This window comes from Algibacter lectus (genome assembly GCF_004368925.1).
Classification (GTDB): Bacteria; Bacteroidota; Bacteroidia; order Flavobacteriales; family Flavobacteriaceae; genus Algibacter; species Algibacter lectus.
In genome coordinates this window covers 230,686-339,255 of the sequence record NZ_SORL01000009.1, presented here as the reverse complement: position 1 = coordinate 339,255, position 108,570 = coordinate 230,686, and the positions used below count along the sequence as shown (strand labels likewise).

Sequence of the window (108,570 nt, the reverse complement as noted above, 5' to 3'; positions counted from 1 at the left end):
TTAAGCCCATTAGCGCCGATGGTACTGCATTTGTGGGAGAGTAGGTCGTTGCCTTTTTTAATCCTCAACATTTATTTGTTGAGGATTTTTTTTGTTTATTATTTATTGAAATAACGAATAGAGTAACGCTTAAGAGAACAATCTCCGTTATACTTCCGCGTAAGCGTTAGGATTTAATTTGTTATTTGAGGAGTTTACAATGAATAAATTGGAGTTATTATTTTAAACACCTTTTGAAATAGAAAAATACGTACAACTACTCATTTTTTGTAAGTAGTTTTTGTCTTATATTTGTAATGCTATTAATTAGTTCTTAGGGAGAATTAATGAAAACTCTGAATCGTAATGATTTGGAGTTTTCGCGTTTTATAGATAATCTGCTTTTTAATTTGCCTAACAGATATTCAGAATTAATTAGTTTTATAGATTACTTACAATCTCTTTTTATTTTAATCTTATGGTTCTTATAAGTTTTTGTAGATTTACTTCAATTAATTATTATTATAATATTACGAGGTTGTATTATTTCATGGTGTAATTTTAATTTATGGCTTAATAGTTGATTTAATCTTTTAGGAAATCTTGAAAAAATATTATTATATGAAAACTATATTTATAATTATTACGGTCTTAACTTTGAATATATCACAAGCTCAAATTTTAGAGCCTGTAAAATGGGAAACTTTAGTTAATAGAGTGTCAGATACAGAGTTTGACTTAATATCAACAGCAACAATTGATGCAGGTTGGCATTTATATGCGCAAACGGTTCCGGAAGGTGGTCCGATAGCGACAAGTTTTAGTTTCGTTGGAAATGGCAAATTCTTAAAGAAAGGTAATACCAAAGAAGATGAAGGTCATGTTGTAGATGATCCTATTTTTGGAATGAAGATTAAGTATTTTGATAATAAGGCCATTTTTAAGCAGCGTATAAAGGTTAAAACTAAAAAAAGTTTTACTGTAGAAGGTGTGGTTAATTTTATGGTATGTAACGACATTAGATGCTTAGCACCAACAGAAGAGGATTTGTTGTTTACTGTAGATTAACTTAGTCGTTAAAAGCTATATTTATGTAGAAACAGCATTTGATATTATTATAAAAAAAAAGTGATCAACTCAGTTGATCACTTTTTTTTATTTAACCTTTGCTCAGACATATTACAATCCGAAAGCGGATTTTACTTTATCTACATAATCTAATTTCTCCCAAGTAAATAATTCAACATCTAATGTTATTGATTCACCGTTTGGTTGTGAGAATGATTTAGTAACTATTTCATTTTTACGTCCCATATGGCCGTATGCAGCGGTTTCACTGTATATTGGAGCTCTAAGCTTTAACCGTTCTTCAATAGCGAATGGACGCATATCAAAAAGTTCTGTTACTTTCTGTGCAATTTCACCATCGGTCATGTTAAAGGCACAAGTTCCGTAGGTATCAATAAAAATCCCCATAGGTTCTACAACACCAATAGCATAACTGACTTGTACTAAAACTTCGCTAGCAACACCAGCTGCTACTAAATTTTTAGCAATATGTCTTGTAGCATAAGCAGCACTTCTATCTACTTTACTTGGGTCTTTTCCTGAAAAAGCTCCACCACCGTGTGCGCCTTTACCACCATAAGTATCTACAATAATTTTTCTACCGGTTAAACCAGTATCACCGTGAGGTCCACCAATAACGAATTTACCAGTTGGGTTGATGTGATATTTAATATCGTTGTTGAATAAATTTTGAATAGCTTTAGGTAAATCTGCAACTACACGTGGAATTAAAATTTCAACTATATCTTTTCTAATTTTAGCAAGCATCACGTCATCCGCATCAAAATCATCATGTTGTGTAGAAACAACAATAGCATCAATACGTTGTGGTACGTTATCATCGCTATATTCAATAGTTACTTGACTTTTCGAATCTGGTCTTAAATAAGTAATATCTTTGTTCTCGCGACGTAATTCAGCTAGAACTTTTAAAATTCTATGAGATAGATCTAAAGCTAATGGCATAAAATTTTCTGTTTCGTTACTAGCGTAACCAAACATCATACCTTGATCGCCTGCACCTTGTTCTTCTTTGGTACCACGATCTACACCTTGGCTAATATCGTCTGATTGTTCGTGGATTGCAGAAAGTACACCGCACGAATTTCCATCAAACATGTATTCACCTTTGGTATATCCAATTTTGTTAATGGTATCCCTAGCGATTTTTTGAACGTCTAAATAAGTCGTCGATTTAACTTCACCAGCAAGCACTACTTGTCCTGTAGTAACTAGAGTTTCACATGCTACTTTCGATTCGGTATCAAAAGCTAAAAAATTGTCGATTAACGCATCGCTAATCTGATCCGCCACCTTATCTGGGTGTCCTTCAGAAACACTTTCTGAAGTAAATAAATAAGCCATATTATATTATTTTATAGCAAGATTTGACGAAAACGTCGAAGGAAGTTTACACTGCCTTTAGCATTTTTATTTGTAGAAAATTAATTTCAATGTTTTTGAAACTTTATTTACTACAAAGAGGTTGCAATCAGTCAAATCTTTCCTCTGTTATATGTGGCTGCAAAAATAGAAAAATAAAAGGAATTGCGAATTCATTTAGAGTTTTTTAACCTAAAATTTGCTTAATAAGTTTTATTTATAAATATTTGATGAATCAAATCTTCAGCATTGCCTATATATAGAATGTTTTAGAGAGAAGTGATTGAATTTGTAATGAAAAATAATTCTTTAATTAAAACGGCTATTAATGTCATTGTGATTATTTCATGATGCACTCGGAACTTTTTTTTAAATCTTAAATATGATTAAAAGCCTTCCTTTCAGAGAAGGCTTTTTTTATTGTTAATTTTTGATTTTTTGGACATAGTAAAAAAATCAGTCTAAATATCTGATTATCAAAATTTTGACTGTTGTTTTAGGTTTGTGAATTTAACCTAAAAAATGAAATATAAATGGTTTTAAATGGCTAATAAATTAATTTCGAGCATTATTTAAAAGAATGAAGAGTTTTTAATGAAATTCATAAAAACCTAAATTATTAAAATAAAAGTATAGTAAAAGATAAAATTATCCGCAACAAAAATGAAGGAACTCAATAAACATAGTAAAAGGTTAACTCAAGATGAATCTCAACCAGCATCTCAAGCGATGTTATACGCGGTAGGTTTAACTGATGAAGATATGAAAAAAGCCCAAGTTGGCATTGCTAGTACAGGTTACGATGGTAACCCTTGTAACATGCATTTGAATAACTTGGCTGCTGAAGTGAAAATTGAGTGTAAAATAGCAAATTTAGTAGGTTTAGGGTTTAATACTATCGGTGTTTCTGATGGTATTTCTATGGGGACTTCAGGAATGAACTACTCTTTAGCCTCTCGTGACATTATTGCCGATTCTATAGAAACGGTTATGAATGCACAGAGTTATGATGCTTTAATCTCTGTTGTTGGTTGTGATAAAAATATGCCAGGAGCCGTTATTGCTATGTTACGGTTAAATCGTCCATCTATTATGATGTATGGTGGAACAATTGCTTCAGGAAAATATAAAGGAAGAAAATTAAACATCGTTTCTGCTTTTGAGGCCTTAGGTCAAAAAGTAGCAGGTGAAATTGGAGAAGAAGAATATAGAGAAATTATTAAAAGTGCTATTCCAGGAGCGGGAGCTTGTGGAGGTATGTATACGGCCAATACAATGGCTTCGGCTATAGAGTGTATGGGGTTTGCGTTACCTTATAACTCTTCTATTCCTGCAGAAAATCCTAATAAATTATCTGAAAGTGAGAGAACAGCAATCGCTATTAAAAACCTTTTAGAATTAGACTTAAAGCCTTTAGATATTATTACTAAAAAATCTATTGAGAATGCTATAGCACTTGTCAATGCTTTAGGAGGTTCTACCAATGCAGTATTACACTTTCTAGCTATTGCGCATGCTGCAGATATCGAATTCACATTAGAAGATTTTCAACGTGTTAGTGATAGAACCCCTTTGATAGCAGATTTAAAACCATCTGGAAAATATTTAATGGAAGATGTTCATGGCGTTGGAGGAACCCCTGCAGTAATGAAATATTTATTAGATAATGGTTATTTACATGGTGATTGTTTAACAGTAACAGGAAAAACATTAGCTGAAAATTTAGCAGATGTTGAGCCTCTAACTTTTGAAGACGATCAAGACGTTATATTTCCGAAGGATAAAGCTTTAAAATCTTCAGGGAATTTACAAATTCTTTACGGAAACTTGGCGACTGAAGGTGCTGTAGCAAAAATATCAGGAAACGAAGGTTTGTTATTTGAAGGTAAAGCTGTGGTTTACGATGGAGAACAAGCGGCAAATACTGGAATTTCAAACGGAGAAGTAGAAAGAGGTGATGTTGTCGTCATTAGATATGTGGGGCCAAAAGGAGGTCCTGGAATGCCAGAAATGTTAAAACCAACATCTTTAATCATGGGAGCAGGTTTAGGTAAATCTGTAGCGTTAATTACTGATGGTCGTTTTTCTGGAGGAACACACGGTTTTGTTGTGGGGCATATTACACCAGAAGCTCAAGAAGGTGGAACCATTGGGTTATTAAAAACAGGTGATAAAATTAGAATTAGCGCCGAAGATAACTCTATTAATGTTTTACTTTCTGAGGAAGAAATAGCAGAAAGAAAAACACAATGGGTTCAACCAGCTTTAAAACATTCAAAAGGAATATTATACAAATATGCAAAATCTGTGGCATCGGCTTCTAAAGGCTGTGTAACAGATTTATAGTAAGTAACGATTACAAGAGCAAGAAGAAAATATATAGAGATGAAAGACACTCAAACCATAAAAAAACAAGCAAATAATACGCAGAAAACTATGCGTATTTCTGGTAGCGAAGCAATTATTCATTGTTTATTAGCAGAAGGCGTAGATATTCTTTACGGCTACCCGGGAGGTGCGATAATGCCCGTTTACGACGAATTATACAAGTTTAGAGATAAAATTCATCACGTTTTAACACGACATGAACAAGGTGCAGCACATGCAGCTCAAGGTTATGCTCGTATTTCTGGGAAAGTTGGTGTAGCTATGGCTACTTCTGGCCCTGGAGCTACTAATTTAATTACTGGTATTGCAGATGCTCAAATAGATTCTACACCACTAGTATGTATTACTGGTCAAGTAGCTTCTCATTTGTTAGGTAGTGATGCTTTTCAGGAAACTGATATTGTTGGAATATCTACACCAGTTACTAAATGGAATTGCCAAGTAACGAAAGCGTCTCAAATTCCAGAAGCTATTGCAAAAGCATTCTATATAGCTAAAAGCGGCCGTCCAGGTCCTGTTTTAGTAGATATAACTAAAGATGCTCAGTTAGAAGAATTTGATTTTAAATATGAAAAATGTACAGGTGTAAGAAGTTATAATCCTATACCAGATACCGATACAGAAGCCGTAAAAGAGGCTGCAAAATTAATTAATGCAGCAAAGAAACCAATGATTGTTTGGGGGCAAGGTGTTATTTTAGGTAAAGCAGAAGCCGAATTAAAGGCTGTAATAGAAAAAGCAGGAATTCCTTCGGCTTGGACTATTCTTGGAGCTTCAGCAGTACCAACATCTCATCCGCTAAATGTAGGTATGGTTGGTATGCATGGTAATTACGCTCCAAATGTTTTAACGAATCAATGTGATGTTTTAATTGCTATTGGTATGCGTTTTGATGACCGTGTAACTGGTAGTTTAAATACCTATGCTAAGCAGGCTAAAGTGATTCATTTTGAAATTGATCCGGCAGAGATTGATAAAAATGTAAAAACTGAAATTGCCGTTTTAGGAAATTCTAAAGATAGCTTATCACAGTTATTGCCTTTATTAGAAACAAATTCACACGATGCATGGTTACAAGAATTCAAAGACTTGTATGCTATTGAATTTGAAAAAGTAATAAAAGAAGATCTTACGCCAAGTAAAGAAGGTTTAACTATGGGCGAGGTTATTAAACAAATAAATATTGAAACAAAAGGAAATGCTGCCATAGTTTCAGATGTTGGACAACACCAAATGATTGCTTGTCGTTATGCCGATTTTAATATTTCAAAAAGTAATATTACTTCAGGAGGTTTAGGTACTATGGGCTTTGCGCTTCCTGCAGCTATTGGTGCAAAAATGGCTGCTCCAGAGCGTGAAGTTGTAGCAATCATCGGAGATGGTGGTTTCCAAATGAACATACAAGAATTAGGGACTATTTTTCAGCAAAAAACACCTGTTAAAATTGTAGTTTTAAATAATGAATTTTTAGGTATGGTGCGTCAATGGCAACAGCTGTTTTTCGATAAACGTTATGCCTCTACAGAAATGACAAATCCTAACTTTGTGGCCATAGCAGAAGGCTATTACATTAAAGCTAGAAAAGTTGTAAAACGTGAAGAGTTGGCAGATGCAGTTAAGGAAATGATTGAATCTAAAGAGTCGTATTTCTTAGAAGTATGCGTGGAAAAAGAAGGAAATGTTTTTCCGATGATTCCAACAGGAGCTTCCGTTTCAGAAGTAAGATTGTGCTAATAAATTAAGATCTAAAATAAAATGAATCAAGATATACAATCATTTACGATTTCAATTTATACCGAAAATAATATCGGGTTATTAAATCGTATTTCAGCTATTTTTCAGCGTAGACACATAAATATAGAAAGTTTAACAACATCACAATCAGAAATCGATGGTGTAAATCGTTTTGTAATTGTTGTAAATATTTGTGAAGAGCAAGCTATTAAAATAGTGAAGCAAATAGAAAAACAAGTAGAGACTATTCGTGCATTTTATCATACTGAAGATGATACTATTTTTACTGAATCGAGTATGTTCAAAATTAAATCCGAATTATTGTTTGATGAACCTCAAATTCAGAATTTAATAAAAGAAAGTTATGCCAGAATTGTAACGGTAAACAAAGAGTTTTTTGTTTTAGAAAAATCTGGACGCCGAAACGAAATAGAAGCATTGCGTAAAGAATTAACCAAATTTGGTATTATGCAATTTGTACGTTCCGGACGTATTGCTGTAACTAAAGACGAAATGAAAGTAACAGAAGTGCTGCATGCCTTCAATAATAAATACTAATTAAATTAAAAAATGGGAAATTATTTTAACACCTTATCATTAAGAGATAAATTAAATCAATTATCAAAATGTAGATTTATGGACTCTTCAGAATTTGAAGATGGTGTAAATGCTTTAAAAGGTAAAAAAATTGTCATAGTAGGTTGTGGCGCACAAGGATTAAACCAAGGATTAAACATGAGAGATTCTGGTTTAGATATTTCTTATGCACTTCGTGATGCTGCTATTGCAGAAAAACGTCAATCTTTTGTAAATGCAAGTGATAATGGTTTTACTGTTGGTACTTACCAAGAGTTAATTCCTACTGCAGATTTAGTGTTAAACTTAACGCCAGATAAGCAACATACAAGTGTAGTAAAAGCTGTTATGCCTTTAATGAAAAAAGGTGCAACGTTATCTTATTCTCACGGTTTTAATATTGTTGAAGAAGGGACTCAGGTTCGTGAAGATTTAACAGTAATTATGGTAGCTCCAAAATGTCCAGGTACCGAAGTTAGAGAAGAATATAAAAGAGGTTTTGGTGTACCAACTTTAATTGCGGTTCACGAAGAAAATGATCCAGAAGGAAAAGGTTGGGCTCAAGCAAAAGCTTATGCAGCAGCAACTGGTGGTGATAGAGCAGGTGTTTTAGCATCTTCTTTTATTGCTGAAGTAAAATCTGATTTAATGGGAGAGCAAACTATTTTATGTGGTTTACTTCAAACAGGTTCTATTCTTTGTTTCGATAAAATGATTGAAAAAGGAATTGATGCTGGTTATGCTTCTAAATTAATTCAATACGGTTGGGAAACTATTACAGAAGGTCTTAAATATGGTGGTATTACTCACATGATGGATCGTTTATCTAACCCAGCAAAAATTAAAGCTTTTGAACTTTCAGAAGAATTAAAAGATATTATGCGTCCGTTATTCCAAAAGCATATGGATGATATTATTGAAGGTCGTTTTTCTGCTGGTATGATGGCAGACTGGGCTAACGATGATAAAGATTTATTAGGATGGAGAGCTGCAACAGCAGAAACTGCATTCGAAAAAACGCCAGCTGGTGATGTTGAAATTTCTGAACAAGAATTTTATGATAATGGTGTGTTAATGGTAGCTATGGTAAGAGCAGGTGTAGAATTAGCTTTTGAAGCTATGACAGATTCTGGAATTATTGCAGCTTCTGCATACTACGAGTCTTTACACGAAACGCCACTTATTGCAAACACTATTGCAAGACGTAAATTATACGAAATGAACGCCGTAATTTCTGATACTGCTGAGTACGGATGTTATTTATTCGATCACGCTTGTAAGCCTTTATTAGCAGATTTCATGAAAACTGTTGATACAGATATTATCGGTAAGCCTTACGCAACAAGTAATGGTGAAGGTGTTGATAATGCTAAATTAATTGAAATAAATGCAGCTTTAAGAAATCACCCAGTAGAAAAGGTTGGTACATTCTTAAGAGCATCTATGACGGCTATGAAGCCAATAGTTTAATTCTTTAAACATATTTATAAAACCCGATTAGTTTAAACGAACTAATAGGTTTTACATATTAATATAACCTACAAGCTGTATAAGCTTGTAGGTTTTTAAAATTATAAAGCAATGAGTAAGGAGAGCAATACCTATTTTCCGAGTCTTAATAATATAAAGCTAGCTGCCGATACTATTAAAAATGTATCGGCAGTTACGCCTTTAGGAGTAAGCCTTCGTTATTCTGAATTTTTTGACGCTAATATTTTATTAAAACGCGAAGATCTACAGCAAGTACGCTCGTATAAAATTCGTGGTGCCTACAATAAAATTAGCTCTTTAACTTCTGAAGAATCTCAAAAAGGGGTGGTGTGTGCCAGTGCAGGAAATCATGCGCAAGGTGTCGCTTTATCTTGTAAACTGCTGAAAATAAAAGGCACAATCTATATGCCGTCTCCAACACCAAATCAAAAAATAGAACAGGTAAAAATGTTTGGTGGCGATTATATAGAAATTAAAATTGAAGGAGATACATTCGACGATGCAAACCATGCAGCCGTTCAAGAATGTACTGCTTTGGGTAAAATGTTTATTCATCCATTTAATGATGGAAAAGTTATTGAAGGTCAAGGTACAGTTGGTTTAGAGGTTTTAGAGCAAACCACAGCACCTATAGATTATGTGTTTGTTGCAGTTGGTGGTGGCGGTTTAGCATCTGGTTTATCAACTGTGTTTAAGGCATTGTCTCCAAATACCAAAGTTATTGGTGTAGAGCCAGAAGGCGCTCCTTCGATGTCTACTTCAATTAAAAATAATATAAATACAGAGATAGAGCATATTGAGAAATTTGTTGATGGTGCAGCTGTAAAACGCGTTGGAGATTTAAACTTCTCTATATGTAAGCAAAATTTACATGCTATGATTACAGTTCCCGAAGGAAAAGTATGCCAAACTATTTTGGAACTTTATAATAAGGATGCCATTGTAGTAGAGCCTGCTGGAGCTTTAAGCATAGCGGCTTTAGATTTTTATGCTGAAGAAATAAAAGGAAAAAACGTAGTATGTGTTGTTTCTGGAAGTAACAATGATATTACCCGAACTGCTGAAATTAAAGAACGAGCCTTGCTTTACGCTAATTTAAAGCACTATTTTATATTGAAATTTCCCCAAAGGGCAGGAGCATTAAAGGAATTTGTTGTGGATATTTTAGGTCCTAACGATGATATTACCCATTTTGAATATACTAAAAAAACAAACCGTGAAAATGGAGCAGCAGTTGTTGGTATTCAGATAAAATCTTCTGAAGATTTAGAACCGCTTATTGCTAAAATGAAGGCACGTAAATTTTTTGGCGATTATTTAAATGATAAACCCGATTTGTTTCAATTTTTAGTGTAATTCGCGTGGTTTTAGCTTAAATAGTGAAAGTTTTAATGTATTTCTTTTCGAAAACGTTTGAGTTGTATACATATGAAACTGTTGTAATTGAAGTGCTAAGAATTTGATATTTTTTCGTACAATAGCTCTGTTTTAGTGTTATTTCAGCGAGAATATTGATACCTTTACTTTACTACATAACACAATATATTTTAATATGAAAACAGCATTTCAAGACATTCCAGACGAATATAAAATAGACTCATTATTACACCAATCTACATATTTGGTTAATGGAGAACTAAAACATTGGGAAGGCGAAACAGCAGAAGTTTATTCTACTATTTCATCTACTAAAGAGTATAAAACAACTGTATTAGGAACAATTCCTCAGTTAGGCGAAGCTGAAGCATTGGAAGCTTTAGATTCGGCAACATCTGCATACAACAAAGGGCAAGGTTTATGGCCAACCATGAAAGTGATTGATAGAATTGCTTGTATGGAAAAGTTTGTTGAAGAAATGAAAACCAAGCGTGAAGAAGTTGTAAAACTATTAATGTGGGAAATTGGTAAAAACTTACCCGATTCTCAAAAGGAATTTGATAGAACAGTAGACTATATTTACGATACTATTGAGGCCTACAAGCAAATTGATAGAGACTCAGCAAAATTTGAAAAAAGCTCTGGCGTTTACGCACATATCCGTCGTGGACCACTTGGTGTGGTGCTATGTTTAGGGCCATACAACTATCCTTTAAATGAAACCTTTACACTTTTAATTCCAGCATTAATCATGGGGAATCCTGTGGTTTTTAAACCGGCAAAAATTGGTGTATTATTAATCTCTCCATTATTAGAAGCTTTTCAAAAGAGTTTTCCAAAAGGCGTGGTGAATATTGTTTACGGTCGTGGTCGTGTTTTAGCAACTCCAATAATGCAATCGGGTAAAGTTGATGTTTTAGCATTAATTGGTAATAGTAAATCTGCAAATGCATTGCAAGCGCAACACCCGAAAGGAAATAGGTTACGTATGGTTTTAGGATTAGAAGCTAAAAATCCAGCAATTATTTTACCAGATGCCGACTTAGATTTGGCAGTAGAGGAGTGTATTGCAGGAACGTTATCTTTTAACGGACAGCGTTGTACTGCTTTAAAAGTAATCTATGTACACGAATCTGTGGTAGAGGAATTTAATAGATTGTTTGCTTTCAAAGTAGATCAACTTAAATTTGGAAACCCTTGGGAGGCAGGTGCAAAATTAACGCCACTTCCAGAAATAGAAAAGCCTGGTTATATTCAAGAACTAATTGATGATGCAAAGGAAAAAGGCGCTAAAATTTTAAACAAAAAAGGAGGAGAAACTACCGAGAACTTTATTTTTCCAGCAGTGCTTTATCCAGTAACAAAAGATATGCGTGTATTTAAAGAGGAACAATTTGGACCAGTAGTGCCAGTGGTTTCTTTTTCAGATATCGAAGAGCCGCTTCATGATATGGCAGAGTCTAATTACGGACAACAAGTGAGTTTGTTTGGTCAAAATGTTCATACATTATCTCCATTAATAGATACCTTAGTTAATTTAGTTTGTCGTGTAAATTTAAACAGTTCTTGTCAACGTGGACCAGATGTTTATCCTTTTACAGGAAGAAAAGATTCGGCTTACGGAACATTAAGTGTGCATGATGCATTACGTTCTTTTTCAATTAGAACCTTTGTTGCTTCAAAAGATAACGCTTATAATAATGCTATTTTAAAAGAATTATTAGAGAAGAAAACTTCTAACTTTATTAGCACAGATTATATTCTATAATAAAGAGAAAATCACATAAATTATCTAAAAAAATAATTTTATCTTTAGGCTTCCAGTAGTGCAGAATTTTTCACTGAAAAATATTGCACTACTGGAAGCCTTTATATATGTATATTTGATACATTAAAGATTCCTGTAAAAATTTAATTTAAACTAAAATAACTAAAATGAAAATAGCAAAGTATGTATTAGTTGCTGCGTGTTCTGCAGTAGTATTAATAGGATGTGGAGGAAAAGATGAAAAGAAGAAAGAAGGCTTTTCTTATGAGAAAAAAACAGAGGTTGTTAAACCTGTAGAAAGTAACGCAAACGATGTTGTTATTACGGGTAATGATGCCATGCAGTTTAATAAGACCGAAATTAAGGTTAAAGCAGGCGAGAAAATTAAAATTACTTTAAAGCACATTGGTAAAATGGATAAAAATGTTATGGGACATAATTTTGTTTTACTTAAAAAGGGTGTAAGCGTTTCCGCTTTTGGAAATAAAGCGGCTACAGCAAAAGCTTCAGATTATATTCCGGAAAATGGTAAGGATGTTATTGCTCATACAGGTCTTGTTGGAGCAGGAGAAACATCTATAGTTGAGTTTGATGCTCCTGAGCCAGGAACATACGATTTTTTATGTAGTTTCCCAGGGCATTATGCTATGATGAAAGGGAAATTAATAGTAGAATAAATCACCAAGATTATAAAAGCTTTTAAAGTCCTTATTTTGTTAATCTCTGTAATGTTTTTAACAGAAATAAGGACTTTAATTTTTTAGGATAAGAGTAACTTCAATTTTAATAATTGTTTTACTTCCTTTATTTATATTAATTCGAAAATCTCTCTATCTGAATCATATTTTATAGGCTTAAAACTATATTTTATAGCTATAATCTTGTTTTCATTATAAATTTACCCTCTTAAGCATAACATTATCCAAGATGCTATGTTTCCAATAAAAAAACTAACCAACATGAAAATTAAAAAAATTAGTTCGTCATTACTCGTTTTATTATCTTTTTACAATTGTGAGAAAAAGGAGTATGTCGATAAAATTTACGAAAAACCAGAAATAGTTAAAGAAGCATCTTCACAATTTCTTTCACCAGAAGAAAGTATGAAAACTTTTTATCTACCAGAAGGCTATAGAGTAGAGCTTGTTGCAAGCGAACCGATGATTGATGAGCCTGTAACCATTGCGTGGGATGGAAATGGCCGTATGTATGTTGCTGAAATGAATACTTACATGCAAGATGTAGATGGAACAGGAACTAACAGATCGATTAGTAAAATCAAAATGCTTGAGGATTTAGATGGTGATGGTAAAATGGATAAAAGCACTGTTTTTATTGATAGTTTATTATTACCACGAATGATTTTACCCCTTGAAAATGAATTGATTGTTAATGAGACATTTTCGTATGATTTATGGAGCTATAAAGATACGAATGGTGATGGTGTAGCCGATAAGAAAGAACGCGTTTATTATAATCCAAATCGTCGTGGTGGAAATTTAGAACACCAACAAAGTGGTTTAATTTGGAATTTAGATAACTGGTTATATACAACGTATAATCCTATTCGATTTAAGTTTAAGAGTAATGGGAAAGTAGAGGTAGACTCTTTAGAAAATATGCCTAATAGAGGGCAATGGGGACTAACTCAAGATGATTTAGGGAATATGTATTACTCTTCTGCGGGTAGTGAAAATCCGGCTTACGGATTTCAACAGCCACCAGTATATGGAGAGTTTAATGCAAAAGGTAGACTGGCAGAAGGTTTTGTAGAACCTTGGCCAGTAGTTGGTACTCCAGATGTTCAAGGAGGTCCAAAAAGATTAAGAGAAGATGGTACCCTTAACCATTTTACAGGAACTGCAGGACAAGAAATTTATAGAGGGCATAAATTACCTCCTAGTTTATATGGTGATCTTTTTATTCCTGAGCCTGTAGGTAGATTAATTCGTAGAGCAAAAATAAAAAATGAAAATGGTAAAAAGGTAGTTTATAACGCTTACGATAAAGCTGAGTTTATGGCGTCTACAGATTTGAATTTTAGACCATTACAAGCTAAAACAGGTCCGGATGGTGCGCTTTATATTGTAGATATGTATCGTGGTATTATTCAAGAAAGTAATTGGACTAAAAAAGGAAGTTTTTTAAGACCTGTTATTGAGCGCAAAGGGTTAGATAAAAATATTGGTAAAGGTAGAATTTATAGAATTGTGCATGAAGATATTGAACTTGATAAAAAACCTAATTTAATAGGGAAGAAAGCTTCAGAATTAATAGAATATTTAGGTCATCCTAATGGTTGGTACAGAAATACGGCTCAGAAATTAATTGTTTTAAGAGGTGATGAGTCTGTTATTCCAGAATTACAGGCTTTAGCTAGAGATAACAAATCTTTTATCGATGGCTTGTTTAATAGTGATAAAGATTTTGGTTTGGAGCGCGTCACTGCACTTTGGACACTAGAAGGTTTGGATAATATTGATAAAACCTTAATTACTGAAAAATTACAAGATGAAGATTATCGTGTAAGACTTACAGCGATAAGACTAAGTGAGAATTTCATGAAAGCTGGAGATACGGATATTCTTCAAGATTTGGAAAAATTAATTTCTGATGTTGATGTAAACGTAGTAAATCAATTGGCTTTGAGTTTACGCTACAGTAAAGATAAAAAGGCTACAGAATTACTTAAAGCCATTAATGAAAAATATGAGAGTCACGAAATTATCTCTCATGCTGTTGTTGAAAGTTTAAAGAAAGATGACTCTCAGTTAGCGCAACTTAAAAAGCGAATTTCTGGAAGAAGTTTAGGGGCAAGGTTGAGTATTACGAAGGGTTATGACTCTTATAAACAACTATGTATTACCTGTCATGGTGCCGATTTAAAAGGTTTGCCTACGGAAGATGGTGGTCTTATAGCGCCATCATTAATTGGTAGTGGTAGGGTAATTGGAGATAAAGGTGTACTGAGTAAAATTTTATTAAACGGACTTATTGGCCCAATTGAAGGGAAAGAATATGGTATCATGATGCCATTAAAAGATAATAGCGATCAATGGATTGCAGATGTACTTAGTTACGTAAGAGCGATGAGTGATGCAGATAATGTGGACAGGAAAGTGGTTAGAAATGCCAGAGCACAATCTAAAGACAGAGAAGATTATTGGACTTTAGAAGAACTTAAAAAAGAAGAGGATAAGAGGAAAAAGAAATAGTTCTGATTAAGTATTAAAGAAAAAGCGAATCTAGTTAAAAACTAGATTCGCTTTTTTTTGTGATTTATTTTACAATCAACTTAGTCCTCATAGTAAATGAATGACCAGGGAATGTACAAACAATCCAATACTCACCGGGTTCGCTAGGAGATGTAAAGTAAATAGTTTCGTTACTTTCAGGTCCAACAGTTCCTGAATGAAATAAAACTAAGTCGCTAAACGGAACATAATTTAAATCTGGACCATCTAACCCAAGGTTAAGAGCCATTTCTCCAATTTTAAGTGGTGTTTCTTTACCTGGTTTGGTGATAACCACATTGTGTATCATGTCGTCATTATTATTCAGGGTAAGTTGTATTTTGCTATTTCGGTTTATAGTGATTTCTTCTGTATCATATTTTAATCCAGGAATTGTACCAATAACCACTTTTTCATCTGCTCCATGTTCTCCCCATGAAGACGGCATGGTATTAACTCGCTTAGGTTGGTCTACCTTTTTGTTAGACGTTTTAGCTATATGCATTTGTGGCGATTTTAATTCTCCACCAGGTACTTGGTTTAAAGTGTAATAGCCCGTATTGTGTAATAATAATTCTCCAGATGCAGATTTTAGTTTAGGCATTTCTATTTGATGAATAAAACCTAAACGCATGCCGTGAATCGTTAATTTTACTTTCAACCCATCGGCGGAAATTTCAGCTTTATGAACCATAGATTTTTGTTGATCTACAATGGGACTACCGTAAGTATCATGATATTTGTATGTAAACGTAGACATCTTATAGTTCGAAAGATCTTCAGCTAATTTTTTGTTGATAGGCTTGGTGAATTCAAATTCAAAACCGTCATCAAGCGCTTTCATCGTTTTAATTTCAAAAGGTGTTTTACCGCTCCAAACTAAACGTTGTAATCCATAGGCTTTTTTTCCTGTAGATGCCCAACCACGACTCGTCATACCAACAAACATATTGTTGTCTTTACCCCAAATCATCCTTAAAACTCCAGAAGAAAAACCTTCAACAAAACCAAAAGCAGCGCCTTGGTATACACCATTTACCTTTTCCATGTAAACACGCATAATTTTACTATGCCCTTGATCTCCTACAAATTGTTGGCCTTCAAACGGACCAAATTTACCATTAGTAGTGTCGTATAAAATATCTGAGGTTGATATACCTAATATGGTGTGCGGAAACCAAATTGCGGCAGATTTTAATGCCTTTTCCTTTTTAGCATAATCATACATTGAAAGTCCAGATTGTTTTTCAATATCTTCTGGTTTTAATTTTAATGGTGAGTTTGGTTCGTCTGTCCATTTTAAACTTTCTGCATGTCCTGCAAAATCACCTATTTCTAAATGCGACATACGTCCAGAACCTACCCAGTCGCCTTGGTTTTCTGTATAAAAAATATCGTTATTATCATTAATTGCAAACCCAGCTGGAGATCTAAGTCCAGCAGCTATAGGTGTAAATTCTCCTTCTGTAGTAACCTTTACAAGCCAGCCTCTCCATTTAGCAAAGCTTTTTCCGCCTTTGTACCATGATACGTTTAGGGTTAATATCATATCACCGTTTTTGTCAAACTTTGGACCATATGAATATTCATGATAATTCCCGGAAAGTGGCCATGAGTAAACCGTTTTGTATAAATCGGCTACGCCATCATTATCTTTATCTTCAAGTCTTGTTAATTCACCACGTTGTGCTAAATAAAAACCATTGTCTTTATACGCTAAACCTAGCGTTTCGTGCATGCCGTGAGCAAATCTGTTAAATTCTGGTGTTTTGCTATATGGATTGTTAACTAGCCAAACTTCACCTCTTCTTGTAGAAACACCCAGTTGGTTTTTGTCTGTTAACGCTAAACCTCCAACTTCTAATTTGATATCATTAGGTATTGGGACGTCTACAATTTTATAATACTCAGCTTCTTTTATGGCTTGAGCCGAATTTAACATTTTATCTTTTTGAGAAAATCCAAATTGATTTACTAGAAGGACGGCTATTATTACTATTGTTTTATTGATAATCTTCATGTTTTTAAGTTTTAGTTTACCAGATTATAGTATAATTAATAGTTGAATGTCCTTTAGGAATTTCTATAAGTAATTCGTTTTTTCCATTGCTGTCTCTAATAATTGGTTTATGAGTTTCTCCATCTGGGAAAACAATATAATAGCTTTCGTTGTTTATAATAAACGTGTTATTTTCTAATGCTTTTATACTTTCTCCATCTGCAATTTTATGCCACATTGAAGATTTTGATTCAGAAGTAATTACTCGATCGATACCTCTTTTTGCTTTTGCAGAGGCTTTAAAGCTGTGTGATATTTCATTTTCATTAATTTCGAATGAAAACACGGGTAAACCTTCATTTTTTAATTCATAACCAATTTGTTTAAATGTTTGGTTGTTATCTAAGGCTTTTGGCCATGCGTCATTCTTAGAATTTAATGAAGCGAAATCTAAATCGCCATGCAATGAAATGGGAAAGCCCATAGGTTCTCCGCGTTGATGTTCCCCTCGAGAGTGCCACATCTGTGTAGCATCTAAGAAATCACCACTCCAAACATGGAGTAAAGTGCCTGTTTCTAAATCTAAACTATAATTCAGTTTTTCAACTAATCCAACCGATATACAATGAGAACGCTTAACACTTTTGTGGTTTAAAAAACTACGTTGTGTAAGTGGCTTATCTGTTACGTTTAAGGTAATTGGCTTTATTGGGTTGTTCTTGCTTAAAGTTGTAGTTCCTGTTTTTAATAATGAATAACGTTGCATTTTGGGTCCTTCAACAAAAAAGTCGAAACCACGGCGCCATATTATGGGCTTGTTGTACACAAGGTTGTAAGTAACTTGACCTTTTTCTAAATGAACTTTACTAAACTGTGTCGTATTCATATCAAAGTCGCCGTTCATTTTCATTACAGTATCATTCTCAATGATTAAGTACGTACCGCCATTAACCGCAGCTTCAAATAAATAGTCGCCAGATGTTGGTATATCTAGTTTTCCTGAGTAACTTAATACTTTTTGATCTCTTACATCAATCCTCATTAAAGGAGAAATAGAGTCTGTTGTATGTGTTTCAAGAAGTTTAAGATCTTCTATGTTTTTTAAAACAGAAAGCTTTTTAGAATTATCGTAAATTTCAAGCTCAGATTTTTCGATGCCAATTTTTTTGTCTTCATAAAGTTTATATTTTATATTTTTAAAAGCAACAGGTCCATGATCGCCCTGAATCATTAATGGAGCATAAGGCACTTCTTCTTTTGCAGCGCTAGCACGAGTAGATCCCGTAACCTCTACGTTTTTCTGAATTAAAATATTATTTAACCTAACTTCTTCAAACCAAGCGTTTTTAATTTTTTCGCCTTTTTCGTTAAACTTTGGTGCATGAAAAATAATTTTTAAATGTTGCCATAAACCAGGAGCTTTAGCAGCATTTACTAAAGGCGAATGCCCTTCATAACCTTCTTTACCTTTTGCAGCATCTTTGTTCCATCGTTGATAAACACCGCCAATATCATTGTATTTAGGATGTTCTACACCCCAGCTATCAAATAACTGAATTTCATATCTACTTTGAAAATAAATGCCAGAATTAGACTTTATTGGCATCATAACATCAAGTTCTAACTCAATATCACCATGTTCGAAATTGGAAAATATATGTTTGTTCTGCTCTTGGTCGTTTTTATTTATTAAAACGCCTTTGCCCTCATTTGGTATAAGTGTTTTTTCTTTACTTCTATTAGCTACTACACTTCCGGCTATTTGCCAGTTTTTAGTAGTTGGTCTAAAATCTGATAAGTCTTCTAACTCAATATTAGTAAACGGTAATGTATTAAGTGTTTCTTCTTTTTCGTTAACAGTTTCTAGCAGTTTTGTTTCTTCTTTTTCGCAAGAAATTATCAACGAAATAGCAAAAAGAAAAAGGAGTTTGTTTTTCATATGCTTATTTGGTTAGATAAAGTTGGTTGTTTTTTGACTTACGTAAAAGTATCTGCTTTTAGTTGTTACCCGTTGTTCATATGGCTTATTATATGCAAAATATGGTTCTTAAAACGCATAATTAAGTGTTAACATGGTACTTCTTGGTAAAATAGGAACTACAATAAAACTAGCATCTGGGTTGTCATTAATGTAGTCTTGAGTTACTCCATTGGCATTTGCTCCAAAAGAATTTGCTCCAAAAAAGTTAGCCAGTCCGTCAGAGTTTAAAAGGTTGCTGGCTAATACGCGAGCGCTTAAATTTTTGTTTATTTGGTAACCTATACCAGCATCAAAAATACTGTAAGCGGCCAATTGAAAAGCGTTGGCTACGTTACCTTCGCGCTTGCCTGTGTATTTCCATTTAATGAAAGATGATACTTTGTTTTTCTGAAATTCTGAAGATAGATTAAAGAGTAATTTTGGATTGAATGGTAATCTATTTCCAGAATAATTTATAATACTATCATCTGCTATATCAACAGATCCTGCTGCGTCATAAATATTCCATTTTCTTGCCTTTGGGTTTTGTAAAACACCATTAAAACGAAAGGTTAAATATTGAATAGGGTTGTAAATGGTTTCCCACTCTAAGCCAAATGTTTGTGAGTTGTTAAACTGTATTGGCGTGTAAAAAATACTGCTTGTACTATCATCAAATTCAAAATTAGAAACTCCAATATTTTTTAATTCACTCCAAAAAAGTGTTGTTGTAAATGAGAAATCTTTTAAAGCTGATTTCAATCCCAATTCTGCTTGTTTTATTTTTTGTACTTCACCTGCATTAATAATAGGTACGTTAGCAAAATTGTTGAAATAATAATTTAATTCTGGTGCCTTGTTTCCTCTAGAATAACGTCCAAATAGAGAAGCATCTTCTGTTAATTTGATATTTAAACCTGCTGAATATGATAAGTAATTATAGTTAAAATTAAACGAATCACGGTCACCTGTTGGTTGTAAAATATTATTATCATAAATAGTAGTTTCATCTCCATCTAAACCTCCATTTTGTGTAAAAGGAGTGCTACGGTCATTACTGCCTTTATGGTATATAGATTCATAACGAAGTCCTAAATCTAATTGGATGTTATCTGAAATTGCCCAAACATCATTAACAAACGTAGCTGCTTGAAAAACATCAGCACGACTGTTTGTGAAAAATAAACCACCATAGTTACTTACACCATGCTCATCAGATAAATATAGAACCGGTTCACCGGGGTTTTCTAAAGTAACCTCTAACATGGTTGGGTTATTTTCATAAGTAGAAAACGCAAAACTACCTTGTGTAAAAACGGAAGTATTAGATATACCTGTAGAAAAACCGAAACTAAAATCGTGGTTATCCCAAGTTTTCAATAAAGTTAATTGCTGCATAAACTCATCGGCATCGTTATCTTTATACCAAGTAGATGTTCCTAAAACGGCATCGTTAGGTAATGTGCTTTCGGTTAGATAGTTTATTGGGCTTCCTGCAAAAATAGGACTGTTATCAATTCTTGCCATTTCGTCTCCTGTTCGAGTATTTTTAAAAACAATTTGACCAACAGGAAAAGGATTTCCGTTACTTGGTAAATAATACGTTGTAGGGTCGCTTAATGATACAAAAGCGTTACTGATAGAGGTTTGCCAATTTGCATTTTTGGTCGAAAATTTCATATTGTTTTTAATAGACCAATTATTGTTTAGGCTCTGAAACAAATCTAATCCAATCGCTAAATCTTTTGCATGTACACCTTTTGATGGATTAAAACGATTTGTTTTTCCGTCTTCTAAATAACGACCATCGGGAATCGATGCATTGTAAGAAGGCATTAAAAGAGCAGAGGAGTTGAAATCTTGTCCAAAAGCAGCTTCAGGATTGTCCCAGTTTGTAGCCGCAACACCGTTATATCTATTAGTATAATCGTTTAAATATTTTCCGTAAAGTTTAAAATATCCACGAGAGTTTACTTTAGTTAAGTTGAATTTAAATTGTCCACCTTTACTAAACGTAAAATCTGTGTTTCTTGCACCTTCATCATGTCTGTAATGTCCACCAGCGTTAAAACTCCAATTATTTCCTAATTGGCTACCTAAAACAGCATCTGCTCTGTAATAAGGATTGCCTTCACCTTTAATACCAGTTTGTAATTGTGCTTCACCAGTTAATTCTTTTGAGTTTGTTTGTCTAGAAATAAAATTATAAACGCCTCCAGGAGCATTCATGGCTGTTATGGATGCGCTACCGCCTCTTAAGGCCTCAACGTTTGCTGTCATTAAATCTGCGCGATGAAATAAATCTGGACCATAGTACGAGTGTTGTACTAAGCTTACAGGTAAATCATCTTCCTGTAAAGATACGTAATACCAACCCATATCATCTTCGGCTGCAGCCGAAATACCACGCGTGTAAACTCTTGTGAAAACTTCTCCGGCAGAAGCATCAACAAAAGTTCCAGGGATGTTCTGCAATAAGTTTGCAGTGCCTTGCGGAACTATTTGTTTTAAGTCTTTGGTATTTAAAGTGCTCACAGAGGTACTCGATTCTAATTGTATTGTAGGAGTGAAATTCCCGGTAATAACTACAGTGTGTAGGTTTAGTAAGTCGCTCTCTAAATTGTATGATAACTCGGTGTTATTACCATTTAAGCTAACATTATCATTAATAGGTTTAAATCCTAAATACGAAATACTTAAAATATAATTTCCCGTAGGTGTATTTGTTAAATAATACTTGCCTTCAGTATCTGTAATGCTAAAAAGTATTGGTTCTGTGTTTAAAAAAACAGTAGCTCCGGATATAGGATTATTGTTGCTGTCTGTAATTGTTCCGTTAAGAGATGATTGTGCGTTAATTAACAAGGTTTGGCCCAATATCAAAAACGATATTAGTAATTTAATGCTATTCATAAGTTATAGAGAGTAAAAATAGTTGGTTGATTTTTGAACACAAATTTATAAAATTAATCCGCATTACTGTTTATATATTATCACTGAAAGGATTCAAACAGGTCTATCAATTGGTAATAAATAACGTCCTGTTCCAATTTTAATGAAAGGCAAATTTTTAATTCATAAAAAATGTGTATTTTGCGTGGTGCTAATGTTCAAATAATTTCAGTGAAAGTAAACAAAATAAATATTGAGCCTTATGAGGCTGATGGTATTGTATATCATGCAGATACTTGTTTGCCATTAATTGATGCGTTTAACAGAAAAAAAATAAAGTTTAAAGCTTTAGCTAGGCATACTTATCCTGGTGATCGATTGGATGAAAATACCATGGGGCTAAACAGTATTGGCTATTGGGATGCAAACGAACCGCAAGATTGGGGTTTAGATTGGCACCGCAACGAAGGTATTGAGTTTCATTTTTTAGAATCGGGTACCATGCCGTATTCTCAGGAAAATAAAGAAGTTTTGCTTACTCCAAATCATTTAACAATTACACGTCCGTGGGAAGCTCATAAAGTAGGAAACCCATATGTTGGTATGGGGAAATTCTATTGGGTTATTATCGATTTAGGCGTGCGAAGGCCTCATCAAGAATGGGTTTGGCCAGATTGGATCACATTAACACCGAGTGATTTAGGACGATTAACTACTATTTTAAGGCAGAATGAAAAATCTATTTGGAAAACCGATCAAACAGTTCGCGATTGTTTTCTTAGGATTAACAAGGCGATCAATACCGATGAAAATGGGAGTAATGCTTCTAAAATAAGACTGTTAGTTAATTATTTATTAATCCTTTTACTCGATTTATTAAATACAGACGATGTTGTTTTAGATGAAAAACTAACTGATAGTTCACGAAGCGTAAAATTTTTTTTAGATGAATTGGTGAATAATTTATCCGAAAATTGGACTGTAGAACTAATGGCAGAATCCGCAGGTGTGGGAGTAACAAGGTTTACACATCATTGTAAGCGCTTAACCAATGTAACGCCTATGCGCTATCTAACCATGAAGCGTTTGGATTTATCTAAAAAAATCCTTCAAGAAAACAACGAGTTGACTATTGCAGAAGTGGCCTATATGTGTGGTTTTGCAACAAGCCAATACTTTGCAACGGTTTTTAAAAAGCATGAAAAATGCTCGCCTAATACTTATAGGTTAAAGTATGCTGTAAATGCGGTAGACTGTGTTTAAATTATTTCACTGAATAATAATACACGCTATTTAAAATTCTATTTTATATTTTCACTAGGTAGAAATTACTGTGCTTTTTTGTTCGAATACTTAAGTCTATACTTTATAACGTTAACGATTTTATAAAGGAACGGTTATGTGTTGTAAAGACAAATAGTAGTCTGTAATTTCTATACCAACCAAACTAAACTAAATTTTATAAAATGGAAAACATTAATAAGAAACGACTCTTTCTTGCGAGTTGTTTAGCATTAATTACAACGGCAATGACATTTGCCATTCGCGCACGATTAGAAACTGTTTTTGGACCTGAAGGCGTTGGGCTAACACTAGAACAAATTGGTTACGCGTTTACGCCGGCTTTTTTCGGTTTTACAATTGCCATGATTTTTGGAGGACCACTAGTCGATTTTCTTGGAATTAAAAAAATTACATGGATTGCTTTTACTATGCATGCCGTAGGAATTGTGTGGACTATTATGGCCGATTCAATGACCTCTTTATTTCTAGCAACACTATTTGTTGGTATCGGTAATGGTATGGTAGAAGCAGCATTAAACCCAATGGTAGCATCAATGTATACTAATGAAAAAACAAAAATGCTAAATAGATTTCATGTATGGTTCCCTGGTGGTATCGTAATTGGTTCCATTATTGGGTGGCTTGTTATGGATGTTATGGGCTTAAGTTGGCAAATTATGGTTTCAACGTTATTTATACCTTTAGTGTTGTATGCTGTATTGTTTTTTGGACAAGAATTTCCGGTTACCGAGCGTGTACAGATGGGAATTAGTAATAAAAAAATGTTCTCTAGCGTTGGGAAACCTTTATTCATTTTTATGGTGTTTTGCATGCTTTTAACAGCAGCTTCAGAGTTAGGAACAACCCAACGTATAGAATCGCTTTTAAAAGAATCTGTTGCAGTGCCACTGTTAGTGTTAGCGTTTATTAACGGTATTATGGCTCTAGGTAGACTGTTCGCAGGGCAAGTTGTACATAGGTTAAAACCTTCGGGCATGTTGTTGTATTCAGCAATATTTACTTTTATAGGTTTATGGTTGTTAACGGTAACTAGTGGCGGAATGACTTTTGTTGCAGCAGCAGTTTTTGCTATTGGAGTTACATTCTTTTGGCCAACCATGTTGGGCTTTGTGGCAGAATATTTACCAGAAACAGGAGCGCTTGGACTTTCAATTATGGGTGGAGCAGGTATGTTTTCTGTGTCGTTAGTATTACCAATTATGGGGAAATTGATGGATGATGCGAATGCTTCTGAAGCTTTAAGAACCATGTCTATTTTGCCAGCAATTCTTATTGTGGCCTTTTTAGGTTTAAATTTTTATATGAAAAAAAGAAATAAAACAGAACAAGCATAAGTAGTTATGACAAGAAAATTAAGAATGGGAATGATAGGTGGCGGCACCGGATCATTCATTGGAGATGTACACCGCAGAGCCGCAGCCATCGATGGCATGATAGAATTAGTTTGTGGGGCTTTTAGTAGTAATGAAGAAAAGTCTAAAACATCGGGTAAAGCATTATACCTTCCTGAAGATAGATGCTATGGTAGTTTTGAGGAAATGATTTTAAAAGAAAAGGAACTTCCTGAAGGTGTTCGTATGGATTTTGTTTCCATTGTAACACCAAACCATATGCATTTTCCTCCTGCAAAATTAGCTTTAGAAAATGGGTTTAATGTGGTTTGCGATAAACCGATGACGTTAACTTTAGACGAAGCTATCGCGTTAGAAACTATAATTGAAAAAAGCGGGAAACTTTTTGCTTTAACGCATAATTACACGGGGCACCCGATGGTAAAGCAAGCGCGAGCTATGGTTGCGAAAGGTGATTTGGGTAAAATTAGAAAAATACAAGTACAATACTTACAGGGTTGGTTGTCTACGGCAGTAGAGCAAACTGGACAGAAACAGGCCTCTTGGCGAGTAGACCCGAGTAAATCGGGTATTGGCGGTGCTTTAGGTGATATTGGAACGCATGCAGAAAATTTAGCTGAATATATTACAGGTCTAAAAATTGAAGAACTAGCTGCAGATTTGGGGAAGTTTGGAGAAGGCCGTGTGCTTGATGATGATGGAAACTTATTACTACGTATGGAAAATGGAGCAAAAGGAACCATGTCTATTTCGCAAATTGCTTTAGGTGAAGAAAATAATTTAGCTATAAAGGTTTATGGTGAAAAAGGAAGCTTGGAATGGCATCAAGAAAATCCGAACCAATTAATTACACATTGGTTAGAAGAGCCTGTTAAAATATTTACGCCAAATGGTAATAATTTATATGAAGAAGCTCTAAATGTTTCTCGTATTCCGGCAGGACACCCAGAAGGATATTTAGAAGCTTTTGCAACTATTTATAAGAATTTTGCGACACATTTAATGGCTGTTTTAAATGGTGAAACTATTGATAAACCAGATTATCCAACAGTAAAAGATGGTATTCGAGGGATGCAATTTATTTATGCAGCTGTAGAAAGTGATAAAAAGAATGCTGCTTGGACAAAAATAGAATAACGATATAAACTACTATTGGCGGATGCTGCGTTAGGGATTGAACGGTCTGTTTAAGCTCTCCGACCAACGGAAGGGAGCGAGTAGAGAAAGCCCGACCCTAGGGTAACGCCAAAAAAAATAAAATAAAATATGAAAACAATAAAAGGACCAGCAATTTTTTTAGCGCAATTCGCAGGAAGTGAGGCGCCATTTAATACTTTAGATAACTTATGTAAATGGGCTGCAGATTTAGGATATAAAGGGATTCAGATTCCAACATGGGAAACTGGGTTAATCGATATCGAAATTGCTGCGGAAAGTCAAACGTATTGCGATGATTTAAAAGGAAAAGTTAATTCTTATGGATTAGAAATAACAGAATTATCTACACATTTACAAGGGCAATTAGTAGCTGTAAACCCAGCTTATGACACCTTGTTTGATGGTTTTGCTCCCGATGCTGTAAAAGGAAACCCAAAAGCAAGAACGGAATGGGCTATCGATTTTGTTAAGAAATCGGGGACAGCAAGTGGGCGGTTAGGTTTAAAATCTCACGCGTCGTTTTCGGGTGCTTTACTTTGGCATACTATGTACCCTTGGCCACAGCGTCCGCAAGGTTTAGTGGAAATGGGCTTTAAGGAATTGGCAAAGCGTTGGTTACCTATTTTAAATCATTTTGATGAGCAAGGGGTTGATATTTGTTATGAACTGCACCCGGGTGAAGATTTGCACGATGGCGTGTCTTTCGAGCGTTTTTTAGAGGCAACAGGAAATCATAAACGTGCCAATATTCTTTACGATCCAAGTCATTTTGTATTGCAACAATTAGATTATTTAAAATTTATAGATTATTACCACGAGCGTATAAAAGCTTTTCATGTTAAAGATGCAGAGTTTAATATGTCTGGAAAACAAGGGGTTTACGGAGGTTATTCGGATTGGCAAGATCGCGCAGGTCGTTTTAGATCTTTAGGTGACGGCCAAGTCGATTTCAAAAGTATTTTTACAAAACTTACTAAATACGATTGTGATGTTTGGGCGGTTATGGAATGGGAATGTTGTATAAAATCTTCGGCTCAAGGTGCTCGAGAAGGCGCTCCGTTTATTCAGCAACATATTATTGAGGCTGCCGAGCGTAGTTTTGATGATTTTGCTGGTGCTAAACCAGATGATGATTTTTTGAAAAGTATACTTGGAATTTAATGAATAAAGGTTTAATTATTTTAATAGCGTTAGTTTTTGCGTCTTGTAGTCAAAGGCTTGTAATGGTAGATTCTAAACAACAGGTTGAAACTTCGGAAGATGTAATAGAACCTACAAAGCCTTCGGAAACCGAGGTTTGGGAACCTAAACCTAAAGTTGTTGAGGTGGATGAGGAGACTCAAATTCCGTCGGATGCGATTGTATTATTTAATGGTGAGAATTTTGATGAATGGGTGTCTTCTGATGATTCTTCAAATGTTGAATGGATTTTAAATCCTGATAAAAGCATGACTGTTAAAAATAAGGCTGGTAATATTCAAACAAAACGTGATTTTGGTGATATGCAACTTCATATAGAATGGAAATCTTCCGAAGAAATAAAAGGAAAAGGACAAAGTCGTTCTAATAGTGGTGTGTTTATTCAAGGCAGGTACGAAGTGCAGATTTTAGATAATAATGATAACGAAACGTATGTAAATGGCCAAGTTGGTTCTATATATAAGCAAGGTATTCCGTTGGCTAAAGCATCTTCAGAAACTGGAAAATGGAATGTTTATGATATTATTTATCATGCACCTGTGTTTAATGAAGTAGGAGAAAAAACTGAATCCGGCACAATAACTGTACTTCATAATGGTGTGTTAATACAAGACCATTATGAAATTAAAGGAACAACTCAGTTTATTGGGTGGCCTAAAAATAAACCGCACGGAAAAGCGCCAATTAAGTTGCAAGACCACAGAGATAATAGCGGTGTGAGTTATAGAAATATTTGGGTTAGAGAATTATAAAAAAAAAATAGAAATTATGATAAATCGTATTGTTGTACTACTAATTAGTCTTTGTTTTATTAGCAATAGCTATTCGTGTAATCCAATTAAAAGTAAAATAAAAGTACTTATTGTAGACGGGCAAAATAATCATACGGTTTGGCCAAAATCAACGATTATGATGAAGCAGTACCTTGAAGAAACAGGTATGTTTACTGTAGATATTGCTAGAACGAAATATTTAAATAATAGTGAAGAAAATAAAGATTGGTTAGCGTTGGCAAACGTAGGAGAAGGCATTGAGGGGAAACCTAAAACAGATCCTGGTTTTAACCCAAAATTTTCAAAGTACGATGTGGTAATTTCTAATTTTGGATACAAAGCAGCATCATGGCCTGAGAAAGTTCAAAAGAAGTTTGAAAAATATATTAAAAAAGGAGGCGGATTTGTTAGTGTGCATGCTGCCGATAATAGCTTTCCAGAATGGACAGCTTATAATGAAATGATTGCTATAGGCGGTTGGGGTGGTCGTACCGAAAAACATGGTCCTTATTTATATGTCGATAAAGACAATAAGCCAAAGAAAGATTATAGTCCAGGAAAAGGAGGAACTCATGGTAAAAGAGAGGCTTTTGCCGTAACAAACTACAATACCGAGCATCCAATTACTAAAGGAATGCCAAAGGTTTGGATGCATGCGCCAGATGAATGTTATGCGTTTCTTAGAGGGCCTGCCGAGAATGTAACCATTTTATCAACTGCTGTATCTACAAAGAAAAAACCAGGGCTAGAACAAAAAGAACCTGTAGCTATGGTTGTTGATTATGGTAAAGGAAGAATATTTCATACTACTTTGGGGCACGATACAAAATCATTTGAGTGTGTTGGTTTTATCACCTTGTTAAAACGCGGGGTAGAGTGGGCTGCAACTAATAAAGTGACTCAAATAGAATTGCCAGCAGATTTTCCATCTGCCGATAATGTATCTACAAGAAATTTCAATTTAGCAAAATAGAGGTTATTGAATTATTCAAGAAATAGTAATTTATTAATGTTTTTGATAGCAAAAATATCAGATTAATATAATTGCACAACATTAAATATAAATCTACTCTATTTTTTATGTTTAATGTTGTGTAATTCATAATTAGTTGTAATTTTGCGGCTTATATTAACGAAAGGGGCTCACGCCGACGATTTAGAGTTAATAGTTAAGGTAGTTATTCAGTGAAAACAGGAAACAACATATCTCTTATCTCTTCTGTTTTAGTAGCAAATACTAAAACAACTGTTGTGCGTATTCCTGAAATTCGCCCCATGGGGCTTTTCAATTAAGAAAGCTATTTGCTTTCCAATTTTCGTTATTTTTTTAAAGATTTTTTAAGTATTTAATACTTAAGCTAATCATTTGTTTTAAAATCATTTATTGGTTTTGAATGAAGTAAAAATATACCTTGAAGGTATTGTAAAATGGATACTATATTGAACGCAGACATCAAGAGTGTTATAGAGAAAGCTGAGGCCTATTGTTCTGAGGAAGAGATAGAAATAAAGCTTGTTTATAAACTTTCAAATAAAACGTTAGAATTAATTTCAGAACGATCTAAAGAGCTCGCTACGTTATATTATGTAGATGTCGAGATGTTAAGAACACGTGCTGAAAATGGCTGTTTTATATTGAAAAAAAATGATAGAATTTATGGGCATATTTTTGTTCACGAACATCAAGTAAAAGGGCATTCTGTTTACGAACGTACCTCTTTATGGGTAGATCGCGATTGCCGTAATTGTAACCTTGGGTTATTGCTAATGTCTAGAATGACCGAGTTGTTCTCCGATACCTTTCTTATTTCCGTAGCCCAAACACCTAAAGTACATCACTATAACGAGTTGTTAGGGATGACGCACGTTACCTTGGCAAAAATGTCTACAGTATTAGTTGAGGAGCTTGAGAAATTGGGGAAATTACGTGATGAGTTGAATTTCAAATATTACGTTAATGATTGTTTCAAGTCTGAAATAGGTCAATTAAAACAAATTTAAATTATAGAATAAGTTATATAAAATTATACAATGAAAAAATTAGTCATAGCATACAGTGGAGGATTAGATACATCTTACTGTGCCGTAAGTTTATCAAAAGAATATGATGTACACGCTGTAAGTGTAAATACTGGTGGTTTTACAACTGAAGAAATTAAGCATATTGAAAGTAATGCCTATAAAATGGGGGTTTCAACTTATAAAAATATTGATGCCGTAGCTACGTTTTACCAAAAAGTAGTGAAGTATTTAATTTTCGGTAATGTTTTAAAGAACGGTACATATCCATTGTCTGTAAGTGCAGAGCGTATTATTCAAGCTATAGAAATTATTGAATATGCTAAAAGTATTGATGCAGAATATATTGCACATGGTAGTACAGGAGCAGGTAATGATCAAGTTCGTTTCGATATGATTTTTCAAACCTTAGCACCAAATATTAAAATTATTACGCCAATTAGAGATAAAAAATTAGCTAGACAAGAGGAAATAGATTATTTAAAATCTGAAGGTATTGATATGCCTTGGGAAAAGTCAAAATACTCTGTAAATAAAGGGCTTTGGGGAACTAGTGTAGGAGGTGTAGAGACGTTAAAGTCTGAAAAACCTTTACCAAGTGAAGCTTATCCATCTCAATTAGAAAAAGAAGGAGAAGAGAAAGTAACACTAACCTTTAAAAATGGAGAGTTTGTTGCGCTAAATGGTGAGGAAAATGCTCCAGAAGTAAATATTGAAAATTTAAATAATATAGCTTCGGCTTATGCTATTGGTAGAGATATTCACGTTGGAGATACTATTGTTGGAACTAAAGGACGTGTTGGTTTTGAAGCCGCAGCTGCTTTAATTACAGTAAAAGCACACCACTTGTTAGAGAAGCATACTTTAACAAAATGGCAATTACAACATAAGGATTATTTGTCTAGTTTTTACGGTATGCATTTGCATGAAGGGCAATATTTAGATCCAGTAATGAGGGATACAGAAGCATTTTTACAAAGTTCTCAGAAAATGGTTTCTGGTAATGTTGTGGTTACTTTAAAACCTTATCACTTTTCTTTGGATGGTATTGTTTCAGATCACGATTTAATGTCGAGTAAGTTTAGTACTTACGGTGAAGAAAACAAAGCTTGGACGGCAGATGACGCTAAAGGTTTTATTAAGATTTTCGGAAACCAAAATAAAATATACAGACAAGTAAATTCTCAGGAATAGAACTTGAATTGAATAATTGAGTTATTTCGAAGTATTAAGAAAATACATAATTTTAATACGGCGAAATGAACAAAAATAGTATATAATGAGAAATATTGAAGTTGGAATTATTGGAGGTGCTGGTTATACGGCTGGTGAGTTAATTCGTTTATTAATCCATCACCCAAATACAAATATCAATTTTGTATTTAGCACATCGAATGCCGGAAACAAAATAAGTAAAATACATCAAGATTTAGTAGGAACGTTGGATCAAGAATTTACCGATACTGTTAACCCAGATGTAGATGTTTTATTTTTATGTTTAGGTCACGGGAATTCGGTGAAGTTTTTATCGAACAATACGTTTTCTGATAACACAAAAATAATAGATTTAGGAAATGATTTTAGATTAGAAGCCGATAAGGTTTTTGATGGTAAAACATTTGTTTACGGTTTACCAGAATTGCAACGTGAAGCTATTAAAACTGCAAATTATATTGCAAATCCGGGGTGTTTTGCTACGGCAATTCAGTTAGGGTTGTTGCCTTTGGCAGGTAAAGGTTTAATAAGTAAAGATGTGCATATTAATGCTGTAACAGGTGCTACTGGTGCAGGAACATCGTTGTCTGCAACAACACATTTTACTTGGAGAGATAATAACTTTTCATACTACAAACCATTTACGCATCAGCATTTAGGTGAAATAAATCAATCGGTTAAGCAATTGCAAAGTGATTTTGCTACTGAGATTTTATTTATGCCAAATAGAGGTGATTTTCCTAGAGGGATTTTTGCAACACTTTACACCGATTTTGAAGGTACTATTGAAGACGCAAAAACAATTTATAAAGATTTTTATAAAGATGCCAAATTCACTTTTGTATCGGATGATCAATTACATTTAAAACAAGTAGTAAATACTAATAAATGTTTAATACATTTACATAAGCATAACGGTAAATTATTGGTGACTAGTATTATCGATAATTTATTAAAAGGAGCTTCGGGACAAGCCGTGCAGAACATGAATTTGATGTTTGGTTTAGAAGAAACTACTGGCTTAGGTTTAAAAGCTACTTATTTCTAGAATATTATTTTAGAACTAGAGTAAGCACATAACAGTGGCGTGTTAGGAATAGAATGGCATGTTTGAGCTCCGCGACCAACGTAAGGAAGCGAGTAGAGAAACATTTATATTCATGATTTCTTTGATTCGAAATAGAAATCAACGAATAAAGCCGGACTCTTGTGCTAACGTCAAAACAGAACTGAAAATTAAGTTTTCGTTGTCACGGAAATAAAAAAACTTATATAAAATTAGGCATTATGAGAGTAGCCATAATTGGTGCAGGTAGCTTGGGGCAGTCGATTGCAAAGGGCTTGTTAAGTTCGGAAGCGTTGACGAGTTTGTATTTAACAAAACGAAATTTAAGCGCTTTAAAAGATTTTGATAATTCGGAAAAAGTAACGTTAACTACCGATAATGTTGAGGCCGTAAAACATGCAGATATTTTAATTTTTGCCATTCAACCGAGACATTTTGAGGGTATTTTAAACGACCTGAAACCACATTTAACTAAAGCACATGTTTTAATTTCTGTTATTACCGGTTTTGCTATTGCGAGAATTGAGGCTATTGTTGGTGAAGATAGTTACGTGGTGCGTGCTATGCCAAATACTGCGGCATCTGTTGGACAATCAATGACTTGTATTTCTACCAATAAAAAAGGAAAGGAACAAATTGACTTAGCAATAACTATTTTTAATAGTATGGGGACGTCATTGGAAATTCCGGAGGAACAATTACAAGCCGCTACAGTAATTTGTGCGAGTGGTATTGCTTTTTGGATGCGCTTAATTCGTGCAACAACGCAAGGAGCGGTTCAATTAGGTTTTGAGGCACACGAAGCTCATCAATTAGCAATGCAAACATGTTTTGGCGCAGCTAGTTTATTGAAAGAATCGGGTAAGCACCCAGAAGAGGAAATAGACCGTGTAACTACACCTAGTGGTTGTACTATTGAAGGTTTGAATGAAATGGAACACCGCGGTTTAAGTTCGTCGCTGATAAAAGGAATAAATGCATCTTTTGAAAAAATTAATCAGATAAAAAATAATTAGTTATGCCACTATTTAATGTATATCCGTTGTATGATGTTACGCCTGTATCGGGCAAAGGCATCTATGTTTATGATGAAAAAGGAAACGAATATTTAGATCTTTATGGTGGTCATGCCGTAATTTCTATCGGACATGCACATCCAAAATATGTGGCAGCGATTTCTAATCAGGTTGCTGCGCTTGGTTTTTATTCTAACGCGGTGCAAAATCCGTTACAGGTTACACTGGCTGAAAGATTAGAAACGCTTTCTGGCTGTGAAGGTTACGAGTTGTTTTTGTGTAATTCAGGTGCAGAGGCAAATGAGAATGCTTTAAAATTGGCATCTTTTAAAACAAACAAAAAACGTGTTGTTGCTTTTAGCAATGGATTTCATGGTAGAACATCGGCAGCTGTTGCTGTAACCGATAATAAAAATATTATAGCGCCAATAAACTCGCAACAAGCCGTAACTATTTTACCTTTAAATGATATTGAAGGTGTAAAAAGAGAACTTGAAAAAGGTGATGTTTGTGCTGTAATTGTTGAATTTATACAAGGTGTTGGAGGATTAGATCAAGGTACTGCTGAATTTTTTGAACAGGTAGATTTGCTTTGTAAAGCAAACAATACATTCTTTATTGCCGATGAGGTTCAGTCTGGTTATGGCCGTTCGGGAAAATTCTTTGCATTTCAACATTATAATGTAACACCAGATGTTATTTCTATAGCCAAAGGTATGGGGAATGGTTTTCCAATAGGTGGTATTTTAATTCATCCAAGCATCGAAGCTAAATTTGGTATGTTAGGTACTACGTTTGGTGGAAACCACTTGGCTTGTGCTGCAGGTTTATCTGTTTTGAGTGTGATTGAAGGCGAAAAATTAATGGATAACGTAAACGAGATGTCGTGTTATTTCGTGAAACTGGCTAAAACAATTCCGCAGATAAAAGCCATAAAAGGTAAAGGCTTAATGATTGGTTTGGAGTTCGATTTTGAAGTTGGCGATTTACGCAAAGAGTTAATATATAAGCATCATATTTTTACTGGTGGTGCCATGAATAAAAACTTGTTGAGAATTTTACCTCCATTAACCATTAGAAAAGAGCATATTAATATGTTTTTTGAAGCTTTAGTTGAAGTTTTAAGCGAGGTTGAGGAATTAGAAGTAGAAAATTAAAAGATAGAATAAAGAGAAAAGAAAATAGACGGAAGATTAATGAAATAAGAGAATGGCTTAATCTATACTTTTCAAAAATTTTACACCAATTACGGTAGACTGAGGTCTGTTTACTAAAAAAAAACTGAATATTAAAAAATGAACACCCTATTATCCATAGAAACTAGAAATGCTGTTTTGTTAAAAATGGCAAAGCTTTTAGAACAGGAGCGTCAGGAGATAATTAGCATTAATAAAACAGATTTAGAAGCTTATAAAGGTGACGATATTTCAATGTTCGACCGATTAAAGGTTGATGATTTTAAAGTTGATGAAATGATAAAATCTGTTACGCATTTGGCTTCGCAGGAAGATCCAGTTGGTGTAGAGCGTTTTAGTTTTAAGCATGATAACGGGATGCAGGTTTATAATAAAACAGCATCGTTTGGTACGGTTTTAATTATATACGAATCTCGTCCAGATGTTACTGTAGAAGCAGCAGGAATTGCATTCAAATCAGGAAACAAAATTTTATTAAAGGGCGGGAAAGAGTCTTTAAAATCAAATTTAAAAATTGTTGAATTATGGCACCAAGCTTTAGAAGAGCAAGGTGCATCAACCGATTGGGTGGAGTATTTACAATTTAACCGTACAGAAACTCAAGCTTTTTTAGAAAAGCCAACGCAGAAAGTTGATTTAATTGTACCACGTGGTGGCGAGCGGTTAATTGCTTTTGTAAAAGAGCATGCTACGTGCCCAGTGATTATCTCTGGACGTGGTAATAATTTTGTTTATGTGCATAAAGATGCCGATTTAGATATTGCTATTGATGTTATTATGAATGGAAAATCTAAAATTTCTGCGTGTAATGCGGTTGATAAAATTTTAATTGATAAAAATCTTGCGGATAAAGCAACATTTGTAAATCGATTAATTGCAAAATTAAAAGAAGCTAATATTGAAGTTTTAGGTGATGCTAGTATTTCAAAAAATCATGAGGTAGAAGTAATTACTTCAGATGATATTTGGTATAAAGAATTTTTAGATTATAAAATACTTATTGGTGAAATAGCATCTAACCAAGATACCATTGCCATGATTAATAAATATTCTGGTGGACATTCGTCCGTTATTGTTACTACAAATAATGACGAAGCTAAAATGTTTATGGAAAATGTAGATACGGCAGCAGTTTACCATAATGCATCCACACGTTTTACCGATGGTGGACAATTAGGTTTAGGTGGCGAATTGGCTATCAGTACAGATAAATTACATCAACGCGGACCAATTGGTTTGCAGCATTTAGTTACCAACAAATGGTATGTTCATGGTAACGGACAAACAAGATAGCATGCAGAAAAAGAAACGAATTTTATTAAAAATAGGGTCTAATACACTTACCAAAGAGACCAACAATATTTCCCGTGGTAAAATTGAAGATGTTGCCAATCAAATAGCAAAACTTCAAGATACTTGCGAGTTTATTATTGTAAGTTCTGGCGCAATAGCTGTAGCAAAACAGTTTGTAAAGTTAGAAAGTAAGCAGGAAGATGTTTTTGTAAAACAAGCCTTGGCATCTATTGGTCAGCCACATTTAATTCGTATTTACCAAGAAATTTTTAGAGAATACGGTTTATTAACATCTCAGTGTTTATTATCGTATTCCGATTTTGAAAAACAGGAAAGTAAAACCAATATTGTAAACACCATAAATGTTTTGGTGCAAAACAATTACATTCCTATTATCAATGAAAATGATACGGTAGCTACAGATGAGATTAAATTTGGTGATAACGATAAATTAGCCGCTTTAACAGCTTCTCTTTTAGAGGTGGATTTACTTGTAATAGCGACTAATACTAACGGGATTTATACAAAAGAGTCTATAGAGAAAGGTGTGCCTGAAACTATTGCTGAGGTTACCGACTTTGATGGTTTGAGAGCTCAAGTGGTAAATTCTAAATCTTCCCACGGAAGTGGAGGTATGGAGTCTAAAATTGAAGCTGCTGCTGTTACCAAGAAAGCTAATATAGAAACTTGGATTGTAAACGGTTTGGAAGACGATTTTATAACCAACGCTTTTGATAATAAAGTGCCCTTTACTAAAATAAAATAGTGAAAATTTTTAGGTGAATGTAGCCTGAAATAAATAATTAAAGTACAAGACTTTTTGGGGTTTTCGAAACCAAGAAGTTTTAAAAAATAAGTTTAAAAAATGAAACATTACACATCCATTAACGATATAGATAACATCCATACTTGGATTGAAGAAGCGAAAGCCTTAAAGGAAAACCCGTTACAAGGCATTGAATTAGGAAAAAACAAAACCTTAGGTTTATTGTTTTTTAATTCTAGTTTGCGTACACGTTTAAGCACGCAAAAAGCGGCTTTAAATTTAGGAATGAATCCTATTGTAATGAATGTTTCTGGCGATGCTTGGGGAATTGAGTTTGGAGATGGCACTGTTATGAATGGTAGTACAGCGGAACACATAAAAGAAGCTGCCGCTGTGATATCTCAATATTGCGATATTATTGCAGTTCGTGCATTTCCAAGTTTAACCGATAGAGCATTGGACGAAAGTGAATATGTTTTAGAGTCTTTTAAAAAGTTTGCATCAGTGCCTGTTATAAGTATGGAAAGTGCTACAGGTCATCCATTACAAGGTTTAACCGATGCTATTACTATTGCGGAGCACGCTAAAGTGTCTAAACCAAAAGTTGTGTTAAGTTGGGCGCCACACGTTAAAGCGTTGCCACATGCGGTTGCAAATAGTTTTACGCAAGCCATGAGAAAAATGGATGTGGAGTTTGTAATTGCAAATCCAGAAGGTTATAATTTAAACCCGGTAATTACGGGCGATACGCCAATTTATCACAATCAAGAAGATGCTTTTAAAGATGCCGATTTTGTTTACACAAAAAACTGGAGTTCTTATGAAGATTATGGTTTAGTTGATAATATTGATCCGGAATGGATGATTACCAAAGAGAAAATTGGTGAAGCTAAATTTATGCACTGTTTACCAGTTAGACGAAACTTAGTTGTGGAAGATGCTGTTTTAGATAGTGATAGCTCTTTAGTGATTCAACAAGCAAATAATAGAACATTTGCAGCTCAATTAGTACTCAAGAAGATTTTAGAAAACTTATAGATGAAAGAAAAATTATCAATTATAAAAATAGGAGGTAATATTATTGAAGACGAAACCTCATTACAAGCTTTTCTAAAGTTGTTTGCTAATTTGGAAGGTAAGAAAATCTTAGTGCATGGTGGCGGTAAACGTGCTACACATATAGCATCAAAATTAGGAATTGAGTCTCAAATGGTAAATGGCAGACGTATTACCGATGCCGAAACTTTAGAGGTGATAACCATGGTTTATGGTGGCTTGGTTAACAAAAATGTTGTTGCCAAACTTCAGGCTTTAAATACCAATGCTATTGGATTAACAGGTGCAGATATTAATAGTATTCAATCGGTTAAACGTCCTGTGAAAGATATTGATTTTGGTTTTGTAGGCGATGTAGAAAGCGTCGCTCACGACTCTATAGATAAATTAATTCAAGCCGGTTTTACACCGGTATTTTGTGCTATTTCTCACGATGGTAATGGGCAATTATTAAACACAAATGCCGATACTATAACGTCTCAAGTGGCTATTGGAATGAGTAAATTATACGATACATCTATTTATTATTGTTTTGAATTAAACGGGGTTTTAGAAGACATTAACGACAAAAATTCTGTTGTTAAACATATTGATAATAGCCTGTATCAAGATTTGTTAGCAAAAGGTATTATTGCCGATGGTATGTTACCAAAACTAGAAAACTGCTTTGCTGCTTTAAAAAATGGCGTTAGCACAATAAACATGGGGAATACAGAAATGTTAACCCAAGAAAATGATAATTTTACAAAAATAACTTTATAAAAATGACGCAGCAAGATTTAACAAATGATGCCATTTTACTTTTAAAAAAGCTGATAGAAACACAATCTTTTTCTTCGGAAGAGGATCCAACGGCGTTACATATCGAAGATTGGTTTAAGCGTTATAATATTGATTTTAAACGTACACAAAATAATGTTTGGGCAGTAAACAAACATTTTGATGAGAGTAAACCAACATTACTTTTAAACTCACATCACGATACCGTAAAACCAAATTCAGCATATACCAAAGATCCTTTTAAAGCTATTGTAGAAGACGGGAAATTATACGGTTTAGGAAGTAATGACGCTGGAGGATGTTTGGTATCTTTAATTGCGACGTTTACTCATTTTTACAATCATGATAATTTAAAATACAATTTGGTTATTGTCGCTTCCGCGGAAGAAGAAAGCAGCGGGCCAAATGGTTTAAATAGTATGTTGGCTGTAATACCACACGTTGATGTGGCTATTGTAGGCGAACCGACTTTAATGAATTTAGCTGTAGCTGAAAAAGGACTTGTGGTTTTTGATGCTGTTGTAGCTGGAACGCCAAGTCATGCGGCACATCCAAACGATAATAATTCTATTTATAACACCATAGAAGTTTTACAATGGTTTAAAGATTTTAAGTTCGAAAAAGGTTCTGAAGCTTTAGGTGATGTGAAGTTAACGGTAACACAAATTAATGCAGGATCTCAGCATAATGTGGTGCCTGGCCATGTAGATTTGGTTGTCGATGTACGTGTAAACGATGCATATACCAATACAGAAATCGCTGAGATTTTACAAGAAAAATCGCCATGTACAAGTATTACGCCTCGTAGTTTACGTTTAAATTCATCTTGTATTCCAATGGATCACGATTTAGTGAAAGCAGGTATCGAAATGGGACGATCTACTTATGGTTCGCCAACATTATCAGATCAAGCCACATTAACGTGTCCATCTTTAAAACTAGGACCTGGAGATAGTACGCGTTCACATTCAGCGGATGAATTTATTCATTTACATGAAATAGTAGAAGGTGTCGATTTGTATATTAAATTACTAGATAAGGTTATCGTAAAATAAAAAAAATGGAAAGTAGATTGTTCTTCTTTCTTTAAAATAATAGATTTTCGCTTTCGCGGAAACAGAAAAAAAGTATTAAGATGAAGTTGTGGGATAAAGGTATTTCAATAGATAAAAAAATAGAACAATTTACTGTTGGAAACGATAGAGAAATTGATATTCATATTGCAAAGTACGATGTAATTGCATCGCGTGCACATGCTAAAATGCTTCAAAAAATCGGAATTATTTCTGTTGAAGAGTTAGTCGATTTGTTACGAGGTTTAAAAGTTTTAGAAGAACAAATTGAAGATGGTACTTTTGTTATCGATGCACAGTTTGAAGATGTACACTCTAAAATTGAATTCGAGCTTACCAAATCTTTAGGTGAAGTTGGAAAAAAAATACACACAGCGCGTTCTAGAAACGATCAGGTTTTAGTGGCATGCCATTTATATTATAAAGATAATTTGAGTGTTATAAAAGATAAAACTAAAACGCTTTTTAATACACTTTTAGATTTAGCTGATACTTATAAAGATAAGGTTTTACCTGGCTATACGCACTTGCAAGTAGCTATGCCATCATCTTTTGGGTTGTGGTTTTCTGCATACGCAGAATTAATGATTGATGACGTGTTTCTGTTAGATGCTGCTATAAAAACGGTAGATCAAAATCCGTTAGGTTCGGCTGCTGGTTACGGAAGCTCTTTTCCTATCGATAGAGAATTAACGACTAAAGAAATGGGTTTTGCAACACTTAAATACAATGTGGTTGCAGCACAAATGGGCCGTGGTAAAAACGAACGTACTATTGCTATGGCTCTAGGTAGTTTGTGTAACACACTGTCTCGTTTTGCAATGGATACCTGTTTATATATGAGTCAGAATTTTGGGTTTATTTCTTTTCCAGACGAATTAACAACGGGAAGTAGCATTATGCCACACAAGAAAAATCCAGATGTTTTTGAGTTAATTAGAGGTAAGTGTAATAAAATACAAGCCTTACAAGGTGAAATGGTTTTAATAACCAATAATTTACCAAGTGGATACCACAGAGATTACCAATTATTGAAAGAAAACATGATTGCTGCTTTCGAAGAATTAAAAGATATCTTGGATATTTTTAACTATTCTATTCAGCAAATTATAGTGAAAGACGTTGATGTAAATAGCGATTTATATAAATACCTTTTCACAGTTGATAATATAAATACTTTGGTTGTAGAAGGACAAAGTTTTAGAGAGGCTTATCAAAAAATTGGCGGACAGGTGCAAGATGGTACTTATGTCCCTGATACCTCTAAAAAGCACACACATGCCGGAAGTATTCATAACTTATGTTTAGATAAAATTCGTGCTAAGTTCCCTGTTTAATTTTAGTCGGAACGTATTTTATTATTGTTTCTAGTTTATACAATTTATGAAAATAATGTTTAGAACAGTTGTTTTATTATTTATATTTTTCACACAAATAACGTTTTCACAAGAAAATGGTAATTGGATTAAAGCATCAGTATTTACTAAAACAGATACTATTCATGGATTTGTTAAAACTAAAAGTATTTCTTTTGATAGTGTTAAATTCAAGAAAAGTATGGATGGCTCTACGGAGCATTTAACACCTGATTTAATTGAAGGCTACAAGGTTAAAGAAGAACTTTATCTAAAAAGATTTATAAAAAAAATAGGCAGTTTTGGTTACTATAAATTTGCTAAATTAATAGATGAAGGTAGGTTTACCTTATTCGAAACTACAGAAGAAAGTTCAAATTCTTTGAAAAGCCCTATTTTGTTGTTAGATTTTGACAATAAGTTTGTTATGTTTAAGGTTTTTGGCTTTATAAAACTGAAAAACAAGAAAAAAATTGCTCAGAAACTGAACGATTATGAGGTATTACGAAGTATAGTTTTAGAAAGAAGATTTGATTATAACAGTTTTGTAGAAGAAATTATAAATCTTAATTCGAAATAGAGCTTTGCTAATAAAAGTTAGATTTATTTTGAAGAACTTGTTTTCTTAAAATGTTATCCTTAAACACTTAACTATATTAATATTGTATCGTATTTTATAATTTTAAAGATGCAGAAAATTAAAATTGATAAATTTGTTTTATCTATTATAGGTGTTATAATATTCGCTTATTTTTTCCCGCAATGGGGCGTAAGTGAAAGCAAAATTCCTATCGACACGATTAGTGCGATAGGAATTTCTCTTATATTCTTTTTTTACGGGCTTAAGTTGAGTCCGGCAAAGCTAAAAGCAGGACTTAAAAACTGGAAGCTACATGTGTTAGTGCAAAGTGCTACGTTTTTAATTTTCCCGATGTTAGTGCTTGCTTTGCGTCCGTTAATGCAAAATGAGGCTCAAGAAACCATTTGGTTGGCGTTCTTTTTTTTAGCAGCGTTGCCGTCTACCGTATCATCATCTGTGGTTATGGTGTCTATGGCAAAAGGCAATATACCTGCTGCTATTTTTAATGCTAGTATTTCTGGTATTATTGGTGTTGCTTTAACGCCACTCTGGATGGGGCTTTTTGTTAATGATGCTCAAACCGATTTTGACTTTACGGCTATTTACATTAAGCTTATTGTTCAAATTATTTTACCTGTTGTTTTAGGGCTTGGGTTACAGCGCTATTTTGGAGCTTTTGTTCAAAAGCATAGTGCGAAACTTACGCTTTTTGATAAATCTATTATTCTGCTTATTATTTACAAGAGTTTTGCTGAATCTTTTACAGGAAACATATTTAGTTCGGTTTCGGTATTCGATTTGTTATTGCTTTTTGTAGCTGTGTTAGTGCTGTTTTTTATTGTTTTTGTTTTGATCGGTTTCTTATCTATAAAAATGAATTTTATCAAGGAAGACCAGATTACGGCGCAATTTTGCGGCACCAAGAAATCTTTAGTACATGGTACGGTGTTTTCTAAAATTATATTTGGGAATATGGCTTCTATTGGTATTGTTTTATTGCCTTTAATGCTGTTTCATGCGTCGCAAATATTAATTATTACCATAATAGCAACGCGATTGTCTAAACGGGAAGATTAGGGTTTTATACCGTATATTCTGTTTTGCAAGTGTAGATTTCTACAAAGAAACAATTACTTAATACTTGTTCTAGAACTTTAGCGGATACTTGCGTTAGGGATTGCAGCATTGTTGGAGCTCTTTTTGTGTTGTTGCACCTATTGCAACACAAAAAAGCGACTGCGGAAAGCCCGACCCTTGGGTAACGCCCCGAAAAAAATGGTATAAAAAAAGCGCACTTTAAAAAAAATGCGCTTGGTACGGGTTTTAGATATTCTAACTATAATAATTAAATAATAGTAGATTGCCCCAAGTGTATGTTGGTAAAGTTTAGATTGGTTTCGTCGGGATTGTTTATAAAATCTTCGATGAAATCTCCAACCTTGGTGGTGCTAATGTTATCGTATTTGTTATTTAAATCGGGTGTTGTAATATGTAATTTTAATGATTTGTCGACACCTTCGCGAACACGGTTAGCTTCTTCGTCTAAACCAAAGTGATCTAACAGCATAGCGGCCGATAAAATTGATGCTATTGGGTTTGCAATGCCTTTGTTGGCTGCTTTGGTGTAAGCGCCGTGAATAGGCTCGAACATGGCGTATTTGTCGCCTAATGATGCCGATGCCAATAGGCCAATTGAACCTACAATAACACTGGCTTCTTCGGAAAGGATATCGCCAAACATATTTTCGGTTAAAATAACATCAAATTGTCTTGGGTTGATAATGAGTTCCATAGCAGCATTATCAATATACATGTATTTTAATTTTACATCTGGATATTGTGGTGCAATTTCTTGCACGATACGTCTCCAAAGGCGTGAGCTTTCTAAAACGTTTGCTTTATCTACAAGTGTAATTTTCTTTTTTCTTGCTTGCGCAGCTTTAAATGCGGCATGTGCTATGCGCTCGATTTCGTATCTGTTATAGGTACAAGTATCGGTTGCTGTGTTGCCATCTTCGCTTAGCGTACGATCGCCAAAATAAATACCACCTGTAAGTTCGCGATAAATTAAGATATCTACATCTTTAATTTGCTTCACTTTTAGGGACGACTTGCTTAGCAAATCTTCGTAAGCTATTACTGGGCGTATGTTTGTATGTAAGCCTAATTCTTTACGGATGCCTAATAAGCCTTGTTCTGGACGTATTTTTGCATTTGGTTTTAAATCGAAAGAGGTACGGCCAATGGCTCCAAAAAGTACGGCATCGGCTTTTTTACAAATATCGATGGTTTCTTGTGGCAACGGATTCCCCGTTTTGTCTATGGCACCTGCGCCCACTAAACCATGGTTGAAAGTAAATATGTGATTAAAATCCATAGCAATGGCTTTTAATACCTTTACGGCTTGCGCGGTGACCTCTGGGCCAATTCCATCGCCTGGCAATACGGCTATATTTAATTTCATGTGTTAGGTATTTATATTTTTACCAAAGGTAAGGCGTAGGGCGTTACTTTTGAATTACGACGAAACAATTTCGTTATAAATTTTACTGCTTTCTATTATTTTATGGATATCGCTATCTACAACTTCTTTTTTCTTATCGGCGTAATCTAAGAAATTTGTATAAATCACGTCTAATTGAAGTTTTGTTAACTCGTAGCCAACATTTTTGGCTCTGTAAGCTAGTGCTGCACGACCGCTACGGGCTGTTAATACAATAGCAGATTCTGTTACACCAACATCTTTAGGATCGATAATTTCGTAAGTTTCACGATTTTTAATCACACCATCTTGGTGAATTCCTGAGCTGTGTGCAAAAGCATTAGCACCAACAATGGCTTTGTTAGGTTGTGTGTAAATCCCCATACTATCTGATACCAATTGGCTTAAGCCATAAAGCATTTCTGTTTTAATGTTGGTATCTAAGTTTAGGTATGGATGTTGTTTTAAAATCATAACAACTTCTTCTAAAGCGGTGTTCCCAGCACGCTCTCCAATACCGTTAATAGTACACTCTATTTGGCGTGCACCATTAATTACTCCTTCTATAGAGTTTGCGGTTGCTAAACCTAAATCGTTATGGCAGTGACAAGATAAAATTGCTTTGTCTATACCTTTTACGTTTTCTTTTAAGTATTTAATTTTTGCACCATATTCACTAGGTAAGCAATAGCCTGTAGTATCTGGTATGTTTAATACTGTTGCTCCAGCTTTAATAACGGCTTCGCAAACACGTGCTAAATATTCGTTATCAGTTCTACCTGCGTCTTCAGCATAAAATTCAACATCTTCCACAAAAGATTTAGCATAAGTAACGGCTCTAACGGCACGTTCTATGATATCATCTTGTGTAGATTTAAATTTGAATTTAATATGAGAATCCGATGTGCCAATACCTGTATGTATTCTAGGTAATTTAGCATATTTTAAAGCTTCGGCAGCTACTTTTATATCATTTTCTACCGAGCGTGTTAAACCACAAACGGTCGCGTTTTTTACAATTTTAGAAATTTCTTCAACCGACTTAAAATCACCAGGACTCGAAACGGGAAAACCAGCTTCAATAATGTCAACACCTAAAAAATCTAGCTGTTCGGCTATTATTAATTTTTGCTCGGTATTTAGTTTACACCCAGGGACTTGTTCACCATCTCTTAGCGTTGTATCGAAAATTTGGACTTTATTATCAGACATTTATTAAAATATATTTTCTTATTGTTCTACGAAGTTATATTTTGCTTAGCGAAAAGGATAATACAACCTTGGGTTATTACGATGTTTAAAGTTGTAATTATGTAGTTAATATATTAAAAATCAATCAATTAACATTGATTTTATACCTATGACGAAAGAGCAAAAAGATAATTTGTTTGTGCTAGTGAAATCACTTTCTAAATCCGAAAAGCGACAATTTAAGCTTTATGTAGGACGATTGGGAGTAAATGAGGACTCTAAGTTTTTAATGCTGTTTAATATTCTCGATAAATTATCGGTTTATGATGAGGCTTTTATTTTAAAGAAGGGTATTGTTAAAAAGCAACAACTCTCTAATTTAAAGGCGCATCTTTATAAACAAATATTAATTAGTTTAAGGTTAAATCCGTCGCATAAAGATATTAGACTACAAATACGCGAACAACTCGATTTTGCAACCATACTTTATCATAAAGGACTTTACAAACAGAGTTTGAAAATTTTGGATAAAGCAAAAAGCTTAGCCATTTTAAACGAAGAAAAAAATGTGGCTTACGAGGTTGTGGAGCTCGAAAAAGTAATCGAGTCGCAATATATTACCCGAAGTTTAAGTAACCGTGCCGATGAGCTTACCATACAAGCCAAGGAGCTTAGTTTGCACAATGTTTTGGCTAGTAAGCTATCTAATTTATCTCTGCAATTGTACGGCTTGTATCTAAAAATAGGATACATAAAGAATGATGAAGACTATAAGCAGGTTACTAAATATTTCAACGATCGTTTGCCAAAATACGATATACACGAGTTAGGTTTTCGTGAAAAGCTATGGTTATACAAATCTTACCTGTGGTATAGTTTTTTAACCGTCGATTTTTTGTCGTGTTATAAATACTCTCTAAAATGGGTAGATTTATTTTATGCGAAAGAAGAAATGATTGAGTTAAACCCTGTGTTTTTTTTAAGCGGAAATAATTATTTATTAGAGTCGCTTTACTTTTTAAGAAAATACGATAAGTTTAAAGAGAGCTTAATTAAGTTTGAAGGTGTAACCAAAGAAAAATGGTTCCCTAAAGATGATAACTTAGACGGGTTAGCCTTTCTGTATATTTATAACAACAAGTTTAATTTACATTTTATTGAAGGAAGCTTTGACGAAGGCTTACCGCTTGTAGATACTGTTTTGGACGAATTGAAATTCTACAAAAACCGTATTGATGAGCATCATGTTATGGTGTTTTATTACAAAATGGCGAGTATGTATTTTGGAGCTGGCGAGAACAAAAAATGTATTCAGTTTTTAGATAAAATTATAAGCAATAAGTCTTTACAAATGCGTGAAGATTTGCTGTGTTTTTCTCGTATTTTAAACCTTGTGGCGCATTACGAAGCCGGTTTAGATTACAACCTCGATGTGCTTATAAAGAGTACGTATAAGTTTTTAATTAAAATGGAAGATTTATATGAAGTACAAAAAGAATTTATCAAGTTTTTAAGAGGTTTAGGAGATATCTATCCGCATGAGGTGAAGAACGAATTTAAGAAACTGCATAAAAAACTAAAGGAATACGAAAACGATCCCTACCAAAGTCGAGCGTTTTTATATCTAGATATTATTTCTTGGTTAGAATCTAAAATTCAGAACCGACCAATTGGTTTGGTTATTCGAAATAAATTTCATGAGTTGAAGGTGAAGTAGGTTTGTTGTCGGAAAGTTTCTAAAATCAGATTGGTAAAGCTTGAAAAATCCGTTCTCAAACTATGGAAAACGGAGACGACAGTAAAATTTATTGAATTAGTTGATGGAAAATTTACAGCAGAAGAATTGGCGATTTGGTTTTCTGAAAATCAAAAAGATGGAGAAGCAGTTTGTGGGAAAAGATATTATCTAAAAATTAAACCCAAAAAAAGCTTTAGTGAAATTCGATATATATATCACGGTCAATTCGCCAAACATTAAAAAGCAGTCAAAAAAAAACTTAAGAATTTATTAAAAAAAATTATTGTGAGTCATTAATAGAGTATGAGAGTTAAAAGAACTACACGCTATAATATCTGAAAAATATTAGCTGTTTAGATTTAAACCAAGATTTTTGTTAAATAGATACTATAAAGGAATATGGAAATAGAAAAATTGACAAAGAAGTTTATTATTTCACTTGAATCAATATTAAAAAAAATTGAGTTGGAATCAATAGACGATATTTTAGATTCTAGAGATTCTGACTTATTTTCTAGTCAATGGATAAAGGCTTGGAATGAAATGAGTGCTGAAAAAATAAATTTAGAAAGAGAGCTAGAGGAAATTTTTAAATTGGTTTTTAGAAAAACAGAATCTGATGATTTGTCTGCATATATCACAGAGGATTTTGAATTGATTGCTAACCATTTAAAATTGAAAGAAAATAATTGGGTTACAAGCCTATGCAATTCTTATTTTAATGGAAAAATACCCGAAGGAAAAATTAAAGCTTCAAATAAAACTCTAGTCGAATTGCTAAATGAATAGATTGAATAAAAATTAAAGGAGTAAAGACTGTGTATAAATAATTGCTTTTTTAGTTAAAAGTAACCTCTTATTTCACTTAAGCAATTTAGAAAAAGATAATTATCATAAAAAAAACATGAAATTAAAAAATATATGCAAACCGTTATTAGTTCTATTTGTTGTTAATCTATTTCTAATTTCTTGTAAGGAAAAGCAAAAAACAATCGTTGAAAATGTTACATACGAAAAAATACTAGAACAAAACTCAGAAATTAATACAGATTTCCCGGTTTACTCTGAAAAAGGTGAATCTAAATCTGATAGTACACAAATTATTTTAAGAGGAATAATAACGTTAGGGCATGAGGTTAGTAGTTTTTCCCCTTGTGGAGATGATAAGGAATTTTGGATTATAGCGAAAGAGGAACTGACTGAGTTATATTTCAAGTTAACAAAAAACAAAGCGCCTTACTCTCCAATATTTGTGAGAATTGAAATTATTGATAAAGGAAAATCAGAAGATGGATTTGCTGCTGATTATGATAGCACCTATGAGGTGGTAAACATTTTAGAAGCCAGAAACATCTCAGACATAGATTGTGAATAAAACGTTTTATAATGATGTCTAAAAATAATTACTATTTTAGGGTTAAATAAATACCTGACTATTCTTATACTTAAGTTGGCACACATTTAAGAAAAACATTGCTAATGAAAATCAAACTTGATAAATCAACCGAAATTTTAAGCGAAATCCTTGAAAAGAATATCATTGCGAAATCAAAATCGAGGATTGAATATGCGTTCGATTCTATGTTGGAATTTAAATCTAATTACGAAATTGAGAATTGCTCTAAAGATGAAGAAACTGACGAATTGTTAGCGGAATATGGAACTTATAATTGGAATCCAGAAGAGAAACCTGAATTTGAATTCACACTGACTCGACAAATACAACTTGACGGAGAAGAAGAATATTATCAAATTAAGCTCAAATTGACGTTTGACCCGAAAAATTTTGGAGAAATAGAAGATATGAGCTTTTGGGCAATGGATTTTGATAATTTAGCTGAATGGAAAGCTGAAATAGAAAAAACAGATGGTTATTTAAAAGCGAAAGAAACTGAATTATTAAATCACGAAATAAGTCTTGATGCGACATAAAAAACGTGTGGCAACACTGTATAAAAATAATTGCGGTTTAGTGCTTAATCAAAGGTCGTTGCGTTTTTGTTACATAAGGTTTTCCTTAGAAAAATCCTCGCATAAAAACAGAAACTACAAAAGTTTCATTTATTACTACATAATAACAACATGATTATAGAACAAGAAGAAAAATTTAAAGACGTACTTTCTAAAATAGAAGGAAAAATTAATGAGCAAAGTTTTTTTAATAAGTTCTTGGAATTGTATCCAGAAGCGTGGAAAAAACATAAAATTATGTATTCAAAATTTAATAAAAGTAAACAATTTGGACAAAAAATTCCGTTACCAAAACCTGAGGTTTCTTTACGAAAAGAAATTAGGGTGTGGTTGCAAAAACAATAAAGCCAGAATTTAAACTATCAAAAGCAAGCAAACCATCTCACTCTTAAAAATTATAAAAAGGAACATAGTTTTAACGATATAAAGTGTTGGCGATGTTCTCTTTCCGCGAAAGCGAAAAAATAAACCACAAGTTTCTTATCTACAAACTTACTTCCGTATATTTGCACTTTCTTAAAAATAACAATCATGCAAGACGGATTATACGCAAAATTTAATACAACAAAAGGAGAAATTCTAGTTGCTTTAGAGTACAAAAAAACGCCAGGAACAGTTGGGCACTTTGTAGCTTTAGCAGAAGGAAATCTTGAAAACAAAGTAAAACCACAAGGAACACCTTATTACGATGGATTAAAATTCCATAGAGTAATTGAAGATTTTATGATCCAAGGTGGATGTCCACAAGGTACAGGAACAGGAAGTCCTGGATATAAATTTGATGATGAATTTCATCCAGATTTAAAACACGACGGACCAGGTGTATTGTCTATGGCAAATGCAGGACCTGGAACTAATGGAAGTCAGTTTTTTATAACGCACGTAGAAACAGCTTGGTTAGATGGTAAGCATACTGTTTTTGGTAAAGTTGTAGAAGGACAAAACATAGTTGATGCTATTGCACAAGGTGATTTAATTGATACCTTAGAGATTGTAAGAGTTGGTGCGGAAGCTGAAGCTTTTAACGGTGTTGAAGCATTTAGAACGTTTGAAGGTTCTCGTGAGGCAAAATTAGCTGCGGCTAAAGCTGCTGGTGAAGCAGAATTAGATAAATTGGCTGCTGGGTTTGAAAAAACAGAAAGTGGTTTACGCTACCAAATTATTCAAGAAGGTAATGGAGTAAAAGCAGAAAAAGGTAAAACGGTTTCTGTACACTATAAAGGCCAATTGGCTGATGGTACTGTTTTCGATTCATCATACAAACGTAATTCGCCAATTGATTTCGCAATTGGAGTAGGACAAGTTATTCCAGGATGGGATGAAGGTATTGGCTTGTTAAAAGTTGGAGATAAGGCACGTTTAGTAATTCCGAGTCACTTAGGGTACGGAAGTGCTGGAGCAGGTGGTGTAATTCCTCCAAATGCTACATTGGTTTTCGATGTAGAACTTATGGATGTAAAATAAGCTAAACAGACTTAGTTTTTAAGTTGAATAATGATTGAAAAGTAAACATGGTAAATGTTATGTTTTCTTGACATTATTAGGCTTAGCAACAATGATTTATATAGATTTAATAAAAATAAGCACTCTTTTTTAGGGTGCTTTTTTATTGTTGTATTTTGGCGATACCAAAGGACTGATAATTTTTTTAATTCAACGATTTTATTCTTTTAATTTTCTGGTTAAATTTATTTTTGTAGTATGATTAGTATTACAGAATCGGATTTTTACCCTATGGTATTGAAAGAATTTAATTACGACTTTGGTAGCGTTTTTATTTTCGAAAAATGTGTTGTTTCTGAAGTTAATGAAGGTGTTGACTTTACTTGGGATGTACATGCAAAAAGAATTATTGACGATGTCTTTGGATACCTAGGTACACCAGATGGGGCAACTATTAATTTTATATCTAATAGAATTAATTCGTATTCGGTTATGGCTTCCGATTGGATAAGGTTTTTTAAAAACAGTTATTTCTTAAAATCTTATATTGTAGTTTCAGATAAAACACGCCTATCTAATGCCATTATCGAAAAGCTCTTTTTTAAAGGTACTATAAAGCATTTTAAAGAGTTAGATATGGCCATAAATTTTGTAGAAAATGATATGGTAGAAATTAACTAGCATTGTTTTATATTTGTTTTTATGACAGATAAAGAACTCCAATTGCTTAAATACCCAATAGGTCAATTTTCTTGCCCTAGCAATATTACTAAAGAACATCTAGCGGGCTGGATTTCGATATTAGAGCACTTTCCTAATAGATTAGAAGGTTTAGTTAAAGACTTAACAGACCAACAGCTAGATACGCCATATAGACCAGAAGGCTGGACGATTAGGCAAGTTGTTCACCATTTATCTGATAGTCATCACCATAGTTATACACGCTTTAAATGGGCTTTAACAGAAGATAAGCCTGTAATAAAAGCTTATTTTGAAGAGCGTTGGGCAGAATTAATAGATTCTAAATCTGCGCCTATAGACATGTCTCTAGCGCATTTACGAGCCATCCATTTTAAACTAGTGTATTTGTTAAAAACCTTATCGGAAGAAGATTTGCAAGCTAGTTTTATTCATCCGGAAACCAATAGTGAAGTGCCGTTAAATTTTAATGTTGGTAATTACGCTTGGCATAGTAACCACCATTACGCGCACATTGAAAATTTAATGAAACTTAAAGGTTGGATTTAAAATGATAAGAAAAGCAACTCTTGCCGATACCAGCGCACTTTTAGAAATTTATAATTATTATGTAATACATACTACGGTTACTTTTGATGAATCGGCTTTATCCTTAAGTGCTTTTACCGAAAAGTTAGAGCTTATTTTAAAAGATTACCCTTGTATAGTTTTTGAAGACAATAATGAGATTTTAGGTTTTGCTTACGGTAGTAAGTTTAGACCAAAACCTGCCTACAATTATACTGTAGAATCTACAGTATATGTTAAAAATGGAGCGCATGGTAAACAAATAGGTTCTAAGTTATATACTGAATTACTAGAGCAATTAAAGCAACGTAATTTTAAATCGGTTTTGGGTGTGTTAACTATTCCGAATCCTGCAAGCGTTAAGCTACACGAAAAGTTTGGTTTTACTCAAGTGGCACATTTAAAAGAAGTCGGCTTCAAATTTGACACTTGGCTAGATGTTGGCATTTTTCAATTAAAAATTAATTAAGCCATTTTCCATTTTATACCGCAGCCAATACTTGGTTTTTGTGGCGCATTATTACTCGTGTTATTGACTAAGCAATCTATGGCGTGGCGTAAATCTTTACCGGTAACAGGAACGCCGTTGCCTGGTCTAGAATCATCTAATTGCCCTCTATAAGTTAATTCTAAATTTCTGTTGAATACATAAAAATCGGGTGTACAAGCGGCATCATAAGCTTTTGCTACAGCTTGGCTTTCATCGTACAAATAAGGAAAAGGATACGCTTCTGTTTCCGCATGAAGCTTCATTTTTTCAGGACTATCTTGCGGATAGTTAACCACATCGTTACTAGAAATAGCGATACATTTAATGCCTTTTTCTAAATACGCGTTAGCTATGGCTACTAATTCTTCATTTACATGAATTACAAAAGGGCAGTGGTTACAAATAAACATAATTACAGTACCGGTTTCACCTTTTAAAGTATTGAGATCTAGGGGTTCTCCAGATACAGTATCTAGCAATGAAAAATGAGGTGCTTTTGTTCCTAAAGGAAGCATGTTGGATGGAGTTTGAGCCATAGTTAAAAGTTTTATGCTAAGTTCGGGATTATTTGTATTTTTAAAAAATGAACCAAGCAATAACTTTCGAAGATTTTACAAAAGTGGATTTAAGAGTCGGTACTATTTTGGAGGTGCATAATTTTCCAAAAGCAAGGAAACCCGCTTATCAATTAACTATTGATTTTGGCGATTTAGGCATGAAAAAAACATCGGCACAAATTACCACACTTTATAAAAAAGAAGATTTAATACAGAAGCAAATTGTGGCTGTTGTTAATTTTCCGAAGAAACAAATCGCTAATTTTATGAGTGAATGTTTGGTTGTTGGTGCTGTAGATGGTAAAGATGTTGTATTGTTAAATCCGGAACATAAAGTAAAAAACGGAACAACGGTTTCATAACATATGCAAGAACTCGATGATGTGAAAATCAACTTTGATAGTAATGGGCTATGGGTTTTAAACATCGCATTGGCCGTTGTTATGTTTGGTGTTGCATTAGGTATTAGTCTAAACGATTTTAAAATTTTATTTAAGCAACCTAAGGCCGTTTTAGTTGGTGTTTTAAGTCAGTTTGTATTATTACCATTCATTACTTTTTGTGTTGTTTATATCGTGAAACCCCAACCAAGCATTGCTTTAGGTATGATGATGGTGGCAGCTTGTCCTGGTGGAAATATTTCTAATTTCATGACGCATTTAGCCAAAGGAAACACAGCGTTATCCGTAAGTTTAACGGCATTTGCAACCTTTGCAGCTATTTTTATGACACCTTTTAACTTTCAGTTTTATGGAAATTTGTATCCTCCAACGGCGCAAATTTTAAAAAATGTGGCACTAAACCCGTTCGATTTAATACAATTAGTGTTGATGATACTTGGTGTTCCTTTAATCTTGGGCATGTTATTACGCTATTATAAAGAGAGGTGGGCTATTAAGTTATCTAAACTACTAAAACCATTATCTATTGTTATTTTTGCGGCTATTGTTATTATTGCTTTTTCTAAAAATATAGATGTGTTTAATGCCTATATTCATCATGTTTTAATATTAGGAATAGGGCATAATATACTCGCTATTTTACTTGGGTTTTTATTAGCGAAGGCTTTTAAACTGTCGTTTGTGGATCAAAAAACGTTAGCGATAGAAACTGGTATTCAAAACTCAGGATTGGGCTTGCTACTGATATTTTCGTTTTTTAATGGGTTAGGAGGAATGGCTATTTTAGCAGCGTTTTGGGGAATATGGCATATTATTTCAGGACTACTATTGGCTACGTATTGGTCTAAAAAATAAAACATAATAAAAGTACTATTGAATAAAATTTGGTTACATAGTGTACGGTTGTATATTAAAATAGGATTGTTTTTCTATTATAAGAAAATCGATGTTTTTAATGCTGAAAACATACCTAAAAATAAACCTTTATTACTATTATCGAATCATCAAAACGCGTTGTTAGATGCATTGATAATTGGTACACAGTCGGGAAGGTTTCCTTATTTTCTAACGAGAGCAGCTGTTTTTAAAAAACCATTAGTAGACAAAATATTGAGAAGCTTGCAAATGCTACCCGTTTATAGAATTCGTGATGGTTGGAACACTATCAATAATAACAAAGCTATATTCGAGGCTTGTTCGGGCATATTGAATAAGAATGAAATGGTGGCTATTTTTCCAGAAGGAAACCATAATTTAAAACGAACCGTACGTCCGTTAAGTAAAGGGTTTACACGTATTGTTTTTGATACTTTGGATACTTATCCTGATATAGATTTACAACTTATTCCGGTTGGATTAAATTACCAGCATGCTGAGCAGTTTGGAGATTCGGCTTCGTTATATTTCGGTGATACTATTAGAGCAAAAGACTATGCTTCGGAAAAAAGAAACGAAGCAGTAATAAATTTAAAAACTAAAATTCATTCTGAAATATCAAAACTTACAATACACATACCTACAGAAACATATACGAAAACGATTATGAAGCTTAACGATTTGAATGTAAGCTTTACTAATCCAAAAGCAATTCATGATTTTTTAGAGAACCGAGGCACTTCATCTGAAATTAATACATATACAAAACCGGCTTTATTGAAAAGCGGATTAAAGTTTTTGCTAATTTGTAATTTGATTTTACCATATTTAGTTTGGAAGTTTATTGCTCAACCTAAAGTTAGTGATGTTGAGTTTATTGGGACCTTTCGTTTTGCAATAGCCATTACTTTGGTGCCTATTTGGTTGTTAGCGGTTTCTGGAATTATTTTTGCAGCCTTCGGATGGCAAATAGCACTTGGTTATATTTTAGGTAGTTTATTTTTGGCGCTACTTGCGGTTAAGACATAAAAAAAATCCGTTACTTTTTTTAGCAACGGATTTTTTATTTATATGTTTTGAAACGTTTTAGATATCATCAAAGCTAATATCAGTAAAGCTTTCTGGTGTTTTTAATTCTGCTTCAGTAACGCGAGATCCATCGTCGACTGTGTTATCGTATTCTTTCTTGAAATCTTTTTGGTGACGCTCACTTATAACTTCGTCTCCTTTTTCATTTATAATATAATCGGTCATTTCGGCTAGAATATCTTTAAACTCTGCAAAATCTTCTTTATAAATATAAATTTTATGTTTTTTATAATGAAACGAGCCATCATCATTAGTAAACTTTTTACTTTCAGTAATTGTTAAATAATAATCTTCTGCCTTCGTTGCTCTTACATCAAAAAAGTAAGTACGCCTTCCTGCTCTCAATACCTTTGAAAAAATCTCCTCTTTCTCCATCATACCATTATTGTTCATAATTATATAGAAATTTGTTTTTAATTCTAGTGTCTCAAAAATCTAAAAAAAACCTAAACAAACCAACCTTTTAAGGAGTTTCTTTTCAAAAAGTAAGATTTAATTGCCATAGATAAACAAAATAGAACTGTAAGTGTTTTATTTTGAGGTGGTTTCGCTTAATTGCTTTAAATATAAATGTTTGTAATAGCCATCTATATCTATTAACGTATCGTGTGTACCTTGTTGTACAATTTCACCATCTTCTAGAACAATTATTTTGTTTGCATTTTTAGCCGATGATACACGATGACTAACTATAATTGTGGTTTTTCCTTTGGTAATTTTATTAAGATTTTTAAGGATTTTCTCTTCCGTTTCGGTATCTACAGCCGATAAACAATCGTCGAAAAGTAAAATTTTAGGTAGTTTTATAATCGCTCTGGCTATAGAAACACGTTGTTTCTGTCCGCCGGAAAGTGTAATGCCACGTTCACCTAAAACGGTGTCGTATCCTTGATTAAATTTAATAATATTTTTATGAACCTGTGCATTTTTTGCTGCCTCAATCACTTCTTCATCGGTAGCGTCTTCTTTACCGAATTTAATGTTGTTTTTTAAACTATCGGAAAACAAGAAGGCTTCTTGAGGTACATAACCAATACTGTCTCTTAAATTCGACAAATTTACTTGATCAATTTCTTGTTTATTGATTATTATAGAACCTTCATAAATATCATATAGACGGCCAATTAAATCTAAAATAGTAGATTTTCCTGATCCTGTTTTTCCTATAATAGCAAGGGTCTCTCCTTCTTTTACATGGAAATTGATATTTTTTAGAGCGGTAATATTAGTGTCATCGTAAGTAAACGTCACGTTTTTAAACTCAATATCACCAGTGATTTCGGTATCTGTTTCAACAGTGTTTTTTATTTCGGGCTCTATTCTTAAAAACTCATTTATTCTTTTTTGTGAAGCTTCCGCTTGCTGAATAATAGATGTTACCCAACCAACGGTTGCTACCGGCCAAGTTAGCAGGTTTACATAAATTATAAATTCGGCTATGGTACCAATACTTTCAATTTCACCATTAATATATTGCATACCACCAATGTAAATTACAATTAGGTTACTTACACCAATTAGTAATAGCATCATTGGAAAAAACCAAGCTTGCACACGGGCTAAATCTATTTGTTTTTCTTTGCTTTCTGCCGCAAGGGTAGAGAAGTTGGCCGAAGTTTGTGGTTCTATGCCGTAAGCTTTTATTACCGAAATGCCGCTAAAAGACTCTTGTGTAAAGGTGGATAGTTTGGATAAATACTCTTGTACAATAGTACTTCGCCTATGTATTTCTTTACTTAGCTTGTAGATTACAATCGATAATATAGGTAAAGGTATTATGGTATATAGCGCTAAAGAAGGCGATTCTTCAAACATATATATTAGCGCAATTACAAAAAGGGTTACTGTATTTATACTGTACATTATAGCCGGGCCAGCGTACATTCTAACACGTCCAACATCTTCACTAATACGGTTCATTAAATCGCCCGTTCTATTTTTCTTATAGAAATTTAAAGATAACTTTTGGTACTGTTCGTAAATTTCATTTTTTAAATCGAATTCAATATATCGAGATACATTTATAATGTACTGACGCATAAAAAATGTAAGGATACCACCAATAATTGCGGCACCTATAATGAATAAAATAGCTTCAAGGAGCTCGGCTTTAAAGGCTTCAATAGGCATTTCTTCATTGAAATATTTTTCTATTACAATAAATATTTTTTTTACATATCGAGGCGTAAATAACAAAAACATACGGGCAATTATGGTAATAAAAATCCCGATTAATAGATTGGTTTTGTATTTTAGAAAGTACTTATTTAAGTGCTGTAATTCTTTCATTAATTTTAAAGGAAATAAGATACAAATATAGGGTATTCATTATAATTGAGATATTGATATGCGATAAGCAATTGTTAAATATAGCTTAAAGTATTTCGAAATAATAAAGTGTTTAAAAGCGGTTTTTATTTAAATATAGTGTTATTTTTGCCGCACGAAAGCAATAAAAATTTTCAAACCATAATAAGTTCTTTGTAATGATGCTAAATAGAAGACATATTCGTGTAAAAGTAATGCAAACCATGTATGCCTTTAAAGGTAGTGAAAGTGATGATTTTAGTAAAGATCAAAAATTCTTGCTATTTAGCATAGATAACATGTATAACTTATACTTATTACTTATTTCACTTATAATTGAAGTTCAAAAAAGAGCTGAGAGTAACTTAGTGAAAAAACAAAACAAGCACCTTGCCACAAAAGAAGATATAGATCCAAACCGTAAGTTTGTAAACAATGAAGTTTTTAAAATTTTATTGAACAATTTGGACTTAAAAGACAAATTAGAACTTTATAATATTAAGGATTGGGAATTGGATAGCGAGTATGTAGAGGTTATTTTTAAAGCCATTACATCTAGCGAACTATATAAAAACTACATGGAAACCGATACTTCTAGCTTTAAGGAAGATAAAGAGTTTTTAGTGGATGTTTTTAAAGAAATTATCGCTCCAAATGAAAAACTTTACGAATATTTAGAAGATAAAAATTTAACTTGGTTAGATGATTTGCCTACTGTAAATACTACTATTTTAAAATTACTTAGAAAGGTAAAGTTAACTTCTTCGGAAAATCATTTTACACCACGTTTATATAAGGACTCTGAGGATAAGCAATTTGCTATCGATTTGTTTAGAAAAACATTATTGAATAGAACGGCAATAAACAAAGAGATTGAGCTTAAAACTCAAAATTGGGATTCAGATCGTATTGCTAATGTAGATTACGTATTGTTGCAAATGGCTATTTGTGAAGTTAAAAGTTTTCCTTCTATACCAGCAAAAGTTACTATTAATGAGTATTTAGAAATAGCTAAAGAATATTCTACACCAAAAAGTAGCGTATTTATTAATGGTATTTTAGATAAGCTTGTAAAAGAGTATACCGAAGCGGGAAATTTAAATAAAATTGGTAGAGGTTTAATGTAATTAATGTTAAGAGTATTACAAAAATTTCAATTCGACTAAATAATTGTTATTTTTGTAGCTTCAATTAAAAAAATATATTAAAAATGAAAAAGGTTATATTAGGATTAAGTGCATTATGTGTATTAGCTTTAACTTCTTGTAAAGAAGAAAATGCAGCTAAAAAAATTGAAGAAGCAAATGTTACTGCAGCAGCGGTAAGAGATGCTAGCGCATCTAACTTTCCTGTAATTGAGTTTGAAGAAACTACTCATGATTTTGGAGAAATAGAAGCTAAAAAATCTGTTGAAACAGTTTTTAAATATAAAAATACAGGTAAAGCACCATTAGTAATTACTAATATTGGAACGTCTTGTGGATGTACAGTACCTGAAGATTGGTCTAGAGAGCCTTTAGCTGTTGGAGAAACAGGTGAGTTTACAGTAAAATATAACGGTAGTGGTAAAGGGAAAATCTCTAAGAGTTTAACGCTTACAGCAAATACTGAAAAAGGTAAAGAGATTGTGAAAATTACGGCATTTGTTAAAACAGATGACAACGCAGCTACGCAAGCTACAAGTACGCAAACAGTTCCTGGTATTTCTGCTGCGGCAGCATCAAGAGCTGTTAAATCTAGCACACAACCAGGCCACGAAGGTCATAATCACGATTAATTAAAATATAATGGGAGAAGGAATTGGTAGTTTATTGCCGTTTGTATTAATGTTTGTAGTAGTGTATTTCTTTATGATTGCACCACAAATGAAACGAGCAAAGAAAGAAAAGAAATTTGCAGCCGAATTAAAACGTGGCGATAAAGTTATAACCAAAAGTGGTTTACACGGCAAAATTTTAGAGCTTAATGACAAAGACGGTAGCTGTGTTATCGAAACAATGTCTGGGAAAGTAAAATTTGAACGTTCGGCAATTTCTATGGAAATGAGCACTAAATTAAATGCTCCTGCTGTAGTTAAAAAATAAATATTTGCTTTTCTTAAGTGAATAAAAAAAAGAACCCTTTTGGGTTCTTTTTTTTGTTCTATATTTATCTAAAAGCGGGGTTGTCGAATTAAATATATTAAGGTTAGATTAATAGTGAAGACTTTCTAGTCTGGAATTATCTTAATATCTGATTAGGAAAAACTACAGGGCTTTCAAATCCATCTTTTCCAACAGAAGCAATTCCGAAGAAATAATTGTCGATAACAATACCGTCAAGCATAAACTCCGAAACATCACCAACGTAGCGACTTTTATCCCAAGTAGGCGAGGTGGTATCTCTCCAGTATATTTTGTAGCCAACAGCTCCTTCTACTTTATCCCATTTAAATTTAACCGATGCCTCTACAATACCACCAATAGCAACTGTTTTTGGAGCTGGTGGTGCCCAAGCTAAACTAGCCATGTTAATGGCATTTACCGTGGTTAATTTCTTGGCATAATCGAAATTAACGTGCTCAATAACATCGCCGTATTTAATGCCGTTTTCTTCTCTAATATCTTGATGCTGCTGCGTGTAGTTTTCGTGCGCTTCCATAATACGAATTCCTGCAAAACCTAAGTCGTTAAAAGGTCTGTGGTGTCCACCACGTCCAAAACGATCTAGTCTATAAACCATCATCGGGTTCATTTCTGGCATATAGGTTTTTACTGTTTTATGTATATAACGTGCTAATTGACGAGAGATCCCATCTACTTCTCCTCCATAAAAACGTCTTAAATTGCGTTCTTTTTCGGTTTCGTTAGCAGGCACAGGTTCTGAAAATATTCTAAATGTACGATTATCTATTACTCCATCTACACCTTCAATGTTTCCAATCATGTCATTATTAAATATTCCGATAATATCCCAACCTTGCTCTTTAGCATATTTGGCTAAACCGCCTCCACCAAAAAGACCTTGCTCTTCACCAGATAAGCCAACATAAATAATACTGTTTTCAAATTTATATTTAGAAAGTACTCTAGCAGCTTCAATAGTTCCCGCCATACCAGAAGCATTATCGTTTGCACCAGGAGCATCTTTTGTGAACTCCATAGTGTCGCTACCACGAGAGTCTATATCTCCACTCATGATAATATAGCGGTTTGGATATTTCGTTCCTTTTTGAATAGCGACAACGTTAACAATCCAAGCGTCGTGAGGTACACGCCTGTTGCCTTCTTTGGTAACAAAGTCCTTTTGGTAAAAGACATCCAAACAATCTTTACAATTAGATGATATTGTTTCAAATTCAGATTTAATCCAACGTCTTGCCGCACCAATCCCTCTAGTGTTTGAAATAGTATCGCTAAAGGTGTTTCTAGTTCCAAAATTAACCAGTTTTTGAATGTCTATTTCTATACGTTCCGCAGAAACATCATCTATGATATTGTATATTTTTTGATTGGTTTGGGCAGAGCTAATGGATATAGAAAGTAGGAGTAAAGGGAGTATTAATTTTTTCATTCAGTTTTTTTTCTTAAAAATACAAAAAAGAAAAGGACTTGAATATAATATCGTTTTGAGTGAAAATTAAGAACTATGAAATTATATCAAATAAAAGACGCTTCAAAAATTAATTTGAAGCGCCTATTAACACTTGAGTTAGTCACTAATGAATTGTTTTAATCCCTTAAAAGCAATATTTGTTTTCTGCCTTTACTTTTTCGGCTATTTCGTTACGTAAATCTACAATGTCTGGATAGTTTTGATATTTAGTAAAACGTTTAAGTCCCATAAGCATCATACGTTGCTCATCACCTTCGGCAAAAGAAATAATACTCTCTTTTCCTTTTTCTTCGATAATATCTACAGCGTGGTATAAGTATAATTTAGACATCGCAATTTGTACAGATTGAGACTCGGCTCCAAAGCGTTTAGCATTCTTTTCTGTTCTTAATATAGCAGATTCAGCCATATATATTTCAATTAAAATATCAGCAGCCGCTATAAGTAATTGTTGGTGTTTGTCTAGGTCTGGGCCAAATTTTTGAACAGCACCTCCGGCAACCATTAAAAAAGTCTTTTTCAACTTATTAATCATTACTTTTTCTTCAGAAAATAATTCTGAAAAGTCTGGTGTATCAAAAGAAGGAATTCCCATTAATTCTTCTTGAACTTTTTGAGCAGGGCCTAATAGGTCAACATGACCTTTCATAGCTTTCTTTACTAACATACCAACAGATAGCATTCTGTTAATTTCGTTAGTTCCTTCGTAAATACGAGCAATACGCGCATCTCTCCAAGCAGATTCCATAGGCGTTTCTTCAGAGAACCCCATTCCACCAAAAATTTGGATACCTTCATCAGCTGCATGTTGTACATCTTCCGAAACCGCTACTTTTAGAATAGAACATTCAATTGCATATTCTTCAACACCTTTAAGTTCTGCTTCTTGATGTGTATTTCCAGCAGCTTCACGCATTGCTATTCTGTCTTCAATATTTTTTGCAGCTCTATAAGTTGCAGATTCACCTGCGTAAGCATTAGTTGCCATTTCAGCTAATTTAACTTTAATAGCTCCAAAGTCTGAAATAGGCGTTTTAAATTGTTTACGCTCGTTAGCATAATTTACTGCTGTAGATAAAATTCTTCTTTGAGAATCTAAACAAGCAGCAGCTAATTTAATACGGCCAACGTTAAGTGCATTCATGGCGATTTTAAATCCTTCACCACGACCAGCTAACATATTTTCAATAGGTACTACAGTATCGTTAAAAAATACTTGACGTGTAGAAGACGCACGAATACCTAATTTGTGTTCTTCTTCACCTAAAGTAATTCCGTTAGGATTTTCTCCATCATATTCTACAATAAATCCCGTAATATTTTTATCATCTTCAATACGAGCAAAAACAATCATCACACTACAGAAACCTGCATTTGAGATCCACATTTTTTGACCGTTAATTTTATATGATTTTCCATCTGCAGAAAGCTCAGCAGTTGTTTTACCAGAATTTGCATCAGATCCAGCTCCAGGCTCTGTTAAACAGTAAGCTCCAAACCACTCACCAGATGCTAATTTTGGTACGTATTTTTGTTTTTGCTCCTCTGTGCCGTATAAAGTAATTGGCATAGTGCCAATGCCTGTATGCGCACCAAAAGCAGTACTGAAAGAACCTGTTCCAGAAGAAATATAATCACACGTTAATACAGTAGAAACAAAGCCCATTCCCATACCACCAAAAGCTTCAGGAACAGCAACACTTAAAAAGCCCATATCTCCAGCTTTACGCATAACTTCTTCAGTTAGTGCATAATCTTTAGCTTCGAAACGTGCTTTATGAGGAATGATTTCACGATCGTTAAATTCCATTACGGATTCTTTCATCATTGTTTGCTCTTCGGAAAAATCTTCAGGAGTAAACACATCTTCACAATTTGTTTCTTTTACTAAGAATTGACCACCTCTTAAGATGTCTTTTTCATTTGCTTCCATTTTATATTTTTGTATTAAGTTCTTTATTAGTTTAAAAATTCAAATATTCCGCAAGCCCCTTGACCTGTTCCAACACACATGGTAACTGCACCATATTTGCCTTGCATGTCACGCTTACGCATTTCGTCAAAAAGTTGTACAGATAATTTAGCTCCTGTGCATCCTAATGGGTGACCCAATGCAATTGCACCACCATTTACGTTAATAATATCTGGGTTAAGATTTAACTCTCTAATTACTGCTAAAGATTGAGAAGCAAAAGCTTCATTTAACTCAATTAAAGATAAATCGTCTTGTTTTAATCCTGCTTGCTTTAATGCTTTCGGGATTGCTTTTACTGGTCCGATACCCATAATACGAGGTTCAACACCTGCGGCTGCATAGTTTACCATTCTTGCAATTGGTTCTAAACCTAGCTCTTTAACCATGTCTTCACTCATAACCATTACAAAAGCAGCACCATCACTCATTTGTGACGAGTTACCAGCTGTAACACTTCCTCCAGCAGCAAATACTGCTCTAAGTTTCGCTAAAGCTTCTTTACTAGTTCCTGCACGAGGTCCTTCATCTTTAGTTACCGTATACGATTTAGTCGCTTTCTTTCCGTTTGCATCAATGTAAGTTTGCTCAACTTCAATTGGTACTATTTGATCTTGAAAACGATTTTCAGCCTGCGCTCGTAATGCTTTCATATGAGAATTGAATGCAAACTCATCTTGGTCTTCGCGAGATACCTTAAACTGTTTTGCAACAGCCTCTGCAGTATTTCCCATGCCCCAATAATAATCTTCATGACCTGCTTTTACAATTGCATCATAATTCAATTCAGGTTTAAAACCAGTCATTGGTACGCTACTCATGCTTTCTGCACCACCAGCAATAATACAATCTGCCATTCCAGCTTGTATTTTAGCTGTTGCCATGCCGATAGTTTCAACTCCAGAAGAGCAAAAACGGTTTACGGTTACACCAGGAACATCAACAACTTCTAATCCCATTAAAGAGATTAAACGTGCCATATTTAAACCTTGCGCACCTTCTGGCATGGCGTTACCAACAATAACATCATCGATACGCTTTGGATCTAAATTTGGCAATTCTTTCATCATATATTTGATGGTTTCTGCTGCCAATTCATCTGTTCTTTTAAAACGAAACACGCCTTTTGGTGCTTTACCAACTGCGGTTCTATATGCTTTTATTATATATGCTGTTTTCATTTTTCTTAGTTTCTTAAAGGTTTACCTTTTGTTAACATGTGCTGAATACGTTCTAAAGTTTTACGTTCTGTACATAAACTTAAGAAAGCTTCACGCTCTAAATCCAATAAATATTGCTCGCTAACTAAAGTTGGCTCAGATAAATCTCCACCAGCCATAACGTAAGCTAATTTATTAGCAATTTTCATGTCGTGTTCAGAAATGTAGTTGGAGTCTTTCATAGAATCTGTTCCTACTAAAAACATACCTAAAGCTTGTTTACCAAGTACTTTTACGTCAGTACGTTTTACCGGTTGTGTGTAACCAGAATTAGCCATTAACATAGCATGTTGTTTAGCAACTGCAATTTGGCGGTCTTTATTAACAACAACAACATCTTTTCCCTTTTGTAAAACTCCCATATCAAAAGCTTCATAAGCCGAAGTTGATACTTTTGCCATACCTATAGTTAAAAAGTATTCCTGAAGTGTATTTAGCTGAACATCTCCTTTCCTAAAAGTGTCTGATGCTCTTAAAGCCATTTCCTTAGAACCACCACCACCAGGGATAACACCAACACCGAACTCTACAAGTCCCATGTAAGTTTCTGCTGCTGCAACTACTTTATCTGCATGTAATGATAATTCACAACCACCACCTAAAGCCATTCCGTGAGGAGCAGAGATAGTTGGGATAGAAGAATAACGCATACGCATCATTGAGTCTTGGAAATATTTGATAGCCATGTTAAGCTCATCATACTCTTGCTCTGCAGCCATCATGAAAATCATGCCGATGTTTGCGCCAACAGAGAAGTTTGCAGCTTGGTTACCAACTACTAAGCCAGCAAAATCTTTTTCGGCTAAATCAATAGCTTTATTTAATCCAGCAAGAACGTCTCCACCAATAGTGTTCATTTTAGATTGGAATTCGCAGTTTAATATGCCATCTCCTAAATCTTCAATAACAACACCAGAATTTTTAAAGACTTCTTTAGATTTTCTAATATTATCTAGAATAATGAAACTGTCTTGACCTGGAATTTTTTCTTGAGATTTCTTAGGAATATCGTAAGCATAACTCGCGCCTTCTTTAATAGTATAAAAAGAAGAATTTCCAGATGCTAACATCTCGTTTACCCAAGCAGCAGGCTCTAAACCTTCAGCTTTCATAATTTCAATTCCTTTTTCAACGCCTATGGCATCCCAAATTTGGAAAGGACCATGTTCCCATCCAAACCCCGCTTTCATAGCATCATCAATTTTATATAAATCGTCTGTTATTTCAGGAATTCTATTTGAAACATAAGCAAATAAGGCAGCAAAGCTTTTTCTGTAGAATTCGCCAGCTTTATCTTTTCCTTTAACTAAAACTTTAAATCGGTCAACAACTTTATCAATCGTTTTCGTAAGTTCTAAAGTTGTAAATTTTGCACGTTTAGCAGAACGATATTCTAGTGTATTTAAGTCTAGAGATAAGATTTCTTTTTTCCCATCTGGAGATACTTGTTTTTTGTAAAAACCTTGACCTGTTTTACTTCCTAACCATTTGTTTTCCATCATTGTTTTGATGAAATCTGGTAGTTTAAACAGCTCTAATCGTTCGTCGTTAGGGCAGTTTTCTGCAATACCATTTGCAACATGAACCAAAGTATCTAATCCAACAACATCTACCGTACGGAAGGTTGCCGATTTTGGACGACCAATTACTGGTCCTGATAATTTATCTACTTCCTCAATAGTTAAATCTAAATCTTTAACTGCGTGAAATAAACTTTGTATGCTGAAAATTCCAATTCTGTTACCAATAAAAGCAGGCGTATCTTTAGCTACTACCGATGTTTTTCCAAGAAATTGCTCACCGTAACCATTCAAAAATTCTAATACAGAAGCATCTGTTTTTGGTCCAGGAATGATTTCAAATAATTTTAAGTAACGCGCTGGGTTAAAGAAGTGTGTTCCACAGAAATGTTTCTGGAAATCTTCACTTCGTCCTTCACTCATAAATTTTATAGGAATACCAGAGGTATTAGATGTAATTAACGTGCCTGGTTTACGATATTTTTCTAAGTTTTCAAACACCATTTTCTTGATGTCTAGTCTTTCGACTACAACTTCCATAATCCAGTCTACATCTGCTACTTTCGCAATATCGTCTTCTAGATTACCGGTGGTAATTCTACTGGCGAAATCTTGATGATAAATTGGAGATGGTTTAGATTTTAACGATGCTGTAAGTGCATCATTAACCAATCTATTTCTTACTATTTTGTCTTCTAAAGTTAAACCTTTAGCTTTTTCTTTGTCGTTAAGTTCTCTTGGAACAATGTCTAGTAACAGGACATCTACGCCAATGTTAGCGAAATGACAAGCTATACCGCTCCCCATAATTCCGGAACCAATAATTGCGATTTTTTTTATTCTACGTTTGCTCATTTTATTTAACTAGTTGTCGTTTGGTGTATATATTTTTTTATTAGAAACCATCTCTAAAATTACATCGGCTACTTCATTAAAGTGCTTTAGTTTTTCATCGGAGATGTTATTTTTAATTTTCTCATTAAAAGTTAAAACTCGATCTTTAGAGTAGGTGCGTTTTTGAACTCCGAAAGGTGTTAGCTTGATAATTACACCACGGCCATCTTCTGGATTGGGATGTCTGTCAATCAAACCTTTTTTTTCCATAGCTTTTAAAATTCTAGAAAGACTCGTTGCTTCCATACCCATTTTGGGGCCTAAAGCAGTTGATGGTGTTCCTTTTTCTGGGTCTATGCTTAATAAGGTAAATCCCGTTGCCATAGTGCTATCAAATTTTAATGCTTCTTCGTTATACATTTTTTGAACGGCCAGCCATGTTGTTCTTAAAATGTAATCGATGGTTCTATCTTTCATGTTGAGAGGTTGTTGTTCCCAAATATAGTAAAATTTATTATGCATGCATAATAAATTTTACTATATTTAGTTAATCTTTTATTAATAAGAGAAGATTTGACTAACCTCTGTAGATTTTCTCGATAAGAGAAAGGTACTTTTGTTTTATAACTTTACGCTTCATTTTCATGGTTGGCGTTAAGTGTCCGGCATCTATAGTCCAAACATCTGGAGTAATCTCGAATTTTTTAATTTGTTCCCATTTGCCGAAGTTGGCATTGGCAAAATTAATTTCTTCTTGAATTCTCTCTAGTAATTGGGTGTTTAAGATTATGTCTTCATTAGTTGTAAATGGAATGTTATGACGTTTGGCCCATTCTTTTACAAAATCATAATTTACCTGAATTAAAGCTGCTGGCATTTTCTCGCCTTCACCAATAACCATAATTTGTTCTATAAATCGAGACTGTTTAAATTGGTTTTCAAGTAGGGTAGGTGCTACATATTTCCCTCCCGAGGTTTTAAACATTTCTTTCTTTCTGTCAGTGATTTTAAGAAAACCATCAGCATCTATTTCTCCAATATCTCCAGTGTGGAAATAATTGTCCTTAATAGCTTCGGCTGTTTTGGCTTCATCTTTAAAATACCCCATCATAACGTTTGGGCCTTTTACAAGTATTTCGCCATCTTCGGCTATTTTAACCTCAACATCATCAATTATTCTACCAGTAGTTCCTACTCTAAAACCTCCGTTTCGGGTATCATTAACTGAGACAACAGGAGACGTTTCTGTTAATCCATAACCTTCCATTATAGGTAAACCAGCGGCAGCAAACACTCTAGTAAGTCTTGGCTGTAATGCGGCACTGCCAGAAACCATAAGGTCTAGGTTTCCTCCAAGTCCTTCTTGCCATTTGCTAAAAATAAGCTTTCTAGCGATTTTAAGTTGTAACTCATACCACCAACCATTTTGTCCGTAAGGTTCATATCTAAGTCCAAGATTAACTGCCCAAAAGAAAAGTGATTTTTTTAATCCAGTTAAATCACTGCCTTTAGCTATAATTTTATCGTATACTTTTTCATAAAGACGTGGTACAGCGGTCATTACGTTTGGCTTGATTTCTTTAAGGTTATCGCTCATTTTGTCGATAGACTCTGCAAAGTAAATTTCTGCACCACAATATTGATATAAATAAAGAATCATGCGTTCAAAAACATGACAAACGGGAAGGAAACTAAGTGTTTTCGCAACTCCATATTCAAAAGGAACACGGTTTTGACTATTTAAAACATTTGAAACGAGGTTGTTGTGAGATAGCATAACACCTTTCGGTCTTCCTGTAGTTCCCGAAGTATAAATTAATGTGGCTAAATCTGTAGATTTCACATCATTTTTTCTAGCCTCAACTTCATGTTGTATACTTGTATCTTCACCTAACTTAAGTACTTCGTTCCAGCTAGATTCGTTTTGAATATCATCAAAAGTGTACACGTGTTTCAGTTTTGTGTTTCCTTTTATTGAATTTAGTTTAATTAGAATTTCTTCATCTGAAACAAAACAATATGTAGATTCCGAGTGATTTAAGATATATTCATAATCTTCGGCGCAAATTGTTGGATAAATTGGTACGTTTTGCGCACCTACTTGTAAAACTCCAATATCTAATATATTCCACTCTGTTCTGTTTGTAGAAGATATAACCGCAATTTTATCGTTAGGCTTTATACCTAATTTTAATAAACCACGACTTATGGCATTGGCTTGATCTACATATTCTTGCGAAGAAGTAGATTGCCATTTTCCATTATGTTTTGTGTTAAAAGCCTTATCTAAATTGTATGTTTCTAATTGGTAATAAGGAAAGTCAAAAAGTCTGGTGATTTTGGTCATGGGCTATAAGTATTCTAGGGTGCAAAATAGGAAATAAAATAAGATTATCAAATAATGTACCAAAAAAGTATTGTATTCGTATAAAACTTTATTGATTTCTGTCAATTTTGTATTATCTATGTGTTTAGTTTTTTGAGTGCTTTAATTGCTTAGCAGTTATTAATATACAATATTATGGTTAAATATAAGTTTGTTTTAACTTGCTTTTAAGACGTATCATTTTTTGTTGAAATACCTAGCGGTTTATTGAGAAGATTTCCTTGATATTCTGTACTTTTGATGCTCTTATTAAACAATTTGTATGTTTAAAAAACATGTAAAAAAGCTTTCTTTCTTTTCGATAATTTTATGCCATTTAGGGTTTTTAGCTGCAATTTTATTTGAAAATCAGAATAATATTTTTGTTTCGATTTTTATTGTTATGTCCTTAGTATTGCTTGTTGTTACTTACAAGAAAACACCCTTAAACTCTGTAGATCATAGTTTTGAGCATGTGTTAACTGTTGCTTTTGTTTTCTTTGGAGCTATAATAACCTATGTTTTATCTAGTTCTTTTGGTTTAAACCGTGTTTTATCGGCTAGTTTAGTTGGCTTAATAGCGAGTTTTATTCCTAATTTATTTAAAAGAAGCACGTTTGCTCAAGGTGTACCAGCCGCTGTATATTGCGGAGCTTTTGTGGGAATGACAAATATAAGTGTGTCTACCGATTATATTATTATAAGCATAGCGAGTGCTACTACTGGGGTGCTTTTGGTTGGAACAAAGGATACTTTTCATGGAGTTGGTGGTAAACTGGGGACTTTAGCTTTTGCTGGTGTTGTGTTTGCTTTTTTAATTACATCTCTTATTTCTCAATGGGTATAGAACAATATATATTATTTTTGGTTGGTGGGGTTTCTGCAATGTTTACGTTCTTTTTGCATGTAGATTTAAATCAAGGACCAGTTAGAGCATCTTCTTTAGTAGGTGTTTTGGTTGGCGTGTTTGTTTTAGTTTGTCCTGATTTGTTGTCACCGTATCTAACTCAAAACTTACCATTAGTTTGTTTTGGAGCATCTTTTATTGGTATGGTGTCGTCTAAAGTATTATCAAACTATTTTTTAATAGGGTTCTCAGGAATAGTGTTCACCATTATTTTTTTTAACACCAGTAGCTTTTTTAATGGTTTTGGTGGAGGTTTAGGTTCGGCTGCGTGCATAGCACTTTTGGTTAGTTTAAGTTTTCCTCTTATAAGAAAACAAAGAAAATTGCATAAGAGAGGCTTGCAAATAAAGCGGTACAGAAAATCTAAAGGAAATAATTAAAATTAACGTATAAAAAAGCGGTTTAAGAACTTAATCTTAAACCGCTTTTATAATTTATATACTAGTTTACTTTTTTTCGATCCATAATCTAGCATTCACAAAAGCTTCTAACCAAGGAGAAACTTCGTCCGTTCTTCCTTCTGGGTAATTTGCCCAGTTCCATTGAAACGTAGAACGCTCAATATGTGGCATAGTTACTAAGTGACGCCCTGTTTTATCAGAAAGCATTGCCGTGTTATAATCCGATCCGTTTGGATTATTTGGATAGCCTTCGTAACCGTATTTAGCAACAATATTATAGTTTTCTTCGGAAAGTGGTAAGCTAAATTTACCTTCACCATGAGAAATCCAAACGCCTAATTCTGTTCCTGCTAAAGTTGAAAGCATTACAGAGTTATTATCTTGAATTTTTACAGAGGTAAAAGAACTTTCGTGTTTATGAGAATCATTATGAATCATTTTCCCGTGTACTTCATGTTCCGGATTAATTTCTTCTAATTCCATGAATAATTGACATCCATTACAAATACCAACCGATAATGTATCTTCTCTTTTGAAGAAATCTTGAATTACTTTATTTGCTTTCTCGTTGTATTTAATAGCGCCTGCCCATCCTTTTGCAGAACCAAGTACGTCGGAGTTACTAAAACCACCAACAGCTCCTAAAAACTGAATATCTTCTAAGGTTTCACGACCAGAGATTAAATCTGTCATGTGTACGTCCTTAACATCGAAACCAGCTAAATACATCGCGTTAGCCATTTCGCGTTCTGAATTCGATCCTTTTTCACGAAGAATAGCTGCTTTTGGGCGTTTGCCAGTAAAAGCTTCTAGTTTTCCTGTGAAATTTTTCGGGAATGTATATTGAAGAGGTTGATTTTTATAATTCTTGAAACGTGCTTCAGCTAAATTATTTGCCGTTTGTTTTTGGTCTAATAAATAAGACGTTTTATACCAAACATCTCTAGTTTCTGCAACATCGAAAGAGAAACTCTCGTCGTTGTTTTTGATGTTTAATTGTCCTGTGTTGTTTACAGAACCAATATTAATAGCCTTTATTTTGTTTTCTGATAAGATAGTTTCTACAGAAGCATCTGCTTGAAAAACAATTCCTGAGTTTTCAGCAAAAAGTACTTTTATAGCATCTTCTTCACCTAATTTAGAAAGATCTAAATCGGCACCTAAATTAATATCAGCAAAGCAAAGTTCTAATAAAGTAGTAATTAAACCACCAGAAGCCACATCGTGACCAGCTGCAATTTTATCTTCTGTTATTAAATTTTGAATAGTATTAAAAACCGCTTTTACATAAGCTGCATCTTTTACATTTGGAGTTTCATTTCCAATAGCATTTAAGACTTGGTTGAAAGAGCTTCCTCCTAATTTAAAATCGTCTTGAGAAATATTGATATAGTAAATGTTACCACCGTTTTGTTTTAAAACAGGCTCAACAACTTTAGTAATATCATTACAGTTAGCACCAGCAGAAATAATAACCGTTCCTGGAGAAATAACATCACCATCAGGATATTTTTGTTTCATAGAAAGTGAATCTTTCCCGGTTGGCACATTGATTCCTAAATCTATAGAAAATTCTGAAATGGCTTTTACCGCTTCATATAAACGCGCATCTTCACCTTCGTTTTTACAAGGCCACATCCAGTTTGCTGAAAGCGAAACCGCATTTAAACCATCTTTTAAAGGTGCCCAAACTAAGTTTGTAAGTGCTTCTGTTATTGAGTTTCTGCTTCCTGCAACAGGGTTAATTAAACCAGAAATAGGCGAGTGGCCAATAGAGGTTGCAACACCTTCTTTACCTTTAAAATCTAGTGCCATAACACCAACATTGTTTAAAGGAATTTGTAAAGGACCAACACATTGCTGTTTAGCTACTTTACCACCAACACAACGGTCTACTTTGTTTGTTAACCAATCTTTACAAGCTACAGCTTCAAGTTGTAAAACTTGCTCTAAGTATATTTTTAAGTTTTTGGTTTTATAACGTGGGTTTTTATAATTTCTAATAACAGTTTTATCTGTTAAAACGGTTTTTGGAGAGCTACCAAACATATCCTCTAGAGCTAAATCCATTGGTTTGTCACCTTTGGTTTTAGATTCGAAAGTAAAACGATTGTTGCCAGTTACCTCTCCAACACTATACATTGGCGAACGCTCACGGTCTGCAATTTTCTTTAGGGTTTCTGTATGTTTTTCAGAAATCACTAAGCCCATACGCTCTTGAGACTCGTTACCTATAATTTCTTTTGAAGAAAGTGTTGGGTCTCCAACTGGTAATTTATCTAAATCGATATGTCCACCAGTATCTTCAACTAATTCTGATAAACAGTTTAAGTGTCCACCGGCACCGTGATCGTGAATAGAAACAATGAAGTTTTCATCGCTTTCTACCATACCACGAACGGCATTAGCAGCACGTTTTTGCATTTCAGGATTAGAACGTTGTACTGCGTTTAACTCAATACCAGATGAAAGTGCACCTGTATCTGCAGAAGACACCGCAGCGCCTCCCATTCCAATTCTATAATTTTCACCACCAAGAATAACGATTTTGTCGCCTTCTTTTGGTGTGTCTTTTAAGGCTTGGTCTGCTTTACCGTAACCAATACCACCAGCTTGCATAATTACTTTATCGAAACCTAATTTCCTTGGTTCAGAATCGCTAGATGATGCGTTTTCGGCATGTTCAAAAGTTAAAACAGAACCCGTAATTAAAGGTTGTCCAAATTTGTTTCCAAAATCTGAAGCACCATTTGAAGCTTTTATTAAAATATCCATTGGAGTTTGATAAAGCCATTTTCTAGCTTTAAACTTTTGTTCCCAATGGCGGTTTTCTTCTAATCGAGAATACGATGTCATGTAAACAGCCGTTCCTGCTAAAGGTAAAGACCCTTTTCCACCAGCAAGACGGTCTCTAATTTCTCCACCAGCACCTGTTGCAGCACCATTAAAAGGTTCTACGGTTGTTGGGAAGTTATGTGTTTCCGCTTTAAGCGAAATAACAGACTCGTAATTTTTTGTTTCGTAAAAATCTGGTTTGTCAGCTGTTTTAGGAGCAAATTGCTCAACAACTGGTCCTTTTACAAAAGCAACATTGTCTTTATAAGCCGAAACGATATCGTTTGGATTTGTTTCGGATGTTTTTCTAATTAATTTGAAAAGTGATGTTGGTTTTTCTTCTCCATCAATTACAAAAGTTCCGTTGAAAATTTTGTGACGACAGTGCTCTGAGTTTACTTGAGAAAATCCGAAAACTTCAGAATCTGTTAGCGGACGACCAATTTTTTTAGCAACACTTTCTAAATACTCAACCTCTTCAGTGCTTAAAGATAAGCCTTCTTGCTCATTATAAGCACCAATATTCTCAATGTTTAAAATAGGTTCGGGCTTAATATCTATAGTAAAAGTATCTTGATTTAAGCTTGCGAATTTTTCTGAAATCATAGGGTCGAAATCCATGAATTCTTCTGTTGAAGCTGAAAATTCTTCAATTCTGATAATGTCTGAAATTCCCATATTCTGAGTAATTTCAACAGCATTAGTACTCCAAGGTGTAATCATCGCAGCTCGTGGGCCAACAAAAAAAGCATCTAAAGATGCTTGTTCTATTTTAGGCTGGTCGCCAAATAACCAAGACAATTTTGTTATGGTTTCTGTAGATAATTCTTTTGTTGTTTGAACAGCAAATATCTTGCTGGTTACGTTTCCAAAGAAATGAATCATTATATGTGTGTTGTTAGTTTAAAGAAAGTGCAAATTTACTTTTTTTTAGCCGATTTTCTATTAAAAAAATGCGAAGGAAAATAGAGAGTTATTCACGAGGTTTTAAACAAAAAAAAGCGGCTTTAAAAAGCCGCTTTTGGTAAGAGTAGTTGTGTGCTTATTGTTTAACTATTTTTTTAGTGATGCTTCTTGCTTCTGAAGAAAGTTTTAAAATATATACACCTTGCTTTAAGTTTGCTACATCTATGCTTTGCGCAGAAGAAGAAATTATGCCTCTATTGGTTTGCTTTCCAAGAATATCGTAGATACCAAATTCTAGAGGTTCGTTGGTGTCAATATTAATGTTGCTTCCTTTTACTGGGTTTGGGTATATTTTTAGGTCTTCTAAAAATTTATCATCTGTACTTAATGAGGTGTAACAAGTCCAAGATAAATCATCTAGAGTTACACGATCTCCACCACTTGTGTTTTCTGTAACTACAATAGTTACATTGCCAGTGATATTGATATTAGAAATGGTTGTTGTTTGTGCAGAGTCTCCATAAGGTAGTGAACCAACAACGTTACCATTTACCATGACGTCTAAATTTCCAGAACCTCCGCTGTAAGCTCTTTGAGTAGTTGCTGTTAAGCTACTAATACCTCCCGAAAACATTGGAGATGTGATCTTACCTGTTTTAGTGCCTCGTACATCAAAAGTAATGGCTTTGCTTTCAGGTAAAATTACTTGATCGATTCTGGCTAAAGTAGCTGTCCATATGTCTCCATCATTACCTGTCCATGTTCTGTCAGTATATTGGCTGTCATTAGATCCTACTGTGGAAACTAGGTTTTCGAAAGTTTCTGTGATACATGCGCCACTTACTGGCGTAGAATCTTCTAATGTTGTAGCACTTACCGCATCGCTTAAATCCGATTTGTTATTTGCTAAATCTGCAGCAAGTACAGAAAAACTGTATGATGTTTTTGGAGTTAAACCATTAAGTGTTAAAGAAGTTTCTGATTGCGAAGAAATGAAATATTCCCCATCGACATAAATTTGATATGAAGTAACACCTGTATCATCTGTAGAAGCATCCCAACTTAAATCTACTGTAGTACTCGTTGCGTTACTTGCTACTAAATTTGCGGGTACTGTTGGTGCTTGTATATCGCTTGGTTGAGATTCTCCCCAACGGTTACGAGCAGTTTGTCCGCCCCAAATAGCTGTTGCTAAATATGGGTTGTCAATAAATGGATTTCTGTTTCCTTGTCCGTAAGCATTATTAACGTCTCCGTGATAAGCGTTTCTTTGGTCTTCAACTATAGAAACTGGATCTTGTGCATTCCATTCCAAAAGAAGATTAATCATGTTTGAATCGATAGCGTTGGTTTCTCCATTAGCTACAAACGATGGTTTGCATTGTGTTCCATATCTTAAATACATGTACATTATAATTCTAGCAGCATCGCCTTTCCACTCGTCTCCTGGATACCAGCTTCCAGAAATATTAGCAGCTGTAGTTGTAATTGGGTTACCATCTGCTCCAATATTGGTGATGTATTTTAAATTTCCACGGTTAGAGTTCATTCTAACATCGGAAGGTCTCAGGTTGTGAGCATCGGCATAGGGAGGTACATTTTTACCTGTACTTTCTAATTTAGGGCTGGCTAAAGAGTTTGGGAACGTGTGTTCTCTATTCCAATCGGTACCTTGATTACCACCTGTTGAAGTGTTACTGCGAGTTCGGTCTGTAACGTAGTTGCCATCGGTATCGCTGTAGCCGTAGATTAATAATACATTATTGAGGTTGTCTGGATCTTGGTCGGTTATTTTACTGGCTTCCCAAATACCTGGCGTATATGTAAGGTACTGGGTGTGTTTTGCAGCTGTTTCTATAGCTAAATCGTTAAAAAGATCTAGTCCTGTTTGCGAAAAATCTACATCTTGGTAATAGCTTTGTAAGTTTTGTGGCGGTGCTAGCTGTGCAAAACTTAAAGTTGTAACAAATAAAAAGAATAAGTAAAAGTGCTTCATAGAGGTGAATAGATTAATTAATTATAAAAATAAGGTGAAAACACAAGTTAAGGGTGTGCTTTAGTTTTTCGCAAAGTTAAAATCTTTTTCTCGCTCTTATGTTAAGGAATTGTGAAGTCGAACTTGTTCTGTTTTTATAATGTGTTTGAAGATTTTATAAATAAAAAAAGACCATCTTTTCAGATAGTCTTTCTTATTTATATTTTAAGTGAATAGGTGTTAGTTCACTTTACGCTCTAAAAGTGCCATGTAAAATCCGTCGAATCCAGATTTATGAGCCATTACCTTTTTATCTTTTACTAAAGAGAAATTTTCTCCCGCTTCCGATTTTAAAAAGGTAGCTACTTGGTCTTGATTTTCCGAAGGTAATACCGAGCACGTTGCGTAAACCATTTGTCCGCCAGGCTTAACCATTTTACTGTATTGCTGAATGATTTCCTGTTGTGTTTTCTTAATTTTATCAATAAACTCGGGCTGAAGTTTCCATTTAGCATCGGGATTTCTTCTTAAAACACCTAAGCCAGAACAAGGCGCATCGATTAAAACACGATCGGCTTTGTCATAAAGTTTTTTAATAACTTTAGTAGATTCTATAGCACGGTTTTCAATATTATGAGCACCATTACGTTTTGCACGTCTTTTTAATTCGTTCAATTTATTACCATAAATATCCATGGCAATAATTTGTCCTTTGTTTTCCATTAAAGAAGCAAGGTGCAACGTTTTTCCTCCAGCGCCGGCACAAGCATCTACAACACGCATACCAGGCTCTACATTTAAAAACTCGGCAACCAATTGAGACGAGGCATCTTGTACTTCAAAATGTCCGTTTTTAAACATTTCAGTAGAAAATACATTAGCACGCTCTTTTAATTTTAGAGCACTTGGGTGATCTGGTAAAAAATCGGTTTCAATATCTAAATCAAACAAGGCGGTTTGTAGCTCTTCCTTAGTTGTTTTTAATGTGTTAACACGTAAAATAACATCGGCTTGCACGTTTAAAGCTTCAATTTCTTTGCTCCAAAGTTCTTTACCTAATTCTTTTACTCCAATTTCATCCATCCAATCTGGGATAGATTCTTTAAATTTTCTATTGTTAGAAAGCTCATCATAGCGCCCTTTAATACGGCGTAATGGTGTACCTTCAAAATATTTCCAATCTGGTAATTTTACACCTTTTAAAGTTGCCCAAACAGCAAACATACGCCACAGGTTGTCACGGTCAAAAGGTTCTTTTACTTCGGCAATTTCGGCATATAGACGTTTCCATCTTACCATTTCATAAGTAGTTTCGGCAACAAAACCACGGTCTCTCGCTCCCCAACGCTTATCGCGTTTTAAAAGTTGTTGTATAACCTTATCGGCGTATTTTCCTTCGTTGAAGATTAGGGTTAAACCGTCAATAACCGCAAAGCATAAATTTCTGTGTAATCGCATTTTTTCTAGTTCTCAGTTTTCAGTTGGAAGTTTTCAAACAAAAGTTATCCATCTTTCATCCAAACTGCATTAATTATTAGAGTTTGCAAAGTTACGCTTTATTCATTAATAATTTTTCTTAATTTGCAGCGATTAATTAACGCATTTGGAAGAGCAAGATTTTATAAACGATTTAAGAGCAGGTAAGCAATTTGCGTATGGAAAGTTGCTAGATCTCTTTCAGCAAAAAGTGTTTGCAACTTGTATCTCGTTTGTACCCAATAAAGAAGATGCCGAAGATATTGCGCAGGATGTTTTTGTTGAGGTTTTCAATTCGATTAATAAATTTAAAGGGAATTCGAAATTATCAACTTGGATTTACCGAATTACCACCAATAAATGTTTGGAGTTTATTAGGAAGAAAAACACGAAAAAGCGTTTTGCCTTTCTGCAATCTATAATGGGAAATGAAATCCCTATGGATAAAACCAAATATTTTACAGAAATGAACCATCCGGGAGTTTTATTAGAGAATAAACAAAAGAGTGAAACGCTCTTTAAAGCTATAAACCAATTGCCCGATGCCCAGCGTGTGGTTTTTACGCTTAGTAAAATAGATGGGCTTAGTAATCAGGAGGTTTGTGATATTACAGAAAAAAGTTTGTCGTCGGTAGAGTCGTTAATGTTTAGGGCGAAAAAAAACTTGCAAGATGTTTTGGGTGATTTTTATAAAAATGACATGAAGTAAAAAAAATGAGCAGCCTAACGCAAGTTTTAATAAAATATTGCATCTAAAGTTTTATAATACAAAAGATATGGATATTAATAAAGACATACAACAGAAAATAGATAGTACTTTACAAGCTGTCGATGGTATTGAAACCGTAAATGTGTCGCCTTTTTTTAAGGATAAAACCATGCAACGTTTGTTTTCTGAAAAGGAAGAGGTTGTTGTGGCATCGAGTTGGTTTACGCCAAAATTACAATTGGCTACTTTGGCATGTGTTGTTGTTTTAAACGTGCTTGCATTTACGCAGTTAGATAATAGTTCGGGAACCTCTAGTTATGATGAGAACTTGAATCAATTTGCAGAAACATACGGTTTGTCGTCTAGTTCGACAACATCATTTTTAAATTAAAAATCAAATGAAAAAAAATATAGTTTTATACATTCTACTTGTTTTTCTGGTAGCTGTTAATGCTTTTTTTCTCTTTAATTATTTAGGGAAGCCTATAGGGAAACAAAAGATGGAGCGCGAAGATCCTATGAGTTTTATTATAGATGAGTTGAACTTTAACGAAGAGCAACTAGAGGCTGTGCAAATTCTAAATAGAGAGCATCGTCAAAATATGATGCGAAACAATAGTGGTATCAAAAAAATGAAGGATGCTTTGTTTAGTAAATTATCTGAGACTGATTTAGATTCTAATGTTGTAGATTCTTTAGCTCGTAAAATTGCTTTAAAGGAAATGGAGTTTGATAAAATGGCATTTTATCATTTTAGAGATATTCAAGAATTATGCAATGCTGAACAAAAAGAAAAATTTAAGAGTATAATAAAACAAGCACTTCAGAAAGGACCGAATAATAGAGAAGGTGGCCCTGATCAAGAAGGTAGAGATAGAAACGGACCGCCACCACCAAGAATGGGTGGAGAGCACGAAGGGCGACCGCCAATGCATTAATATAAAAGAAAAGACATTCATTTTGAGTGTCTTTTTTTTTGTGATTATATTAACAAAACTGCGCGCGAGTTTATACAAATAATACCATCTAAACTTATATAAACATTAAAATAATTTTTAAGATGAAAAATAAAACGTTTAAAACAGGTGCCTTAGTTTTTGGATTGGCATTATTAGGTTCGACTCAAACATTTGCACAGTCGGAAGAAAAGGGAAATCAAAAACCGCCATCATTTAGTGAGTTGTTGAAAAAGCTAGATGCTAATGAAGATGGTAAACTATCGGAAAATGAAGTAGACGGACCTTTAAAAGAACAGTTTGCTACAATTGATGCGGATAAAGATGGTTTTATTACTGAAGCTGAAATGAAACCGAAGGCAAAAGAAGCAAAATCGGAAAAGAAGAGTAAAGGTCAAGGAAAAGGTATGCCAACTTACACGGAGTTGTTAGAACAAATGGATGCTGATAAGGATGGTAAACTGTCTAAAAGTGAAGTTAAGGGGCCATTGAAAAACGATTTCTCTAAAGTTGATACTGATAAAGATGGTTTTTTATCTGAGGCAGAATTAAAAAATGCTCCAAAGCCAGAGCGTCCACAAAGGAGGTAATTGATTAATTATTTATAATACAAACTATAATTCTCATTGTAGTTTTTTTAAAGACTCAAAATTTAAAAATTTTGAGTCTTTTTTTTTTTTTTTTTTTGTTAAGATTTTTTTAACATAATACAAGCGCAAGTTTTAAAACAGATGGGCATCTAAACTTTATGTAACAATTTAATAACATTCTATTAATATTAAATAAGTTGATAATATGCCGCAAAACATTCAAAAAATAATGAGTAGGTTTTCTTCTATTTCGTTAGATGAAATGAATAGTGTAGCCTTAATGAAGCGAACCGATACTAAGTTTGTAATTAATAAAAAGCAGTTGGTTTCTATTTTACATTCGATAGAGCAGGAGTATCGAGTTTTAGAAATTAATACGGATAGAGTAATGAGTTACTCATCATTGTATTTTGATACTGTAGATAATAAATTTTACAACGATCACCATAACGGGAAGAATAATAGAACAAAAATTAGACAGCGTAAATATGTTGAATCTAATCTCTGTTTTCTTGAGATTAAGCAAAAGAATGGTAAGGGAGAAACGAATAAAACACGAATTCCTGTAAAAGATTTTGAATTGAATTTATCAAAATCATCAGAAGCCTTTATTGCAGAAACTACAAACGAAGACTTTAATTTGGAGCCTAGCCTCTGGAATGGTTTTAACCGAATAACCTTAGTGAATTTAAAAAGTAAAGAGCGTGTTACTATAGATTTAAACCTTTCTTTTAAAATTAACGAAACAGAGAAAAACTACAATGATTTAGTTGTTGTGGAAGTTAAGCAAGAACGTTTCAATAGAAATTCGGCAATAGTAAAAGCCTTAAAATCTTTACGCCAGCATCCTTATAGTATAAGTAAATATTGTATTGGTATGATAAGCTTGTACAATGATGTAAAGTACAATGTGTTTAAAAAGAAATTAATAAAAATCAATAACATTACAGCATAACTATGGAGTTTTTAGAGATACCAATTTTCGACGACGATTTTTTTAAAATGGCTTTCCGTTTTACAATAAACTTAGGGTTTTTAACGCTAATTATACGCTGGTTGTATTATACATCTTCTAGACGAAAAGATTATTTGTTTACTTTCTATATGATAAGTTTTATCGTGTTTTTCTTGTGTTTTACGCTTAAAAAATTCGAATTAGATATTGGTATGGCTCTAGGTCTCTTTGCTATTTTCGGTATTATACGGTACCGAACAGATGCTATTGATATTAAAGAAATGACCTATTTGTTTGTTGTTATTGGTGTTTCTGTAATGAACTCTTTGGCTAACAAAAAAATGAGTTATTCCGAAATTCTTCTAGCCAATACTGTTGTGGTAATTTCTATAGCTATAATTGAAAAGTTTTGGCATTTAAAGCACGAAGTTACTAAAGAGATTGTCTACGAAAATATAGAAAATATAAAACCTGAGAATTATGAGTTACTTAAGACCGATTTGGAGGATCGAACAGGTTTAAGTATTAACAATGTTTCGATTGGCAACGTAGATTTTTTAAGAGATACAGCAGTACTAACTATTTATTACTACAACAGAAAATAATATGAAGAATCAAATTAAAGGGGTTAGGTTAAGGCATTGCTTCTTATTAAATGTTATATGGGTTGCTATGCTTAGTGGTTGCTTAAGTTTTGGACAGTCTGGTGATAGTGATTGGGGATCTTGGAACACCATAGGGTTAGAGTATAAATTAGATAAAAAATGGACGTTTAGTTTAGAAGAGCAGTTACGGTTAAAGGAGGATATATCTGTGATAGATGAATATTTTACTCAATTGAATGCTGAGTATAAGTTGTTTAAAGATTTTAAACTAGCAGGAGGTCTTAGATATATTCGTCAGAATGATAATCAAGGAAATATTCAAGGTTACGAGAATCATTTTCGTTTTAATATCGATGCTAGTTATAAACACGAAATAGATGATTTTAAACTAGGTTATCGTTTGCGTTATCAAAATAAAAATGAATTAGGTGTGTCTTCAGAAGAGGGTGATTATGCAAATCAGAATGTTCGTTTAAAAGCATCTGTAGAATATAATATCAATAACTGGAAATTGGATCCTAAATTTTCAGCAGAACTATTTAATCATTTTGAAAAAGAAGATGACAATGGCTTTAGCAAATACAGATTAACGTTTGGTACAGATTATAAAATTAAAAACTTTGGAGAGATTGGTGTTTTCTATCGTTTTGAAAAAGAATTGAATGTCGATTTACCCGATGTTACCAATATAATTGGTCTAAAATATATGTATACAATTAAGAATAAATCGAAAAAAAAGAAAAATTAACAAACTAAAATTAAAAACATGAAATATTTAAAAACCCTATTTTTATCTACTTTTCTAGCGCTTGCTTTTTCTTGCGCTAATGATAGTACTTTCGCTCAATCGGCAGGCGAAGAAGACGATGTTGTAATAACTACAGATGATACTGATTTTGAAGCGACAGATTGGACAACGGAAACACATAGTAATGATGTTGATGGTGATTTTGATGAGGTGTTCGAGGATGGCACTGTGAAACGTTTGGATATTGTAATCACGGAAGAACGTTGGGAGGCTATGCTTGATGATATGACTAACCTTTACGGAACATTCGGTTCTAGAGGAGGTGGTAGTTCTGGTTTTTCAGATGAAGATCCTGTTTTTGTTCCTGGTGAAGTTTTTTATCAAGATAAAGAATGGTATCGTGTTGGTATTCGTTTTAAAGGAAATTCAAGCTTGCAAAGTGCTTGGCAGGCTGGTATTTTGAAGTTGTCATTCAAGCTTGACTTTGATGAATTTGAAGATGATTATCCGCAAATAAAAAACCAACGCTTTTATGGCTTTAAGAAATTGAGTCTTAAAAATAATTATGATGATAGTTCTATGATGCGCGAAAAAGTGGCGACAGATGTCTTTAGAAATGCAGGTTTAGTAGCGTCACATACCGCGTTTTATACGGTGTATGTAGACCATGGTGATGGACCGCAATATTTTGGAGTTTATACTTTGGTGGAAGAGGTTGATGATACGGTTATTGATACGCAATATGTTGATAACGACGGTAATTTATATAAACCAGACGGAGATGCGGCAAGTTTTGCTAGCGGAACTTATGATGAAGATGAATATGTTAAAAAAACAAACGAAGATGAAGCTGATTTTACCGATGTTGCAAACTTGTTAGATGTTATTAATGATAGTTCTAGAACAAGCGATGCGGAGGCATGGAGAGCGAGTTTAGAAACGGTTTTTGATACCGATGTGTATTTAAAATATTTAGCGGTAAATACGGTTATTCAGAACTGGGATACTTATGGTAGGATGACGCATAATTACTTTTTGTATAATAACCCTGATACCGGTAAATTAAACTGGATTCCTTGGGATAACAACGAGTCTTTACAAACAGGGAAACAAGGAGGTGCGTTGTCTTTAGATTTTTCAGGATTAAATTCATCAACATGGCCATTAATTGGTTGCATCTATAGTGATGAGGTTTACAGAGCAAAATACGATACGTACGTTCAGGAGGTTGTCGATGGTCCTTTTGAAACTAGTGCTATGCAGGCTTTGTATGATTCTTATTCATCTTTACTAGAAGAATATGCAAATGCCGAGGTTTCGGGTTATACGTTTTTAAATTCAAGTTCAGACTTTCAGTCTGCTGTAAGTGGATTAAAAAGTCATGTGTCGAGCAGAGCATCTGCAGTAAGTAGTTACTTAAATGATTAATATTAGTAAATAGTTTTAAGAAAAAACACCTCAAAAACTCAATGTTTTTGGGGTGTTTCTCTTTTTTATCAAAAAAAAGTGAAAATTGGCGCAAGTTTATTTTTATAAACACATCTAAAAAAGCATATCAATTATATATAACTTTAAAGAATAGATTAAAATGAAAAAGGAAATTAAAAAAATAGTGTCGTATTCGAGCTTTTTAGCTTTGATATTAATGTCGGTACTAGCGTGTAGTAGTAGTGAAGATAGTAGCTCTGAAGAAGCAGATAGTGATGATGGAGAAGAGGCAGTAACAGAATTGCACGCTGCTTTTGCAGCATTTAATTCAGATGCGGTTACGGCTATTTTATCTGATGATGGTACGGAAGTTTACATTGAAACCACTGGGTATCCAGACCATACCTCAGTGTATTGGGAAACAGATAATGCGCTTTACATCGATGAGCCAGATGTTTCAAAAACAACTCAGGATACTTATATAGGTGGAGGGCAAGGTGAAGCTGCGAGTTTTACAGTAGATGCTACACCAGATTTAACTGGAGCAACTGTTGCAACACAATTAAATACTATTGGTATAGCGGTTAGTGGGGCATCTATATTTAACGATCAAGAAGGTGCAGGAGATTTAGATCAAGCTGCCGGAAGTTTAGATTGGGCTGGAGCTCATAAAGGTCCTGGTGTATATCATTATCACTTAGAGCCTACGCCAATTACTAGCGATGATGATAGTTTAGTTGGAATATTGCTTGATGGTGTTTTTATTTATGGAAGACAATGTAATTATACAGGAGGAACGCCTACAGATTTAGATGCTTCAGGTGGTCATACATCTGTTACGCAATATACAGATGGTGTAGAGGAGTATCATTATCATATTATTAATGAAGTGTATGCTGCGGGAAATTATGCATATCAGCCAGCGTATGTTCTTTTTGCAGGGCCATTTCAAGGATATTAAATTTAAAAATTATGAAACCAATTCTTTTTTTTATACTTATTACTTTATCAATCACGAGTTGTGAGAAAGGTGTATCTGGTAAAACAGCTAGTGCTGTTGAAGGTGAGTTAATCGTTATTGATAGTGTTGAGGTTTTAAAAGAAGAATTGGTTCTTAACGGAAACAAAGGTATATGGTATTATAAAGGTCAGCCTTACAATGGTTATTCTTTAAAGTACTACCCAAACGGTGTTTTAGAAGAAAAATGGGGTTTTTACAATGGTAAAAGAGAAGGTGTTGCAAAACGTTGGACTAGAAATGAAAAGCTTCAATTAGAATCTTATTATAAAAATAATAGGTTGGTAGGTAGCTACAAAACATGGTGGGAAAATGGTGTTTTGTCTGGTGAAACTTATTATGAAAACGGCGTAAAGCAAGGTGCGGAAAGAAAATGGTTTTCAGATGGACAATTAAATAAATTAAGAAATTTTGTTGATGGAAAAGAACATGGCTTTCAAAAAGCTTGGTTAGCTAATGGCAAAATGTATGTTAATTATGAAGCTAAAAATGGTCGTGTTTTTGGAATGAGAAGAGCGACCTCATGTGTAAGACTAGAAGATGAAGTAATTATCAGGAAAAAATAATATTATGAAATATCTATTAATTGCAGTACTGCTTGTTTTTGCAGGGTGTAAGAATGAAGTTAAAAAAGAAAATATTAAAGTTGTTGAAAATAGTAGAGTAGATTATTTGCCGTATTACAACGATGAATCTTTTACACCACATTGGTTAACGCCAAATACAGAAGAAGAAAAAACATTTCATAAAATTCCAGATTTTTCATTAACAAATCAATCAGGAGAAACAGTTACTCAAGATACTTTTGAGGATAAAATTTATGTAACCGATTTCTTTTTTACAACCTGCCCCGGTATTTGTCCTAAAATGACGGGCAATATGGCGAAAATTCAAGAGGAATTTAAAAACGATCCGGATGTTTTATTGTTATCACATTCCGTAATGCCAAGTACAGATTCTGTTAGTGTTTTGCGTGCATATGCCAATAAAAATGATGTTATAGATAATAAATGGCATTTAGTAACAGGTAGTAGAGATGAAATTTATACCCTCGGAAGAGATCATTATTTTGTTGAAAGTGATTTAGGAGAAGTAAAAAGTATTGATGATTTTTTACACACCGAAAATTTCTTATTAATTGATAAAAATAAACATATTAGAGGAATTTATAATGGTTTAAATAGAGCGTCCATGGCTCAATTAATTACCGATGTTAAAGCTTTAAAACAAGAAATATAAATATAGCTATTTGATTAGGTCAGTATTAATAGTAGGTTAAATTTTGTTTAATAGCTCTAAAGGCTCCACGCGTAAAGCTGGAGCCTTTTTAATTTTTGACTAAATTTGTACTTATGAAAAATATGAGCCTTATTGTTTTAGTGTTACTTAGTTTGTTGTCTTGTGGAAACCATTATCAGTTACCAGAAAAACAATTTAGTACCGTTGTGGTTAGGCATTTGTTAGTAGATTCACTTTTAAACGTTAGAGCGTTAGAAATTGTTAAGGAAAATAATGGGGTTTTCTTTTTAACTTCAGACGGAAAAGCAGGACATATTTATAATAGTGATACTGATAAAAGATTAAATATTGTTTACCCGATTGCTGTAGCGCCAGATTCAATTAAAAACAATTTTAGATCTTTAGCTGTAACTTCAAAAAACGGTTTCGGATTATCTATTGAGAGTCCGGCAAGATTGTATGAAGTTAAAAACGACGAGAAGCGGCTTGTTTATCAAGAAAACCATTCAAAAGCATTTTACGATGCTCTAGATTTTTGGAACGACCAAGAAGGTGTTGCTATTGGAGATCCTACCAATACATGTTTAAGTATTATAGTTACTAGAGACGGAGGAAATAGTTGGTCTAAAATTCCATGCGAAAATTTACCAAAAGCTAAAGAAGGTGAAGCTGCTTTTGCTGCCAGCGACACCAACATTTCTATTGTAGGTAAACATACTTGGGTTGCAACAGGAGGAAAGTCGAGTAGAATATTGTATTCTCCGGATAAAGGAAAAACATGGCAAGCTTTTGAAACTCCTATTATACAAGGCGCAGAAACTACAGGGATGTACTCAATAGATTTTTATGATGCCCAGCATGGTTTTGCTATTGGTGGCGATTACACGAAGCCTGAAGCTAATGTTGCTAATAAAATTAGAACGTCCGATGGAGGTAAAACATGGCAGGTTGTTGCTAGTGGAGCAAACCCTGGATATCGGAGTTGTGTGCAATATGTTCCTCAGTCTAACGGGAAAAAATTGGTTGCAGTAGGTTTTAAAGGTATCGATATTTCTAATGATGCCGGTGATACTTGGAAACATGTTAGTGATGATGGTTTTTATACTATACGCTTTGTTAGCGATTCAATCGCTTATGCTGCTGGAGCGGGAAGAGTATCTAAACTTCATTTTAAATAGTAGATTGTCTTCATTTTAGAAATGCATTTGTAGGAAAAATAATATTTTTTGTTTATCTTGGGAATTGTCAAGTCTTATGAATTTTACTTCATTTATTTAGAATTCGGTAAAATTCTACTATTTTTTTTAAATTTTTCTTATTTTATTTACAAGCGTTATAAATACGTTAAACCTCTTATTTGTAAAGGGTTTTGGTTTATTTAACGCAATAATAACACTGTAATCATCTGTTTTGTAGTGTATTGTTTTGTTTTTTATTTGGAAATATTAAATATAATTATATATATTTGAAAAAATAAACGTCCAAAGTACGTTATTAAAAAAACTAAACTAAATACTGAAATTATGAAACTACCACTTCAAAGAATTAGTAACCATTCTAATTTATCTTCTATTAAGGCTATTTTACTAGCTGTGCTTTTTTTAGGTTTTAACTCTGTACAGGGACAAGACGATGTAGTAAACGATGATTATAAAGCTTTTACAGCTGGTGCTCATTTAAAAAACATGCACTTATGGCATGGGTTTGTTGTGCACCCAGGTGCTATGCTTGCTACTAATTTGGAGTTTAATTCAAGAGATGCTAAATTCACTTTTGGTGTTTGGGGCGGTGCGAGTTTAACAACAGTAGATGTCACTAATAAAATTACAGGTGAAAATGTTGGTGCTCACTATCAAGAATTTTCTATTTATACAAAATATCGTTTTTCTGATAAGTTTTTTATCGAAGCGGTTACTCACAATAACTACACAGGTGTAGAAGAGCGTGGTGATGTGTTACATTACTGGAGTTATGATAAAACGCAAGGGTATAACTTTGTAGATCTTAACTTTGGTTACAATGTTACGCCAAATACGTTATTATATTTTGCTACCATTCTTGGTGGTGGTTCTGGAGACTACGAAGTGCAAACTGATGGTTCTTTAGAAGACTCTTGGACGCATTACTTTGAGGTGAGTAGTAAGGTTTGGGAAAAGGGAGATTCTAGCTTATCACTTTTCGCAGGAGGCGCATGGTCTTTTGTAACAGATAAAACTTTTTATACCGAAGGAGCTGGTAATTTAATAAATGTAGGGGCAACCTTCAATAAAAATGTTAAATTAGGTACTTATAATTTACCAATTGGAGTAACTGCTATGTGGAATCCAGAAAAAGAGAAAACAGTACTTCAAGTAGATTTTACAATATTTTAATAACCAATAACTAAACAAAATAATTCTTTAAAACGTTCATTATGAAAACAAAAAACAAAACTTCGGTTCTAAAGCAATGTTTAAAGCCATTAATGGTGCTTGCATTAATATTTAATTTATCTAGTTGTGTAGAGCAAACAGGTTCTACAAGTGCCACTGTAAATTCTGCAGAAGATACAGGTGTTACTGTAGCAAGTAATGTAGATTTAACTGGAATGAAAATTGGGTATTGTACACCATCTTTAAATGCTCCTTATTATCAAGCTTTATTACAAAGTATAAAAGCTAATACAGAAAAAAATGGTATGGTATTTTTATCTGCCGATGGTCAAGATGATATTAACAAACAAGTTGCAGCTGTTGAAGATTTAATTACTAAAGGTGTTGACGCTTTATTGCTAAACCCAAAAGATCCTGATGCTTTAGTAGGTGTTACAAGAGCAGCAAAAGCTGCAGGTATTCCTGTTTTTATTATTGATAGTTCTATAAATCCTTCCGCAGACTATGTTACAACTATACAGTCTAACAATTTAGCAAACGGAGAATTAGCAGGTGAGTGGTTAGTTAAAAAAATGGGAAACAAAACAATGAATATTGCTTTATTAAGTGGTAACGCTGGTAACCCTGTTGGAAGAACTCGCAAGCAAGGTTTATTGCAAGGTATTACAGAAGAGCAATTAAGAACGCAAGGTAAAATAGATTTAAATGTAAAAACGCAAGCTTATACAGAGTGGTCTTACGCTGGTGGTTTAAAAGCTATGGAAGATATTTTAGTAGCGCACCCAGATATTAATGTAGTAATTACAGAATCTGATGTTTGTGTATTAGGAGCTATTAAAGCAATTGCTCAAGCTGGTAAAACAGACGATATTTTAATTGTAGCTGGTGCAGACGGACAAAAAGAGGCTATTAAGTATATTATGGATACCGATTTTTACGGTTGTACAGCAATGAATAGCCCAGTGCAAATTGGTAAAAATGCTGTTCAATATGCTATTGAATATATCAACGGAAAAAGAGATTTCCAAAAAACATCTTTCACAGCGCCTTTACTAATTACAAAAGAAAACGCTGCTAAGTACTACGATCCAAAAGCATTATTTTAATCTTTTAAAATTTTATTGATATGCATAATTCAGATAATGAATACCGTCTTGAAATGACCGGAATATCAAAAAGTTTTGGTGTTGTTTCAGTACTAGAAAATGTAAATTTAAGAGTAAAGCCTGGAGAAATCCACGCTTTACTTGGCGAAAATGGTGCGGGTAAATCTACTTTGGTTAAAATCCTTAGTGGTGTGCATCAAAAAGATTCTGGAAAAGTAATTTTAGATGGTGAAGAAATTAGTCCTAAAAACACTCACGACGGGCAGGTTTTAGGTATTAGTGTTGTGTATCAAGAATTATCTTTAGTAAACGATTTATCGGTAGCCGAAAACATATATCTGCACAAACTTGGTGCAAGTAAATTTTGGATGAACTGGAAACAAATTACTAAAGATGCTCAAGAATTAATAGATTCTTTAGGGTTTGATATTGATGCATCTGCAACCGTAAGAAACTTAAGTATTGTGCAAAAGCAAGTGGTTGAAATTGCCAAAGCACTTTCTGAAGACACTAAAGTTTTGGTGCTAGATGAGCCTACAACGGTTTTCGATCCAACGGATACTAAAAAATTATTCGATAACCTTTTTAAGCTTAGAGATAAGGGAATTTCTATTATTTACATTTCGCATCATTTAGATGAGATTTTTAAAATTGCAGATTCTGTTACCGTACTTAGAGATGGTGTAGATACTGGAAGTATGGCTGTTAAAGATACAAATACGGATGGAGTAATTCGTTTAATGATTGGTAGAGAATTGAAAGATTTATATCCAACACGTGATGTGAAAATAGGAGATGTTCCTGTATTTGAAGTTAAAAACTTAACAGCAAAAGATACTTTAGTTCACGATGTATCATTCTCGGTACGTCCTGGTGAAGTGCTTGGAATTGCAGGTTTAGGAGGAAGTGGGAGAACGGAAACCGCAAAACTTATTTTTGGAGCTCACAAGAAAAAATCGGGAACTTTAATTTTAAACGGAAAAGAAATAAAAACAAATTCACCAGTATGTGCTGTTGGACACCAAATTGGTTTTGTTTCAGAAGATAGAAAAGAAGACGGTGTGTTTTTACCATTGTCCATTAGACGAAATATTAGTGTAACCAATTTTGCAGGTATTTCAGGAAAGCTAGGCTTTATTAATGTGGACGATGAGTATAAAAATGTGTTAGGTTTAATTGAAAAATTAAATATAAAAACTCCAAGTTCAGAGGTCGATGTTAAAAACCTAAGTGGTGGAAACCAACAAAAGGTGGCTTTAGCAAAATGGTTAAGTATAGACAGTAAAGTTATTTTTATTGACGAGCCTACACGTGGCGTTGATGTTGGGGCGAAAATTGAAATTTATAACCTTATTAATGAAGTTGCTAAAAAAGGCGTTGGAGTTGTAGTCATCTCTTCTGATATGCCTGAAATTATGGGGATAGCAGATCGTATTTTAGTGATGCACGAAGGTACATTCTACGGAGAGTTAACCAAAGAAGAATTTTCCGAAGAAAACATTTTACGCTATTCTATTGGCGAAAAACTTAAACAAGTAGTCTAACAAAACTATAACAAAAAACAAAAATCATGGCATTAACAATAAAACAACAACTTAGTAGCCCTGGCGGTATACTTAAGTTTCTCGTAAAACATAATACAATTTTCATTTTCATATTGCTGGTTGTTTTTTCAGCATTAATTTCGGATGTATTTTTTACATCAACAAATCTTTCAAATTTATTAAAACAAGTTTCGGGTATAGGTATTATTAGTATCGGTATGTTGCTTGTTATTTTAACCGGAGGAATCGATTTATCTGTGGGTTCTATGGTAGCTTTACTGGCGGTTACCTTTGCAATTCTAGTTAATATTGTGGTGCTACCATTGGCAATTGTACTAACTATTGTTATTGGTTTTGCCTTAGGGAGTATTGCCGGATATTTGGTCGCATTTCAAAAAATGGCACCCTTTGTCGCTACTTTGGCTTTAATGACGATTGCTAGAGGATTAGGGTTTATCTATTCTAAAGGATCTCCAATTACTTTCAAAACTCCAGGAGGAGAGTTTATGTCTAACTTTGCAAATAATTCTACATTAGGTATTCCAAATATTGCCATTGTATTCTTTTTAATTGTGATTTTAGCTATGGTTATGTTGCGTTACAACGTCTTTGGACGATTAATAATTGCTATTGGAAGTAATGAAGAAGCATCGCGTTTATCTGGTATAAAAGTTAATAAATACAAGTTTTTAGTCTATGCTATCTCTGGAGCTTTAGCAGCAACTGCTGCTGTAATTGTAGCATCAAGAACCAACTTAGGGTCGCCTAACATGGGGATGGCTTGGGAGTTAGATGCTATCGCTGCCGTTGTAATTGGTGGAGCAAGTTTAAATGGCGGAAAAGGTACCGCGATAAATACCTTAATGGGTGTGCTTATTTTAGGTTTAATAGGAAATATTCTAAACCTTTTAAATGTACCATCTTATCCGCAGCAAGTTGTAAAAGGAGCTATCATTATTTTTGCTGTGTTACTTCAACGTTTCGATAGCAAATAATATCATATAATACTTAGAAAAAATGACAAGTTATAAATTAAATAACCAGAACCTATCAAGGTTTGAGGGTGAGGTTTCTATTCCTCAATATAACAGGAATAATGTGAAAACTGGAATTGTACATGTTGGTATTGGTGGGTTTCATAGATCGCATGAGGCGTTTTATACCGATCAATTATTGCATGATGAATCGAATGCAGATTGGGGTATTTGTGGTGTAGCATTGCTAGATTTTGATGCTAAAATATATAATACTTTAAAGGAGCAAGATGGCCTATACACTCTAGTTGTAAAAGAGCTAGATGGTACGCTTACTAAGCGTGTAATTGGTTCTATTGTTGAGGTACTGTATGCGCCAGAAGATCCTAAGAAAGTAATTGAAAAAATGGCTAGCCCAGATGTTAAAATTATTAGTTTAACAATTACAGAAGGTGGTTATAACTATAATGAGGCAACAGGTGAATTCAATTTTGAAAACCCTTTAGTGCAACACGATATAGCTAATGCTGAAGCTCCAAAAACTATTTTTGGTTACTTAACGCAGGCGTTTAAATTAAGAAAGGAACGTGGCTTAAAAGGTTGTACTATTCAGTCTTGTGATAATATACAAGGTAATGGACACATGACTAAAAAAATGCTTTTAAGTTATGTAGGCGTTGCCGAGCCAGCATTGGTTGCTTGGGTAGAAGAGCATGTATCTTTCCCGAATGCTATGGTAGATAGAATTACGCCAGCAACAAGTCCTTCGGATATTTCAAGCCTAAAAGAAACTTCTGGTATTGATGATGCATGGCCAGTAGTTTGCGAACCTTTTAAACAATGGGTTATAGAAGATTATTTTTCTGCAGGAAGACCAAGCTGGGAAAATGTAGGCGCTCAATTTGTGCCAAATGTGGAGCCTTACGAAAAAATGAAACTTCAGTTATTAAATGCTGGTCATTCTGTTTTAGGAATTCTAGGTGCTTTAATGGGGTATGATACTATAGATGAAGCTGCTAACAACCCAAGTGTAAATGCATTTTTAAGAGCTTATATGGGTAGAGAAGTTGCTCCAATTTTAAGTGACTTAAAAGGTGTGGATTTAGAAAGTTACGAAGTATCTTTACTACAACGTTTCGGTAATGTTTATATTAAGGATCAAATTGATCGAATTTGCTCGGAAACTTCGGCTAAATTCCCAATATTTATTTTACCAACTATAAATGCGCAGTTAAAATTAGATGGCCATATTGAGCATGCAGCTTTAGTAACTGCGGCATGGGCTATTTACAGTTTGGGTAGTGATGAAAACGGAAAGGCTATAAATGTTAAAGATGTTATGGCATCTGTTTTAAATAAAAAGGCAAAGGAATCTAAAAATTGTCCAACCACGTTTTTAGAAATCGAATCTGTTTTCGGAAAATTAAAAGATTCTAAACTTTTTGCGGAAGCTTATACTAGCGCTTATAAAGACATTGTAAAGCATGGTGTCGAAAAATGTGTTTTAGAAATGAATATTAATCGTGTAAATTTTATATAAAATGGCAAATATCACAAGTTTTGGAGAAGTCTTGTGGGATGTTTTTCCAACCATGAAAAAAATTGGAGGCGCTCCATTAAATGTTGCAGTTAGGTTGCAATCTTTTGGAAATAATGTGTCTATGATTAGTCGTATTGGTGAAGATGAAAATGGCGAGGAGATCGTTAAATTCATTAAGTCAAAAGGCGTAAATGTTGATGGTGTTCAGGTAGATTCAACTCACAAAACAGGAAAAGTAAAAGTAGTATTAGATGAAACAGGTTCTGCTTCTTACGATATTATGTTTCCTAGAGCTTGGGATAAAATCGAGCTTAACGATCAGGTAAAAGCGATTGTATCTAATGGTGATGCCTTTGTATTTGGTAGTTTAATAGCTAGAGATGATGTTTCTCGAGAAACGCTTTATGCGCTTTTGAAATTAGCAAAATATAAAATATTTGATGTTAATTTAAGACAGCCATATTATACTGCTGAGGTTCTTAAATACTTAATGAGTCAGGCTGATTTTGTAAAGTTTAACGACGATGAAATTTTAGAGATAGCAAGTGATTTGGGCTTAAAGTCTAATGTTTTAGAAGACGCTATTCAGTTTATGGCGAAAGAAACTCAGGCAAAAACTATTTGTGTTACTAAAGGAGGTAAAGGCGCTATTTTGTATTTTAATAATACCTTTTATTATAACGATGGTTATGAGGTAACAGTTGTAGATACGGTTGGTGCTGGCGACTCGTTTTTGGCTTCCATTGTTACACAATTATTAAATAAAACAGCACCGCAAGACGCTTTAAACTTTGCTTGTGCTGTTGGTGCCATTGTAGCAAGTAGCGAAGGTGCAAATCCCGAAATTAAAGAAACAGATATAAAGCGAATGATTAACAGCTAAGAATTTGTTTTTTGTTAATAGTGCTTGAGAAGCTTTATGAATTTGGTCATAAAGCTTTTCTCGTTTTATAGAGTTAAATTAAATTAGCATTGAAGTTTATAATGCTTTCTTTAATGTTGTGTGTTCTTAGATAGCTTAAATATTTAAAATACTTTTCCGTGAAAACGGAATGGTTACTTAAGTCTTTAAAAATCGATTTTATTTCTAAAAACTTAATAGGGTTTTGTTGAGATAGTGCTGCCATTCTAATTAGTGTATTACTGATAGAATCGTTTATGTTGTAAGGGTTGCCTTGGTCGTCAATACCATCGTTATATTTACACCAAGCTGCAATTACAAAAGCAATGTGGTTAAAATCTTTTGTTTCTTCTGAAAACTGAATATCTAGTGTTGACAAAATAAAAATTGGAATTTTAGCCGAACTTTCACTACAAATCCGAGACAGACTATCATTTATATTCGGGTTTTTAAACCGAGAAATTAAAGTTGTTTTATATTCTTCTATAGTTTTGTTTTTGGCATCAACCAAAGTTGGTGTTACTTCAAGGTCCATAAAAGTTTCAAGAAATAAAATAAAATCATCATCATTGGCAGCTTCTTGTACTGTTTTGTAACCGTGTAAAGTGCCTAAAACGCCTAAAATACTATGGCCAGCATTTAAAAGCTGCAATTTCATGTTTTGGTATGGTGCAATATTTTTTACAAATTGAACACCTACTTGTTCCCAATTTGGCTTTTGTTTATAGAAGTTGTCTTCAATAATCCATTCTGTAAAAGATTCGCAAACTACAGGCCACTGGTCTTCTATTAAATAGTCGTTTTTTAGCGCATCTAAATCTTTGTGGTGGGTAACTGGTGTTATTCTGTCAACCATTGTGTTTGGAAAGGTTGTATTGCTTTTTAGCCAAGGTAGTAAGTCGGGTTCATTCTTACTTACGTAATTTAAAAACGAAAGCTTCATGGTGTCTCCATTATCCTTAATGTTGTCGCAAGATAGAATGGTGCAACCAGATAATCCGCGAAGTTTTCTAAGTTTAAAAGCCTGTGTTAAGTATCCAAAAACAGTTTTCGGGTTAAACGGGTTTATAACTTCTTCTGCTACTGCAGGATGTTTTTGGTTAAATTCACCAGTAATTTCATTTAAGTGATAACCATCTTCTGCAATGGTTAAACTAATTATTTTAATATCAGGGTTTGCCAAGCGCTCAATAACCGCCATTGGGTTTTCTGGTCCAAAAAAATATTCTACAATAGAGCCAATTATTTTAGGTTTATGTACGCTAGTGGCATCTTTGGTTATTAGGGTGTAAAGCCCGTCTTGATCTTTTAAAACATTATAAGTTTTTCTATCGGAATCCAATAAATCTATACCACAAATACCATAGCTTAATTCATGATGCTTTTCAATTAAATTGTGCATGTAATAGGCTTGGTGAGAGCGATGGAAATTACTCACGCCAATATGTGCAATACTTGTTTTAACTTGGTCGCGATCAAACAGAGGGGTAGAAGCGTTTTCTTTTATCGCTTCTATATTTTCCATGTTTAAATATAAAGAATTGGGCATTTTATTTGGTATTGTGTGGGTGTTTAAATTCTTTTTAAATTTACATAAAAAAATATTGATTTGCATTGAAAATTTGCGGTTTCATTGTATATTAGAGAATATAAAAATATTTTATTGTTTTTTTTACAGATGAATTTTTAAGGTGAAAAATGGATTTTAGGAAGCGAGATAATGTATCGGTAGATTGTGTGATTTTTGGATTAAATGATTTGGGTTTAAACGTTTTATTGCGAAAGCGAACCTTGAATATGTTTGATGAAAATTACCCAGTTATTGACGATTGGATGATTACCGGTGGACGTGTTTTTATTAGTAAAACCTTAGAGGAGTCTGCCAATGTAATTTTTGAAGGTATTACGGGGTATAATGAATTTAACAGAACTCAATTTAGAACCTATGGAAATCCAACACGATTAAAATCTGATAAAGATTTGCTTTGGGTGCGTAGCCATGGTGTAAAAACGCAATCTATGACTATTGCTTATTATTTTGCACAACCCATAGAAAGCATTATTGTTGATGAAGATCAGTTTAAGTGGTTTTCTATCGATGCGTTGCCAGAGCTAGGCTTCGATCATAGTAAAATTATTAAAGATGCGCACGAGGATTTAAAACAGAAAATTATGGTAGAGCCCATAATATTCGATTTAATGCCTAATAAATTTACTTTAAATGAATTGCAATTTGCTTTCGAGTCGGTTTTAGAAATAGAACTCGATAACCGAAACTTTAGAAAGAAAGTATTGAAGAAAATATATATTGTACCATTAAATGAAACTAAAAAAGGAACGGCTAAAAAACCATCCAAATTGTATGTTTTTAGCCGTGATGTTTATGATAAAGTTTCGGAAAAAGACTTTATTGTTAATGTATAATCTTTAGTGTTATTCCGTCTTTCCTTCGCGTTTACGCTTCTTGTATTCGTCAAATAATTTGCGGTTAAAATCATCTTCTGTAGCTTTTAGTAAAATTATCTTTTTTGGAGAAATTATTTTCTTTAAGTTAACAATAAGGTTAACGCGCTCTTGGTGCAATGTGTTTTCGGCCTGTACAAATTTCTCTAATAATTCTTCAGCTTTAGCATCAGTAAGTGTAGCTGCATTATCTTTTATTTCTTTACGAATACCACGCATATCTTCATATTTACATTTTCTAGATTTTTCGTCGTAGGCATTGTAAATAGGCCAGAATGCTTGCGCTTCTTTAGCTGTTAAGTCTAACTTTTCGGTAATAAAGGATACTTTTAACGCTTGTATGCGCTCGCGATCTTTATGTTGAGCAAATACACTTATGGTAAATAAGAGTACGAATAAGGTTGAAATGTATGTTTTCATGTTTTGTTATTTTATAATTAAATCTTCTACAGAAGTGTTTTCTAGAAAATAGCCTTCCATAGCTTCGTCTGCAAATTCTAAAGAGTCAAAATCATCTTCAGATATATCATCTACTAATAATAGTGAGGCGATTTCATAAGAGCCTACGTTTTCATCTAAAATATAGTTCTCTACAGTTTCGGTGTCTAGACTGTCCCAGCTTGTTTCTTTTTCAAAAATTGAAAGATTGAATAATAATAGAACTGCGGCAGCAATACTTGAAAAATAAAGTAGATTCTTTTTGTTGAACAAAGGAATCACTTTTGTCGTTTCTTTTTCTGAAACTTTACTTAAAATACTGCTTTCTAGGGTATCGAAATAACCATCGGGAGCTTTGAAACCAGAATCACTTAGGGTTTCACTTAGCTTAATTTCAGCCATTAAGCGATCTTCAAGATTATCGAAATAATCTTTGGGAGCTTTTAAGCCTGAATTAGTTACGTTATGTATTTTATTTGTTTTCATCTTATTATTAAGACTTGTTTTTTTCTAAAAGGTTTAATCTTCGGTTAAAAACGCTTCAATTTTTTTGACTGCCAAATGGTACGATGCTTTTAAAGCGCCTTCACTTGTTTCTAAAATTTCAGACATATCTTTATATTTAATGTCTTCAAAATATTTCATATTAAAAACCAATTGTTGCTTTTCCGGAAGCGTAGCAATGGCTTGCTGTAATTTTAATTGAATAGCATCGCCTTCAAAATAAACATCGGAAGCTAAATTATTAATAGCTAAATCTTGTACTTCCTGGTTACTTGTTTGCAAACGTTTAGCATTTTTGTTTATAAACGTAATAGACTCGTTAGTAGCTATACGGTACATCCAGGAAAAAAGTTTACTATCACCTTTAAAATTACCTATGTTTTTATAGATTTTAATAAAGGTGTTTTGCAACACATCATCAGTATCATCATGCGATTTTACAATATTTCGAATATGCCAATACAGTCGCTCTTTGTAAAGCGTTATTAGCTCTCTAAAGGCGGATTCTTTATGGGTATCCGATTTTAATTGCTCTATGAGCTGTATTTCGTCCGTCACTAATACTTCTTTATTTCTTAGACTTATAAATATACAAAAGGTTTAATACGTTATAATGTTTTTTTTAAAAATATAAAACGCTCTGTTCTTGTAGATTTTGTTTGTTTTTATCGTTAAAAAGCATATATTTTAGATTAAAAGCATATTTGTTTTGTTTTGTAAGATTAATTGTCTTAAATTTGCTTCAGAAACCTGCTTAAGTTGTTAGATGCCCCAAATCTAGCATTAACCTACAAAAAAGGATAGAAACCCCCAAGTCTCTATCCTTTTTATATTTTACAACATGTTTTTGAAGTTTATTCGAAACTTTGCATATCTACAAGTTTTTTATAGACGCCATTTTTATCAATAAGTTCCTGGTGTTTACCTTGCTCTACTATTTCGCCTTTGTTTAAAACAACAATTTGATCTGCATTTTGAATGGTTGAAAGTCTATGTGCAATAACTATAGATGTTCTGTTTTTCATCATGTTTTCTAGAGCAACTTGTACTAAGCGCTCGCTTTCGGTGTCTAAGGCAGAGGTCGCCTCATCTAACACCATAATTGGAGGGCTTTTAAGTACAGCGCGCGCAATACTTAAGCGTTGCTTTTGTCCGCCAGAAAGCTTGTTTCCTGCGTCGCCAATATTGGTTTCAATACCATTTGGTAAATCTTTTACAAATTCCCAGGCATTTGCAATTTTTAAGGCTTCAATAACCTCGTCGTCGGTAGCGTTTTGTTTACCTAGTTTTAGGTTGTTTTTTATGCTTTCGTTAAATAGAATAGCATCTTGTGTTACAATACCTAACTGCGCACGTAAAGCACTTGTTTTTAAATCACTAATGTTGATGCTGTCTATTAAGATCTCTCCTTTGTTTACATCGTAAAAACGAGTGATTAAGTTGGCAATTGTAGATTTACCACTACCAGATTGGCCTACTAAAGCAACGGTTTTTCCTTTAGGAATGGTTAATGAAAAATCTTTTAAAACATAATCATCTTGATATTTAAAGGAAATGTTTTTGAATTCAATTTCAGAATCGAAACTCGTTTTGTCGATAGCACCTTCTTTATCTTTTAAAGGGTTAGGTGTATCAATAATTTCCTGTATTCTTTCCGCAGCAGCGCTACCTTGTTTTATTTTGTATAAACCGCGACTAATCGCTTTTGCAGGTGTTAAAATGTTATAAGCAAGCCCCATGTAAACAAGAAAGGTACTGCCCGTTAATGAGGAATCGGCATTACCGCTTAATACTAAGTTTCCTCCATACCATAAAATTACGGCAATCATACAAATACCTAAAAACTCACTACTTGGCGATGCTAGGTTTTGACGATTTAGTAGCTTGTTTGAGAAGTTGTAAAATCTAGTTGTTGATTCTTGAAACTTTGTATTGAAGTTGTCTTCTGCACTAAAACCTTTAATGATACGTAATCCTGTTAATGTCTCTTCTAAAGTAGATAAGAAAACACCTTGCTCTTTTTGAACACGATCGGATTTTCGTTTTAAACTTTTTCCTATTCTTGAGATAATAAAGCCCATTATAGGGATGAAAACGAATACAAATAATGTTAAGTTTACACTAATGTATAGCATGGCTATTAGTGTGAAAATAATAGTTAGAGGCTCTCTTACGATTAATTCTAAAACCGATAGAAAAGAGTATTGTAAATCTAAAACATCACTAGTTACTCTTGATAGGATGTCACCTTTACGTTGTTCTGAAAAATAAGAAAGCGGCAACTCCATTGTTTTTTTGTAAACGCTATTTCTTAAATCTCGAATAACCCCATTTCTTAAAAACACTAAGAAGTAATTTGCTAAATAACCGGCAATATTTTTTAGGAAAAACATAACAATTATTAAGCCAACCACATAAACTAATGCTTTGGCATTATCGCCACCAGTTAGTTGATTCATTTCGAACGCTAAATAGTTTTCAGCATATTCTCCTAGCTTCATTATGCCTGTGTAAACAGGTTTTGATGTAGGAACCACCTTTTTTGCGTCGAAAATAACGTCTAGCATAGGCTTTAATGCTATAAAAGAAAGTGTACCAAATAACGCATAAAACACATTAGCGATAATGTGTCCTATGGCGAAATTTTTATATGGTTTGGCATACCGAAGTATGTTATAAAAATGATTCATCTAAATTGATGCTTGTTTTATTTAAATTGTTCTGATCCTTAAATAAGGTTCATGCTTTTTAAGATGTCTTCAGCTTTAGCGTCTAATGAAGCTTCGGTTGTTTTAAAATCTTCAACAGCTTTTAGCTCTGTGTTTACACTTACGTAGAACTTAATTTTTGGTTCGGTTCCACTTGGTCTTAATGCTACTTGGCTTCCATCTTCAGTATAGTAAATTAGTACATTAGATTTTGGAACGTCTATTGTAGATTTTTCACCAGTAATCATGTTTTTTGAAATTGATAAATCGTAATCTTCAAATTTTACAACTTTAGAACCATTAACAACTTTAAGTGTGTTGTTACGAGCATCCGTCATCATTTGTTTGATTTCTTCAGCACCTTCAATACCTTTCTTAGTTAACGAGATTAATTTCTCTTTGTAAAAACCATGTTCTGTATATAATTGAAGTAATTCATTAAAGAAAGAACTTCCGTTAGATTTTGTGATAGCTGCAATTTCGCATGCTAATAGGGTAGAGGTTACGGCATCTTTATCGCGAACAAAATCGCCAACCATAAAACCAAAACTCTCTTCACCACCACCAATAAAATCTAATTCTGGAAAATCGTGAATTAATTTAGCTATCCATTTAAAACCAGTTAAAACAATTTTACTTTCTACACCGTAAGATGTAGCTAGTTTTGTTAGCATAGGTGTAGATACAATTGTAGATGCAATAAATTCTTTACCTTTAATTCTGTCTTCTTCTTTCCATTGTTTTAGTAAGAAATCCGTCATCATTAACATGGTCTGGTTTCCGTTTAGTAATTGTAATTCACCATCAGCATTTCTAACGGCTACGCCTAAACGATCACAATCTGGATCGGTACCAATAACGATATCTGCATTTACTTTATCGGCTAATTCTAAAGCCATTTTTAAAGCAGCAGGTTCTTCTGGGTTTGGAGATTTTACTGTTGGAAAATCACCATCTGGCACTTCTTGTTCTTTTACAATATGTACATTTTTGTATCCAGCACGTTTTAATGTTTCTGGAACTGCGGTAATTGATGTACCGTGTAATGATGTAAATACAATAGTTAAATCGTCTTTAGCGGCTTGAGTTGCGCCAACCGAACCGTTTTGAACTGATGCGTTGATAAAAACATCGTCAACATCTTTACCTATATATTGAATTAAATCGTTGTTTGCCTCAAACTTAATATCAGCATAATCTAAATCGTTAATTAAGCCAATAACACCACCATCATGCGGAGGTACTAATTGCCCACCATCTTGCCAGTATACTTTGTAACCATTATATTCTGGTGGATTGTGAGATGCTGTTAATACAATACCACAGTGGCAGTTTAAATGTTTTACTGCGAAAGATAATTCTGGTGTAGCACGTAAATCTTCAAATAAATAAACTTGAATACCATTTGCAGAAAATACATCGGCAACTAATTTTGCTAAAGATTTACTGTTGTGTCTACAATCGTAAGCAATTACAGCTTTAGGTGTTTCATCTGGAAAAGATTTATGCAAATAATCACTTAAACCTTGTGTGCTTTTACCTAAAGTATATTTGTTAATACGGTTTGTACCAACCCCCATAATACCACGCATACCACCTGTACCAAATTCTAAATCTTTATAAAAGCTTTCTTGTATATCTTTTGGATTGTTTGCAATACTATCTTTAATAGTTTTTTGCGTTTCCTCATCAAAAGCTGGTGTTAACCAGGCGTTTATTCTGTCTAAAATTTTTGGTTCAATGTGTATCATATATGTATAATTAGTTGTGTAACAAATGAGAACAAAAGTAAACAATTGTTGAAGAATAATTTTTAAAAACAGGCAATTTTGATGCTCTTAAAAGTGTTTTTAACTATTTCTTAATGATTTTAGTTTAAATTTAATTCATCTTTAATTAAATACCGTTTTTTATCTGGTCTGTTTCTCAAGATAATTTCTCCTAAAAACCCAGCTACAAAAAACTGTGTACCAATAATCATGGTAGAAAGTGCGATATAAAATTGAGGGCGTTGCGTAATTAACCTACCTGCGCGATCTAGAAATAATTTATCAATACCAAGATAAATTGCAAATGCAAAACCAATGGCAAACATTATAAAGCCTAATGCTCCAAAGAGATGCATAGGGCGTTTTCCGAAACGAGATAGAAACCAAATGGTAATTAAATCTAGAAAACCATGAATAAAACGATCCATGCCAAATTTAGTTTCACCATATTTTCTGGCTTGGTGCTGTACTACTTTTTCACCAATATTAGAGAAGCCTGCGTTTTTTGAAAGCACCGGAATATAACGGTGCATTTCGCCATTAACATCAATGTTTTTTACAACTTCTTTTTTATAAGCTTTTAAGCCACAATTAAAATCGTTCAGTTTTACTCCCGATGTTTTTCTGGCAGCCCAATTAAATAGTTTTGATGGAATGTTTTTAGCTATTACAGAGTCATAACGTTTCTTTTTCCAGCCCGAAACCAAATCGAAACCATCCTTTGTAATCATATTATAAAGATCCGGAATTTCGTCTGGATTATCTTGTAAATCGGCATCCATGGTGATAATTACATCGCCTTCCGCTTTTTCAAAACCGGCATGTAAAGCCTGAGATTTTCCAAAATTCCGTAAAAACCGAATGCCTTTTACGCTATTATTTTGCGTTGAAAGTAAGGTGATGATATTCCATGACTCATCTTTACTTCCGTCATCAATAAAAATAATTTCGTACGAAAATTGATGCTTTTGCATAACGCCAGCAATCCAATCGTGCAATTCGGTTAAAGAGTCTTGTTCGTTAAGTAGTGGTATAACTACTGATATATCCATGTAATTTTTTTCAGATAATAAAGTTCAAAAATACTGAAATTATTCTGCGTCAGGGTTCTTTTTTTTCATTGCTGCCGCAACTATTAAACCAATAATACTAAACATAACTAAGTAACCGGCCAAACCTTTAGCGATGTTGGCTAAAGAATAATTGTTTTGAGCTTCCATGTTTTCAACGGTTTGGTCGATAATATCAGTTGGTGAATTAAAGCCCTCCATCATTTGTACTGTTTTTTCAATAGTAATCTCTTTTAAAGCGGTTGCAGCTTCTGGATCGATAAAATTGAATAATATATAAGATACTAAAGTACTAATTAGTAACCCTAGGGCAACAGTAATAAAATAGGCTGTAAAAGCTTCTTTAAAAGTAGCATAACTGTTTTGAGCTTGTTTAACCTTGGCTACAGAAACAATTCCGAAAACAATAATAGCAATTAAAATGAAGGCACCTAGCCAAGTATTAGCAAGTAATTCAATATTTACGGCGTAAGGAATTATAGTGATTAGCGCTAGAAAAGCTCCTAAATACAATCCGAAATTAGTAGCAATAGATTTTAAAGTTTTTTCCATGATATTTTGATTAAATTATTTTAGTTGAATTGTTAGTGTTCAAAGATACTAAAACGTTACATTTGTACCAGTAAAAAATAAAATGCAAAAAAGATTGTGAATTTATAAAATTTACTTAAATTTGCACTTCCAAAATTGAAAAGAATAAAAAGCATTTAGCGATGAGAAAAGGTATACACCCAGAAAATTATAGATTAGTAGCGTTTAAAGATATGTCTAACGAAGATGTGTTTTTAACAAAATCTACAGCAAATACAAACGAAACTATTGAGGTTGACGGTGTTGAATATCCATTAATAAAAATGGAAATTTCTAGAACGTCTCATCCTTTTTACACTGGTAAATCTAAATTAGTAGATACAGCTGGTCGTATTGACAAGTTCAAAAACAAATACGCTAAGTTTAAAAAATAAATTTAGCCTACATTTAATATATAAAGCCTTCATATTTAATATGGAAGGCTTTTTTGTTTTCTATATTTAAATTACATTTGAATTCATAATTAAAGTTTGTGTTGGCAAGCTTTTAATTTTATACTTAAAATGAATTATATACTTTTTGACGGTCCTTCAAGAAATAATCTATTGCCTTTTACTTATACAAGGCCTGTTGCAGATATTAGAGTAGGCATATTAACTATTCGTGAAAAGTGGGAAAGCTATTTAAGTTGCACAACAACTACGGTAACTGAAGATTATTTAGCAGATAAATATCCGATGGTGGAGATGGAAGTTAATGTTATGATTAACGCGTCGTACTTGCCAAATGAGGGATTGGTTGCTAAAATTAAAACATTAGAAGAAAATCAAGCTATTTTTCAAGGAGACGATGTTATTGCTTTTTTTGCAGTAGAAGGACAAGAAGATATTGATTTTGATGACTACAAAGCCATTGAGTTTGATGGCGATGTATTAAAAATTGAAAATACTTGGGATATTTTTTCTAAAAACGGCGATGCAATCAAGGCCGATTTTGAATTAATTACAGAAGATAGAAAGTCTGAAACTATCTCGGAAACCAATAACCTTATAGCTCCAGAAAACATTTTTATAGAAGAAGGGGCGAAATTGGAATATGTTTCGTTGAACGCTACAAACGGACCTATATACATTGCTAAAGATGCGGAGATAATGGAAGGTGCGCTTATTCGTGGGCCTTTTGCTTTATGCGAATCTTCTACTATTAAAATGGGAGCCAAAATTTATGGTCCAACAACAGTAGGGCCTTTTAGTAAAGTTGGTGGCGAGGTTAATAATTCGGTTATTTTTGGGTATTCTAATAAAGGACATGAAGGCTTTTTAGGGAACTCTGTATTAGGTGAGTGGTGTAATTTAGGTGCTGACACTAACAATTCTAACCTTAAAAATAATTATGCCGAAGTGCGCTTATGGGATTACCAAACAGAAGGTTTTGCTAAAACAGGTTTACAGTTTTGTGGTTTAATGATGGGTGACCATAGTAAATGTGGAATAAACACCATGTTTAATACCGGGACTGTAGTTGGCGTTAGTGCAAATATTTTTGGAACGGGGTTTCCTCGTAATTTTGTACCAAGTTTTTCATGGGGCGGAAGCAGTGGTTTTACCACTTACTTAACAAAGAAAGCTTTTGAGGTAACTAAAATTGTTATGAGTAGGCGCGGTATTGAATTTACCGAGCAAGAAGAGGCTATTTTAACTCATGTTTTTGAGGAAACAAAAAAGTTTAGAAGAGAATAGATTTATGTTTTAAAATAAACAGATGAAGTTTTTTTGTAAACTTTTGAATTACACAGGTATTTGTATATTTGTTTAAATATCAGTTTTTTATGATGAAATTTGTAGTCTGTATTTTTTTGTTTTGTAACGGAATAGTTTTAGCTCAAAATGAAAATTATGTTGTTGAGAATTTAAGTTTGAACAATGAAAATCCTCATTTTGGATTAATGCGAGTTGCCGATGCGGTTATAGTAACATCTTTTCAACTTGATAAAAAAGGAAGAGTAAAGCGCGTTCAAGGCCAGCCAAAACTAACAATATTTCAAGGTGAGATTAAGAATTCTGAGACTATTGAAAACTTATCAACTGTTCAAATCGATCCCAAAGCTGGTGTACCGCAAATTACTAGCGCAACATTATCTCAAGACGGAAGTCTTATTTATATCACTACAGTTTATACCAATAAAAATAAACCAAACGTTAGGTTTAAGGAAACTAATTTTCATTTAGAAGTTGGGGAGTTTAAAGCCGGTGTTGGTTTTACTAATTTTAAAGTGTTGCCATTTTGTAAACCTCGGTTTTCTTATGCGCACCCCGCGTTAAGTCCCGATGGTAAAACTTTGTTTTTTACCGCAAATATTAAAGGAGGTAAGGCTACTACAAAAGGAGGTTCAGATATTTTTAAGGTGGATATTTTAGATGGCAACACATTTAGTGAACCAGAAAATTTAGGTTCCAAGGTGAATTCTTATGGAAAAGAAATGTTCCCATTTATAGCTAGTGATAATACATTGTATTTTTCATCCAACAGACCTAATGGCTTTGGAGGTTACGATTTGTATAAATGTAAAATTAATGAAGATAGTACTTATGAAAAAGCAGAAAAACTTGAAAAACCATTAAATAGTGTTAAGGACGATTTGTCTTTAATAATGAATGCAAATAATACTTCTGGTTTTTTATCGTCGAAACGCTTAGGCGGAAAAGGAGACGATGATATCTATGTTTTTAAAATGAAATAAGTAGGGAATTGCCTATCTTGAAAAAAATAAGACAACTAATATATTATATGAATATTTTTTTTAAAAATATTTACTTGTTTTCTGTAGTGTTTTTGGTTGCAGTGGTGCTGGATAATTTAATTAAACAAAATCTCGATACATCCTTTAATCGACATATATCTAAGAGTTTAGTAACAGGCTTGTTGTTAGTTTACTATTTGGTAAACAAGAATGATAAGGTACCAAAATTAAAATCTAACGCCGTAATTATTGGGTTAGTTCTTTTTACTATTGGTGGGTGTTTTGGTACACTTATGAATAATAATCAAATATTTTTTTTACTCTCTTTTGTTTTTTTTGTTGCTGGCAAGTTTTTCTATGCCTTGAGGTTAGCGAAAAATCATGATTTTAGCTTTAAGAGAATATTCTTTTTCTTGTTGTTTTTTAGTTTGTATATGTTCGTGCTTGTTAATGAGGTTTACGAAAAGTTAGGTGATCAACTTATAATAATCGTTATTTATTTTTTTATTTCTATAGTTTTATTAGCATTCGCTTTTGTTCGAAAGGAATTTGTTTGCTACAAGAGTTATATTTTGGTGTTTTTAGGCTTGTTATTTTTTGTGATATCAGAAAGTATGTTGGTTGTAAAACTCTACGGAAATAGTTTTGCCTTTGATGGTCCAACGCTTCTTGTTTTATATGAGTTGGGACAATATCTTTTTATTCTTGGTGTTTTAGAAGAAGTTTTAATTAAACCAGTTGAAATAGACTAAATATTTTCTTTTAATTTTTTCACCTGTTTTAATTCTAGTAAGTTGATAGGGTTTATGCCTAAATGCTGAACGTTTTTCCTTGTAAATCGAACCACTTCATCATAAAATAAAGGAATAATTGGAGCTTCTTGCATAACTAATGAATCCATTTTAGAATAAAGTTGTTCTCTGTTTTCCGGATTAGTTTCAGTAAAAGCTTGTTCGTACCAAGAGTTAAATTGTGGATTTTGAAAGTGCGTGTAATTTGGTCCGTTTGGTGAAAAGTTTTTACTATAAAATAAAGATAAATAATTTTCAGCGTCAGGATAATCGGCAACCCAACTCGCTCTAAATAAATCTAATTTATTGTTCGCTTTAGCATCTTTTAAAGTGGCGGCAGGTATAACATCAATGTTGACTATAAGGCCCGTTTTTTGTAGTTCACGTTGTATGTATTCGCAAAAACTTAAATAGTTTCCAATGGTTGTAATTGTAATTTCGGGGTTTTGTTTACCGGTCTCGTTTTTATATTGTTCAACTAATTGTTTAGCTTTTTCTGGCTTATAGTTAAAACCTGTAGTCGCATTGTAACCAGGTAAACCTTTAGGTATAAAGCCGCCATTTGCGGGAATTCCAACACCGTTACGCAGGTAAATCATCATTTTTTTTCTATCGAAGCCGTAATTAATGGCTTGTCTTAATAGTTTTGATTGTGTTTCCGAGGTTTCAGAATCTAAGTTAAACCCTAAGTATTCGGTATTTAAATATGGACCACGAATTAAGCGCGATGTTTTTTCGTAGGATGCTCTTAATTTACCATCAGCCGTTAAAATTTCATCTTTATATGAGGCATCTAAACCAGAAACGAAATCAATGTTTCCTTGCGCAAATTGCATAAATTCACTTTGCTTGTCTGGTAAAAAGGTGATGGCAACAGCTTCTAGGTAAGGTAGCTGCTTTCCGTTAAGGTCTTTTTCAAAATAATTTTCATTTTTTCTAAAAACTAGCTTTACATTTTCTTCCCATCGCTTAAATTTAAAAGGACCTGTTCCAATAGGGTGAGCTCTAAAATCTGAATTATAGAAATCTACAATTTCCTTAGGCACAACCGAGCAGTATTTCATGGTTAGTAACCCTAAAAACGCGGGAAATGGTTGTTTTAATTTAATTTGAAACGTAGTATCGTTAATCACATTAAATTGGTCTACTTTATTTAAAATCCAACTTCCGGGAGATGCAATTTGTTTATCTAATAATCTGTTTAAGCTATAAGCGACATCTGTAGCAACAACGGTTCTGGTGGAGTCTTTGCCAAATAGTTCGTGTTTGTGGAAATAGACATCATTTCTAAGGCTGAAGTTATATGTTTTTGCATCTTCAGAGATTGTCCAGTTTTTTGCAATACATGGTATTACTTTTAAGTTGTTATCCATTTGTACCAGACCATTAAATAGTTGGTTGGTAGCCCAAATATCGGCAATGTCTTTAGAGAAAGCAGGATCTAGAGATCCTATATTTTTATGCTCATTATAGCGAAAAACAAGATGGTCTTTGGCTGTATTTGTATCGCTTTCACATGAAAAAATGAATAAAACAACGCAACTAATTGAGAGATAGTTTATTATTTGACTAGTAACATGTTTTATCATATAACTTATTAATTGTAAATTTGCAGACTTTTTAAATGTAAAGATAATTTTAAAAAGATCTTGAAACAAGCAGAGGATAACAAAATATAATGAATAAAAAAGTCGCATTTTATACTTTAGGTTGCAAACTGAATTTTTCCGAAACATCAACTATAGCTAGAAACTTTGACGATGAGGGATTTAGTCGCGTAGATTTTTCTGAAAAGGCAGATATTTACGTTATTAACACCTGTTCGGTAACCGAAAATGCAGACAAACGTTTTAAAACTATTGTTAAGCAAGCTCAAAAATCTAATCCAGATGCTTTTGTAGCTGCAGTGGGGTGTTATGCACAATTAAAACCTCAGGAACTAGCCGATGTAAACGGAGTAGACTTGGTGCTTGGTGCTACAGAGAAATTTAAAATAACAGATTA

97 protein-coding genes (1 of these 97 only partly in view) are annotated in these 108,570 nt (G+C 33.6%); 70 read left to right on the top strand and 27 right to left on the bottom strand.

Annotated features, from left to right (window positions below; genetic code table 11):
• Positions 1-600 precede the first annotated feature (600 nt).
• Positions 601-1,047: a protein-disulfide reductase DsbD domain-containing protein gene (locus DFQ06_RS14040; protein ID WP_042505898.1), complete on the top strand. Its 447-nt coding sequence runs from the start codon at positions 601-603 to the stop codon at positions 1,045-1,047.
• A 111-nt stretch (positions 1,048-1,158) separates the two neighbouring features.
• Here DFQ06_RS14040 and metK read toward each other — a convergent pair whose 3' ends face one another.
• Complete coding sequence (metK, locus tag DFQ06_RS14035) at positions 1,159-2,412, bottom strand: methionine adenosyltransferase (RefSeq protein ID WP_042505896.1); 1,254 nt, start codon at positions 2,410-2,412, stop codon at positions 1,159-1,161.
• A gap of 681 nt (positions 2,413-3,093) precedes the next feature.
• Between metK and ilvD the strand changes: the two genes are divergently transcribed.
• The 8 genes from ilvD to DFQ06_RS13995 all read left to right on the top strand — a co-directional run bounded on the left by ilvD (position 3,094) and on the right by DFQ06_RS13995 (position 14,979).
• Positions 3,094-4,776, top strand: a complete 1,683-nt coding sequence (ilvD, locus tag DFQ06_RS14030; RefSeq protein ID WP_042505895.1) for a dihydroxy-acid dehydratase — start codon at positions 3,094-3,096, stop codon at positions 4,774-4,776.
• A 39-nt stretch (positions 4,777-4,815) separates the two neighbouring features.
• Complete coding sequence (ilvB, locus tag DFQ06_RS14025; RefSeq protein WP_042505893.1) at positions 4,816-6,552, top strand: biosynthetic-type acetolactate synthase large subunit; 1,737 nt, start codon at positions 4,816-4,818, stop codon at positions 6,550-6,552.
• Positions 6,553-6,573: 21 nt separating this feature from the next.
• Positions 6,574-7,110, top strand: a complete 537-nt coding sequence (ilvN, locus tag DFQ06_RS14020) for an acetolactate synthase small subunit (protein ID WP_042495918.1) — start codon at positions 6,574-6,576, stop codon at positions 7,108-7,110.
• 12 nt (positions 7,111-7,122) lie between these two features.
• Positions 7,123-8,598, top strand: coding sequence for a ketol-acid reductoisomerase (gene ilvC / locus DFQ06_RS14015; protein ID WP_042495917.1), 1,476 nt, complete (start codon positions 7,123-7,125; stop codon positions 8,596-8,598).
• Between the two features lie 111 nt (positions 8,599-8,709).
• Entirely contained in the window at positions 8,710-9,975 is a 1,266-nt protein-coding gene (gene ilvA / locus DFQ06_RS14010; RefSeq protein WP_133968311.1) for a threonine ammonia-lyase IlvA, read from the top strand.
• Positions 9,976-10,171: 196 nt separating this feature from the next.
• The gene (locus DFQ06_RS14005; RefSeq protein WP_042505887.1) at positions 10,172-11,764 is read left to right on the top strand and encodes an NADP-dependent glyceraldehyde-3-phosphate dehydrogenase; all 1,593 of its coding nucleotides are present in this window, start codon (positions 10,172-10,174) and stop codon (positions 11,762-11,764) included.
• 167 nt (positions 11,765-11,931) lie between these two features.
• Entirely contained in the window at positions 11,932-12,441 is a 510-nt protein-coding gene (gene azu, locus DFQ06_RS14000) for an azurin (RefSeq protein ID WP_074937959.1), read from the top strand.
• A 282-nt stretch (positions 12,442-12,723) separates the two neighbouring features.
• Positions 12,724-14,979: a DUF7133 domain-containing protein gene (locus tag DFQ06_RS13995; protein ID WP_133968309.1), complete on the top strand. Its 2,256-nt coding sequence runs from the start codon at positions 12,724-12,726 to the stop codon at positions 14,977-14,979.
• A gap of 64 nt (positions 14,980-15,043) precedes the next feature.
• On the opposite strand, the gene DFQ06_RS13990 is transcribed toward DFQ06_RS13995, so the two are convergent.
• From DFQ06_RS13990 to DFQ06_RS13980, 3 genes are all read right to left on the bottom strand, one after another.
• Complete coding sequence (locus DFQ06_RS13990) at positions 15,044-17,017, bottom strand: plastocyanin/azurin family copper-binding protein (RefSeq protein ID WP_133968307.1); 1,974 nt, start codon at positions 17,015-17,017, stop codon at positions 15,044-15,046.
• Positions 17,018-17,033: 16 nt separating this feature from the next.
• Positions 17,034-18,935 carry a 3-keto-disaccharide hydrolase gene (locus DFQ06_RS13985; protein WP_133968306.1) on the bottom strand — a complete coding sequence of 634 codons (1,902 nt, stop codon included), beginning with the start codon at positions 18,933-18,935 and terminating at the stop codon, positions 17,034-17,036.
• 108 nt (positions 18,936-19,043) lie between these two features.
• Positions 19,044-21,869: a TonB-dependent receptor gene (locus DFQ06_RS13980; RefSeq protein WP_133968304.1), complete on the bottom strand. Its 2,826-nt coding sequence runs from the start codon at positions 21,867-21,869 to the stop codon at positions 19,044-19,046.
• A gap of 210 nt (positions 21,870-22,079) precedes the next feature.
• On the opposite strand from DFQ06_RS13980, the gene DFQ06_RS13975 reads away from it, so the two are divergent.
• From DFQ06_RS13975 to DFQ06_RS13885, 19 genes are all read left to right on the top strand, one after another.
• A complete protein-coding gene (locus DFQ06_RS13975; protein ID WP_074938002.1) occupies positions 22,080-23,111 on the top strand; it encodes a helix-turn-helix transcriptional regulator in 1,032 nt (343 codons plus the stop codon).
• Positions 23,112-23,314: 203 nt separating this feature from the next.
• The gene (locus DFQ06_RS13970; protein ID WP_074937950.1) at positions 23,315-24,487 is read left to right on the top strand and encodes an MFS transporter; all 1,173 of its coding nucleotides are present in this window, start codon (positions 23,315-23,317) and stop codon (positions 24,485-24,487) included.
• Between the two features lie 6 nt (positions 24,488-24,493).
• Complete coding sequence (locus DFQ06_RS13965; RefSeq protein ID WP_162857671.1) at positions 24,494-25,642, top strand: Gfo/Idh/MocA family protein; 1,149 nt, start codon at positions 24,494-24,496, stop codon at positions 25,640-25,642.
• 129 nt (positions 25,643-25,771) lie between these two features.
• Positions 25,772-26,824, top strand: coding sequence for a sugar phosphate isomerase/epimerase family protein (locus DFQ06_RS13960; protein WP_133968302.1), 1,053 nt, complete (start codon positions 25,772-25,774; stop codon positions 26,822-26,824).
• Positions 26,824-27,615, top strand: a complete 792-nt coding sequence (locus DFQ06_RS13955; protein ID WP_133968300.1) for a 3-keto-disaccharide hydrolase — start codon at positions 26,824-26,826, stop codon at positions 27,613-27,615. The genes DFQ06_RS13960 and DFQ06_RS13955 overlap by 1 nt, the downstream gene beginning before the upstream one ends.
• A 157-nt stretch (positions 27,616-27,772) precedes the next feature.
• Positions 27,773-28,609 (top strand): ThuA domain-containing protein, encoded by an 837-nt coding sequence (locus tag DFQ06_RS13950; protein ID WP_235833548.1) that lies wholly within the window; start codon positions 27,773-27,775, stop codon positions 28,607-28,609.
• Between the two features lie 455 nt (positions 28,610-29,064).
• Complete coding sequence (locus DFQ06_RS13945; RefSeq protein WP_042495904.1) at positions 29,065-29,637, top strand: GNAT family N-acetyltransferase; 573 nt, start codon at positions 29,065-29,067, stop codon at positions 29,635-29,637.
• A 30-nt stretch (positions 29,638-29,667) separates the two neighbouring features.
• Positions 29,668-30,849 (top strand): argininosuccinate synthase, encoded by a 1,182-nt coding sequence (locus tag DFQ06_RS13940; RefSeq protein ID WP_042495901.1) that lies wholly within the window; start codon positions 29,668-29,670, stop codon positions 30,847-30,849.
• 85 nt (positions 30,850-30,934) lie between these two features.
• A complete protein-coding gene (argC, locus tag DFQ06_RS13935) occupies positions 30,935-31,918 on the top strand; it encodes an N-acetyl-gamma-glutamyl-phosphate reductase (RefSeq protein ID WP_133968296.1) in 984 nt (327 codons plus the stop codon).
• A gap of 239 nt (positions 31,919-32,157) precedes the next feature.
• Positions 32,158-32,952 carry a pyrroline-5-carboxylate reductase gene (gene proC, locus DFQ06_RS13930; RefSeq protein WP_133968294.1) on the top strand — a complete coding sequence of 265 codons (795 nt, stop codon included), beginning with the start codon at positions 32,158-32,160 and terminating at the stop codon, positions 32,950-32,952.
• 2 nt (positions 32,953-32,954) lie between these two features.
• Entirely contained in the window at positions 32,955-34,109 is a 1,155-nt protein-coding gene (locus DFQ06_RS13925) for an aspartate aminotransferase family protein (protein ID WP_042505881.1), read from the top strand.
• Positions 34,110-34,247: 138 nt separating this feature from the next.
• A complete protein-coding gene (locus DFQ06_RS13920) occupies positions 34,248-35,441 on the top strand; it encodes a glutamate-5-semialdehyde dehydrogenase (RefSeq protein WP_133968292.1) in 1,194 nt (397 codons plus the stop codon).
• A gap of 1 nt (position 35,442) precedes the next feature.
• Complete coding sequence (gene proB / locus DFQ06_RS13915; RefSeq protein WP_074938000.1) at positions 35,443-36,207, top strand: glutamate 5-kinase; 765 nt, start codon at positions 35,443-35,445, stop codon at positions 36,205-36,207.
• A gap of 99 nt (positions 36,208-36,306) precedes the next feature.
• Positions 36,307-37,245, top strand: a complete 939-nt coding sequence (locus DFQ06_RS13910; protein WP_133968290.1) for a Rossmann-fold NAD(P)-binding domain-containing protein — start codon at positions 36,307-36,309, stop codon at positions 37,243-37,245.
• Complete coding sequence (gene argB, locus DFQ06_RS13905) at positions 37,246-38,025, top strand: acetylglutamate kinase (RefSeq protein WP_133968288.1); 780 nt, start codon at positions 37,246-37,248, stop codon at positions 38,023-38,025. It abuts the gene before it with no gap.
• A gap of 2 nt (positions 38,026-38,027) precedes the next feature.
• Complete coding sequence (locus DFQ06_RS13900) at positions 38,028-39,098, top strand: M20 family metallo-hydrolase (protein WP_042505877.1); 1,071 nt, start codon at positions 38,028-38,030, stop codon at positions 39,096-39,098.
• Between the two features lie 80 nt (positions 39,099-39,178).
• On the top strand, positions 39,179-40,453 hold the full coding sequence (gene argH / locus DFQ06_RS13895) for an argininosuccinate lyase (RefSeq protein WP_042495887.1): 1,275 nt from the start codon (positions 39,179-39,181) through the stop codon (positions 40,451-40,453).
• 55 nt (positions 40,454-40,508) lie between these two features.
• Positions 40,509-41,051 (top strand): hypothetical protein, encoded by a 543-nt coding sequence (locus DFQ06_RS13890; RefSeq protein WP_133968286.1) that lies wholly within the window; start codon positions 40,509-40,511, stop codon positions 41,049-41,051.
• A gap of 108 nt (positions 41,052-41,159) precedes the next feature.
• The gene (locus tag DFQ06_RS13885; RefSeq protein WP_133968284.1) at positions 41,160-42,128 is read left to right on the top strand and encodes a bile acid:sodium symporter family protein; all 969 of its coding nucleotides are present in this window, start codon (positions 41,160-41,162) and stop codon (positions 42,126-42,128) included.
• A 268-nt stretch (positions 42,129-42,396) separates the two neighbouring features.
• Here DFQ06_RS13885 and leuB read toward each other — a convergent pair whose 3' ends face one another.
• Together leuB and DFQ06_RS13875 are read right to left on the bottom strand one after the other, a co-directional pair.
• Positions 42,397-43,515 carry a 3-isopropylmalate dehydrogenase gene (leuB, locus tag DFQ06_RS13880; protein WP_133968282.1) on the bottom strand — a complete coding sequence of 373 codons (1,119 nt, stop codon included), beginning with the start codon at positions 43,513-43,515 and terminating at the stop codon, positions 42,397-42,399.
• Positions 43,516-43,569: 54 nt separating this feature from the next.
• Complete coding sequence (locus tag DFQ06_RS13875; protein WP_081959275.1) at positions 43,570-44,745, bottom strand: 2-isopropylmalate synthase; 1,176 nt, start codon at positions 44,743-44,745, stop codon at positions 43,570-43,572.
• A gap of 148 nt (positions 44,746-44,893) precedes the next feature.
• Here DFQ06_RS13875 and DFQ06_RS13870 point away from each other — a divergent pair, with 148 nt between their 5' ends.
• The 10 genes from DFQ06_RS13870 (at position 44,894) to DFQ06_RS13825 (ending at position 51,611) form a co-directional block, all read left to right on the top strand.
• Positions 44,894-46,441 carry a hypothetical protein gene (locus tag DFQ06_RS13870; protein WP_133968280.1) on the top strand — a complete coding sequence of 516 codons (1,548 nt, stop codon included), beginning with the start codon at positions 44,894-44,896 and terminating at the stop codon, positions 46,439-46,441.
• Between the two features lie 30 nt (positions 46,442-46,471).
• A complete protein-coding gene (locus DFQ06_RS13865; RefSeq protein WP_133968278.1) occupies positions 46,472-46,702 on the top strand; it encodes a hypothetical protein in 231 nt (76 codons plus the stop codon).
• A 159-nt stretch (positions 46,703-46,861) separates the two neighbouring features.
• The gene (locus DFQ06_RS13860) at positions 46,862-47,251 is read left to right on the top strand and encodes a hypothetical protein (RefSeq protein ID WP_133968276.1); all 390 of its coding nucleotides are present in this window, start codon (positions 46,862-46,864) and stop codon (positions 47,249-47,251) included.
• A gap of 115 nt (positions 47,252-47,366) precedes the next feature.
• A complete protein-coding gene (locus DFQ06_RS13855) occupies positions 47,367-47,837 on the top strand; it encodes a hypothetical protein (RefSeq protein WP_133968274.1) in 471 nt (156 codons plus the stop codon).
• A gap of 104 nt (positions 47,838-47,941) precedes the next feature.
• Entirely contained in the window at positions 47,942-48,394 is a 453-nt protein-coding gene (locus DFQ06_RS13850; RefSeq protein WP_042505874.1) for a hypothetical protein, read from the top strand.
• A gap of 150 nt (positions 48,395-48,544) precedes the next feature.
• A complete protein-coding gene (locus tag DFQ06_RS13845) occupies positions 48,545-48,778 on the top strand; it encodes a hypothetical protein (RefSeq protein ID WP_042495871.1) in 234 nt (77 codons plus the stop codon).
• A 186-nt stretch (positions 48,779-48,964) separates the two neighbouring features.
• On the top strand, positions 48,965-49,897 hold the full coding sequence (locus DFQ06_RS13840; protein ID WP_042495869.1) for a peptidylprolyl isomerase: 933 nt from the start codon (positions 48,965-48,967) through the stop codon (positions 49,895-49,897).
• Between the two features lie 237 nt (positions 49,898-50,134).
• Positions 50,135-50,557 (top strand): hypothetical protein, encoded by a 423-nt coding sequence (locus tag DFQ06_RS13835; RefSeq protein ID WP_042505873.1) that lies wholly within the window; start codon positions 50,135-50,137, stop codon positions 50,555-50,557.
• Between the two features lie 21 nt (positions 50,558-50,578).
• Positions 50,579-51,124 (top strand): YfiT family bacillithiol transferase, encoded by a 546-nt coding sequence (locus DFQ06_RS13830; protein ID WP_042505872.1) that lies wholly within the window; start codon positions 50,579-50,581, stop codon positions 51,122-51,124.
• A gap of 1 nt (position 51,125) precedes the next feature.
• On the top strand, positions 51,126-51,611 hold the full coding sequence (locus tag DFQ06_RS13825) for a GNAT family N-acetyltransferase (protein ID WP_042495861.1): 486 nt from the start codon (positions 51,126-51,128) through the stop codon (positions 51,609-51,611).
• Here the strand turns inward: DFQ06_RS13825 and DFQ06_RS13820 are convergent.
• Positions 51,608-52,168 (bottom strand): thioredoxin family protein, encoded by a 561-nt coding sequence (locus DFQ06_RS13820; RefSeq protein ID WP_042505905.1) that lies wholly within the window; start codon positions 52,166-52,168, stop codon positions 51,608-51,610. The two genes, DFQ06_RS13825 and DFQ06_RS13820, sit on opposite strands and share 4 nt — an antisense overlap.
• Before the next feature lie 47 nt (positions 52,169-52,215).
• Between DFQ06_RS13820 and DFQ06_RS13815 the strand changes: the two genes are divergently transcribed.
• From DFQ06_RS13815 to DFQ06_RS13805, 3 genes are read left to right on the top strand one after another with little or no spacing between them, the layout of a single operon-like run.
• Positions 52,216-52,551: a tRNA-binding protein gene (locus tag DFQ06_RS13815; RefSeq protein WP_042505870.1), complete on the top strand. Its 336-nt coding sequence runs from the start codon at positions 52,216-52,218 to the stop codon at positions 52,549-52,551.
• Between the two features lie 3 nt (positions 52,552-52,554).
• Positions 52,555-53,445, top strand: a complete 891-nt coding sequence (locus DFQ06_RS13810) for a bile acid:sodium symporter family protein (RefSeq protein ID WP_133968272.1) — start codon at positions 52,555-52,557, stop codon at positions 53,443-53,445.
• A gap of 48 nt (positions 53,446-53,493) precedes the next feature.
• Positions 53,494-54,495: a lysophospholipid acyltransferase family protein gene (locus tag DFQ06_RS13805; RefSeq protein ID WP_235833547.1), complete on the top strand. Its 1,002-nt coding sequence runs from the start codon at positions 53,494-53,496 to the stop codon at positions 54,493-54,495.
• Between the two features lie 57 nt (positions 54,496-54,552).
• Here the strand turns inward: DFQ06_RS13805 and DFQ06_RS13800 are convergent, their stop codons facing one another.
• Positions 54,553-54,948 carry a PUR family DNA/RNA-binding protein gene (locus DFQ06_RS13800; protein ID WP_042495853.1) on the bottom strand — a complete coding sequence of 132 codons (396 nt, stop codon included), beginning with the start codon at positions 54,946-54,948 and terminating at the stop codon, positions 54,553-54,555.
• A 138-nt stretch (positions 54,949-55,086) separates the two neighbouring features.
• Entirely contained in the window at positions 55,087-56,844 is a 1,758-nt protein-coding gene (locus DFQ06_RS13795) for an ABC transporter ATP-binding protein (protein WP_133968270.1), read from the bottom strand.
• A gap of 197 nt (positions 56,845-57,041) precedes the next feature.
• On the opposite strand from DFQ06_RS13795, the gene nusB reads away from it, so the two are divergent.
• The 3 genes from nusB (at position 57,042) to yajC (ending at position 58,946) form a co-directional block, all read left to right on the top strand.
• Positions 57,042-57,989: a transcription antitermination factor NusB gene (nusB, locus tag DFQ06_RS13790; RefSeq protein ID WP_081958580.1), complete on the top strand. Its 948-nt coding sequence runs from the start codon at positions 57,042-57,044 to the stop codon at positions 57,987-57,989.
• An 83-nt stretch (positions 57,990-58,072) separates the two neighbouring features.
• On the top strand, positions 58,073-58,639 hold the full coding sequence (locus DFQ06_RS13785; RefSeq protein ID WP_133968268.1) for a DUF1573 domain-containing protein: 567 nt from the start codon (positions 58,073-58,075) through the stop codon (positions 58,637-58,639).
• Positions 58,640-58,649: 10 nt separating this feature from the next.
• Complete coding sequence (gene yajC, locus DFQ06_RS13780) at positions 58,650-58,946, top strand: preprotein translocase subunit YajC (protein WP_042495844.1); 297 nt, start codon at positions 58,650-58,652, stop codon at positions 58,944-58,946.
• Positions 58,947-59,082: 136 nt separating this feature from the next.
• On the opposite strand, the gene DFQ06_RS13775 is transcribed toward yajC, so the two are convergent.
• The 6 genes from DFQ06_RS13775 to DFQ06_RS13750 all read right to left on the bottom strand — a co-directional run bounded on the left by DFQ06_RS13775 (position 59,083) and on the right by DFQ06_RS13750 (position 68,349).
• Complete coding sequence (locus tag DFQ06_RS13775; protein ID WP_133968266.1) at positions 59,083-60,414, bottom strand: M28 family peptidase; 1,332 nt, start codon at positions 60,412-60,414, stop codon at positions 59,083-59,085.
• 166 nt (positions 60,415-60,580) lie between these two features.
• Positions 60,581-62,389 carry an acyl-CoA dehydrogenase family protein gene (locus tag DFQ06_RS13770; RefSeq protein ID WP_042505862.1) on the bottom strand — a complete coding sequence of 603 codons (1,809 nt, stop codon included), beginning with the start codon at positions 62,387-62,389 and terminating at the stop codon, positions 60,581-60,583.
• A 26-nt stretch (positions 62,390-62,415) separates the two neighbouring features.
• Entirely contained in the window at positions 62,416-63,609 is a 1,194-nt protein-coding gene (locus DFQ06_RS13765) for an acetyl-CoA C-acyltransferase (RefSeq protein WP_133968264.1), read from the bottom strand.
• 5 nt (positions 63,610-63,614) lie between these two features.
• Positions 63,615-66,023 carry a 3-hydroxyacyl-CoA dehydrogenase/enoyl-CoA hydratase family protein gene (locus tag DFQ06_RS13760; protein WP_133968262.1) on the bottom strand — a complete coding sequence of 803 codons (2,409 nt, stop codon included), beginning with the start codon at positions 66,021-66,023 and terminating at the stop codon, positions 63,615-63,617.
• A gap of 9 nt (positions 66,024-66,032) precedes the next feature.
• Positions 66,033-66,479: a MarR family winged helix-turn-helix transcriptional regulator gene (locus tag DFQ06_RS13755; protein ID WP_042495830.1), complete on the bottom strand. Its 447-nt coding sequence runs from the start codon at positions 66,477-66,479 to the stop codon at positions 66,033-66,035.
• 100 nt (positions 66,480-66,579) lie between these two features.
• Positions 66,580-68,349 (bottom strand): AMP-dependent synthetase/ligase, encoded by a 1,770-nt coding sequence (locus DFQ06_RS13750; protein ID WP_133968260.1) that lies wholly within the window; start codon positions 68,347-68,349, stop codon positions 66,580-66,582.
• 301 nt (positions 68,350-68,650) lie between these two features.
• On the opposite strand from DFQ06_RS13750, the gene DFQ06_RS13745 reads away from it, so the two are divergent.
• Both DFQ06_RS13745 and DFQ06_RS13740 read left to right on the top strand, forming a co-directional pair.
• Positions 68,651-69,214 carry a hypothetical protein gene (locus DFQ06_RS13745; protein ID WP_133968258.1) on the top strand — a complete coding sequence of 188 codons (564 nt, stop codon included), beginning with the start codon at positions 68,651-68,653 and terminating at the stop codon, positions 69,212-69,214.
• Entirely contained in the window at positions 69,205-69,654 is a 450-nt protein-coding gene (locus tag DFQ06_RS13740; RefSeq protein WP_133968256.1) for a hypothetical protein, read from the top strand. The genes DFQ06_RS13745 and DFQ06_RS13740 overlap by 10 nt, the downstream gene beginning before the upstream one ends.
• A 66-nt stretch (positions 69,655-69,720) precedes the next feature.
• Here the strand turns inward: DFQ06_RS13740 and purL are convergent, their stop codons facing one another.
• The 3 genes from purL to DFQ06_RS13725 form a co-directional block, all read right to left on the bottom strand.
• The gene (purL, locus tag DFQ06_RS13735) at positions 69,721-73,395 is read right to left on the bottom strand and encodes a phosphoribosylformylglycinamidine synthase (RefSeq protein WP_133968254.1); all 3,675 of its coding nucleotides are present in this window, start codon (positions 73,393-73,395) and stop codon (positions 69,721-69,723) included.
• Positions 73,396-73,552: 157 nt separating this feature from the next.
• Positions 73,553-75,412, bottom strand: a complete 1,860-nt coding sequence (locus tag DFQ06_RS13730) for an endonuclease (protein ID WP_133968252.1) — start codon at positions 75,410-75,412, stop codon at positions 73,553-73,555.
• Between the two features lie 219 nt (positions 75,413-75,631).
• Entirely contained in the window at positions 75,632-76,849 is a 1,218-nt protein-coding gene (locus tag DFQ06_RS13725) for an RsmB/NOP family class I SAM-dependent RNA methyltransferase (protein ID WP_042505852.1), read from the bottom strand.
• A gap of 145 nt (positions 76,850-76,994) precedes the next feature.
• On the opposite strand from DFQ06_RS13725, the gene DFQ06_RS13720 reads away from it, so the two are divergent.
• The 18 genes from DFQ06_RS13720 to DFQ06_RS13635 all read left to right on the top strand — a co-directional run bounded on the left by DFQ06_RS13720 (position 76,995) and on the right by DFQ06_RS13635 (position 93,534).
• Positions 76,995-77,576 carry an RNA polymerase sigma factor gene (locus DFQ06_RS13720; protein ID WP_042505851.1) on the top strand — a complete coding sequence of 194 codons (582 nt, stop codon included), beginning with the start codon at positions 76,995-76,997 and terminating at the stop codon, positions 77,574-77,576.
• Positions 77,577-77,643: 67 nt separating this feature from the next.
• Positions 77,644-77,967 carry a hypothetical protein gene (locus DFQ06_RS13715; protein ID WP_052415456.1) on the top strand — a complete coding sequence of 108 codons (324 nt, stop codon included), beginning with the start codon at positions 77,644-77,646 and terminating at the stop codon, positions 77,965-77,967.
• A 7-nt stretch (positions 77,968-77,974) separates the two neighbouring features.
• Positions 77,975-78,514: a Spy/CpxP family protein refolding chaperone gene (locus tag DFQ06_RS13710; protein ID WP_133968250.1), complete on the top strand. Its 540-nt coding sequence runs from the start codon at positions 77,975-77,977 to the stop codon at positions 78,512-78,514.
• Between the two features lie 122 nt (positions 78,515-78,636).
• Positions 78,637-79,122: an EF-hand domain-containing protein gene (locus DFQ06_RS13705; protein WP_042495820.1), complete on the top strand. Its 486-nt coding sequence runs from the start codon at positions 78,637-78,639 to the stop codon at positions 79,120-79,122.
• A 229-nt stretch (positions 79,123-79,351) separates the two neighbouring features.
• Positions 79,352-80,077 carry a polyphosphate polymerase domain-containing protein gene (locus DFQ06_RS13700; RefSeq protein ID WP_159140080.1) on the top strand — a complete coding sequence of 242 codons (726 nt, stop codon included), beginning with the start codon at positions 79,352-79,354 and terminating at the stop codon, positions 80,075-80,077.
• 2 nt (positions 80,078-80,079) lie between these two features.
• Positions 80,080-80,682, top strand: a complete 603-nt coding sequence (locus DFQ06_RS13695; protein ID WP_042505847.1) for a DUF4956 domain-containing protein — start codon at positions 80,080-80,082, stop codon at positions 80,680-80,682.
• 1 nt (position 80,683) lies between these two features.
• On the top strand, positions 80,684-81,430 hold the full coding sequence (locus DFQ06_RS13690; protein WP_042505845.1) for a DUF2490 domain-containing protein: 747 nt from the start codon (positions 80,684-80,686) through the stop codon (positions 81,428-81,430).
• 18 nt (positions 81,431-81,448) lie between these two features.
• Entirely contained in the window at positions 81,449-82,858 is a 1,410-nt protein-coding gene (locus DFQ06_RS13685; RefSeq protein WP_133968248.1) for a CotH kinase family protein, read from the top strand.
• A 160-nt stretch (positions 82,859-83,018) separates the two neighbouring features.
• Positions 83,019-83,819 (top strand): YHYH protein, encoded by an 801-nt coding sequence (locus tag DFQ06_RS13680; RefSeq protein WP_133968246.1) that lies wholly within the window; start codon positions 83,019-83,021, stop codon positions 83,817-83,819.
• 11 nt (positions 83,820-83,830) lie between these two features.
• On the top strand, positions 83,831-84,442 hold the full coding sequence (locus DFQ06_RS13675) for a toxin-antitoxin system YwqK family antitoxin (protein ID WP_133968244.1): 612 nt from the start codon (positions 83,831-83,833) through the stop codon (positions 84,440-84,442).
• Between the two features lie 4 nt (positions 84,443-84,446).
• Complete coding sequence (locus tag DFQ06_RS13670) at positions 84,447-85,115, top strand: SCO family protein (RefSeq protein ID WP_133968242.1); 669 nt, start codon at positions 84,447-84,449, stop codon at positions 85,113-85,115.
• Positions 85,116-85,228: 113 nt separating this feature from the next.
• Complete coding sequence (locus tag DFQ06_RS13665; protein WP_133968240.1) at positions 85,229-86,293, top strand: WD40/YVTN/BNR-like repeat-containing protein; 1,065 nt, start codon at positions 85,229-85,231, stop codon at positions 86,291-86,293.
• A gap of 345 nt (positions 86,294-86,638) precedes the next feature.
• Positions 86,639-87,487: a hypothetical protein gene (locus DFQ06_RS13660; RefSeq protein WP_235833546.1), complete on the top strand. Its 849-nt coding sequence runs from the start codon at positions 86,639-86,641 to the stop codon at positions 87,485-87,487.
• A 41-nt stretch (positions 87,488-87,528) separates the two neighbouring features.
• Positions 87,529-88,593, top strand: coding sequence for a substrate-binding domain-containing protein (locus tag DFQ06_RS13655; RefSeq protein WP_042495808.1), 1,065 nt, complete (start codon positions 87,529-87,531; stop codon positions 88,591-88,593).
• 20 nt (positions 88,594-88,613) lie between these two features.
• Positions 88,614-90,137, top strand: a complete 1,524-nt coding sequence (locus DFQ06_RS13650; RefSeq protein WP_074937875.1) for a sugar ABC transporter ATP-binding protein — start codon at positions 88,614-88,616, stop codon at positions 90,135-90,137.
• Between the two features lie 26 nt (positions 90,138-90,163).
• Positions 90,164-91,132, top strand: a complete 969-nt coding sequence (locus DFQ06_RS13645; protein WP_074937873.1) for an ABC transporter permease — start codon at positions 90,164-90,166, stop codon at positions 91,130-91,132.
• A 22-nt stretch (positions 91,133-91,154) separates the two neighbouring features.
• Positions 91,155-92,651, top strand: coding sequence for a mannitol dehydrogenase family protein (locus DFQ06_RS13640; RefSeq protein ID WP_133968238.1), 1,497 nt, complete (start codon positions 91,155-91,157; stop codon positions 92,649-92,651).
• 1 nt (position 92,652) lies between these two features.
• Positions 92,653-93,534, top strand: a complete 882-nt coding sequence (locus tag DFQ06_RS13635) for a carbohydrate kinase family protein (protein WP_042505834.1) — start codon at positions 92,653-92,655, stop codon at positions 93,532-93,534.
• Between the two features lie 73 nt (positions 93,535-93,607).
• On the opposite strand, the gene DFQ06_RS13630 is transcribed toward DFQ06_RS13635, so the two are convergent.
• The gene (locus DFQ06_RS13630) at positions 93,608-95,077 is read right to left on the bottom strand and encodes a mannitol dehydrogenase family protein (protein WP_235833545.1); all 1,470 of its coding nucleotides are present in this window, start codon (positions 95,075-95,077) and stop codon (positions 93,608-93,610) included.
• 173 nt (positions 95,078-95,250) lie between these two features.
• Here DFQ06_RS13630 and DFQ06_RS13625 point away from each other — a divergent pair, with 173 nt between their 5' ends.
• Positions 95,251-95,976 (top strand): NUDIX hydrolase, encoded by a 726-nt coding sequence (locus tag DFQ06_RS13625; protein WP_074937865.1) that lies wholly within the window; start codon positions 95,251-95,253, stop codon positions 95,974-95,976.
• A gap of 9 nt (positions 95,977-95,985) precedes the next feature.
• On the opposite strand, the gene DFQ06_RS13620 is transcribed toward DFQ06_RS13625, so the two are convergent.
• The 7 genes from DFQ06_RS13620 to DFQ06_RS13590 all read right to left on the bottom strand — a co-directional run bounded on the left by DFQ06_RS13620 (position 95,986) and on the right by DFQ06_RS13590 (position 103,056).
• Positions 95,986-96,435: a Spy/CpxP family protein refolding chaperone gene (locus DFQ06_RS13620; RefSeq protein ID WP_133968234.1), complete on the bottom strand. Its 450-nt coding sequence runs from the start codon at positions 96,433-96,435 to the stop codon at positions 95,986-95,988.
• Positions 96,436-96,441: 6 nt separating this feature from the next.
• The gene (locus tag DFQ06_RS13615) at positions 96,442-96,939 is read right to left on the bottom strand and encodes a hypothetical protein (protein WP_042505830.1); all 498 of its coding nucleotides are present in this window, start codon (positions 96,937-96,939) and stop codon (positions 96,442-96,444) included.
• Positions 96,940-96,972: 33 nt separating this feature from the next.
• Complete coding sequence (locus DFQ06_RS13610) at positions 96,973-97,515, bottom strand: RNA polymerase sigma factor (protein WP_133968232.1); 543 nt, start codon at positions 97,513-97,515, stop codon at positions 96,973-96,975.
• Between the two features lie 296 nt (positions 97,516-97,811).
• The gene (locus DFQ06_RS13605; protein WP_042505828.1) at positions 97,812-99,647 is read right to left on the bottom strand and encodes an ABC transporter ATP-binding protein; all 1,836 of its coding nucleotides are present in this window, start codon (positions 99,645-99,647) and stop codon (positions 97,812-97,814) included.
• 38 nt (positions 99,648-99,685) lie between these two features.
• On the bottom strand, positions 99,686-101,416 hold the full coding sequence (locus DFQ06_RS13600) for a phospho-sugar mutase (RefSeq protein WP_162857670.1): 1,731 nt from the start codon (positions 101,414-101,416) through the stop codon (positions 99,686-99,688).
• A gap of 119 nt (positions 101,417-101,535) precedes the next feature.
• Positions 101,536-102,486 carry a glycosyltransferase family 2 protein gene (locus DFQ06_RS13595; protein ID WP_042505827.1) on the bottom strand — a complete coding sequence of 317 codons (951 nt, stop codon included), beginning with the start codon at positions 102,484-102,486 and terminating at the stop codon, positions 101,536-101,538.
• Positions 102,487-102,525: 39 nt separating this feature from the next.
• Entirely contained in the window at positions 102,526-103,056 is a 531-nt protein-coding gene (locus DFQ06_RS13590; RefSeq protein WP_042495793.1) for a DUF4199 domain-containing protein, read from the bottom strand.
• A gap of 161 nt (positions 103,057-103,217) precedes the next feature.
• Here DFQ06_RS13590 and DFQ06_RS13585 point away from each other — a divergent pair, with 161 nt between their 5' ends.
• From DFQ06_RS13585 to DFQ06_RS13570, 4 genes are all read left to right on the top strand, one after another.
• Complete coding sequence (locus DFQ06_RS13585) at positions 103,218-103,469, top strand: type B 50S ribosomal protein L31 (RefSeq protein ID WP_042495792.1); 252 nt, start codon at positions 103,218-103,220, stop codon at positions 103,467-103,469.
• Between the two features lie 129 nt (positions 103,470-103,598).
• A complete protein-coding gene (locus DFQ06_RS13580) occupies positions 103,599-104,774 on the top strand; it encodes a GlmU family protein (protein ID WP_042505825.1) in 1,176 nt (391 codons plus the stop codon).
• Positions 104,775-104,863: 89 nt separating this feature from the next.
• Positions 104,864-105,775: a TolB family protein gene (locus tag DFQ06_RS13575; RefSeq protein WP_133968230.1), complete on the top strand. Its 912-nt coding sequence runs from the start codon at positions 104,864-104,866 to the stop codon at positions 105,773-105,775.
• Positions 105,776-105,822: 47 nt separating this feature from the next.
• Positions 105,823-106,527 carry a lysoplasmalogenase family protein gene (locus DFQ06_RS13570; RefSeq protein ID WP_133968228.1) on the top strand — a complete coding sequence of 235 codons (705 nt, stop codon included), beginning with the start codon at positions 105,823-105,825 and terminating at the stop codon, positions 106,525-106,527.
• On the opposite strand, the gene DFQ06_RS13565 is transcribed toward DFQ06_RS13570, so the two are convergent.
• A complete protein-coding gene (locus DFQ06_RS13565) occupies positions 106,524-108,155 on the bottom strand; it encodes an ABC transporter substrate-binding protein (RefSeq protein ID WP_235833543.1) in 1,632 nt (543 codons plus the stop codon). The two genes, DFQ06_RS13570 and DFQ06_RS13565, sit on opposite strands and share 4 nt — an antisense overlap.
• Positions 108,156-108,244: 89 nt before the next feature.
• Between DFQ06_RS13565 and mtaB the strand changes: the two genes are divergently transcribed.
• Positions 108,245-108,570 carry the 5' end (the start) of a tRNA (N(6)-L-threonylcarbamoyladenosine(37)-C(2))-methylthiotransferase MtaB gene (mtaB, locus tag DFQ06_RS13560; protein WP_133968224.1) on the top strand. 1,003 nt of this gene lie beyond the right edge of the window, so the window shows 326 of its 1,329 coding nt (coding positions 1-326); the start codon lies at positions 108,245-108,247; its stop codon lies off the right edge, out of view.

What these genes read in the sequence shown, in the direction of transcription:
- DFQ06_RS13920 (WP_133968292.1), top strand. Translation starts at nt 34,248, where the DNA reads ATGAACACCCTATTATCCATAGAAACTAGAAATGCTGTTTTGTTAAAA.
- DFQ06_RS13825 (WP_042495861.1), top strand. Translation starts at nt 51,126, where the DNA reads ATGATAAGAAAAGCAACTCTTGCCGATACCAGCGCACTTTTAGAAATT.
- DFQ06_RS13885 (WP_133968284.1), top strand. Translation starts at nt 41,160, where the DNA reads ATGCAGAAAATTAAAATTGATAAATTTGTTTTATCTATTATAGGTGTT.
- DFQ06_RS13945 (WP_042495904.1), top strand. Translation starts at nt 29,065, where the DNA reads ATGGATACTATATTGAACGCAGACATCAAGAGTGTTATAGAGAAAGCT.
- DFQ06_RS13575 (WP_133968230.1), top strand. Translation starts at nt 104,864, where the DNA reads ATGATGAAATTTGTAGTCTGTATTTTTTTGTTTTGTAACGGAATAGTT.
- DFQ06_RS13940 (WP_042495901.1), top strand. Translation starts at nt 29,668, where the DNA reads ATGAAAAAATTAGTCATAGCATACAGTGGAGGATTAGATACATCTTAC.
- argH (WP_042495887.1), top strand. Translation starts at nt 39,179, where the DNA reads ATGAAGTTGTGGGATAAAGGTATTTCAATAGATAAAAAAATAGAACAA.
- DFQ06_RS13685 (WP_133968248.1), top strand. Translation starts at nt 81,449, where the DNA reads ATGAAATATTTAAAAACCCTATTTTTATCTACTTTTCTAGCGCTTGCT.
- DFQ06_RS13995 (WP_133968309.1), top strand. Translation starts at nt 12,724, where the DNA reads ATGAAAATTAAAAAAATTAGTTCGTCATTACTCGTTTTATTATCTTTT.
- DFQ06_RS13700 (WP_159140080.1), top strand. Translation starts at nt 79,352, where the DNA reads ATGAGTAGGTTTTCTTCTATTTCGTTAGATGAAATGAATAGTGTAGCC.
- DFQ06_RS13725 (WP_042505852.1), bottom strand. Translation starts at nt 76,849, where the DNA reads ATGCGATTACACAGAAATTTATGCTTTGCGGTTATTGACGGTTTAACC.
- DFQ06_RS13875 (WP_081959275.1), bottom strand. Translation starts at nt 44,745, where the DNA reads ATGTCTGATAATAAAGTCCAAATTTTCGATACAACGCTAAGAGATGGT.
- DFQ06_RS13585 (WP_042495792.1), top strand. Translation starts at nt 103,218, where the DNA reads ATGAGAAAAGGTATACACCCAGAAAATTATAGATTAGTAGCGTTTAAA.
- yajC (WP_042495844.1), top strand. Translation starts at nt 58,650, where the DNA reads ATGGGAGAAGGAATTGGTAGTTTATTGCCGTTTGTATTAATGTTTGTA.
- DFQ06_RS13815 (WP_042505870.1), top strand. Translation starts at nt 52,216, where the DNA reads ATGAACCAAGCAATAACTTTCGAAGATTTTACAAAAGTGGATTTAAGA.
- DFQ06_RS13965 (WP_162857671.1), top strand. Translation starts at nt 24,494, where the DNA reads ATGACAAGAAAATTAAGAATGGGAATGATAGGTGGCGGCACCGGATCA.
- metK (WP_042505896.1), bottom strand. Translation starts at nt 2,412, where the DNA reads ATGGCTTATTTATTTACTTCAGAAAGTGTTTCTGAAGGACACCCAGAT.
- ilvN (WP_042495918.1), top strand. Translation starts at nt 6,574, where the DNA reads ATGAATCAAGATATACAATCATTTACGATTTCAATTTATACCGAAAAT.
- DFQ06_RS13665 (WP_133968240.1), top strand. Translation starts at nt 85,229, where the DNA reads ATGAAAAATATGAGCCTTATTGTTTTAGTGTTACTTAGTTTGTTGTCT.
- DFQ06_RS13845 (WP_042495871.1), top strand. Translation starts at nt 48,545, where the DNA reads ATGATTATAGAACAAGAAGAAAAATTTAAAGACGTACTTTCTAAAATA.
- DFQ06_RS13860 (WP_133968276.1), top strand. Translation starts at nt 46,862, where the DNA reads ATGGAAATAGAAAAATTGACAAAGAAGTTTATTATTTCACTTGAATCA.
- DFQ06_RS14005 (WP_042505887.1), top strand. Translation starts at nt 10,172, where the DNA reads ATGAAAACAGCATTTCAAGACATTCCAGACGAATATAAAATAGACTCA.
- DFQ06_RS13600 (WP_162857670.1), bottom strand. Translation starts at nt 101,416, where the DNA reads ATGATACACATTGAACCAAAAATTTTAGACAGAATAAACGCCTGGTTA.
- DFQ06_RS13605 (WP_042505828.1), bottom strand. Translation starts at nt 99,647, where the DNA reads ATGAATCATTTTTATAACATACTTCGGTATGCCAAACCATATAAAAAT.
- DFQ06_RS13570 (WP_133968228.1), top strand. Translation starts at nt 105,823, where the DNA reads ATGAATATTTTTTTTAAAAATATTTACTTGTTTTCTGTAGTGTTTTTG.
- ilvD (WP_042505895.1), top strand. Translation starts at nt 3,094, where the DNA reads ATGAAGGAACTCAATAAACATAGTAAAAGGTTAACTCAAGATGAATCT.
- DFQ06_RS13830 (WP_042505872.1), top strand. Translation starts at nt 50,579, where the DNA reads ATGACAGATAAAGAACTCCAATTGCTTAAATACCCAATAGGTCAATTT.
- azu (WP_074937959.1), top strand. Translation starts at nt 11,932, where the DNA reads ATGAAAATAGCAAAGTATGTATTAGTTGCTGCGTGTTCTGCAGTAGTA.
- DFQ06_RS13785 (WP_133968268.1), top strand. Translation starts at nt 58,073, where the DNA reads ATGAAAAAGGTTATATTAGGATTAAGTGCATTATGTGTATTAGCTTTA.
- DFQ06_RS13770 (WP_042505862.1), bottom strand. Translation starts at nt 62,389, where the DNA reads ATGGAAGCAAATGAAAAAGACATCTTAAGAGGTGGTCAATTCTTAGTA.
- DFQ06_RS13850 (WP_042505874.1), top strand. Translation starts at nt 47,942, where the DNA reads ATGAAAATCAAACTTGATAAATCAACCGAAATTTTAAGCGAAATCCTT.
- DFQ06_RS13925 (WP_042505881.1), top strand. Translation starts at nt 32,955, where the DNA reads ATGCCACTATTTAATGTATATCCGTTGTATGATGTTACGCCTGTATCG.
- DFQ06_RS13690 (WP_042505845.1), top strand. Translation starts at nt 80,684, where the DNA reads ATGAAGAATCAAATTAAAGGGGTTAGGTTAAGGCATTGCTTCTTATTA.
- DFQ06_RS13595 (WP_042505827.1), bottom strand. Translation starts at nt 102,486, where the DNA reads ATGGATATATCAGTAGTTATACCACTACTTAACGAACAAGACTCTTTA.
- DFQ06_RS13900 (WP_042505877.1), top strand. Translation starts at nt 38,028, where the DNA reads ATGACGCAGCAAGATTTAACAAATGATGCCATTTTACTTTTAAAAAAG.
- DFQ06_RS13800 (WP_042495853.1), bottom strand. Translation starts at nt 54,948, where the DNA reads ATGAACAATAATGGTATGATGGAGAAAGAGGAGATTTTTTCAAAGGTA.
- DFQ06_RS13660 (WP_235833546.1), top strand. Translation starts at nt 86,639, where the DNA reads ATGAAACTACCACTTCAAAGAATTAGTAACCATTCTAATTTATCTTCT.
- proC (WP_133968294.1), top strand. Translation starts at nt 32,158, where the DNA reads ATGAGAGTAGCCATAATTGGTGCAGGTAGCTTGGGGCAGTCGATTGCA.
- proB (WP_074938000.1), top strand. Translation starts at nt 35,443, where the DNA reads ATGCAGAAAAAGAAACGAATTTTATTAAAAATAGGGTCTAATACACTT.
- DFQ06_RS14040 (WP_042505898.1), top strand. Translation starts at nt 601, where the DNA reads ATGAAAACTATATTTATAATTATTACGGTCTTAACTTTGAATATATCA.
- nusB (WP_081958580.1), top strand. Translation starts at nt 57,042, where the DNA reads ATGATGCTAAATAGAAGACATATTCGTGTAAAAGTAATGCAAACCATG.
- DFQ06_RS13970 (WP_074937950.1), top strand. Translation starts at nt 23,315, where the DNA reads ATGGAAAACATTAATAAGAAACGACTCTTTCTTGCGAGTTGTTTAGCA.
- DFQ06_RS13655 (WP_042495808.1), top strand. Translation starts at nt 87,529, where the DNA reads ATGAAAACAAAAAACAAAACTTCGGTTCTAAAGCAATGTTTAAAGCCA.
- ilvA (WP_133968311.1), top strand. Translation starts at nt 8,710, where the DNA reads ATGAGTAAGGAGAGCAATACCTATTTTCCGAGTCTTAATAATATAAAG.
- DFQ06_RS13630 (WP_235833545.1), bottom strand. Translation starts at nt 95,077, where the DNA reads ATGGAAAATATAGAAGCGATAAAAGAAAACGCTTCTACCCCTCTGTTT.
- leuB (WP_133968282.1), bottom strand. Translation starts at nt 43,515, where the DNA reads ATGAAATTAAATATAGCCGTATTGCCAGGCGATGGAATTGGCCCAGAG.
- DFQ06_RS13750 (WP_133968260.1), bottom strand. Translation starts at nt 68,349, where the DNA reads ATGACCAAAATCACCAGACTTTTTGACTTTCCTTATTACCAATTAGAA.
- DFQ06_RS13730 (WP_133968252.1), bottom strand. Translation starts at nt 75,412, where the DNA reads ATGAAGCACTTTTACTTATTCTTTTTATTTGTTACAACTTTAAGTTTT.
- DFQ06_RS13715 (WP_052415456.1), top strand. Translation starts at nt 77,644, where the DNA reads ATGGATATTAATAAAGACATACAACAGAAAATAGATAGTACTTTACAA.
- DFQ06_RS13565 (WP_235833543.1), bottom strand. Translation starts at nt 108,155, where the DNA reads ATGATAAAACATGTTACTAGTCAAATAATAAACTATCTCTCAATTAGT.
- DFQ06_RS13755 (WP_042495830.1), bottom strand. Translation starts at nt 66,479, where the DNA reads ATGAAAGATAGAACCATCGATTACATTTTAAGAACAACATGGCTGGCC.
- DFQ06_RS13950 (WP_235833548.1), top strand. Translation starts at nt 27,773, where the DNA reads ATGATGAAGCAGTACCTTGAAGAAACAGGTATGTTTACTGTAGATATT.
- DFQ06_RS13590 (WP_042495793.1), bottom strand. Translation starts at nt 103,056, where the DNA reads ATGGAAAAAACTTTAAAATCTATTGCTACTAATTTCGGATTGTATTTA.
- DFQ06_RS13855 (WP_133968274.1), top strand. Translation starts at nt 47,367, where the DNA reads ATGAAATTAAAAAATATATGCAAACCGTTATTAGTTCTATTTGTTGTT.
- DFQ06_RS13870 (WP_133968280.1), top strand. Translation starts at nt 44,894, where the DNA reads ATGACGAAAGAGCAAAAAGATAATTTGTTTGTGCTAGTGAAATCACTT.
- DFQ06_RS13620 (WP_133968234.1), bottom strand. Translation starts at nt 96,435, where the DNA reads ATGAAAACATACATTTCAACCTTATTCGTACTCTTATTTACCATAAGT.
- DFQ06_RS13835 (WP_042505873.1), top strand. Translation starts at nt 50,135, where the DNA reads ATGATTAGTATTACAGAATCGGATTTTTACCCTATGGTATTGAAAGAA.
- argC (WP_133968296.1), top strand. Translation starts at nt 30,935, where the DNA reads ATGAGAAATATTGAAGTTGGAATTATTGGAGGTGCTGGTTATACGGCT.
- DFQ06_RS13765 (WP_133968264.1), bottom strand. Translation starts at nt 63,609, where the DNA reads ATGAAAACAGCATATATAATAAAAGCATATAGAACCGCAGTTGGTAAA.
- DFQ06_RS13745 (WP_133968258.1), top strand. Translation starts at nt 68,651, where the DNA reads ATGTTTAAAAAACATGTAAAAAAGCTTTCTTTCTTTTCGATAATTTTA.
- DFQ06_RS13890 (WP_133968286.1), top strand. Translation starts at nt 40,509, where the DNA reads ATGTTTAGAACAGTTGTTTTATTATTTATATTTTTCACACAAATAACG.
- DFQ06_RS13775 (WP_133968266.1), bottom strand. Translation starts at nt 60,414, where the DNA reads ATGAAAAAATTAATACTCCCTTTACTCCTACTTTCTATATCCATTAGC.
- DFQ06_RS13910 (WP_133968290.1), top strand. Translation starts at nt 36,307, where the DNA reads ATGAAACATTACACATCCATTAACGATATAGATAACATCCATACTTGG.
- DFQ06_RS13960 (WP_133968302.1), top strand. Translation starts at nt 25,772, where the DNA reads ATGAAAACAATAAAAGGACCAGCAATTTTTTTAGCGCAATTCGCAGGA.
- DFQ06_RS13615 (WP_042505830.1), bottom strand. Translation starts at nt 96,939, where the DNA reads ATGAAAACAAATAAAATACATAACGTAACTAATTCAGGCTTAAAAGCT.
- ilvB (WP_042505893.1), top strand. Translation starts at nt 4,816, where the DNA reads ATGAAAGACACTCAAACCATAAAAAAACAAGCAAATAATACGCAGAAA.
- DFQ06_RS13625 (WP_074937865.1), top strand. Translation starts at nt 95,251, where the DNA reads ATGGATTTTAGGAAGCGAGATAATGTATCGGTAGATTGTGTGATTTTT.
- DFQ06_RS13710 (WP_133968250.1), top strand. Translation starts at nt 77,975, where the DNA reads ATGAAAAAAAATATAGTTTTATACATTCTACTTGTTTTTCTGGTAGCT.
- DFQ06_RS13645 (WP_074937873.1), top strand. Translation starts at nt 90,164, where the DNA reads ATGGCATTAACAATAAAACAACAACTTAGTAGCCCTGGCGGTATACTT.
- DFQ06_RS13640 (WP_133968238.1), top strand. Translation starts at nt 91,155, where the DNA reads ATGACAAGTTATAAATTAAATAACCAGAACCTATCAAGGTTTGAGGGT.
- DFQ06_RS13650 (WP_074937875.1), top strand. Translation starts at nt 88,614, where the DNA reads ATGCATAATTCAGATAATGAATACCGTCTTGAAATGACCGGAATATCA.
- DFQ06_RS13980 (WP_133968304.1), bottom strand. Translation starts at nt 21,869, where the DNA reads ATGAATAGCATTAAATTACTAATATCGTTTTTGATATTGGGCCAAACC.
- DFQ06_RS13695 (WP_042505847.1), top strand. Translation starts at nt 80,080, where the DNA reads ATGGAGTTTTTAGAGATACCAATTTTCGACGACGATTTTTTTAAAATG.
- DFQ06_RS13580 (WP_042505825.1), top strand. Translation starts at nt 103,599, where the DNA reads ATGAATTATATACTTTTTGACGGTCCTTCAAGAAATAATCTATTGCCT.
- DFQ06_RS13990 (WP_133968307.1), bottom strand. Translation starts at nt 17,017, where the DNA reads ATGAAGATTATCAATAAAACAATAGTAATAATAGCCGTCCTTCTAGTA.
- DFQ06_RS13635 (WP_042505834.1), top strand. Translation starts at nt 92,653, where the DNA reads ATGGCAAATATCACAAGTTTTGGAGAAGTCTTGTGGGATGTTTTTCCA.
- DFQ06_RS13840 (WP_042495869.1), top strand. Translation starts at nt 48,965, where the DNA reads ATGCAAGACGGATTATACGCAAAATTTAATACAACAAAAGGAGAAATT.
- DFQ06_RS13675 (WP_133968244.1), top strand. Translation starts at nt 83,831, where the DNA reads ATGAAACCAATTCTTTTTTTTATACTTATTACTTTATCAATCACGAGT.
- DFQ06_RS13740 (WP_133968256.1), top strand. Translation starts at nt 69,205, where the DNA reads ATGGGTATAGAACAATATATATTATTTTTGGTTGGTGGGGTTTCTGCA.
- DFQ06_RS13760 (WP_133968262.1), bottom strand. Translation starts at nt 66,023, where the DNA reads ATGAGCAAACGTAGAATAAAAAAAATCGCAATTATTGGTTCCGGAATT.
- purL (WP_133968254.1), bottom strand. Translation starts at nt 73,395, where the DNA reads ATGATTCATTTCTTTGGAAACGTAACCAGCAAGATATTTGCTGTTCAA.
- DFQ06_RS13705 (WP_042495820.1), top strand. Translation starts at nt 78,637, where the DNA reads ATGAAAAATAAAACGTTTAAAACAGGTGCCTTAGTTTTTGGATTGGCA.
- DFQ06_RS13810 (WP_133968272.1), top strand. Translation starts at nt 52,555, where the DNA reads ATGCAAGAACTCGATGATGTGAAAATCAACTTTGATAGTAATGGGCTA.
- DFQ06_RS13680 (WP_133968246.1), top strand. Translation starts at nt 83,019, where the DNA reads ATGAAAAAGGAAATTAAAAAAATAGTGTCGTATTCGAGCTTTTTAGCT.
- argB (WP_133968288.1), top strand. Translation starts at nt 37,246, where the DNA reads ATGAAAGAAAAATTATCAATTATAAAAATAGGAGGTAATATTATTGAA.
- DFQ06_RS13795 (WP_133968270.1), bottom strand. Translation starts at nt 56,844, where the DNA reads ATGAAAGAATTACAGCACTTAAATAAGTACTTTCTAAAATACAAAACC.
- DFQ06_RS13820 (WP_042505905.1), bottom strand. Translation starts at nt 52,168, where the DNA reads ATGGCTCAAACTCCATCCAACATGCTTCCTTTAGGAACAAAAGCACCT.
- DFQ06_RS13670 (WP_133968242.1), top strand. Translation starts at nt 84,447, where the DNA reads ATGAAATATCTATTAATTGCAGTACTGCTTGTTTTTGCAGGGTGTAAG.
- ilvC (WP_042495917.1), top strand. Translation starts at nt 7,123, where the DNA reads ATGGGAAATTATTTTAACACCTTATCATTAAGAGATAAATTAAATCAA.
- DFQ06_RS13985 (WP_133968306.1), bottom strand. Translation starts at nt 18,935, where the DNA reads ATGAAAAACAAACTCCTTTTTCTTTTTGCTATTTCGTTGATAATTTCT.
- DFQ06_RS13955 (WP_133968300.1), top strand. Translation starts at nt 26,824, where the DNA reads ATGAATAAAGGTTTAATTATTTTAATAGCGTTAGTTTTTGCGTCTTGT.